The organism is Rheinheimera gaetbuli, assembly GCF_054781935.1.
This window is the reverse complement of record NZ_BAAGTL010000028.1, coordinates 397,162-512,504: the sequence shown is the minus strand read 5'-3', so window position 1 is coordinate 512,504 and position 115,343 is coordinate 397,162. Positions and strand designations below refer to the sequence as shown.

At 47.4% G+C, this 115,343-nt stretch carries 98 protein-coding genes, 9 tRNA genes and 2 pseudogenes (2 of these 109 only partly in view); 66 read left to right on the top strand and 43 right to left on the bottom strand.

What is annotated here, in order from left to right; translation table 11 throughout:
* Positions 1-48 carry the 3' end of an adenylate kinase gene (gene adk / locus ACYVIC_RS18905; protein ID WP_460862440.1) on the top strand. 597 nt of this gene lie to the left of the window's left edge, so only the last 48 of its 645 coding nucleotides appear in the window; the start codon falls outside the window, past its left edge; it ends in the stop codon at positions 46-48.
* Between the two features lie 105 nt (positions 49-153).
* Here adk and tpx read toward each other — a convergent pair whose 3' ends face one another.
* The gene (gene tpx, locus ACYVIC_RS18900; RefSeq protein ID WP_460862438.1) at positions 154-774 is read right to left on the bottom strand and encodes a thiol peroxidase; all 621 of its coding nucleotides are present in this window, start codon (positions 772-774) and stop codon (positions 154-156) included.
* A 127-nt stretch (positions 775-901) separates the two neighbouring features.
* Here tpx and ACYVIC_RS18895 point away from each other — a divergent pair, with 127 nt between their 5' ends.
* Positions 902-1,915: a response regulator gene (locus tag ACYVIC_RS18895; protein ID WP_460862437.1), complete on the top strand. Its 1,014-nt coding sequence runs from the start codon at positions 902-904 to the stop codon at positions 1,913-1,915.
* A gap of 2 nt (positions 1,916-1,917) precedes the next feature.
* Complete coding sequence (locus tag ACYVIC_RS18890) at positions 1,918-2,883, top strand: sensor domain-containing diguanylate cyclase (protein ID WP_460862435.1); 966 nt, start codon at positions 1,918-1,920, stop codon at positions 2,881-2,883.
* On the opposite strand, the gene ACYVIC_RS18885 is transcribed toward ACYVIC_RS18890, so the two are convergent.
* From ACYVIC_RS18885 to sodB, 4 genes are all read right to left on the bottom strand, one after another.
* The gene (locus ACYVIC_RS18885) at positions 2,880-4,397 is read right to left on the bottom strand and encodes a SpoVR family protein (RefSeq protein ID WP_460862433.1); all 1,518 of its coding nucleotides are present in this window, start codon (positions 4,395-4,397) and stop codon (positions 2,880-2,882) included. The two genes, ACYVIC_RS18890 and ACYVIC_RS18885, sit on opposite strands and share 4 nt — an antisense overlap.
* 31 nt (positions 4,398-4,428) lie before the next feature.
* Positions 4,429-5,697 carry a YeaH/YhbH family protein gene (locus ACYVIC_RS18880; RefSeq protein ID WP_460862432.1) on the bottom strand — a complete coding sequence of 423 codons (1,269 nt, stop codon included), beginning with the start codon at positions 5,695-5,697 and terminating at the stop codon, positions 4,429-4,431.
* 21 nt (positions 5,698-5,718) lie between these two features.
* Complete coding sequence (locus ACYVIC_RS18875) at positions 5,719-7,641, bottom strand: PrkA family serine protein kinase (RefSeq protein ID WP_460862431.1); 1,923 nt, start codon at positions 7,639-7,641, stop codon at positions 5,719-5,721.
* A gap of 225 nt (positions 7,642-7,866) precedes the next feature.
* Positions 7,867-8,451, bottom strand: a complete 585-nt coding sequence (gene sodB, locus ACYVIC_RS18870) for a superoxide dismutase [Fe] (protein ID WP_460862429.1) — start codon at positions 8,449-8,451, stop codon at positions 7,867-7,869.
* Between the two features lie 238 nt (positions 8,452-8,689).
* Here sodB and ACYVIC_RS18865 point away from each other — a divergent pair, with 238 nt between their 5' ends.
* Positions 8,690-9,031 (top strand): Grx4 family monothiol glutaredoxin, encoded by a 342-nt coding sequence (locus tag ACYVIC_RS18865; protein ID WP_460862428.1) that lies wholly within the window; start codon positions 8,690-8,692, stop codon positions 9,029-9,031.
* 75 nt (positions 9,032-9,106) lie between these two features.
* Here the strand turns inward: ACYVIC_RS18865 and rnt are convergent, their stop codons facing one another.
* Positions 9,107-9,775, bottom strand: a complete 669-nt coding sequence (gene rnt, locus ACYVIC_RS18860; protein WP_460862426.1) for a ribonuclease T — start codon at positions 9,773-9,775, stop codon at positions 9,107-9,109.
* A 149-nt stretch (positions 9,776-9,924) separates the two neighbouring features.
* Between rnt and ACYVIC_RS18855 the strand changes: the two genes are divergently transcribed.
* Entirely contained in the window at positions 9,925-10,794 is an 870-nt protein-coding gene (locus ACYVIC_RS18855) for a flagellar protein MotY (RefSeq protein ID WP_460862425.1), read from the top strand.
* Positions 10,795-10,806: 12 nt separating this feature from the next.
* Here the strand turns inward: ACYVIC_RS18855 and ACYVIC_RS18850 are convergent, their stop codons facing one another.
* Together ACYVIC_RS18850 and mnmC are read right to left on the bottom strand one after the other, a co-directional pair.
* The gene (locus ACYVIC_RS18850) at positions 10,807-11,139 is read right to left on the bottom strand and encodes a hypothetical protein (protein ID WP_460862424.1); all 333 of its coding nucleotides are present in this window, start codon (positions 11,137-11,139) and stop codon (positions 10,807-10,809) included.
* Between the two features lie 62 nt (positions 11,140-11,201).
* Positions 11,202-13,088, bottom strand: a complete 1,887-nt coding sequence (gene mnmC, locus ACYVIC_RS18845) for a bifunctional tRNA (5-methylaminomethyl-2-thiouridine)(34)-methyltransferase MnmC2/FAD-dependent 5-carboxymethylaminomethyl-2-thiouridine(34) oxidoreductase MnmC1 (protein WP_460862423.1) — start codon at positions 13,086-13,088, stop codon at positions 11,202-11,204.
* A 174-nt stretch (positions 13,089-13,262) separates the two neighbouring features.
* Here mnmC and fabB point away from each other — a divergent pair, with 174 nt between their 5' ends.
* Complete coding sequence (gene fabB / locus ACYVIC_RS18840; RefSeq protein WP_460862421.1) at positions 13,263-14,477, top strand: beta-ketoacyl-ACP synthase I; 1,215 nt, start codon at positions 13,263-13,265, stop codon at positions 14,475-14,477.
* A 55-nt stretch (positions 14,478-14,532) separates the two neighbouring features.
* On the opposite strand, the gene ACYVIC_RS18835 is transcribed toward fabB, so the two are convergent.
* The gene (locus tag ACYVIC_RS18835; RefSeq protein ID WP_460862420.1) at positions 14,533-14,727 is read right to left on the bottom strand and encodes a PA3496 family putative envelope integrity protein; all 195 of its coding nucleotides are present in this window, start codon (positions 14,725-14,727) and stop codon (positions 14,533-14,535) included.
* An 86-nt stretch (positions 14,728-14,813) separates the two neighbouring features.
* Positions 14,814-15,854: a glutathione synthetase gene (locus ACYVIC_RS18830; RefSeq protein WP_460862418.1), complete on the bottom strand. Its 1,041-nt coding sequence runs from the start codon at positions 15,852-15,854 to the stop codon at positions 14,814-14,816.
* 182 nt (positions 15,855-16,036) lie between these two features.
* On the opposite strand from ACYVIC_RS18830, the gene ACYVIC_RS18825 reads away from it, so the two are divergent.
* Positions 16,037-16,618 carry a glutathione peroxidase gene (locus ACYVIC_RS18825; RefSeq protein WP_460862416.1) on the top strand — a complete coding sequence of 194 codons (582 nt, stop codon included), beginning with the start codon at positions 16,037-16,039 and terminating at the stop codon, positions 16,616-16,618.
* 173 nt (positions 16,619-16,791) lie between these two features.
* Here the strand turns inward: ACYVIC_RS18825 and rnhA are convergent, their stop codons facing one another.
* Positions 16,792-17,268, bottom strand: coding sequence for a ribonuclease HI (gene rnhA, locus ACYVIC_RS18820; RefSeq protein ID WP_460862414.1), 477 nt, complete (start codon positions 17,266-17,268; stop codon positions 16,792-16,794).
* A gap of 65 nt (positions 17,269-17,333) precedes the next feature.
* Here rnhA and dnaQ point away from each other — a divergent pair, with 65 nt between their 5' ends.
* From dnaQ to ACYVIC_RS18770, 10 genes are all read left to right on the top strand, one after another.
* Positions 17,334-18,035 (top strand): DNA polymerase III subunit epsilon, encoded by a 702-nt coding sequence (gene dnaQ / locus ACYVIC_RS18815; RefSeq protein ID WP_460862412.1) that lies wholly within the window; start codon positions 17,334-17,336, stop codon positions 18,033-18,035.
* Positions 18,023-19,462: a TIGR03503 family protein gene (locus tag ACYVIC_RS18810; protein ID WP_460862410.1), complete on the top strand. Its 1,440-nt coding sequence runs from the start codon at positions 18,023-18,025 to the stop codon at positions 19,460-19,462. Before dnaQ ends, ACYVIC_RS18810 begins: the two co-directional genes overlap by 13 nt.
* 108 nt (positions 19,463-19,570) lie before the next feature.
* Positions 19,571-19,647 (top strand) — tRNA-Asp (locus ACYVIC_RS18805).
* 16 nt (positions 19,648-19,663) lie between these two features.
* Positions 19,664-19,740: transfer RNA gene (locus ACYVIC_RS18800), tRNA-Asp, on the top strand.
* A gap of 26 nt (positions 19,741-19,766) precedes the next feature.
* A tRNA-Asp gene (locus ACYVIC_RS18795) sits at positions 19,767-19,843 on the top strand.
* 54 nt (positions 19,844-19,897) lie between these two features.
* A tRNA-Asp gene (locus ACYVIC_RS18790) sits at positions 19,898-19,974 on the top strand.
* 216 nt (positions 19,975-20,190) lie between these two features.
* Entirely contained in the window at positions 20,191-20,529 is a 339-nt protein-coding gene (locus tag ACYVIC_RS18785) for an EAL domain-containing protein (protein ID WP_460862662.1), read from the top strand.
* An 82-nt stretch (positions 20,530-20,611) separates the two neighbouring features.
* Positions 20,612-20,977 (top strand): response regulator, encoded by a 366-nt coding sequence (locus ACYVIC_RS18780; protein WP_460862409.1) that lies wholly within the window; start codon positions 20,612-20,614, stop codon positions 20,975-20,977.
* Positions 20,974-21,549: a chemotaxis protein CheC gene (locus ACYVIC_RS18775; protein WP_460862407.1), complete on the top strand. Its 576-nt coding sequence runs from the start codon at positions 20,974-20,976 to the stop codon at positions 21,547-21,549. The genes ACYVIC_RS18780 and ACYVIC_RS18775 overlap by 4 nt, the downstream gene beginning before the upstream one ends.
* A 2-nt stretch (positions 21,550-21,551) precedes the next feature.
* Entirely contained in the window at positions 21,552-22,862 is a 1,311-nt protein-coding gene (locus ACYVIC_RS18770) for an ATP-binding protein (protein ID WP_460862405.1), read from the top strand.
* Between the two features lie 3 nt (positions 22,863-22,865).
* Here ACYVIC_RS18770 and ACYVIC_RS18765 read toward each other — a convergent pair whose 3' ends face one another.
* From ACYVIC_RS18765 to ACYVIC_RS18750, 4 genes are read right to left on the bottom strand one after another with little or no spacing between them, the layout of a single operon-like run.
* Entirely contained in the window at positions 22,866-25,979 is a 3,114-nt protein-coding gene (locus tag ACYVIC_RS18765; protein ID WP_460862403.1) for a hybrid sensor histidine kinase/response regulator, read from the bottom strand.
* Entirely contained in the window at positions 25,891-27,276 is a 1,386-nt protein-coding gene (locus ACYVIC_RS18760; protein WP_460862402.1) for a sensor histidine kinase, read from the bottom strand. The genes ACYVIC_RS18765 and ACYVIC_RS18760 overlap by 89 nt, the downstream gene beginning before the upstream one ends.
* A complete protein-coding gene (locus tag ACYVIC_RS18755; RefSeq protein WP_460862400.1) occupies positions 27,263-28,453 on the bottom strand; it encodes an FIST signal transduction protein in 1,191 nt (396 codons plus the stop codon). Before ACYVIC_RS18755 ends, ACYVIC_RS18760 begins: the two co-directional genes overlap by 14 nt.
* A gap of 5 nt (positions 28,454-28,458) precedes the next feature.
* Positions 28,459-29,790, bottom strand: a complete 1,332-nt coding sequence (locus ACYVIC_RS18750; RefSeq protein WP_460862398.1) for an HD domain-containing phosphohydrolase — start codon at positions 29,788-29,790, stop codon at positions 28,459-28,461.
* A gap of 92 nt (positions 29,791-29,882) precedes the next feature.
* Here ACYVIC_RS18750 and ACYVIC_RS18745 point away from each other — a divergent pair, with 92 nt between their 5' ends.
* The 22 genes and pseudogenes from ACYVIC_RS18745 to ACYVIC_RS18640 all read left to right on the top strand — a co-directional run bounded on the left by ACYVIC_RS18745 (position 29,883) and on the right by ACYVIC_RS18640 (position 57,960).
* On the top strand, positions 29,883-30,461 hold the full coding sequence (locus tag ACYVIC_RS18745) for a response regulator (protein ID WP_460862397.1): 579 nt from the start codon (positions 29,883-29,885) through the stop codon (positions 30,459-30,461).
* An 8-nt stretch (positions 30,462-30,469) separates the two neighbouring features.
* Complete coding sequence (locus tag ACYVIC_RS18740) at positions 30,470-32,467, top strand: EAL domain-containing response regulator (protein WP_460862395.1); 1,998 nt, start codon at positions 30,470-30,472, stop codon at positions 32,465-32,467.
* Entirely contained in the window at positions 32,460-33,572 is a 1,113-nt protein-coding gene (locus ACYVIC_RS18735; RefSeq protein WP_460862393.1) for an HDOD domain-containing protein, read from the top strand. The genes ACYVIC_RS18740 and ACYVIC_RS18735 overlap by 8 nt, the downstream gene beginning before the upstream one ends.
* 358 nt (positions 33,573-33,930) lie before the next feature.
* On the top strand, positions 33,931-34,290 hold the full coding sequence (locus tag ACYVIC_RS18730) for an Hpt domain-containing protein (RefSeq protein ID WP_460862391.1): 360 nt from the start codon (positions 33,931-33,933) through the stop codon (positions 34,288-34,290).
* A 261-nt stretch (positions 34,291-34,551) separates the two neighbouring features.
* Complete coding sequence (locus tag ACYVIC_RS18725; RefSeq protein ID WP_460862388.1) at positions 34,552-35,673, top strand: FIST signal transduction protein; 1,122 nt, start codon at positions 34,552-34,554, stop codon at positions 35,671-35,673.
* A 2-nt stretch (positions 35,674-35,675) separates the two neighbouring features.
* The gene (locus tag ACYVIC_RS18720; RefSeq protein ID WP_460862386.1) at positions 35,676-38,117 is read left to right on the top strand and encodes a hybrid sensor histidine kinase/response regulator; all 2,442 of its coding nucleotides are present in this window, start codon (positions 35,676-35,678) and stop codon (positions 38,115-38,117) included.
* A 68-nt stretch (positions 38,118-38,185) separates the two neighbouring features.
* The gene (locus ACYVIC_RS18715; RefSeq protein WP_460862383.1) at positions 38,186-39,874 is read left to right on the top strand and encodes a SpoIIE family protein phosphatase; all 1,689 of its coding nucleotides are present in this window, start codon (positions 38,186-38,188) and stop codon (positions 39,872-39,874) included.
* A gap of 132 nt (positions 39,875-40,006) precedes the next feature.
* Positions 40,007-41,032, top strand: a complete 1,026-nt coding sequence (locus ACYVIC_RS18710; protein WP_460862381.1) for a methyl-accepting chemotaxis protein — start codon at positions 40,007-40,009, stop codon at positions 41,030-41,032.
* 20 nt (positions 41,033-41,052) lie between these two features.
* Positions 41,053-41,337 carry an STAS domain-containing protein gene (locus ACYVIC_RS18705; protein ID WP_305977310.1) on the top strand — a complete coding sequence of 95 codons (285 nt, stop codon included), beginning with the start codon at positions 41,053-41,055 and terminating at the stop codon, positions 41,335-41,337.
* Positions 41,338-41,382: 45 nt separating this feature from the next.
* Positions 41,383-41,748, top strand: coding sequence for a response regulator (locus ACYVIC_RS18700; protein ID WP_305977309.1), 366 nt, complete (start codon positions 41,383-41,385; stop codon positions 41,746-41,748).
* 30 nt (positions 41,749-41,778) lie between these two features.
* The gene (locus tag ACYVIC_RS18695; RefSeq protein ID WP_460862379.1) at positions 41,779-43,704 is read left to right on the top strand and encodes a chemotaxis protein CheA; all 1,926 of its coding nucleotides are present in this window, start codon (positions 41,779-41,781) and stop codon (positions 43,702-43,704) included.
* A complete protein-coding gene (locus tag ACYVIC_RS18690; RefSeq protein WP_460862378.1) occupies positions 43,701-44,210 on the top strand; it encodes a chemotaxis protein CheW in 510 nt (169 codons plus the stop codon). The genes ACYVIC_RS18695 and ACYVIC_RS18690 overlap by 4 nt, the downstream gene beginning before the upstream one ends.
* A 22-nt stretch (positions 44,211-44,232) precedes the next feature.
* Positions 44,233-44,676 (top strand): BLUF domain-containing protein, encoded by a 444-nt coding sequence (locus tag ACYVIC_RS18685; RefSeq protein ID WP_460862376.1) that lies wholly within the window; start codon positions 44,233-44,235, stop codon positions 44,674-44,676.
* Between the two features lie 33 nt (positions 44,677-44,709).
* Complete coding sequence (locus ACYVIC_RS18680; protein WP_460862373.1) at positions 44,710-46,731, top strand: methyl-accepting chemotaxis protein; 2,022 nt, start codon at positions 44,710-44,712, stop codon at positions 46,729-46,731.
* The gene (locus ACYVIC_RS18675; protein WP_460862371.1) at positions 46,716-47,579 is read left to right on the top strand and encodes a CheR family methyltransferase; all 864 of its coding nucleotides are present in this window, start codon (positions 46,716-46,718) and stop codon (positions 47,577-47,579) included. Before ACYVIC_RS18680 ends, ACYVIC_RS18675 begins: the two co-directional genes overlap by 16 nt.
* Positions 47,566-48,195: a chemoreceptor glutamine deamidase CheD gene (cheD, locus tag ACYVIC_RS18670; protein WP_460862370.1), complete on the top strand. Its 630-nt coding sequence runs from the start codon at positions 47,566-47,568 to the stop codon at positions 48,193-48,195. Before ACYVIC_RS18675 ends, cheD begins: the two co-directional genes overlap by 14 nt.
* Positions 48,188-49,231 (top strand): protein-glutamate methylesterase/protein-glutamine glutaminase, encoded by a 1,044-nt coding sequence (locus ACYVIC_RS18665; RefSeq protein WP_460862368.1) that lies wholly within the window; start codon positions 48,188-48,190, stop codon positions 49,229-49,231. The genes cheD and ACYVIC_RS18665 overlap by 8 nt, the downstream gene beginning before the upstream one ends.
* Positions 49,232-49,322: 91 nt before the next feature.
* Positions 49,323-50,720: pseudogene (locus ACYVIC_RS18660) on the top strand (GAF domain-containing protein); the annotation flags it as partial.
* Entirely contained in the window at positions 50,715-51,395 is a 681-nt protein-coding gene (locus ACYVIC_RS18655) for a sensor histidine kinase (RefSeq protein WP_460862661.1), read from the top strand. The pseudogene ACYVIC_RS18660 and the gene ACYVIC_RS18655, both read left to right, overlap by 6 nt.
* A gap of 112 nt (positions 51,396-51,507) precedes the next feature.
* Entirely contained in the window at positions 51,508-55,602 is a 4,095-nt protein-coding gene (locus ACYVIC_RS18650; RefSeq protein WP_460862366.1) for a PAS domain S-box protein, read from the top strand.
* Positions 55,515-56,804: an EAL domain-containing protein gene (locus ACYVIC_RS18645; RefSeq protein ID WP_460862364.1), complete on the top strand. Its 1,290-nt coding sequence runs from the start codon at positions 55,515-55,517 to the stop codon at positions 56,802-56,804. The genes ACYVIC_RS18650 and ACYVIC_RS18645 overlap by 88 nt, the downstream gene beginning before the upstream one ends.
* A gap of 13 nt (positions 56,805-56,817) precedes the next feature.
* A complete protein-coding gene (locus tag ACYVIC_RS18640) occupies positions 56,818-57,960 on the top strand; it encodes a response regulator transcription factor (RefSeq protein WP_460862361.1) in 1,143 nt (380 codons plus the stop codon).
* 8 nt (positions 57,961-57,968) lie between these two features.
* Here the strand turns inward: ACYVIC_RS18640 and ACYVIC_RS18635 are convergent, their stop codons facing one another.
* The 9 genes from ACYVIC_RS18635 to ACYVIC_RS18595 form a co-directional block, all read right to left on the bottom strand.
* The gene (locus tag ACYVIC_RS18635; protein ID WP_460862359.1) at positions 57,969-58,661 is read right to left on the bottom strand and encodes a transporter substrate-binding domain-containing protein; all 693 of its coding nucleotides are present in this window, start codon (positions 58,659-58,661) and stop codon (positions 57,969-57,971) included.
* A gap of 115 nt (positions 58,662-58,776) precedes the next feature.
* Entirely contained in the window at positions 58,777-59,574 is a 798-nt protein-coding gene (locus ACYVIC_RS18630; protein ID WP_460862358.1) for a hypothetical protein, read from the bottom strand.
* Positions 59,567-62,686: an efflux RND transporter permease subunit gene (locus ACYVIC_RS18625; protein WP_460862356.1), complete on the bottom strand. Its 3,120-nt coding sequence runs from the start codon at positions 62,684-62,686 to the stop codon at positions 59,567-59,569. Before ACYVIC_RS18625 ends, ACYVIC_RS18630 begins: the two co-directional genes overlap by 8 nt.
* Entirely contained in the window at positions 62,683-63,759 is a 1,077-nt protein-coding gene (locus ACYVIC_RS18620; RefSeq protein ID WP_460862355.1) for an efflux RND transporter periplasmic adaptor subunit, read from the bottom strand. Before ACYVIC_RS18620 ends, ACYVIC_RS18625 begins: the two co-directional genes overlap by 4 nt.
* A gap of 152 nt (positions 63,760-63,911) precedes the next feature.
* Positions 63,912-65,126: a methyl-accepting chemotaxis protein gene (locus ACYVIC_RS18615; RefSeq protein ID WP_460862354.1), complete on the bottom strand. Its 1,215-nt coding sequence runs from the start codon at positions 65,124-65,126 to the stop codon at positions 63,912-63,914.
* A gap of 109 nt (positions 65,127-65,235) precedes the next feature.
* Positions 65,236-65,643, bottom strand: coding sequence for a DUF6691 family protein (locus ACYVIC_RS18610; protein ID WP_460862352.1), 408 nt, complete (start codon positions 65,641-65,643; stop codon positions 65,236-65,238).
* Positions 65,644-65,653: 10 nt separating this feature from the next.
* Complete coding sequence (locus ACYVIC_RS18605; protein WP_460862351.1) at positions 65,654-66,058, bottom strand: YeeE/YedE family protein; 405 nt, start codon at positions 66,056-66,058, stop codon at positions 65,654-65,656.
* Positions 66,059-66,070: 12 nt separating this feature from the next.
* Positions 66,071-66,472 (bottom strand): rhodanese-like domain-containing protein, encoded by a 402-nt coding sequence (locus ACYVIC_RS18600; RefSeq protein ID WP_460862350.1) that lies wholly within the window; start codon positions 66,470-66,472, stop codon positions 66,071-66,073.
* Between the two features lie 45 nt (positions 66,473-66,517).
* Positions 66,518-67,267 carry a sulfite exporter TauE/SafE family protein gene (locus ACYVIC_RS18595; protein WP_460862348.1) on the bottom strand — a complete coding sequence of 250 codons (750 nt, stop codon included), beginning with the start codon at positions 67,265-67,267 and terminating at the stop codon, positions 66,518-66,520.
* 115 nt (positions 67,268-67,382) lie between these two features.
* Here ACYVIC_RS18595 and ACYVIC_RS18590 point away from each other — a divergent pair, with 115 nt between their 5' ends.
* From ACYVIC_RS18590 to ACYVIC_RS18565, 6 genes are all read left to right on the top strand, one after another.
* The gene (locus ACYVIC_RS18590; protein WP_460862346.1) at positions 67,383-68,255 is read left to right on the top strand and encodes an MBL fold metallo-hydrolase; all 873 of its coding nucleotides are present in this window, start codon (positions 67,383-67,385) and stop codon (positions 68,253-68,255) included.
* 90 nt (positions 68,256-68,345) lie between these two features.
* Positions 68,346-69,254 (top strand): Gfo/Idh/MocA family protein, encoded by a 909-nt coding sequence (locus ACYVIC_RS18585; RefSeq protein WP_460862345.1) that lies wholly within the window; start codon positions 68,346-68,348, stop codon positions 69,252-69,254.
* 209 nt (positions 69,255-69,463) lie between these two features.
* Positions 69,464-69,856, top strand: a complete 393-nt coding sequence (locus ACYVIC_RS18580) for an HAD-IA family hydrolase (RefSeq protein ID WP_460862660.1) — start codon at positions 69,464-69,466, stop codon at positions 69,854-69,856.
* Between the two features lie 24 nt (positions 69,857-69,880).
* Complete coding sequence (locus tag ACYVIC_RS18575; RefSeq protein ID WP_460862343.1) at positions 69,881-70,555, top strand: nitroreductase family protein; 675 nt, start codon at positions 69,881-69,883, stop codon at positions 70,553-70,555.
* Positions 70,556-71,472: 917 nt separating this feature from the next.
* The gene (locus tag ACYVIC_RS18570) at positions 71,473-71,790 is read left to right on the top strand and encodes a hypothetical protein (protein ID WP_460862342.1); all 318 of its coding nucleotides are present in this window, start codon (positions 71,473-71,475) and stop codon (positions 71,788-71,790) included.
* 99 nt (positions 71,791-71,889) lie between these two features.
* A complete protein-coding gene (locus ACYVIC_RS18565; protein ID WP_460862341.1) occupies positions 71,890-73,404 on the top strand; it encodes a hypothetical protein in 1,515 nt (504 codons plus the stop codon).
* A gap of 135 nt (positions 73,405-73,539) precedes the next feature.
* Here the strand turns inward: ACYVIC_RS18565 and ACYVIC_RS18560 are convergent.
* From ACYVIC_RS18560 to ppnP, 3 genes and pseudogenes are all read right to left on the bottom strand, one after another.
* Positions 73,540-74,502: pseudogene (locus ACYVIC_RS18560) on the bottom strand (M2 family metallopeptidase); the annotation flags it as partial.
* A 142-nt stretch (positions 74,503-74,644) separates the two neighbouring features.
* Complete coding sequence (locus ACYVIC_RS18555) at positions 74,645-76,366, bottom strand: ABCB family ABC transporter ATP-binding protein/permease (protein WP_460862658.1); 1,722 nt, start codon at positions 76,364-76,366, stop codon at positions 74,645-74,647.
* Between the two features lie 102 nt (positions 76,367-76,468).
* Positions 76,469-76,750 carry a pyrimidine/purine nucleoside phosphorylase gene (ppnP, locus tag ACYVIC_RS18550; RefSeq protein WP_460862339.1) on the bottom strand — a complete coding sequence of 94 codons (282 nt, stop codon included), beginning with the start codon at positions 76,748-76,750 and terminating at the stop codon, positions 76,469-76,471.
* Between the two features lie 248 nt (positions 76,751-76,998).
* Between ppnP and ACYVIC_RS18545 the strand changes: the two genes are divergently transcribed.
* Positions 76,999-79,587 (top strand): ExeM/NucH family extracellular endonuclease, encoded by a 2,589-nt coding sequence (locus ACYVIC_RS18545; RefSeq protein ID WP_460862338.1) that lies wholly within the window; start codon positions 76,999-77,001, stop codon positions 79,585-79,587.
* Positions 79,588-79,661: 74 nt separating this feature from the next.
* Here the strand turns inward: ACYVIC_RS18545 and fadE are convergent, their stop codons facing one another.
* Positions 79,662-82,139 carry an acyl-CoA dehydrogenase FadE gene (gene fadE, locus ACYVIC_RS18540; RefSeq protein WP_460862336.1) on the bottom strand — a complete coding sequence of 826 codons (2,478 nt, stop codon included), beginning with the start codon at positions 82,137-82,139 and terminating at the stop codon, positions 79,662-79,664.
* A gap of 193 nt (positions 82,140-82,332) precedes the next feature.
* On the opposite strand from fadE, the gene ACYVIC_RS18535 reads away from it, so the two are divergent.
* A complete protein-coding gene (locus ACYVIC_RS18535; protein ID WP_460862335.1) occupies positions 82,333-83,100 on the top strand; it encodes a class II glutamine amidotransferase in 768 nt (255 codons plus the stop codon).
* On the opposite strand, the gene ACYVIC_RS18530 is transcribed toward ACYVIC_RS18535, so the two are convergent.
* The 8 genes from ACYVIC_RS18530 to ACYVIC_RS18495 all read right to left on the bottom strand — a co-directional run bounded on the left by ACYVIC_RS18530 (position 83,079) and on the right by ACYVIC_RS18495 (position 89,562).
* On the bottom strand, positions 83,079-83,831 hold the full coding sequence (locus ACYVIC_RS18530; protein WP_460862333.1) for a DUF3108 domain-containing protein: 753 nt from the start codon (positions 83,829-83,831) through the stop codon (positions 83,079-83,081). The two genes, ACYVIC_RS18535 and ACYVIC_RS18530, sit on opposite strands and share 22 nt — an antisense overlap.
* A complete protein-coding gene (gene purN, locus ACYVIC_RS18525; RefSeq protein ID WP_460862331.1) occupies positions 83,815-84,462 on the bottom strand; it encodes a phosphoribosylglycinamide formyltransferase in 648 nt (215 codons plus the stop codon). The genes ACYVIC_RS18530 and purN overlap by 17 nt, the downstream gene beginning before the upstream one ends.
* Before the next feature lie 8 nt (positions 84,463-84,470).
* Positions 84,471-85,514: a phosphoribosylformylglycinamidine cyclo-ligase gene (gene purM, locus ACYVIC_RS18520; RefSeq protein ID WP_460862329.1), complete on the bottom strand. Its 1,044-nt coding sequence runs from the start codon at positions 85,512-85,514 to the stop codon at positions 84,471-84,473.
* A 78-nt stretch (positions 85,515-85,592) separates the two neighbouring features.
* A complete protein-coding gene (locus tag ACYVIC_RS18515; protein WP_460862327.1) occupies positions 85,593-86,000 on the bottom strand; it encodes a hypothetical protein in 408 nt (135 codons plus the stop codon).
* 7 nt (positions 86,001-86,007) lie between these two features.
* Positions 86,008-86,904 (bottom strand): LysR family transcriptional regulator, encoded by an 897-nt coding sequence (locus ACYVIC_RS18510; protein ID WP_460862325.1) that lies wholly within the window; start codon positions 86,902-86,904, stop codon positions 86,008-86,010.
* Positions 86,905-86,927: 23 nt separating this feature from the next.
* On the bottom strand, positions 86,928-87,893 hold the full coding sequence (gene cmoB / locus ACYVIC_RS18505) for a tRNA 5-methoxyuridine(34)/uridine 5-oxyacetic acid(34) synthase CmoB (RefSeq protein ID WP_460862324.1): 966 nt from the start codon (positions 87,891-87,893) through the stop codon (positions 86,928-86,930).
* A gap of 24 nt (positions 87,894-87,917) precedes the next feature.
* Positions 87,918-88,643 carry a carboxy-S-adenosyl-L-methionine synthase CmoA gene (gene cmoA / locus ACYVIC_RS18500; RefSeq protein ID WP_460862322.1) on the bottom strand — a complete coding sequence of 242 codons (726 nt, stop codon included), beginning with the start codon at positions 88,641-88,643 and terminating at the stop codon, positions 87,918-87,920.
* 82 nt (positions 88,644-88,725) lie between these two features.
* Positions 88,726-89,562 (bottom strand): DUF72 domain-containing protein, encoded by an 837-nt coding sequence (locus tag ACYVIC_RS18495; protein ID WP_460862657.1) that lies wholly within the window; start codon positions 89,560-89,562, stop codon positions 88,726-88,728.
* Positions 89,563-89,628: 66 nt separating this feature from the next.
* On the opposite strand from ACYVIC_RS18495, the gene ACYVIC_RS18490 reads away from it, so the two are divergent.
* The 19 genes from ACYVIC_RS18490 to ACYVIC_RS18400 all read left to right on the top strand — a co-directional run bounded on the left by ACYVIC_RS18490 (position 89,629) and on the right by ACYVIC_RS18400 (position 104,977).
* Complete coding sequence (locus tag ACYVIC_RS18490) at positions 89,629-92,445, top strand: transporter substrate-binding domain-containing protein (protein ID WP_460862320.1); 2,817 nt, start codon at positions 89,629-89,631, stop codon at positions 92,443-92,445.
* An 87-nt stretch (positions 92,446-92,532) separates the two neighbouring features.
* Positions 92,533-94,311 (top strand): aspartate--tRNA ligase, encoded by a 1,779-nt coding sequence (gene aspS, locus ACYVIC_RS18485; RefSeq protein ID WP_460862318.1) that lies wholly within the window; start codon positions 92,533-92,535, stop codon positions 94,309-94,311.
* A 61-nt stretch (positions 94,312-94,372) separates the two neighbouring features.
* Positions 94,373-95,116 (top strand): YebC/PmpR family DNA-binding transcriptional regulator, encoded by a 744-nt coding sequence (locus ACYVIC_RS18480; protein WP_460862316.1) that lies wholly within the window; start codon positions 94,373-94,375, stop codon positions 95,114-95,116.
* A 29-nt stretch (positions 95,117-95,145) separates the two neighbouring features.
* A complete protein-coding gene (gene ruvC, locus ACYVIC_RS18475) occupies positions 95,146-95,670 on the top strand; it encodes a crossover junction endodeoxyribonuclease RuvC (protein ID WP_460862314.1) in 525 nt (174 codons plus the stop codon).
* Between the two features lie 29 nt (positions 95,671-95,699).
* The gene (ruvA, locus tag ACYVIC_RS18470) at positions 95,700-96,320 is read left to right on the top strand and encodes a Holliday junction branch migration protein RuvA (RefSeq protein ID WP_460862313.1); all 621 of its coding nucleotides are present in this window, start codon (positions 95,700-95,702) and stop codon (positions 96,318-96,320) included.
* Between the two features lie 3 nt (positions 96,321-96,323).
* A complete protein-coding gene (gene ruvB, locus ACYVIC_RS18465; RefSeq protein ID WP_460862311.1) occupies positions 96,324-97,334 on the top strand; it encodes a Holliday junction branch migration DNA helicase RuvB in 1,011 nt (336 codons plus the stop codon).
* 586 nt (positions 97,335-97,920) lie between these two features.
* Positions 97,921-98,331 carry a tol-pal system-associated acyl-CoA thioesterase gene (gene ybgC, locus ACYVIC_RS18460; RefSeq protein ID WP_460862309.1) on the top strand — a complete coding sequence of 137 codons (411 nt, stop codon included), beginning with the start codon at positions 97,921-97,923 and terminating at the stop codon, positions 98,329-98,331.
* A complete protein-coding gene (gene tolQ, locus ACYVIC_RS18455; RefSeq protein ID WP_460862307.1) occupies positions 98,321-99,010 on the top strand; it encodes a protein TolQ in 690 nt (229 codons plus the stop codon). Before ybgC ends, tolQ begins: the two co-directional genes overlap by 11 nt.
* On the top strand, positions 99,010-99,441 hold the full coding sequence (tolR, locus tag ACYVIC_RS18450) for a protein TolR (RefSeq protein WP_335736553.1): 432 nt from the start codon (positions 99,010-99,012) through the stop codon (positions 99,439-99,441). The genes tolQ and tolR overlap by 1 nt, the downstream gene beginning before the upstream one ends.
* Position 99,442: 1 nt before the next feature.
* Positions 99,443-100,360: a cell envelope integrity protein TolA gene (gene tolA / locus ACYVIC_RS18445; RefSeq protein ID WP_460862305.1), complete on the top strand. Its 918-nt coding sequence runs from the start codon at positions 99,443-99,445 to the stop codon at positions 100,358-100,360.
* Positions 100,357-101,709: a Tol-Pal system beta propeller repeat protein TolB gene (gene tolB, locus ACYVIC_RS18440; RefSeq protein ID WP_460862303.1), complete on the top strand. Its 1,353-nt coding sequence runs from the start codon at positions 100,357-100,359 to the stop codon at positions 101,707-101,709. Before tolA ends, tolB begins: the two co-directional genes overlap by 4 nt.
* Before the next feature lie 40 nt (positions 101,710-101,749).
* Complete coding sequence (gene pal, locus ACYVIC_RS18435; protein ID WP_460862301.1) at positions 101,750-102,277, top strand: peptidoglycan-associated lipoprotein Pal; 528 nt, start codon at positions 101,750-101,752, stop codon at positions 102,275-102,277.
* A 27-nt stretch (positions 102,278-102,304) separates the two neighbouring features.
* Positions 102,305-103,093, top strand: coding sequence for a tol-pal system protein YbgF (gene ybgF, locus ACYVIC_RS18430; protein ID WP_460862299.1), 789 nt, complete (start codon positions 102,305-102,307; stop codon positions 103,091-103,093).
* A 148-nt stretch (positions 103,094-103,241) separates the two neighbouring features.
* Positions 103,242-103,317: transfer RNA gene (locus ACYVIC_RS18425), tRNA-Lys, on the top strand.
* A 28-nt stretch (positions 103,318-103,345) separates the two neighbouring features.
* A tRNA-Lys gene (locus tag ACYVIC_RS18420) sits at positions 103,346-103,421 on the top strand.
* Positions 103,422-103,438: 17 nt separating this feature from the next.
* Positions 103,439-103,514 (top strand) — tRNA-Lys (locus ACYVIC_RS18415).
* Between the two features lie 21 nt (positions 103,515-103,535).
* Positions 103,536-103,611: transfer RNA gene (locus ACYVIC_RS18410), tRNA-Lys, on the top strand.
* Between the two features lie 103 nt (positions 103,612-103,714).
* Entirely contained in the window at positions 103,715-104,773 is a 1,059-nt protein-coding gene (nadA, locus tag ACYVIC_RS18405; RefSeq protein ID WP_460862297.1) for a quinolinate synthase NadA, read from the top strand.
* 114 nt (positions 104,774-104,887) lie between these two features.
* A tRNA-Ser gene (locus tag ACYVIC_RS18400) sits at positions 104,888-104,977 on the top strand.
* Positions 104,978-105,128: 151 nt separating this feature from the next.
* Here the strand turns inward: ACYVIC_RS18400 and ACYVIC_RS18395 are convergent.
* The 7 genes from ACYVIC_RS18395 to ACYVIC_RS18365 all read right to left on the bottom strand — a co-directional run.
* Complete coding sequence (locus tag ACYVIC_RS18395; protein ID WP_460862296.1) at positions 105,129-106,043, bottom strand: hypothetical protein; 915 nt, start codon at positions 106,041-106,043, stop codon at positions 105,129-105,131.
* 476 nt (positions 106,044-106,519) lie between these two features.
* Positions 106,520-108,322 (bottom strand): hypothetical protein, encoded by a 1,803-nt coding sequence (locus tag ACYVIC_RS18390; RefSeq protein WP_460862294.1) that lies wholly within the window; start codon positions 108,320-108,322, stop codon positions 106,520-106,522.
* Positions 108,319-108,603, bottom strand: coding sequence for a hypothetical protein (locus tag ACYVIC_RS18385; RefSeq protein ID WP_460862293.1), 285 nt, complete (start codon positions 108,601-108,603; stop codon positions 108,319-108,321). Before ACYVIC_RS18385 ends, ACYVIC_RS18390 begins: the two co-directional genes overlap by 4 nt.
* A 3-nt stretch (positions 108,604-108,606) precedes the next feature.
* The gene (locus ACYVIC_RS18380; RefSeq protein ID WP_460862292.1) at positions 108,607-109,614 is read right to left on the bottom strand and encodes a hypothetical protein; all 1,008 of its coding nucleotides are present in this window, start codon (positions 109,612-109,614) and stop codon (positions 108,607-108,609) included.
* Between the two features lie 17 nt (positions 109,615-109,631).
* Complete coding sequence (locus ACYVIC_RS18375) at positions 109,632-112,058, bottom strand: hypothetical protein (RefSeq protein WP_460862290.1); 2,427 nt, start codon at positions 112,056-112,058, stop codon at positions 109,632-109,634.
* An 11-nt stretch (positions 112,059-112,069) separates the two neighbouring features.
* A complete protein-coding gene (locus ACYVIC_RS18370) occupies positions 112,070-112,435 on the bottom strand; it encodes a hypothetical protein (RefSeq protein ID WP_460862289.1) in 366 nt (121 codons plus the stop codon).
* Positions 112,432-115,343, bottom strand: the 3' portion of a protein-coding gene (locus ACYVIC_RS18365; protein ID WP_460862288.1) for a tape measure protein. The gene runs 775 nt beyond the window's last position; the window shows 2,912 of its 3,687 coding nt (coding positions 776-3,687); its start codon lies off the right edge, out of view; the stop codon is at positions 112,432-112,434. The genes ACYVIC_RS18370 and ACYVIC_RS18365 overlap by 4 nt, the downstream gene beginning before the upstream one ends.

The window sequence follows — 115,343 nt, the reverse complement described above, 5'->3', positions numbered from 1 at the left end:
AAAGCTGTTGATGCCGTTACCAGCGAATTAGTCACCTTACTAAGCTAAGCTTGATGTTATCAATGAAAAGCCCTGACTAATCAGGGCTTTTTTGTATCAATATTAAGGGTTTACTTAGTTTGTCTGGCCGTCGCTAAGCTCTGATTTGTAAGCTTAGCCAGCATTGGCAATACGTTTTAGCGCGTCGAGAGCCGCGTCGTAATCTGGTTCTTGTGCTAATTCTGGTACCAGTTGTTGGTAGGCCAGTTGGCCTTTGGCATCGATAATGAGTACCGCACGGGCCAAAATTCCCATATCTTTTATCAGCAGGCCATAGTTGCTACCAAAATCACGCCAAACAGCATCTGACAGTACGGTGAGTTGATCCACCTGCTCTTGCTGGCAATAACGTTTTTGTGCAAAAGGTAAGTCGGTGCTGATAGTTAATAAAGCGACATTCTGCGGCAGAGCGGCAACTTCCTGATTAAAGCGCTTGGTTTGTAAAGAGCACACGCCCGTATCAATGCTGGGTACTACACTTATTAGTATCGCCTTGCCTTTAAAGTCGTGCAGCTTTACTGTTTTAAAATTGCTATCAACCACCTTGAAATCAGGAGCAGGTTTACCGGTTTCAGCTTTATTCCCAAGTAGCACAATCTGCTGTTCACCGGCTTTTACTTTACTCAGCCGCTCCGGCAAGTTACGTTGTAGGTCAATACCATAGGCGCTAAAGTTACCGATTAAAATCGCAGTAAAGAATATTGAGCCAGTGTAAAAACGAGATAATGCTGACATGATGCAGCTCCTGTTAGTATTTTATCGAAAGTAGTCAGCTGGCGTGCAACACAATTTTTGTTTGTTTATGCCCGAATGAGTAATTTCAGTCTAGACTGAAAAGAAGCCAAAGCGAAGTGAGAACCTGATGACCACAGCCGTATTAATATGTGACGATTCCAACTTGGCACGCAAGCAATTGGCCAGAATATTACCACAAGAATGGCAACATCAGCTGTTTTTTGCCGGTCATGGTGGTGAGGCGCTGGAAATACTGCAAAAGCAAACTGTCGAGTGGCTATTTCTGGACCTGAACATGCCTATTATGGATGGTTACCAGGTGTTAGCTGAAATACAAAGCCGTAAGCTACAGCTAAATATTGTAGTGGTTTCCGGTGACGTGCAGCCTGAAGCCATCGAGCGTGTTAAGCAGTTGGGGGCGTTAGATTTTATTCGTAAACCGGTAGACGCGCACAAACTGCAGCAACTGATGCAACATCATGCCATCGCTATTAGCAGCTCGCCACGCACAGACAGCCCGGTAAAACAGCTGCCGGTTGCCGAATTAGGCTCAGACATGCGCGACGTACTGCAGGAGCTGACAAACGTGGCAATGGGGCAGGCCGGAGACTTGCTGGCGCGATTGCTGAACGTATTTGTTAAGTTGCCTATCCCTAATGTTAATTTAATAGAAGTTAGTGAGCTACACATGGCACTGGCTTCAGTCGAGCATGAAAGTAGCACTTCGGCGGTATGCCAGGGGTTTATCGGCGGCGGTGTATCCGGCGAGGCATTGTTGATACTGACTGACTCAAGTTTTAAAGATATTGCCCGACTGATGAATTATCAGGCGGAGCTAAATGTGAAAACAGAGCTGGAGTTACTAATGGATGTCGCTAACATCCTGATTGGTGCTGTGCTAAAAGGCCTGGCAGAGCAAATAGATATGAGTTTCAGCCAAGGACACCCGGTGGTATTGGGCCAACATGCCCCTGTCAGCGAGTTGATCAAAGCTAATGCCCGGCGTTGGCGCAAAACACTGGCGATTGAATTAAGTTACGGAATTGAAAACTACGATATACGGTGTGATTTGATGCTGCTATTTACTGAAGACAGCCTGAAAACCCTGAATTACAAAGTGGCGTTTTTGCTGGAGGAATGACGATGTCGCAAGCGCAGGTGGATGTTGCTGAAGTACACTGGTTGATGGAAATGTTGCAGACAGTGGACGTAGGTTTGGTGGTACTCAATTGTGATTATCGTATTCAGGTATGGAATGGCTTTATGGAAAACCATAGTGGTTTAACACCACGCCAGGTAAGAGATCGCTATCTATTTGATCTCTTTTCGGAGATTGATGAGGACTGGCTGCGCCGAAAATGTGACCCGGTAATCTTGCTTAAAAACCGCGCTTTTACTATTTGGGAGCAAAGGCCTTATATTTTCAAGTTTAAAAACTACCGCCCGATTACCGGCAGTGCCGAGTATATGTATCAAAATAGTACCATTATTCCGCTTAGCGATGCCCGTGGTCAGGTAACCCATCTGTGTATCATTATTTATGATGTAACGGATATTGCCGTAAGTCGCACAGAGCTTGAATCGATGAACGGTCGTTTACGTCAGCTAAGTAAAACTGATTTTCTAACCCAGTTACTCAATCGCGGCCATTGGGAGGAAAGCCTGATCCAGGAGTTTCGTCGCTTAAAACGTTATAACCACAAAAGTACTTTGCTAATGTGCGACATTGACCACTTTAAACGGGTTAATGATACCTACGGCCACGCCGCCGGTGACGTGGTTATTCAGGCAATAGCTGATGCGGTACGCAAAAACTTACGTAGCACCGATATTGCTGGTCGCTACGGTGGTGAAGAGTATGCCGTTTTGTTAGTTGATACCGATATAGAACAAGCTAAGGTGTTGGCTGAGCGATTGCGCCGGTCGGTTGAAGTGTTGCAGTTAGATTATAATGGCCAGCTAATCAAGGTCACACTTAGCATCGGCCTGGCTGCTTATGAGGATTATATGACCGAGCATCGGCAGTGGATAGAAGCCGCAGATAAAGGCTTGTATCAGTCTAAAGCGGCAGGACGCAACCAGATTACCTGTTATTCTGGCGGCACTTAGCTGCCGCTGTCGGGACATTTTCCTATTAACTCAGCGCTACCGTCGTCCTGTTGTTGCTCCAAATAGACCGTAAAGCCCCACAGCCGATGTAAATGTTTGAGTACATGCTGGTAGCTTGCTGCCAGCGGCACACGATTTTGCGCCACGTAGCGTAAAGTTAGTGAACGGTCGCCATTAAGGTCTACGTTAAACACCTGAATATTAGGTTCAATTTGGCTGAGATTGTATTGCTGCGACAACATCTGTCGGATCTTCTGATAGCCTTCGGCGTTATGAATAGCTGCCACTTCCAACGTGCTGGACTCATCATCATCCACAATGGCAAATAAATGAAAATCGCGAATAACTTTGGGTGACAAGTACTGGCTGATAAAGCTTTCATCTTTAAAATTTTGCATGGCAAAATGCAGCGTGTCTAACCAGTTGCTGCCGGCAAGTTCAGGAAACCACTCTTTATCCTCAGCAGTGGGTTGCTCGCATATGCGGCGGATATCGGTAAACATGGCAAAGCCCAATGCATAAGGGTTAATACCAGAATAATATTTGCTGTTGTACTCCGGTTGCGCGACCACGTTAGTATGGCTATGCAACACCTCAAGTATAAACCGGTCACTGACTTTGCCCTCATCATACAGGTGCTGCAAAATGGTGTAGTGCCAAAACGTTGCCCAGCCTTCATTCATTACCTGTGTTTGCTTTTGCGGATAAAAATATTGTGAAATTTTACGCACGATGCGCACAATTTCACGCTGCCAGGGCTTGAGCAGTGGCGCATTTTTTTCGATAAAATAAAGGATATTCTCCTGCGGTTCGGCCGGAAAGCGCTTAATGATGCTTTCAGCTGAAGCCGATTTCATCGGAATAGTGCGCCATAAGTCATTAACCTGAGACTGCAGGTAGCTTTCCCGCTCTTGCTGGCGCCTTTGTTCTTCATCCAATGAAATTTTTTGCGGCCTTTTATAGCGATCGACGCCATAATTCATCAGCGCATGACAGGAGTCGAGCACATCTTCTACCTCTGCTATGCCATATTTCTCTTCACATTGGTTAATATAGTTTTTGGCAAATACCAGATAGTCAATAATTGAGCCGGCATCGGTCCAGGTTCGGAACAAGTAATTGTTTTTAAAAAACGAGTTATGGCCGTAACAAGCGTGTGCCATGACCAGTGCCTGCATAGTAATGGTATTTTCTTCCATCAGGTAGGCGATACACGGGTTGGAATTAATCACTATTTCATAGGCTAAACCCATATTGCCGCGTTTATAATTTTGCTCAGTCTGAATAAATTTTTTGCCGTAAGACCAATGGTGGTAGCCCAATGGCATACCAACGCTGGAGTAAGCATCCATCATTTGCTCAGCGGTGATTACCTCAATTTGGTTTGGGTAAGTATCCAACTTATAGTGTGCAGCCACACGGGAAATTTCCTGATGGTAGGCATCGAGTAAATCAAAGGTCCAATCGGGCCCATCGGATAGGCACTGAGCTGCTTTAGCTTTTGCTTTGGCCATAAAAAAACCTCACTACAGATCGGGTAGGCGGCTAAGCTGCCTGTTTTTTGAATAGCTCGCGGAACACAGGATAAATATCACTGACATCTTTAATATGCTGAATGGCAAAGTTGTCAAATGCAGGGAGCAACTTTTCATACTCCTGCCACAAGCTCTGATGCGCCCTTGGCGTTATTTCGATATAAGCGTAGTAGCGCACTAAAGGAAGTAACTTGTTTGCCATCAGCTCTGCACATGGCGAGCTGTCATCTGTCCAGTTATCACCATCTGACGCCTGAGCTGCGTAGATATTCCATTGTGCCGGGTCGTAACGCTCTAGTGCGATGTCATACATCATTTTTAACGCACTGGACACGATAGTGCCGCCGGTTTCCTGTGAGTAAAAAAACTCCTGCTCATCCACTTCTTTAGCTTGGGTATGATGGCGGATATACACCACCTCAACGTTTTTGTAGCTGCGGCTTAAAAACAAGTACAGCAGAATATAAAAGCGTTTGGCCATATCTTTGGTGGCCTGATCCATCGAGCCAGATACATCCATCAAACAAAACATCACGGCTTTGCTGGTGGGCTCGGGCCGTTTTTGAAAATTACGAAAACGCAAATCAAAGCTGTCAATAAAGGGAACGGCAGCGATACGTTGTTTTAGCTCTGCAATTTCTGCATATAGCAACCGCAGTTGCTGTTGATCTGGCACTGGTTCATGTTCCAGTGCTGCCAGCTGTTGTTCCAGCTCATGTAGTTCAGCTTTTTTCCCTGCCGTCATAGCCACGCGTCGTGCTAAAGACCCTCGCAATGAACGCACTATATCAATATTGCTGGGTACACCTTCAGAGCGATAACCGGCCCGGACATTTTTGTACTGCACCAGTTTATCCAGCTGATTTTTCTTCAGATTAGGTAGCTCTAAGTCTTCAAATAGTAAATCGAGGTATTCATCTTTCGAAATAGAGAACACAAATTCGTCACTACCTTCGCCCTGGTCGCTGGCATCACCCTGGCCTGAACCCCCGCCTGCACCGCCTTGTGGCCGTTTAATGCGATCACCCGGACTGAACTGATCATTGCCTGGGTGTACTATCTGGCGTTTGCCACCTTTTCCCTGATGAAAAAATGGTTCGGTAATATCTTTGTTGGGAATAGTAATACTCTCGCCACTGCTGATATCCGTAACGCTACGCTTATTAATGGCATCAGACACTGCCTTTTTTATCTGTTGTTTATAACGGCGAATAAAGCGCTGGCGGTTCACCGCGCTTTTGTTTTTGCCGTTTAACCGTCTGTCGATAAAATGCGCCATACTACCTCCGCCTATGCCCGCTTATTGCGATTTGCGTACGCGCAGATACCATTCTGACAATAAACGCACCTGCTTGCGGGTGTAACCTTTTTCCATCATCCGGTTGACAAAGTCGTCGTGTTTTTTCTGATCATCGGTTGAGGTTTTGGCATTAAATGAAATAACCGGTAACAGCTCTTCTGTGCTGGAGAACATTTTCTTCTCAATTACTGTGCGTAGTTTTTCGTAGCTGGTCCAGGTTGGGTTTTTACCATTATTTTTAGCTTTGGCTCTTAGCACAAAATTGACAATTTCATTGCGAAAATCTTTTGGGTTACTGATGCCGGCCGGTTTTTCAATTTTCTCCAGCTCGGCATTTAGCGCTGCGCGGTCAAATAATTGCCCGGTTTCCGGGTCGCGGTACTCCTGGTCCTGGATCCAAAAATCGGCATAGATGACGTAGCGGTCGAAAATATTCTGGCCGTATTCAGAGTAAGATTCCAAATAAGCGGTTTGTATCTCTTTACCAATAAACTCAATATATTTGGGGATCAGGTAACCTTTTAAATGCTCCAGGTAACGCTCGGACACATCAGCCGGAAATTGCTCCCGCTCGATTTGCTGCTCCAGTACATAGAATAAGTGCACCGGATTGGCGGCCACTTCGGTGCTGTCAAAATTAAAAACACGGGACAGAATTTTAAAGGCAAAGCGGGTAGATAAGCCGGTCATACCTTCGTCGACACCAGCGTAGTCACGGTACTCCTGATAGGATTTTGCCTTAGGATCGGTATCTTTTAAGCTTTCGCCGTCATACACGCGCATTTTTGAGTAGATACTGGAGTTATCTGGGTTTTTAAGCCTGGACAACACGGCAAATTGGGCCAGCGATATTAAAGTGCCTGGTGCACAGGGCGAGTGGTTTAGTTCGCTGTGCTCCAACAGTTTTTGGTAAATGCGCATTTCTTCACTAACACGCAAACAATAAGGCACTTTGACAATATATACCCTGTCAAGGAAGGCTTCGTTGTTTTTATTATTGCGAAAGGTTTGCCACTCGGATTCATTGCTATGAGCCAGTATTATGCCGTCAAACGGCAGCGCAGCTAAACCTTCTGTGCCATTATAATTGCCTTCCTGGGTCGCGGTTAACAGCGGATGTAGCACCTTGATAGGAGCTTTAAACATCTCGACAAATTCCATCAGACCCTGATTTGCGCGGCATAAAGCGCCAGAATAGCTGTAAGCATCCGGGTCGTTTTGGGCAAAATGCTCCAATTTTCGGATATCTACTTTACCGACTAATGAGGCGATATCCTGATTATTTTCGTCACCGGGTTCAGTTTTGGCAATGGCTAGTTGATCTAAAATCGAGGGGTATTTTTTTACCACCTTAAATTGGCTTATATCGCCATTGTACTCGTGCAGACGCTTACTTGCCCAGGGCGACATAATATTGCGCAGATAGCGTTTGGGAATGCCATATTCCTGCTGCAATATATTGCCGTCTTCGTTAACATCGAACAGACACAATGGATGATCAAACACCGGCGAACCTTTTAAATAATATACCGGTACTTGCTGCATCAGGTGTTTAAGCTTCTCTGCCAGCGACGATTTACCGCCACCTACCGGACCCAGCAGATACAGAATTTGTTTCCGTTCTTCCAGCCCTTGTGCAGAGTGTTTAAGGTAGGACACAATTTGTTCAATTGCGTCTTCCATGCCATAAAACTCCGAAAAGGCCGGATAACGGGCAATCACCCGGTTAGAGAACAGCCGCGACAATTTAGGATCCTGAGCAGTATCGGTCAGTTGTGGTTCGCCAATTGCCATTAGCAAACGCTCAGACGCACTGGCATAGCAACTTTTATCGTCTTTACACAGCGCCAAAAATTCCTGAATAGTATATTCTTCTTCTTTCGCCGCCTCGTAGCGTGATTTGTAGTGCTCAAAAATACTCATATGCACCTCCAGCTTTAAAACATCGGAAAAGGGTAGCAGCCAAGCTGTTGCTTTAAGGTTAGACAGTAAAGCGCGTTCCCGCCTGACTAATTGACCGAAATATCTACAATTTTTTTCAGTTTATACGTGTAGTGGCATAAAAAGTTTAACGGCTTAAAGTTATTGCAATGTAAAGTTTGGCGGACAAAAAACCCGGCAATGCCGGGCTTTTCGATAAAGCAGAAATTACTTGGCGAAGTTTTCGCTGGCAAACTGCCAGTTAACCAATGCCCAGAACGCATCCAGGTAGGTTGGACGTGCATTGCGGTAATCGATGTAATAAGCATGTTCCCACAAGTCTACCGTCATTACCGGCGTCAGGCTGGTGTCGGTTAACGGTGTTGCTGCATTGCTGGTATTAACAATGTCCAGACTGCCATCGGCTGTTTTTACTAACCAGGTCCAGCTTGAACCAAAGTTATTCACGGCTTTGTCGTTAAACGCTGTTTTAAACGCGGCGAAAGAGCCCCATTTTGCATTGATGGCATCGGCCAGAGTACCTGATGGCTCGCCACCGCCGTTAGGTGATAAACAATGCCAGTAGAAAGTATGGTTCCATACCTGAGCGGCATTGTTAAAAATACCACCTTCAGAAGTACGCACAATTTCTTCCAGTGATTGACCGGCGAAAGGTGTACCTTCAATTAAGCCATTTAACTTAACAACGTAGGTATTGTGGTGTTTACCGTAATGGTATTCCAGTGTTTCTGCTGAAATGTGCGGTGCTAAAGCATCTTTAGCATAAGGTAATGCTGGTAATTCAAAGGCCATTGTCATTCTCCGTTGGCGTTGTTTATGTTGTCTGCATGGCGTAGACTACAAAACCTGACTAAAATACTCAAGTTTTACAGTGTTGTTGTCAGCTGGTCTGCCCGGGTTGCTGCTTGCCAGAGCTGATATTGTAATACAGCCAGAGGTGGGGGCTTTTTTGTCAAATCTCAAGTGCCTGTTGTCGCAGAACAGCGTAAAATGATGCTCAGTCTGAACATGCTTACGTCGTGAGGTATTAATGGAAACGTTAGATAAAATTAAACAGCAAATTACTGATAACCCTATTTTATTATTTATGAAAGGTTCGCCAAAGTTTCCAAGCTGCGGCTTTTCAGCTCAGGCATCGCAGGCGCTTATCGCTTGTGGCGAGCAATTTGCCTATGTCGACATTTTGCAAAACCCGGATATTCGTGCCGAGTTGCCCAAATATGCTAACTGGCCTACCTTTCCGCAGTTATGGGTAGACGGTGAGCTAATTGGCGGTTGTGACATCGTGCTGGAAATGTTTCAGCGTGGCGAACTGCAGCCATTGATTAAAGATACCGCTGCAAAATATAAAACTGATACTGCTGCTGAATAACGGGCGCTATGAGTAGACTAAGGCCGCTGCTGCGGCCTTAGTGCTTTTTAGTTGGTTGTTTTTATTGTTGTTACATCAGCTGGATGCTGCAGCGTCTTCCTGTTCATCAACAAAATCCTGTGCCAGCGGCCAACCACCGAGCTGCTTCCAGCTGTTGACAATATAGCAAAATAACTCTGCGGTACGCTCAGTGTCGTACAAAGCACTGTGCGCCTCTTTACCGTCAAACTCAATACCAGCAGCCTGGCAAGCTTTAGCCAGCACCGTTTGTCCAACCGCCAGCGCTGCTAATGACGTTGTGTCAAATGAAACAAAGGCATGAAAGGGGGAGCGTTTATAGTTCAACCGGTCTACCGCAGCGTTAAAAAATCCCTGATCAAAGGCGGCGTTATGCGCCACTATTACACTGCGCTGGCAGCCAGCATCTTTTTGCGCTTTGCGCACGGCTTTGCAAATTTCACCGATGGCTTCGCGCTCTGGAACCGCGCCGCGCAGTGGGTTAAATGGGTCAATACCGTTAAATGCCAGTGAGCTGGCATCCAAATTAGCCCCTTCGAACGGCTCAACATGAAAATGCAGCGTTCTGTGTGGCACCAAATTGCCATTATCGTCCATATCCAGCAAGGTTGCGGCTATTTCCAGTAACGCATCGGTTTTGGCATTAAAGCCTGCCGTTTCCACGTCGATAACTACAGGATAGTAACCACGAAAACGTTGGGCTAGCAGGGATTTTGGTTGTGTCATAACATCGCCATCTGAAAAATCAGCCGCTATTATGCCAAAGAATTTGGTCAGCGTCTTGTTGCTAACCTGTTGGCAGCGGCACGATGCTTGCTAGAGTCAACCTGTTAAGCGTTCTTAACCGAAACCATACTGCCTTAGGAAGCGAAAAAATGCGAGTTTGTACTGTTTTGTTAAGCCTGCTGGGGTGTTGCAGTGTGCTGGCACAGCCACAACTACGTCAATATTCTGCCACTATAGAGCAGTCTGCCTGGCAGCTGTCGGTGGCATCGCCGTTGCAATGCTCGCTGGAGCATCAGATCCCACATTTTGGCCGGGCTATATTTCGCAGCGTGGCCAGTAAAGCATTGAATATGGATTTTGAGCTGAAAATGCAGCGTCTACCGGACAACTACGCGCTGGCTGAAGTACTGTCGATGCCCCCGGCCTGGCGGCCTGGCGTGCCAGCCAAAGCCGTGGCGACGATGCAACTGCTTAAACAGTTTAACGGCGAGTTACCCAAGAAAACGGCCTGGACATTATTAAGTGAGCTGGAGCATGGCTTTAGCCCGGCCTTTTATTTCAGCGACTGGTATAGCCCGTACGACAAGGTTGTGGCTCAGCTTAATCCGGTGCAGTTTGTCTCAAGCTATAATGAGTTTAATCAGTGCATTGCCGGTTTATTGCCTTATAGTTTTGAGGATATCGCTTTTACGGTATTAAGCTATGAAAGCGGCGGGGACAAACTTACCCGAGAGTCTGAACGGCGTTTAGCGCAAATTGCAGAGTATCTGAAACATGATCAGGATATCGATTTTGTAGAAATTCAAGGGTACACCGATAGCTACGGCGGCCGCTGGTTGAATGAACAATTATCGGTAAAACGGGCAGACAAAGTTAAACAGTTTTTTATTACGGCAGGTTTAGCTGAAGACAGAGTGCAGGTAGAAGGGTTTGGCGAGCGGCGGCATGTTGCGCCAAATGATACCGCTTTAGAGCGGCGCAAAAACCGTCGTGTGGTGTTACAAATGGCCAAACCCTGATAACAATGGCATTTAGTTTTGTAGCATGATATCAACCTGTCGCCAGGCATTCTGGCTGGAAATCAAGATACGTACCTGCTTGCCATTTACGCTGAAATACAAATGTTGACGGCTGTGCAGGCTATGTTCACTAAGCGGCTCACCTAAATGCTGCAGATAAAAATCGCGTAGTTGTTGCTCTGTCTGCTGGCTGAAATAGCTAAGCACCGCTGGCATTTTATTGTCCAGACGGGCAAACTCGCGTGCATCTGCCGCCAGCGGGATTTGAAAAAAGTCGTTTGCAACACTGTTAAAACTTATGCCACTGATGCTTAATACCAGGCACAGTAAAATCAGTAACCGCATGATGTTTCCTTACTTAATATGAGCTTGGTTTTACCTTACCAAATTTTTTCTGTCTGTGCTTATTATTCTGTTATTGCGCTGTGTTCTGTCACTGCAGCTGCCTTAGAGGCGAAGCGCTGTCCTGCAAGGCGCTTTAGCAAAGAATTGCTTAGCGGCACTGGTTCGGCGCTTAGCGCTGCTATTAGTAATTCACTAAGTAGTGGCGCTAAGGTAATACCCCGGGCGCCCAGGGCCCCCAACACATAAAGCCGCGGCGCTATTTCGCCAACTACCGGCAGATGGTCCGGCAAGGTGGCGCGAAATGCTGCTGCAGCGCTTGGTGTGCTGGCATCACTGAACCACTCTGGTGTATCAAGTTGCTGATTGACTAAGGCCATGTTTTCCATGTCATCAGCCGCACTGAGCCCAGCCTCTGTCGCACCGCGGTCAAAGGTGGCACCGACGCAATGCAATCCCTGCCACTGTGGCGTAATGTAGCCTTTATGGCATAGCACGGTTTTCAGCGCTGTCATACCTTTGCTGCTTACATGGCTAACCTGGCCACGAATTTTATTTACGGGCAAAAAATGACTTGGGGTAAAGTTTGCCAGCGCACTGCCACAGGCCAGCACCAACTGACTGGCATATTCAACGCCTTGTGAGGTCTGCAACTGCCAGCCAGTATTCTTTGGAATAACGGCATTAACATGGCAATTAAGTTTTAAATCAAAAGTGTCATGTTGTTGCAGATAATGTAGCGCTTGCTGGCAAAATTGCTGCGGACTAAGCCAGCCCGCCAGCGGAAAATAAATGCCGTCATGGCGCAACGATACGCCTGCAAGCTCAGATGCTGTGTCGGCATTAACAGCTTTTACCAATTGCTCTGGCCACAGCGCTCTGCTGATAAGTTTGTGCTGACGTTGTTGTAACTGAGCATTAGTAGCCAGATGCAGCATGCCACACCAATCCATAGCAAAGTCTAACCCTTGTTGTTGCCAGTATTGGTAGAAATGCCGGGCATATAAAAATGCCGGCACGTAAATTTGGCTGTCGGCGGTGACAGTAGCATGTAAATTTGGGTAAACCGCACCCTGGCGGTTTTGTGATGCCTGGGCTGCGATTTCGCTGTCTTCGCACAGCAAGCTGACTTTTACGCCGCGCTGTGTTAGCGCAAGAGCGGTGCACATAGACACGATGCCACCGCCAATCAGCGTAACATGCTCTGGTTGTTTTGCTGTACAGGCTAATTCTGCAGCAAAGCGGGCGGTCAGCATTTCGCGTTTACGGCCATAGCCTTTAACTTTTTTAACGTTAAACCCCGCGCATTGCAGGCCACGTTTAACCATCCCTGCGGCGGTAAAGGTGGCTAACGTCGTGCCGGCATAACTTAATTTTGCCAGGCCGCTGAACAGGCCGTCTTGCCACATATCCGGGTTTTTTGCCGGGGCAAAGCCATCAAGATACACCGCATCGACTGTGCTACTCAGTTCAGGCAGCAGGTTATTTACATCACCAAACCATAAATCCAGCACTACGCTGCCATCATCAAAGTTTAAGCGATGACAGCCGGCGATATTTGGTGGATATTTTGCAAGCAGCAATTGGCATAGCTGCTGCAGCTCAGTGTGCACTGACAATGCCTGGGTTAAATCGGCTAAGGTTAACGGAAACTTTTCAAAACTACTGAAGTAAAGGCGCTTACATGACGCGGCAGGATAAAGCTGGCGAAATTGTCTAAAACGTTGCCAGCTGAGTAAGAAGTTGGCGCCGGTGCCAAAGCCGGTTTCAATAATATGAAAGGCGGGCCGGCTATGTGTTTGCCAGCGGTCAGGTAAACCGTTTTGCTGTAAAAATACGTAGTCTGTTTCGGCTATGCCGCCGTCGTTAGAAAAGTACACATCATCAAAGTCAGATGCGACAGGAGTTCCCTGTTCATTAAAATGTATTTTTGCATGGCTAAGCTGTGACATAAACGGTGGGCCTACCTTAATATTCGGCTTGTAGTTTACCCTAAGCTGCAGCAGAATTAAAAACAGAGTACAAGTGTGCGCTCAAAGCTGACCACTTAATTAACTAAAGTCCGTACAATAGCGCGCATTACAGTTGAATGTTGCCAGTAACATGCTGGCACTTGGGGAGAAAATATGAAAAGAGCGGTAATTACAGGTATCGGAATTGTATCCAGCATAGGTAATAATAAAGACGAGGTGCTGGCGTCATTGCAAGCAGGGCGCTCTGGTATTACCCGTTCAGAAGAGTTTGCCGAACTTGGTCTTCGCTCTCAGGTTTGGGGCAATATTAAGCTTAATCCGGCGGAGCTGATTGATCGCAAAGCCATGCGCTTTATGGCTGATGCCGCGGCCTATGCTTACCTGGCAATGCAAGAAGCGATGCAAGATGCGGGTTTTAGCGAAGAGCAAATTTCTCACCCGCGCATCGGCCTGGTAGCGGGCTCTGGCGGCGCGTCATCTAAAGTGCAGGTTGAAGCAGCAGATACGCTGCGCGAAAAGGGCGTAAAGCGGGTTGGCCCTTATGCGGTACCAAAAACCATGTCCAGTACCTGCTCAGCTTGTCTGGCAACGCCGTTTAAAATAAAGGGTGTGAATTATTCCATCAGCTCAGCCTGTGCTACCAGCGCCCACTGTATAGGTCACGCTGTTGAACTTATTCAATTAGGTAAACAGGATGTGGTGTTTGCCGGTGGCGGTGAAGAAGTGCACTGGACGCTGGCGATGGAGTTTGATGCTATGGGTGCGCTGTCGACTAAGTATAATGACACGCCAGAGCAGGCGTCACGGACTTACGATGCTAATCGCGATGGCTTCGTTATTAGTGGTGGGGGCGGTATGGTAGTGGTTGAAGAGCTGGAGCATGCGTTAGCCCGCGGTGCCACTATTTATGCTGAAGTTGTTGGTTATGGTGCGACATCAGACGGTTTTGACATGGTAGCGCCAAGCGGCGAAGGCGCCGTACGTTGCATGCAAATGGCAATGCAAAACGTACAGGGCGAGATTGATTATGTAAACACCCACGGTACCAGTACACCGGTAGGTGATGTTAAAGAGCTGGGGGCTATTCAGCAGGTATTTGCCGGTAAAGCGCCGGCAATAAGCGCAACTAAAGCCATGACTGGCCATGCTCTCGGTGCGGCCGGTGTGCACGAAGCCATATACTCACTGCTGATGATGCAACATAACTTTATTGCGCCTTCGATAAATATCGGCGAACTGGACGAAGCCGCAAAAGGCTTGAATATCATCACCAAAACCACAGAAGCTCAGCTTAATACTGTGATGTCGAATAGTTTCGGCTTTGGTGGCACTAACGCTACGTTAGTAATGCAGAAGTACCGTGCGTAATCTGCAATAGCCGTAACAAAGAACGGGCGCAATGTGCGCCCGTTTTTTTATTATGTTATGCTTCAGTGTCGTCCAGCTCCCAGTCATCCAGTAACTGGCGCAAACGTTTTTGCTCCATTAATTCGTCAATGCGACGGCGGGCTTCCAGTTTTTGTTTGGCTTTGCTGTCTTTGGGCGACAGCGCCTTTACCAGCTCGCTGTCATCGGTTAATTCTTCCAACTCAAACTCGTTGCTTTCTAGCTGTGACATAAGCGCACCTCAGTTTTTTTTGCCTATTTACCGAGATTCGCTGGTTAAAAACAGCGAATTATTTTTATCGTGACACAAAAAATATTTTACCTGGTTGTTTCTGCTGCATGCAGCAGGTTACGAAACCCGGGTTTTCGTGCAGACAACTGTTGTTTTTTTTCTATTACATCTTCAATAAAATCAATAACCTTACTTTGCAATCTGACGCTATTTAATCTGTTAATCCGCGCTATACCGCCGGGGCTCATTACATTAACTTCAATTAGCTTGCCGTTAATGACATCAATGCCGGCAAAGTACAAACCGTCACGCACCAGTTTCGGGCCAATATGGGCGCAGAGGCGCTTTTCCTGCTCGGTCAGCAGGTGCTTAACCACGGTGCCGCCGGCGTGTACATTTGAGCGCATATCGTCTGCAGGCGGTATGCGCCGCATGGCGCCAATGGCTTTGCCATTGAGCATTAAAATACGGATATCACCCAGCTCTGCACCTTCAACGTATTCCTGCAAAATAACGTAATTACCTTGCTCTGAATCGCCGATATAAAAATCCAGCAACGAGCGAGCGCTTTGTGCTGCAGATTTTTCCAGCAAAATCACACCTTTACCGCCATAGCCATTCAATGGCTTTAAAATCATTTTGTTATTGGCCGATTCGGCGAGTACCCGTGCCAGATAGTCTTTATTTTTCGACACGTGCGTAATGGGGATAAACTCGTTGTCAGGGTCATGCAAAGACGCCGTATACATTTTGTTATTGGCAATACGTACACCGTCTAAGTCATTCATAATAAACGTGTCTTCACGCACTGAATCAAGAAAGTTAAGCGCTATTGGATCCAGCGGCGGGTTTAGCCTGATAAAAATAGCGTCAAAAGCCGCCAGTGGCAGTTTTTGCTGGTTAAACTCGGCATGACGATAAAAGCTGGCGATATTGCTGGACACTTTCTGGCCTTTAACAAACACTTTGCAAAATGCCTGAGCAATGCTGTCACGCATGGTTAAATTATTGGCATGGGTAATGGCGACACTGTGGCCGCGGCTTACCGCTTCATGGATCATTCGTATGGTGCTGTCGCCGTCGGGTTGGACTTTTTCCCAGGGATACATTAAAAAACAAATGCGCATAACAGTCTCTGTTAAAGTGGCTCTGGCTAAGCATACGAGAGTCGCCAAAAAAAGGAAGCGGATGATAGCGGATAGGCAAAAAAACACACGTGAATTTTTATCGCCTTGCGCAAACAGATCGGCTTTGCGTTATGCTGCGTAACAAACGCCAGCCTAACGCGCAAACCTTACAGGAGATAAAAATGAAAACAATACTCGGTGTGGCTTGTTTTGCCACTGCTTTAATGGCAACGCCAGCACTGGCAAACCAATGTGGCGCTATTCTTGGCCATTTTATGCAACAGTTAAATACCCGTGAGAGTGTAGATTTATGTGATAGCTACAAGGGCAAGACGCTGTTGGTGGTAAATACGGCCAGTAAATGTGGCTTCACCAAGCAGTTTGAAGGTTTAGAAGCGCTGTATCAGCAGTATCAGGATAAAGGCCTGGTGATCCTGGGCTTTCCATCAGACAGCTTTATGCAGGAATACGATGATGCCGAAAAAACGGCAGAAGTATGCTATTTAACCTACGGTGTAAAATTCCCGATGTTTGCCAGCTCTAAGGTAAAGGGCGATGATGCCAACCCGGTGTTTAAGGCCTTAATTGCCAAAACCGGCGAGTCACCAAGCTGGAACTTTAATAAGTATCTGGTAAGCAGCGACGAGCAAACGGTAAAACATTTTGGCAGCCGCACCGCGCCGGATGATAAAGCCTTTATTGCTGAGCTGGAGAAAATGCTGGCAGCAAATGCTGCAGAAGCCACTGCTAAAGCCGGCGAGTAATCACTGCGCTAAATAAACCAGTCAACTGGGGCTGGAACCTCGATTTGGTCATCACAGAGTGTCTGAGCGAACGCGCAAGCGGTAGCGAGTTGCTGTGATGAGCCAAGGCGAGTGTTGCAGCGCAAGCAGTTGACGGTAGGTTTTTTCTGCAATACATGCAGTTAACGATTTGACTAAGTTTTAGTGCTCAACTCAAACGCCGTATCCACAGTAGTAGGTTTTGCTTCTGCTGCTGTGCGCGCCAACACATCACAGCGCTCGTTCTCCGGGTGGCCGGCATGACCCTTTACCCAGTGCCATGCCACTTTATGGGTTGACGCAGCGGTATCAAGGCGCTGCCATAAATCCTGATTTTTCACCGGCTGCTTCTGGCTGGTCTTCCAGTTATTGCGCTTCCAACCGGCCAGCCACTGCATAATGCCTAAGCGCACATACTGGCTGTCGGTGGTTAAATCTACGTCACAACTGTCCTTTAAGCTTTCCAGCGCAATAATGGCCGCCAGCAACTCCATACGGTTATTGGTGGTTAAGCGATAACCGCCGCTTAGCTCTTTGCGGTGCTGCTTGTAGATCAGCACAGCGCCGTAGCCGCCCGGCCCCGGGTTACCCAGGCAGGAGCCATCGGTATAGATCGCAACTGTTTTGCGCATAAAGCCTTTCCTCAAACCAAAACGGCGTATAATCTAACTCAAATGCTGTAAAAAACGAAACCACCATGGCTAAAAGACAAATTATTCTCGACACTGAAACCACTGGCATCAGCCCCAAAGATGGCCACCGTATTATTGAAATAGGCTGTGTAGAGCTAATAAACCGGCGTTTTACCGGTAACAATTTCCATGTTTATATTAACCCGCAGCGGATTATTGACGCCGAAGCCGTAGCGGTGCACGGTATTACTAATGAGCGGTTAAAAGATGAGCCGGTATTTCGCCAGATAGCAAAAAACTTTTACGACTATATTCAAGGTGCTGAGTTGGTTATTCATAACGCCGCCTTCGACGTCGGCTTTATAAACCATGAATTTTCACTGCTACAGCCTTCTCTGCCGCCGGTAGAGCAGTACTGTACTATTTTAGATACCTTAATGCTGGCGCGTGAAATGCACCCCGGGCAGAAGAACAACCTGGATGCATTATGCCGCCGCTATGATATTAACAATAGCCATCGTACCTTGCACGGCGCTTTGCTTGATGCCGAAATTCTGGCAGATGTTTACCTGTTAATGACAGGTGGGCAGGTAAGTTTAAATCTGGCCAATGAACAGGATGGTAGTTATGGCAATACCGGGCCTGTCGCATTGCAACGCAGTGGCAAATTAACGGTATTGCATGCCACTGAAGCCGAACTTGCCGCGCATGAAAGCCGGCTGGATCTGGTACAGAAAAAAGGGGGCAGTTGCCTGTGGCGAAACTGATATGGCTGTTATTGTTAAGCCTTAGTTTGTCGTTAGCTGCGCAGCAAGCTGAAACGACAACGCAAGATCTACACGGTAGCTTAGATGAGGATCTGCACGACGGTTTTGAACTGCTGCAGGACTTACCGACTAAAAACCAAATCCCGTTGTTTGAAAACCGCTTTCGTATCGATGACAACGTCGCAGAAATTACCCTGCTAATGTTTCGTCGTCGAGGCTCAGCCTCTGTGGTGCTGGTACGTCCCGACGGCAGTAAGTTACATTTTAACACGGCCGAGCAAAATGATATCCGCTGGCATGACGCCAGTAGTTATGATCTGATCCAGATAAAGAACCCGATGCCTGGCCCTTGGCAGGCAGTAGGTAAGTTATTACCACAAAGCCGGGTTATGGTGTTAACAGACATTCAATTGCACGTTGATGCCTTGCCGTCTGACCTGATGGTTGGTGAAACGGTAAAAGTTACCGCCAGATTGACCAATGGCGACCAGCCGATCAATGTTCGCGAGTTTCGAGAGGTGCTGGCGCTGGAAGTGATTTTTGTCAGTACTAATAATGCTGAGTATGACAATTTTGGCCGCGGAGTGGTGCAGGTCGCCACATTTCGTGATGATGGCAAAGGCTATGACGAGCGCTCGCGCGATGGTGTGTTTACCGGCGAGTTTCAGCTACGTTTTGTCGCCGGTGAATGGACGCCAAAATACATAGTGCGTACGCCACTTTACACCCGTGAGGTAGAGCAGCCGCCGGTGGTGCTGCTAGCAGCACCTATAGTGGCAGACATTACGGCATCGCCGGTGTACGAGGCAGTCAATCCGGACGAAAAGGTAGAGTTGCAACCGCATAATGTGCTGTTCAGGGTTACGGATAAAAAGGTCAATGCGGCATCCGTGTTGTTACAGGGGCGTATTCGTTATCCAAATGGTGATGTTGATGAGTTCGCCCTGAATGAACCCGGTTTAACACCGCGGCAACTGGAGCTGCACAATAGAGGCCATGGTAGTTATATTCTGGAGGTGCAAGCTTTTGGTGCAATGCAAAACGGCCGCGAGTTTATGTTAAATTTGCCTGAGATTAGTTTTGTGGTGAACCGTCAGGTTTATGAAGCGCCGGTATTGGCAGAGTTACCACAGCATATAAAAGATGAAATTGCAGCTGAAAACGCACCTCCTGAACCTGAGTTTCCCTGGTTGCTGGTAATAGTGGCGAATATATTTATCCTTGGCGGCGGTGGTTTTGCTATCTGGTTTGTTATCAATGATAAAAAACTGGCTGATTTGATGTTTTGGCGTAAAAAGCCCGCAGAAGCGCAAAACAGCGCTAGCCCATCAACGGCTAAAGCTACAGCAACGGAAAAAATGCCCGCTAATGCACAAAAAAACAACGATATGGATGACATTCTTGATCTGACTTTACCGGATGATTAAGGATTAGGCAAAAGCGGAAAAAAAGGTGTTGACGGCCTATCGGCTAATCCGTATCATTCCCGCCGCACTGCAGGATACCCAAACGAAATCTTGCAGCGCAATTGGTGCGGAGCGGTAGTTCAGTCGGTTAGAATACCGGCCTGTCACGCCGGGGGTCGCGGGTTCGAGTCCCGTCCGCTCCGCCAATTTTCGATACACACCGGAGCGGTAGTTCAGTCGGTTAGAATACCGGCCTGTCACGCCGGGGGTCGCGGGTTCGAGTCCCGTCCGCTCCGCCACTGTGTCGAAATATGCTTCCTGATCCGGAGCGGTAGTTCAGTCGGTTAGAATACCGGCCTGTCACGCCGGGGGTCGCGGGTTCGAGTCCCGTCCGCTCCGCCACTTCAGCAAGTAGCCGAAAGGCAAAGCCATCAGAGCGCAAGCTCACTCCAGCGCGGAGCGGTAGTTCAGTCGGTTAGAATACCGGCCTGTCACGCCGGGGGTCGCGGGTTCGAGTCCCGTCCGCTCCGCCATTTTAAGCCAGCATATTGCTGGTTTTTTGTTTTCTACAGCATAGTGATTGCCGGTAGTTCAGTCGGTTGCTCTCTGTTACGAGCTTAGCCGGCCTGTCACACCACAAGCTCAAAGCTTGCACGTTGAAAATGTTCGCGGGTTCGAATCCCGGTAGCGAAGCCATTTTACTTCTTTAGTGTCTCCAGCCTGAGCGCTAGTTCAGCCAGTTACTCTTTATTAAAAGCTTACCCTACATTAAAGTTTCTATTGACGATTATGGCACCGGTTATTCTTCGTTATCGTATCTGACGTCTTTGCCGATAGATTATATAAAAATAGATAAAGCCTTTGTACAGGCACTGGACCAAGGCCATAACCTCAGTATGGTAAAAGCCATGCTAGCCATGGCGCAGGCAATAAACGTAGCCGTTATTGCTGAGGGCATAGAAAGCGCAGCGCAACAGACCTTACTGGCTAATTTAGGTTGTGAGTTTGGTCAGGGATATTTTTATGCTTCACCTCAAGGTTTATTTGCAATAGAGCGACAATTGACCAATGCTCAAGGTGCTAAATAATCTTAACGCTCAACACTAATATTGACGTTTTAAAATTCCCAACTAATATAAGACAAATGAGACATTTTATTTGGAGCCAACTATGCCAATTCCGGTAACGATTGCTGACGACTCACTAATGTCACGAAAAGCGGTAAGGCGGGCGCTTCCGCCTGAATGGGATGTTGAGATTACAGAAGCCTGTAATGGTAAAGAGGCACTACTAGCTGTTGAATCAGGTAAAGCAGAGGTGCTGTTTCTGGATCTAACCATGCCGGAGCTCGATGGCTTTGGCGTGTTGAAGTACTTGCACGAGCACCATGCAAAAACCGTCGTAATCGTGATCAGTGCAGATATTCAACCTGAGGCAAAGCGGCTGGTTGATTCATTGGGCGCGTTCAGATTTTTACATAAACCACTTCAGGCAGAGCAGTTGCGGGATACCTTGTTTGAAGTGGGGTTGATATGAACACCTTATTGTCGGAAGAGCAGCGTGACGCACTGCAAGAGCTGATGAATATTTCGATGGGGCGAGCTGCCAATGCGCTGGCCCGGTTAGTCGGTGCAAAAGTTACACTGTCTATACCACGCATCGTATCCGTTACCCCATTAGAATTTTCTCAAATGCTTAATGACACAGATGTGTGGTATACCCGGCAATCTTTCGTGGGGCATATCCGTGGCGAGGTACTTACAGTATTGTCAAAAGCAGGTTGCGACTCCATCGGAGAATTGATGGATTACGAAGTACCTTTAGACAAAGACACGCTTAGCGAGTTATTGCTTGAGCTGGCTAATATTCTGGCCGGGGCCTGTTTATCGGGTTTTGCAGAGCAGTTGGCTTTAAACGCAAAGTTAAGCATGCCTACGATATTTTTCCCTCAAAATCAGGAGGTTGCGCAAGTTCACTGGGCTAGCACTCTGATGATGGAAGTTGAGTTCAAAGTGGAGGCTAGTCAATTCGACTCCAGAGTAGTGATATGTCTGGAAGATATTGCCGTCGACACCCTGTTGCAGGCGTTAAACCGGTTACTGGAGTAGTTATGCAGAACACATCCTTACTGAGTAAACTGGTATCGCGTTTGCCACTGGGGATCTGTATTGTTGATCAGGATTACAACATATTATTTTGGAACGACTTTTTTACTGACCGTTTGGGTATTTTGCAGCAAGACACCTCTTTACCCAACTTACTTGAGTTATTTCCTCACGAAGCGCGCTTTCTGAAAAAAAAAATTAACAGTGTGTTTGTTTTGAATAATGCCAGTTTTTCGTATTGGGAACATCGACCCCACGTATTCCAGTTTCGCAGTAGCCGCCCGATAACAGGCGAAGAAACACTGATGTTTCAAAATATTGAGTTTTTCCCGCTGGATGTTGAAGCTCAGCAGGTAAATACCGTTTGCATGGTGGTACAGGATGTCACTGAGCTGGCCAGCTACTATCAGGCACAGAAAAAACTGTCCGGGCAACTTGAGCAAGAACATGCTGAGTTAACAAAGCTAAACACCAAACTTGAAGCGGCACAGAATCAGTTATTGCAATCAGAAAAAATGGCGGCAATAGGTCAACTGGCCGCAGGTGTCGCACATGAAATAAATAACCCGGTTGGTTTTGTCAGTTCTAATTTGCAAAGTCTGCAGGACTACAATACTAAGTTATTTAAACTGGTACAGTTTTATCAAAAATTGTTTGCCAAAATTAACCATCCTACCTATCAGGCGTTAGAGCAAGATATGCTTAAACGCCAGCAGTTTGCCTTTATCAGCACCGATTTACCTGAACTGCTGCATGAGTCAATTGAAGGGCTTGAACGAGTCGCCGCTATTGTAAAAAATCTGAAGGCTTTTTCGCACGTTGACAGCAGTGAGTGGCAGTATGCCAATATTGTCGATGGCCTGGAAAATACGCTAAAAATTGCCGCAAACCAGATCAAGTACAAGGCCGAAATACATCGGCATTACCAGCCAAATTTACCAGAGCTGTACTGTCAACCTATGCAGCTAAATCAGGTATTTTTAAATTTGTTGGTAAATGCTGCTCAGGCGATTGAAGATAAAGGTGAAATTTTTATAGACGTAGCGGCAACGGACTCCGCTATTACCATCGCCATTAAAGATACCGGCGTTGGCATTGAGAAAAAACATCTGCAAAAAATATTTGAGCCCTTTTTTACCACTAAGCCGGTAGGTACCGGCACCGGGTTGGGGTTATCTTTGTCGTACAGTATCTTACAGAAACACAAGGCTAACTTGTTGGTAGAAAGTGAGCCAGGTAAAGGCAGCTGCTTTACCATTACACTGCCTTTATTAGCGACTGAGCAGTTATTGGAAACCCCGGTATCAGACGAGTGATAACTACAACCTGATGTTGGTTTCGATAGCTAACATCAGTTTAGATAGAAGCTGATCATCTTTTTCAGATAATTTGAGTTTTAGTTCGGCCTCTGTTGCAGCTTGCGCGATAGCGTCAAAACCAAAACAGGCACTGGTACCTTTGATCTTATGTAGTTCGTGCGCTAGCTCTTCATATTTTTGCTGGTTTAATAGTGCCATCAAACTCACTTTTTTAGCGATCAAGCTTTGTTGGTACTCCATTGCTAACTCGTCAATTGCTTCAGCAGGGCTTACCGCTAGTACTGTATTCAGCAAACGCCCTATGGTTTGCAGCAACGCATTTTTATCAATGGGCTTGGTTAAAACGCTATCAAACGGGGCTAATTCAGTTTGGTCGGTAAATACGTCAGCGCTCAGCTGAATTACCGGTATTTTAATGCCTAGCTGCCTGATTTTTAAAGCTGCTGAGCGGCCATCCATTCCCGGCATTTGCTGGTCCATTAATATCAAATCAAAGCCATGCTTTTTCACCATCGCCAGCGCTTCCCGACCGTCTGTTGCGAAGCTAAGCGCTAAGCCGGTATCTTTAAGCAAAGAGGCAATTAAATCGCGTATGTCTTTTACATCGTCAACCACCAACAGACGTTTACCCTGATGTCTTAGCTCTGATAAAGCTACTGTCTGCTCTACCGCAGCGGTAAGAGGCTGTGTTTCGATAGAGACTAATTTGGCCGGAATACGCAGTGTAAAGGCAGAGCCCTGGTGCAGGATGCTGTTAACTGTCAGTGTCATGCCCATGGCATCGGCCAGTTCTTTACTGATATAAAGCCCGAGGCCGGTGCCGCCATAATCACGGCTAATGCTGGAGTCGGCCTGAGTAAAGGCCTGAAACAAGGTGGGTATTTTATCAGCTGCTATGCCAACACCTTGATCGGTAACGCTGATGACCACATCAGTTTCTGCATAGTGTGCGGATAAGCTTATCGTACCGCTGTGGGTAAATTTCACCGCATTGCTTACCAGATTAAGTAATATTTGTTTTAGCCTAAAAGGATCGGCCCAAATACAAAGTGCAGCCGGTAAGTTGATTGCAACGTCTGCAGTAAGTGGCTTACTGTCGCATAACTGCCCCAAACTGGCGGCAATTTCGTCTAATACACTCAGCGCGTTTACCGATTTTGGCGCGTAACTCATTTTACCTGCATCCATTTTTGCAACATCAAGAATATCATTTACGACATTGTGCAGATGTTCAGTATTTTGCTTTATGCGTGTTAGCTGAGGCAAGGCGTCGGTATTAGCCTGCGATATCAGCGCTTCGGTAAAGCCCTTTATAATGGTGATGGGGGTGCGTAACTCATGGCTCATATTGGCTAAAAAGCGGGTTTTTACTGCCGCCAGATGGTTTGCCTTATCGCGCTCCTGCTCCAGTTCACTTGTGCGTTGTTCGACGCGTTGTTCTAACTCGCTGTTCAGTTGTCGCACTTCCTGCATGGTGGCGACTAGTGCATGGTGTGCACCAGAGACGCGGCGCTGCATAGTGATAAAACTGTCCGTTAAAGCATCAATCTCCGATGCGGATTGATTGAACTCAGGCTTAACCTCACTGGCACTTTTGCCATCCCAGTGCTTGGTAAAGTCGACTAATTGCTCCAGCGCCATGGTATAGCGGCTGACAAAGCGTTTTGACAGGGTTACCGATGCTTCAAGAATTAAGGTGATGAGGCCAAGTGCAACAGCGAAATAAAAATAGAAAAGCAGTATTGATGATTCGGTATCAATAAAATAGCTCAGTGACCAGCCAGTAGCGCCAATTTGCTCCTGCAACATAAAATGATGTGCATCTTGACTAATAACGATTGGCACAAGAGGATTAAACACGCTATTTTGTAAAAAGCTTTTGGGCATAGGAGTGGCATATTCTGGCCGGTGCCATAGCTCACCAATGTTACCGCTTGTGGTATTACCCCAGATTTTTTTGCCGGCATTATCAAGCAGGAGCTGATGTGACATATTGTCTTTGTCTATAGAAAACACGTGCAGCAGGGCGTCAAGCTTGACAGACAATTGTAAAATGCCGCGAAAATTGCCATTTTCTGTGATAGGCGCACTGACTGCAAACAATTGGTCGCGCCCCAGCATTCGGCCGGTAAAGGTATCACTGATATAGGGCAATTTTTGGGTTTTCACGGCTTGGAAATATGTCCGGTCTGCTACGCTGGTACCTAGCAAATCGTTGTTTGTGACATCCGCTTTGTAAAACTGCGTGACGATACCCAGCGGGTCTGTCGTTAACGCTGAGATAAATTCCTGCCGCTGTGTCACCAGATGTTGTAAGGTGGCTTTATCAAGCATGCTGTCTGGTAAGGCCGCCATGGTCTGCATTGTGGCTAAATATTCATTTAGTTTCAGCTCAACATTAGATTTCAAGTTATCTAACTGAAAGTGATAAGCAGCCATTTTTTTGACCAGATTAATACTGGTTGCTCCGTTTAACCCCAGTGTAATCAATAAAGTAGCAGGAATGGCCGCATAAAGGCCAAAGCGGTACGACAGCTGGTTTTGCAACGACTGTTGCCGTAATTGTTTTGCTGATACAGACATAGCTAACAACATCGACGCCGCTTTTATACACCAGGCAAAAACGGCAGTGCAAAGCAGCACAAACAGACTAAACAACAACGGATGATGGCTTATTCCAACCGGTAACATCAGAAAGCAAATGACTGCAGCAATAGGTATGTATATCAAGCTAATTAGCCAAATACTACGTTTGGGGTGGTTAAAGTAAATGAGAAACAGCACAGCTTGCGCTGCGGTTAGCACAATCGCGGGCGATTGCGCCAATGGCAGCGTGACAATCATAAAACTTAACATGCCCCAGACCAGGCCTAGCCTGGCCAGGATTACAAAGATGGCGACGTTGCCGACAGTAAGAGGCACCGTAATCGGCAGTGCGACCGCCGAGAGGTTGGCCAGGTAACCCAGTAATACGCAATAACTAAAAAATATTATTCTATTGATTTTTAGCGGTTTGCTCTGCCAGTTAATCATCTTTTCCGGCATCCGATACAGGCAAGCTGACAACAAATACACTACCCGCTGCGCTGGTTTGCTCCAGCTCCAGGCAGCCATTATGCTGCTCGACAATAGCGCGTGAAATAGATAAACCCAGCCCGGTGCCTTGACCTACATCTTTGGTGGTAAAAAAGGGTTCAAATATGTGAGTGATCATACTTGTTTCAATACCGCAGCCATTGTCGGCAATTTTTATTGTCAGCCAGCGCCCGAGTTGTGTTATGGAAACCGCTATCAGGCCTTGTTTATGATGAATCGCGTGGTATGCATTATTAATCAAATTTAGTAGTACCTGGCTAAGTTGTGTCGCATTGCCATCTACAAAAGCGCTATCAATATCTGTAGACAGGGTTAACCTGGCATTACGTTTTATTTGTGTATTGGCGATACGAATAGTACTTGCCAGCAGCTCCAGCAAGTCTACTTTTGTTACTGAAGTATCGTCCGGATGTGAGAAGGTTCTTAAGTTGTTAATGATATCCCGCGACCTTCGGGCGCCGGTGAGGCTTTCCTCGATTAACGCAAAACTGTCTTCTAATAGAAAACTCAGGTTTGTGGTTGCTGCTACATTTTTTAGCTCTGGCGCTGTCGAGTAAGCACTGTAAACAAAATCCTGCACGGTTTGCATATAGACTTTTAGTGTATTGAGATTGCTGTAAATAAACCCCAACGGGTTGTTCAACTCATGGGCAACACCCGCAGCCAGCTGACCTATAGCCGCCAGCTTATCTTGTTGCACCATGCTCTGTTCTATACGCTTTTGTTGGGCAAACAGCTGATCGCGTTCGGCTGCCAGACGCTGGTTTTTAAATAGTGACAAGATGCTGGCAATAAAGCTGCTGTAGCTTGCCACCACTGTTTTGGCGTCAATGGTAAAGGTTTTAGGCTGATCTGAAAGTAACACCATGGCATAGTGGTGCTGCCCAATCCTGATGGGTTGGATCAGTGCTGAACTGGCTTGGGGTAGCATGTCTCTAAACTCTGCCGGCCATTTCGGGCTGAGCGCAAGGTCGAAAAAAACCGTCGATTGACTAAATATGTGCTGTTTTGCTGTTGTATCATTCTGACTATGCACTAGCGGCGCTGCTAAATTTTTCAACCGCGCATCGGTGGCGTCTAAAATGCTGAAGGATGTCTCATCATCATTAAGTGCAACAATACATTGCTCATCGGCTTGCAGCTCTTGGCGCAGCAATGCAAACAGGGAGGTAAAGGGTGACTGCTGCCTGTCTTTTGTAGCAAAAGTGTCCAGCGTGTCACGCATAAGATTGTTTAGTCTTTTGAATTTAAGCAGTTGCTGATTTTCGACTTTCAATTGTAACAATAGCTCTTGCTGTTTTTCAGATTGACTCATTGACGCTCCCAAAAATAATTGCAGAGATCATCAAGTTGCCATGCCTGTTGATGCCATCGGCAAAGCGTCCCTGTTCACCAAAGGTGTAGCCGCCGATAAACGGAATATTTTCCAGTTTTTGCCTTATACCTTGATGCACTCTTTTTATGTCATCAGGAATTGCGAGCATGCAACCGGCACAAAAAATAACAATGGCTGCCTGCGGTTTGCTATCGTACAAATTACTCAGTTGTTGTCGGGCAATGCCTGATACTGTTGCGGCGCGCTGCACCAGCAGTTCAGTATCACCTTGCATAAAGGTTATACTTTCTCCGGTATGTACCTGGGAAAAAAGATCAATTGAACCATCAGCTCTTATTAGCGCCGGGTGTGATAGCAATGCCATGTTGACATCATGCTGTGGCACAATTCGGCCAAGTGGCGAGAAGGTACTGGCGGCCAATACCGGACCTGCCGGTAAAGAGGGCTGCCCCTTGAGCTCGCGCCAGGCATTGTAAACATCGGCCGCTGGCTGGTTATCCAGGCTGATAAGCTGTCGTTCAGACACTTCGGTAACGACAGCAGACAAAGGTGTTTGCTCATAACCGCAGCTAAAGTAATAACTTATTGGTACTGAAGGAAATAATACCGCAATAGTAAAACCGGTATGAATTAACTGCTGGCCATCGAACATACACCAGTTTCCGCTAACATCGTTATCGGCACTGCTGCCACCAAACACCGGTACATCGTTGCCGATAAGCTCACGAATGCCTGTCAGTAAGCCTTCTTCCAATCCTGGTGATGGGCTGCACCAAATAAACGCCGGCAGTTCACCGGGTTTATTTGCTGCCAGTAAGGCTTCTTGTAGTGCAGCTTTGCTGTCTTCAACAATGGTTTTGCTATCACTGTGCCGACTGGCTACACCGTAAGCTCCGGTAGGATCGACAAACTGTAGGATGGCAAGATGATGGTTTCCTTCTATAGCTTGATCAGAAAAAGCATCCTGACACGAGCTTGTCGCTACCCAGCGCGCTGACAAAAGGGTGGCGTAATGGCAGCGGGACAATTCACTGATGGCTTTGACGCTGCCAAAGGCAATAGATAAACATGCTGTTTCCGGTTGTTCTAAAGCGACTAATTGATCACAGAAGCAGGCTTGATCAGTTGCATCAAGGCAATGACGGATCACTTTCATCGTTTTTACTCCTCTGATTCGCTTATATCGATAATATCTACCGCTACAAGCAGAGTTTCTTTATGTTTCATTTGGTATGCCAGCAGTTTGTCCAGTGATGACTGGGTAATGATGTGGTCTTTAGGCAGTAACAAGATGTGCTTTTTATTATATAGATTATTTTTAAGTTTCATGCCGGTTGCCAGCTGGGTGACTTCAAGGCCGCTGCGCATATTTTCGGTGGTATGCAGGTCGTTTTTCTGCAGCAATACTGACAAAGCTTTGATGACATTAGGATCGTAATTGCTACCCTGATGTAGCTTTATATTGTCAAACGCCTGGCGTAGCGTAATTTTTTTGCCATCCACAAAGCCGTCTGTCATTAACCATAAATCTCGCACCGCTGCGAGAATTCTTGCACCCAGCGGGATATCTGTACCGACCTTTTGTGCCGGTTCACCAGCGCCATTAAAACGCTCCAGCTGGTTTGCAATAATTAACGACACATCTGATAAATGTGTGGCAGGGAGCAAAATTTCCTCTGCGTGTTGCGGATGTTCAAAAAACTGACGACGTTCAGTGCCGTCCAGTTTTGTATAGACACTGGCAGCTATGTGCGGTGGTAAAGCAATTTTACCAATTTCACAAAACAACCCTGCTTTTCGCACCGCAATCATCTGCTCTTTTGGTAGTTGCAAAACCTTAGCAACATTTTCACAGGTGCTGCTGATCTTTCTGGCTAATTCGCCGCTCAAGGGGGGGTAGCTGCTGATGATGTTGTACAGTACCTCCAGGGTTGCCGCTTCTTCTTTCTCGCGTTGTGCAGCCATTTCCTTGTATTTTGACAAGGTGGTTTTTAGTTGGGCAGTGCGTTGATGCACCATCTCTTCCAGAGAGTGGTTCATCTCTTTTAGCTGCTTATTTTGTGCCGCTACTTTTGCTGTCAGGACTTTATTCTGACGCACTAACCTGTATAAAGCTAAGCCTTCATCTACGGCCGCCAATAGCTCCTTGTTTTCCCATGGTTTTTGAATATAACGATGAATTTTGCCAAGGTTGATGGCAGAAACAGTGGAAGCTAAATCAGCATAGCCGGTCATTAAAATGCGGTAGGCGTCTGGCTGTAGCTTAGATGCCTGAGCCAGAAACTCTGCGCCAGTCATGTTGGGCATACGCATATCGGTAACGATAACGTTGACCCGTTGTGTGCGCATAAGCTCCAGTGCTTTGGCGCCGCTGTCAGCCAGCAGCAAATCGACTTCAGTATTAATAAAAAGACGTTGCAACGACTTTAAGATGCTCTGTTCGTCATCCACACACAGTACTATAGGCTTCTTTTCATCTGACTGGGCCGTCATTCTTCCACCTTTCGCATTTGTCTTATTTGTCCTTGTGTATAAAACTATGCTATAAGCTAGTAAGAATCAAGTTTAGCAGTGGAAGTTATTAGGTGAAGACACTTAAACCAAGCGAAATTGCGCAGTATTGTGATGTACATCAGCGCACAGTAAGCCGTTGGATAGCCAATGGGCAACTTAAAGGGCATAAATTGCCTGGTAGGGGGAACTATCGGGTGTTGGTAGAAGACTTTATCAGTTTTCTGCACCGGCAGCATATGCCAATGCCTGATATCTTGCTGCAAGAGCGCGCCGGGCAAGCTGCTGTAGAAAAAAAACGCGTATTAATCATCGATGATGAAGTGGCTATGCGCAATGCTGTGCGTCGTGTGCTGCAATCGACACCGCATGACATTATATCTGCTCAGGATGGTTTTCAGGCGGGGGTAAAAATTATTGCTGAAAAGCCTGATTTAGTTATCTTAGATTTATCAATGCCCGGTCTGGATGGTTTTGAAGTTATTCAGTTTATTCGTCAGCGCCCTGACCTTGCTACACTTAAAATACTGGTGTTATCAGGTTTGGCACCAGCAGATTTAGCCGAATCTGTCAGGATTGGTGCAAATGATGCGATTGCTAAGCCATTTGACAATGCAGATTTACTAAGCAGGGTAAACAACTTGCTGAGTTAGGAGGCAGGATGGAAAAGTTGGTTCTGGTTGTTGATGACGAAATTGGCATTTTAAAGGCCATTAGCCGGGTATTGTCGCGTTCGGGCTATAGTGTCAGAACGGCAAGCTGTGGTGCTGATGCGTTGACAATTTTACAATCATGGCCCTGCAAAGTGGTGCTGACCGACTTTCGCATGCCAACGATGGATGGTGCTGAATTGCTGGCAACAATAAAAAAGCATTTTCCTGACATTGTCGGTTTGGTTATTAGCGGTTACGCTGACTTTGAATCAGTAAAAACCTTGTTAAATGCAGGCACTGCGTTTCGTTTTTTACAGAAGCCCTGGGAAGACGAAGAATTACTGCTGCAAGTCGGTGCCGCCTTTGAGCACTACCAACAACATCGTTTTAACCGGCAGGCCAGTAAAATGTTGCTTGCGGCGTCGGAACCGCTGCTTGAGCTGTCATCAGAGGGTATGGTATTACAAGCAAATGCAGCTGCATGTGCATTGCTCGGAGATGAAGTAAGCAAAGCGGGGTGTTCGCTCGCCAGTTTGGTGGGGCCAGAGGACAAAGATAAAATTAGCGCTGCGCTTTTTGATGCGGCCCGCAGCGTATTTGTAACGCTGGACAGTCGTGCCGAAATTGAACTGAGCTGCCGCTTAGTTGGCCCCCGCAGCTGCATTATAGAATTGTCTTATGTAACGGTTCCGGTGTTAGTTAATAACGTGTTTGACTTACCCGCCATGTTAAATTACCAACAGTTGTTGCAGCTAATCCCAAAATATATACAAAATGCGCGCCCTCTAGCCTTGGTTGCTGTAAAAATTCGCAGTTTTGAGTTGTGGAGCCGTGTTATTGGTTACACCGAAGCAGAGCGCGCACTTGAATCTATTGCTGAACAATTGTTAAGGTCTGCGTCTGCCGCAGGAGAGTTGGCATTTCTGGCCAATGAACAGTTTGTCATTGTGCTACCTGTGCCAGACAGTGAGATGCAGGTACTGCAGAATATCACTGAAATACTGTCATCGATAACCGGTCATCAACAACTGGCTAAGGGGGCAATAGACTTTGCTGTAAGTTATTGTTTGCTGCCTGAAGATGGCAATGACCCCCGCACTATATTGAACAATTTGCTGCTGGGAAATATGCTGGTTGCGCAGAGTACAATGCGTATGTTCATGCGTTACGACCGCCAGGCGGTAGAGCGTAAAAAGCACCAATTGTCTTTAAGTCAGGCTTTACATAGCGCAATAGAACAAGACCAGTTATTTTTGAATTTCCAGGCCAAGTACGATTTGCATAAACAAGCGTTATCAGGTTGTGAGGTGCTTGTGCGATGGCATCACCCTGAGTTCGGCATTGTTTCGCCATCGTTGTTTATTCCTTTGGCTGAACAGCAGGGGCAAATTATTGAAATCGGCTATTGGGTGTTAAGGCAAGCTTTTCAGGCTTTGGTTAATTGGAATAACAAGGGTATTAATATTGGTAAAATGGCGGTAAATATTTCTGGCCGTCAGCTGATGGAGCCAGATTTTATAGAGTGGATAAAACACCATTTAACGCATTACGGTGTAAATGCCTGCCAACTGGAGTTCGAACTTACCGAAACCTTTTTACTGGAAAACTTTGATGATTGCGCCAACAAACTAAAAGTGTTGTCAGAGCTCGGTATTAGTATCGCTATTGATGATTTTGGTACCGGCTATTCCTCTTTAGCCTATCTCAACAAATTACCATTAAATGTGTTAAAAATAGACCGGTCATTAATTGACGACGTAGAACGTAATTTGCAGACACAAAGCCTGGTGGCAAATATTGTGCGTCTGGCACATGACTTAAATTTGCGTGTTGTTGTTGAAGGTGTCGAAACCATGGACCAGTTACAACTTGTCCAGCAAATGGGCTGTGATGTTATTCAGGGGTACTTTATTGCCCGGCCACAATCAGAGCAAGGCTATATTGCTCTGCTATCGTCTGCAGGCTCTCAAAGTGCCGGTGCGCTGTGTGGAGGTGCTGATGTTTAACGTACTTTTTATTGATGACGACGACTTTATGCTGCGCGCGTTACTGCGCCTTGCAAGGCGGTTGCGGCCGAATTGGGAGTTTTATAGCTGCCAGGATGCCACTGTCTGGTCGAATGCTGTTGCTGCTAATGTGAAGATAGATTTGGTGGTCTGTGATTATTTAATGCCGCAAATACATGGTGACAAAGTACTTGCCGAAGTCGCACTGTTGCAGCCTGAGGCAATCAGGACCTTGCTGACAGGTGATACCACCGAAAATGTTATATGCGATTCCGGAAAAATAGCACATTTTGTTTTGAGTAAGCCTTTTAACGAAGGTGATTTCCTGCAGTTGTTCACCTGCGTTGAACTTGTTCATGCTTTACCTGTCTCGGCAAACACAAGAGCCATGCTAGGCAGCAGCGCTTTGTTACTGCCTCTGCCGGACATTGTCAGAAAGCTGAAAACCCTATTGCACGATGAACATTGCAATGCAATGGACATCGTGGAGCTTGTTCAGCATGAGCCTTTGATCGTTGCCAAATTAATACAATTGGCTAACTCTTCTTATATGGGGTTTAGTCGGGCAACATTATCGCTGGAAGAGGCCATTAAGCGATTAGGCATTAAATTAACTGATGCGGTAATTACCTCAATTGCTATGGAACATGCCAGTGAGGCTATGCTTGAACACGAATTACACAGAAAAATTAATGACGTGGCCTATAATGTTGCAAACCAAAGCCAGCAGCTATGCGCTGTGTTAAATTGCAGTCAGGATGTGAAAGATGAATTGTTTGTCGCAGCACTGCTTTCAGTAATTGGTCAGTTAATTACATCAACCCGGCAGTGGCAGCAAAAATTTGCCGCCGATTATACTTCATGGTCAGAGCTCACGCTGCGATCGGTAGTCTCTGCTTACATGCTGACGTTGTGGGGATACAATGAAAAGCTCGTGCAGGCTGTGTTACTAAGCTCTGCGCCAGATTTCTCATATACAGACGACAACTTGCCGTTATTACTTTACCTTGCCAGACAGCGTGCAGAGAATAACGGTAGATTGCCACAATCCACTGTTAGTGCGTTGCCTGATGAGCTAATTCGGCAAAAATTGAGTAGTTGCTAATCACCGTTTTTTAGCAAGCAGGTATTTTTATGTCTGCTGATAAAACATTTTGTCATCTGGTCTATCTTGTATATTACTTACGCCTAATGCCATGTGAAGAGGTGAAGCTTGTCATCATCAGAGCAGATCTTGTCAATGCTATCTGTTTTGTGAACCGATTTTCTCGACTCACTGTCAAGCCGCTGCCATAAACTAGAGCACTATGTCCTCAAACTTAATGGAAAAAACAGGGATTGTCTGGTGTAACCGTGCTTATGCGTTCTCAATTACTCGCTCAGCAGCTCGAACCTAAGATAAAAGCGATATTAGTGGCTAAATATAAAGATGCTGCAAATCAACAGTTTTAAGGTGTGCATAAATGAATGCTTCTTCATGGGATCTTGAAAAGTTTTTAGCCGGGCTTGGCCAAATGCAGTTTATGGCGCCTGAATTGTTGCAATTGTTTGTCAACGGTCTCGGGAAAAAACTCGCTGATCTGCAAGACGCGCTGCACGAACAGGATATATCAGCTATATCCCAAGTGATGCATAACATAAAAGGTACTGCGGGCCAGGTGCAGTGCTTAGCGCTGGCTAAAATGGCAGTTGATATAGAGCGATATCTTGCGCTAGGTCACTCTGAGCAACTGGAAGACTATTGCCAGCGGCTTATTGCGCAAGCATCCTCAGATATCAGACTCATCCAGGCCTATTTAAACTCATGCCCCAGGCATGCTTAGACAGTGTCCGCGTTATACGCAGTGCTTGGGTAGGCGCCAATATTGTTGGTCTGAACCAGTGAGGTGTGCGCCAGGATATAACAGGTTTTTACCGGTGGATCCGCGATACGGTAAGGACGAGCCTGACGTTACCTCACAACACATTTTTACAGCTTTCGCTACCAATGCCGAAGAACATGGTGCAAAAAAAGCACCTTACACATCTAAATTGGCAAAATTCGGCTATCTTCAAAATAGTTCATCTTAAGGTAGACACGAAACATGCTGCTAACCTGTTTAAAAACCGCAGACTACTCTGCATTTTGTCAGGCACTGCTAGATTTCCAACAGCTGCCTGTTGTTGGCTCGGTGCTGGTGTTATTACCTGAGGGAAACAACTGGCAAAAATCTGACCTGGATGGTGCCTTGCAACGTTTTGGTAAGCCCATTATCGGCGGTATTTTTCCGCAAATTATTAATCAGCATCAATGTCAAACCACCGGCGCTATTTTAGTAGGCTTGCCAGCAGCACTACAAATTCAGATCCTGCCACTGGGAGAGGATCAAGAGACAACTATCTCAGAGACACTACAGCAGTATTTTCCCGGGCAATACACCAATAATACCTTATTGGTGTTTACTGATGGTTTGGCTCAGGGCTGTGCCGTATTGATTGAACAGCTATTTAACCATTTTGGCCTGGATATTAATTTTATTGGTGGTGGTGCAGGTTCGTTATCGTTACAACAAAGCCCTTGCGTTATTACCAATCAGGGGTTGCAGCAAGGTATAGCAATAGTGGGGCTGATGGCTGATGCGGGGGGCGTGGGCGTTGCACATGGCTGGCAGCCCATAACAGAAGCTTATCGTGTAACAGAGTCAAAGGGTAATACTATTATCAGCCTTAACTGGCAATCTGCCTTTGATGTCTATCAAGAGGTTATAAAACAGCATGGACAGCTAATTATCACCGAAGAAAACTTTTTCGATGTAGCAAAAGCTTATCCGTTTGGAATTACCAAGGTCAATGCAGAGTTAGTGGTCAGAGATCCTATCATCACCCTCGACAAACAGCTGATTTGTGTTGGCGATGTGCCGCAGGGTAGCTTTGTACATATTTTAACGGGCGATCTAGCCTCTTTGCCTGCCGCTGCGGCAGAGGCAAAAAATCGGGCTTTGGCAAGCTTGCCACATCAAAGTCCAATCAAATGGCAGTTATTTATAGACTGCATTTCCCGCGTGCTGTTTCTGGAGCAACACTTTGAGCGTGAGCTAACAAGTGTAAGTATCGACAAGGTACCCATGGTCGGCGCTTTAACCTTAGGTGAAATTGCGAATAACGGTCAGGATTATTTAGAGTTTTATAATAAAACAGCAGTAGTGGCGTTGTTTCCGGAGCACTAAGAATGCCAGAGCAATTACAGGAACAATGGCGTGATATTTTGCTGGAATTGCTGTTATCTATAGGGCACGAATTAAGTTTAGATAAACAATTTAAACAATTTTTGCCGGTGTTGTTACGCAAACTGGCGTGCAAAGCTGTGGCTGTTTTTGAAATAGATCCTATTTTTTATCAGGATTATGTCTTAGTCAAAGAGCTGCCGCGTAATTCGGGTTTAGCGCAGTATACTGAAACACTAATTCAGTGCGCGCCAGTGAATGGTGAAGAAATTGCTGCACTGGATAGCGGCAAAGTTTATGCTTACCCCCTTACCGGTTATGGGGTATTACTTTTAAAACATAATGACTTACCAAGTATTTTTCAGTACGAATTACGCCAGCTTTTTGAGCACTTTAGCTATCGTTTACGTGCGTGTTTGCAACATCAGAAATTACAACAGTCGCAACAAGAGTTAGATCGTTTTTTTGAGTTATCAGATAACCTGATGTGCATCATCAATGCCGCAGGTCATTTTATCAAGGTCAACCCTGCATTTTTAGAAAAGCTCAATTTTACACTGGATGACTTTTACACCATGCCTTTTACGGCCTTTATTCACCCTGATGATCTCACCAGCACTGAGCAAGCGTTGCATCAGCTGTTTACAGGGCAAAGTTTAACGTTTAAAAACCGTTTTCGTCGCTCATGCGGGGAATATATTGATCTGGCATGGGATCTGGCTTGTGATGCTGCAACAGGAAACATATATGCGACGGCAATGGATATTTCACAGCAGGTTGCCATAGAAGAAAAATTGTTACAGGCAAAAGAAGCTGCGGAACAAACAGCAGCTGCAAAGGCTGCATTTTTGGCCAACATGAGCCATGAAATTCGCACACCACTAAATGGAGTGATAGGGATGTTGGACATAGTAGTGCAACAACCTTTGGCTGCAGAGATAAAACAACAAATCCAAACTGCGATGGATAGCGGGAAAAACCTATTGGCAATTGTTAATGATGTGCTGGATTTCTCTAAAATGAGTGCCGGCAAGCTTAACTTAGAGCTGATTGATTTTAATTTAAACCAATTAATGCAGGAAGTACTGGACGCATTTCGTTACCTGGCCAATCAAAAACAGCTTGATCTCATCTTTGAAAGCAATGCAACTGAAGCATCTTGGTTAAAAGGCGATCCATTGCGGATTAAACAGGTGATCACAAATTTGGTAGGGAATGCATTAAAATTTACCCAACAGGGTGGGGTAACGTTAAGAGTTGTGCTGCAGCCCAAAGACGATGCCAATTTGCTGTGTGTGCAGGTGCAAGATACAGGTATCGGTTTAGATACCGGGCAGCAAGCACGCTTATTTCAGGCTTTTACACAGGCAGATATATCAACCACCCGCCATTTTGGTGGCACGGGGCTGGGTTTAACGATATGCCAGGAGCTTGTCAGCCTGATGGCCGGGGAAATACGGGTTGAAAGTGAGCCCGGGCAGGGCAGTACCTTTGAAGTAAGGTTGTCACTACCGACAGGTGTGCCAAAACAAGCAACACAGACGGCTTTATTTTCTGCTCAACGGCATAATCTTACCCACATAAAAATATTATTGGTCGAAGATAACGAGGTCAATCGGCATATAACGAAAGCCTATCTGGCGCAGTGGGGCTGCCACATTGTTGTTGCTGAAAATGGTGCGGAAGCAATAGCGCAGCTCAAGTCAGCACAAAATAAAGAGGTAGACTTAATCTTGATGGATTGCCTCATGCCTATCATGGATGGTTATGAGGCTGCAAAACGCATCCGGCATGGCGAAGCAGGCGTTAACTGGCAACAGATACCCATTTTAGCCTTTACCGCCAATGCTATGGCGGAAGATCGGCAGCGTTGCTTAGCAGCAGGCATGGACGACTACCTTGCCAAGCCATTTAATCAGGCCGATCTTAGTGCGGCAATTGTCAGATTGTTAGAGCGAGCAGCCAACGCAACGGATAACAAGGCGGCTGTTGATAAATCAACCAAAACGGCTGTTGTTAAACGAGCCCGTCAAAACCCGGAAGTGCCTTTAAAGGAAGCGACATCAGAACCCGCGGAAGTGTGGGATAAGGAGGCGTGTTACAAACACTTTGCGGGTATGGCGGATTTGGCTGAAGAGTTACTGGTGCTTTTTTCAGAGCAACTGCCGTTAACATTGACGCAACTAGAGCAAGCCTGGCTGGTAAAAGATTACGCCAATTTACGTTTATTAAGCCATAGCCTGAAAAGCTCAGCATTGCAGTTAGGCCTGATACCGCTGGGTACTGCTGCAAAGCAGCTTGAACTCATGTTGCGCGAAGAGCAGTTCACAAACCTGCCACAGTGTTATTCGCTGTTGATCGAGGCGGTTGCACAAAGCCTGAGCTTTTTTAAAAAACAGCTTCATTCCTTGAATAAGCCAGAGTCATCTACTAAACCTAATCTATAAAACTATAAATAACCGCTTGTTGTTACAAGATTTTTGCTCTTATTAACTTGTATCTTGTGAGTAGCATAATGGCAAAGAATAGCAACCCCCAGTACTTAAAAATTCTGGTTGTCGAAGATGATTTTGTCTTTAATGCTTTTTACAAGAACTTCTTGCAATTGAAAGGTGCTGAAGTTATCAGCTGCCTTAATCTGGCAGAGGCCAGAAACGTTATTCATCAAGCCCGTTTTAGTTTTGATGTGGTCATTCTTGATAATCAGCTCACTGATGGCGAGGGTATTTCGCTGCTGCCTGAGCTTAAGGCGATAAATACTGTTACTGCTGTGGTTATGGTGAGTGGTAATGATGATCCTCTGTTCTTTTTAGATGCTTTTAATGCAGGGATCCATGATTACATGGTTAAACCGGTAAATCTGGAGTTGTTGTGGGTTAAAATTACCCGCTCTGTTCGTGAGCAGCAGTTGGTTGCTCTCACACAACAGCAGAAGCAGGCACTCGAGTTTTGGGTTGAGCAAGAGCAGCAGCAGCAGCGGCTGGCGAAGCACTTATTCGATCGAATGTTTCAGCAATTAAATCAACCCCACCCTGCTATTCATGCCTGGGTTAAATCACACAGTTTATTTAGTGGTGACGCCATACTCCGTTGTCAAGCCGATGATGGCAGTTGGTATTTTATGCTTGCAGATGCAATGGGACATGGCCTGGCACCGGCAATATCCCTTATGCCAATGCTAAAAACATTCCACAGCATGGCAAAGAAGGCGATTCCTTTACCTAATATCGTTTTTGAATTAAATGACAATTTGAACTTGTTACTACCGGACGATAGGTTTATTGCTGCGGTTCTGGTGCGCTTAGAACCCCGGCAACACATTTTGGAAGTTTGGAACGGCGGAATGCCATCAGTGCTATTGCTGGATCATGATGGCGCAATAGTTTCAGAGGCGCCGTCAACAAATATGGCATTAGGAGTACTAACCAAGCAGCAGATCAGTGTTCAGGCGCAACGTTTTGCGCTGGACGAAAGCCACATTAGCTATTTTATGATGTTTAGTGATGGCTTAACTGAGACGGTTTTTAACAACAATTCCCAGTTGAGAGCCGCTGATTTAATCGATCTTATCCAATGGCGAACTGAACAGCCACTTAAAGGAATAAAAGCAAAGTTTAAAGATATAGCGGAGCAAGACGATGTGAGTTTATGTTTGGTGAATTGCCAACGCCTGCACATTGAACTTTGTGCTATACCTTTAAACAGCCAAATGCAGTCAGGCGCTTTTGACGTCAGTTTTACCCTACGTGGTTTAAGTATGTTAAATACCGACTTACCTAAAAATGCTACAGATTGCTTAAAAGCTCAAAATTTTCCCATTGAGTTTATTCAACGTGTTTTTACTGTCGTTACCGAGCTTTACATTAATGCACTGGAGCATGGTGTATTAGGCCTGAATAGCAAAATGAAAACCGGAGACGATGGTTTTATCCGTTTTTACGAAGAAAAAGAAAAACGTCTGCAGCAGTTGAATGAACAGCAGTTCATCGTATTTGATATGCAATGGCTTGCAGAACGTCAGTTGTTACAAATGCACATAACCGATAGCGGAAAAGGTTTTATCCATTCCAGCGATGATATTGCAAAAAACGGCAATGCTTTTGGTCGAGGTCTGACATTTATTCAGACATTGACATCAAGTCTTCAAATTATTCCTCCTGGCAATAGTTTAAGGTTGACAATGCCGCTAAATAAAATGATGTAAGGAGATATAGTGATAGCTTCTGATTATAAAAAAATAGCAATATTATTTTCGGCCCTGGTTATTTGTATTGCTATACACATCTTTTTGGGGTGGTCAATAATCGCCCTTTGTATGTTGTTTGCGGTAAGCCTATTGTTGTATTTTTTTGATGCAAGGCGCGAGCATGACGCAAAGCAAGAGCACAAAACGGGTGCGGAAGAAGAGTTGCAGCAAGCTAAACAAGCTTACAAACAGTTACTCAGGGAAATTGATGAACTGATGTTGGAGTGCCGGGATAGCATTTTAGCGATTAATTCAACACAAAATCATGCCGTTGAAACCCTTACCGGGTCTTTTAGTAACCTGAAGAGCCTAACTGAGTTTCAAAGCCAGGAAATTCTTAAGCTGCTGGCGTCTGACAAAACAGCATCAGGCAAAACCTGGATGGAAGAGTTTGCCACTAATACTGCAAACACCCTGGAGCGTTTTGTTGATACAACGGTAAACATGTCTGCATCTTCAATGGATTTGGTGGAGCAGGTCGACAAAATCAACAGCTCTGTACCTGATGTGCTTAAAGCGCTGAAAGATATTGACCAAATAGCATCACAGACCAACTTACTTGCGCTTAATGCCGCAATTGAAGCTGCCCGTGCCGGTGAGGCCGGGCGTGGCTTTGCTGTTGTAGCTGACGAAGTGCGGTCTTTGTCTAATCGCTCAGCAGGCTTTAGTGAGCAAATTCAGAAAAGACTCAAAGACATGGCTGACCAAATCCAGCGACTGACCTCGGATATTGGTCATGTTGCCTCGCAGGACGTTAGCTATGTGATGGATGCTAAGAAAGATGTACAGCAGGCCATGAACCAGTTGGTTAGTAAAGCTTCTGATGACAAATCGCACACCGAACATTTGGCTGACAACACACAAGCGTTACAGCAGGCACTGTATGACGCTATTCGGGGGTTGCAGTTTGGTGACATTAATTCGCAGCATCTGGTGTACGCAGCCGAAAACCTCGGTTTTATTCAAAGCCACCTGGCAGGTTTAAAAAGTAGCGAAGTGGTGCACGTTAATGCCGATCTGCATAAAAAGTTACAGGAAATGCGGCAATACCGCGAGAAACGTTTAAATCCGGTATCAGCATCTTCAGTAGATGGCGGTGATATTGACTTTTTCTAATACTGATTTGAGGAAGCACAATGGCTGATAAGCAAACAATAAGGTTGCCTGAACGATTCGACTTTAGTTTTCATAAAAACTTTAATGCGGCTTATGAGCCTTTGCTAACGGATACGCAAATTAAAGAGCTTGAACTGGATTTTAGTCAGGTACTTTATCTGGATAGTTCTGCTTTGGGTATGTTGGTGTTGCTGGCGAAAAAGCTGGCCAATACTAAAGTGGTTTTATCCATTGTCGGTGCTCAGGGTACTGCAAAAGATATTATTAACATGGCTAATTTATTCAAACTTTATCAGATTAAGTAGCCGAAAATAAAAGCCGTTATTTTTAACCTATGTTTAGGATAGTTTATGACAAAGCATATTCTTATTGTTGATGATTCAGCCTCAATTCGTCAGATGGTGGAGGTAACGTTAAAGTCAGCAAAATATCAGGTTACAGCAGCTAAAGATGGCCAAGAGGCCCTTGAACTGTGCCAGAAAAATCAGTACGCCTTTGTGCTGACAGATCAAAATATGCCACGTATGGACGGCTTAACGTTAATCAAGTCTTTACGTGGTTTGTCTGGTTATCGCACCACACCGATAGTAGTGCTAACTACCGAAGCGAGTGATGACATGAAAGCAAAAGGCCGCGCAGCAGGCGCTACCGGCTGGATGGTAAAACCTTTTGATCCGGCAAAACTGTTGCAGGTGGCCAGCAAAGTACTTGTATAACGGGTACTTTTAAGAAAGGAGTGCGCGGTTATGTCGATTGATATGAGCCAGTTTCACGGCGTTTTTATTGAAGAAAGCCATGAGCATCTAGATGATATTGAGCGTTTATTGATGGCGCTTAATATTGAACAGCCCGATTTAGAAGAGTTGAACAGTATTTTCCGGGCCGCGCACTCCATTAAAGGCGGAAGTGGTATTTTCGGTTTTGAAGCACTGATTTCTGTCACTCATGTGATGGAGAATTTATTTGATAAAGCCAGACAGGCGCAGTTTACTTTTACCAGTCATGTTATTGATGAGTTACTTAAGGCTGTAGACATTCTGCGTGCATTATTAACAGCGTACAGCGATGGCGCTGAACCGGATTGGTCGGTTGTTGAGCAAACGACTACGTTGGTTGAAGCGTTGTTGCACCCGGCAGCGGTTGAGGACGAAGGCTTTGGCTTTTTTGCTGACGAAAGCCAGGCAGAAGAAAATGACGAAGGTTTTGGTTTCTTTAAAACCCCTGTGATGCAAGACCAAATTGATGGATTTGGTTTTTTTGATGAAACAGAAGTTCAGGCTGCTGCACAGGTTGATGAGGGCTTTGGTTTTTTTGAGCCACAACCACCAGATTTAGCAAAAGCCAAGCCTGCACCAGAACAATCTGCCACGCCGGCGTCAGGAAAACCAGACAAACCAGCAGAGCCAAAGGTTTCGGCAAACCCGGTAACGACATCTGTGGCTAACCCACCACCTAAAGCCCCGGCAGTGGCTAAAGTTGAAGCCGCTGAAGCAAATAGCATTCGGGTTGATATTTCCAAAGTTGATAATTTAGTAAACCTTGCCGGCGAGTTAGTGATAACCCAGTCGATGCTAAATCTATTGGGTGCAGAAGTTGATGGTCCTGTCGCTGAGCGGTTGCAAAGGGGACTGGCAGAACTGGAACGCAACACCCGTGAACTGCAAGAAAGCATTATGACAATCCGAATGTTGCCACTTTCATTTGTTTTTAACCGTTTTCCGAGAGTTGTCAGAGACTTATCACACAAGTTACATAAGCAGGTTGAACTGGTTATTGAGGGTGGCCAGACCGAAATTGATAAGGGTTTAATTGAGCGTCTGGTCGACCCTTTAACTCATCTGGTACGCAATAGCCTGGACCACGGTATTGAAGTGCCTGCCACCCGGTTAGAGCGCGGTAAGCCCGAGCTTGGCAAGCTAACGTTAAAAGCTGAGCAAAAAGGCGGAAATATTCTTATTAGTGTGATTGACGATGGTGGTGGCCTTAATCGTGAGCGCATTTTAGCCAAAGCGGCAGAAAAAGACATTGATTTGCCTGACAACCCGACAGATCAGCAGGTGTGGCAGTTGATCATGGCACCGGGTTTTTCTACCGCGGCTGAAGTAACCGATGTTTCCGGCCGTGGTGTCGGTATGGATGTCGTAAAACGTAATATTGAAGCTATGGGAGGGCGGCTTGATATTGAATCTGCCGCCGGAGCCGGTTCTACTTTTCAGATCCGTTTGCCGCTTACACTCGCTATTTTAGACGGTATGTCGGTAGCCGTTGCCGACCAACTTTTTATCATCCCTCTGGTTAATATCATTGAGTCGGTGCAGCCGGCAAAAGAGCAGCTTAAAAATATCAGTAACCAATATATGTTGGAGCTGCGGGATGCCTATTGGCCCATCGTTCGGCTGTATACGGTGATGACCATTGACGGGGCAAAGACCAAAACTGATGACGCCATACTGGTGCTTATTGAAACCAGTAAAACCCGTTTTGCGCTTCAGGTAGACGATTTAATTGGCCAGCAACAAGTTGTTATTAAAAGTTTGGAGCAACATTACCGAAGGGTTCCTGGTGTGGCCGGAGCGACCATTATGGGTGATGGCAGTGTGGCATTAATTTTAGATGTGGAATCGCTTTCCACCCAGGTGCAAAACGCCTTGGATTTAAAGGACGCGGTATGAACAATCAAGTAAACGATAAGCAAAAGACCGAAGTGACCAGACTGGAGTTTCTCACCTTTACCTTGGGTGACGAACATTACGGTCTGGATATTATGAAGGTTAAAGAAATTCGGGGGTATGAAGCGGTAACTAAAATTGCCAATGCCCCGCCTTTTATCAAAGGTGTTTTGAATTTACGTGGTGATATTGTACCTATTGTTGACTTGCGACTTAAATTTGCGGTGGGTGAAGCGACGTACAACGAATTTACTATCGTGATTATGTTGCATATTGGTGAGCGTATAGTAGGTATAGTTGTTGATGCGGTATCAGATGTTATTAATATCGGGTCGGATGAAGTAAAACCACCACCACAATTTGGTGTGGCATTTGATAGTCAGTATTTACATGGCCTGGCGCCTGTTAACGATAATATGATCATATTGCTTAATATTGAAGCATTAATCTCCAGTAGAGAGCTTTGTCTCTTTGAGTCTGAAGATACAAAAGCTTCATCAGCTTTATAAAAATTAATGTGAGGTTTTTGTTATGCTTCAATATCAAATTGTATACTACAGTACAGCGACTAGGGACTTCAATGAGCAGGATTTAATTGACATACTTACTGTTGCAAATAAATACAATAACCCGAAGGGTATCACCGGTTGTTTAGTCTATGCAAATGGCAAGTTTATTCAATTATTGGAAGGCGAACGTGCAGAGGTTTTAGATCTTTTCGAGCGAATTAAGCGGGACCCGAGGCACACAAATGTAACCGTTACTGTCGAAATGGCCGTTAATCAAAAGTTATTTCCTGATTGGGGTATGGCTTTTAAATATTCGAGTAAAGATTTAATTAAGCAACATGGTGTAAAGCAAGCTGATAAATGGATCTATTCGGAATTTAACGCTGAGGCTTCTCCTGGCAAAGAAGCGATTTTTAACTTTGCTGTTCGCAGCAAGTTAATGGAATCACAGGTGCTGCCACGATAACGCTGATATTTAATAAATTAGGATGAGTATGCCATGAATGCTTTTATAAAAAAATTATTTGGTCCTGAACAAAGCCCACAAGACGCCGAAATAGCAAGAAAAAAAGATGAAATAGCCTCTATGGCAGTGGCTTTAAAATCAGCATTAGATGTTTGTCAGGCAAATGTAATGATGGCTGATGCTGATATGAATATTATTTATGTAAATCACTCTCTGGAGCGTATGTTAAAAATTAATGAGGATGTTATACGCAAACAATTGCCCAATTTTAGGGTTGATCAATTGGTTGGTACTAATGTAGATACATTTCATCGTGCTCCTTCACACCAGCGGGGTATTATTGGTCAACTGCAATCGCCATATAATACCAAGCTGAAAATATCTGGACTTATATTTGATCTTATTGCAACACCGGTTTTTGATGAAAAAAAACAAAGGGTGGGTACAGTAGTAGAATGGAAAGACATGACAGAAGAGCTAGCTCGTCGAAGCGAAGAACGTATTATTCATAATGAAAATTTACGTATTCGTGATGCGTTAGACAACGTTGAAACCTGCACTATGATAGCTGATGCAGAGAATAATATTATATTTTTAAATAAAGCTGTTATTGAAATGCTCAGAAATGCTGAACCTGAGATCCGGCAAACGTTTCCTGATTTTTCTGCTAAAAACTTACTGCATAAAAACATGGACATTTTTCATAAAAACCCGGCGCATCAGAAGGGTATGATTGAAAAGCTGACATCAAGCTATTCTACAACCATTAAAATTGCCAGTCGTACGTTTAAGTTAACTGCCAGCCCGATAAAAAATGATGAAGGTCAGCGTATCGGTACTGTTGTTGAGTGGCTTGATAGAACTAATGAAGTTGCTGCTGAACAAGATATTGAGCGCTTGGTTAATGCCGCAGCTGCAGGTGACTTCTCCGAACGTATCGATGAGAGCAGTCAAACCGGCTTTTTAAAGATCATTGCAAAAGGATTAAATACCTTAACGTCAACCAGTGAAGTGGCATTGAAAGATATAAACCGTGTATTAGGTGCCATTGCCCAAGGTGATTTGACCGAGCGTGTACTAGAAGATTACCAGGGCAGTTTTGGTGCGTTAAAAGATGGTTGTAACGAAACCGCAGAAAACTTATCGCAAATGTTAAGTGAAATACGCGAAGCCGTTGACACCATTAATACCGCGTCAAGTGAGATTTCTCAGGGCAATACCGACCTGTCAAGCCGCACCGAGCAGCAAGCGTCAAGCCTTGAAGAAACAGCATCTAGCATGGAAGAGCTCACCAGTACGGTGCGACAAAATGCCGACAATGCGCGTCAGGCTAATACGCTGGCAGCCAAAGCGTCTGACGTTGCGGTGGAAGGCGGTTCACTGATTGAACAAGTCGTGCAAACTATGGCGTCTATTAATGAATCAGCCCAAAAGATTTCAGACATTATCGGTGTCATTGATGGTATTGCTTTCCAAACTAACATTCTGGCACTAAATGCGGCAGTTGAGGCAGCCAGGGCAGGGGAGCAAGGGCGTGGTTTTGCTGTAGTTGCGTCTGAAGTTCGCACATTAGCGCAGCGCTCGGCCAATGCGGCGAAAGACATTAAGGCGCTGATTTCCGACTCGGTCAATAAAATTAACAATGGTAACGAGTTAGTCGGTAAGTCAGGCAACACCATGAAAGAGATTGTCACCTCAATTAAACGTGTCAACGACATTATGGCCGAGATAGCGGCTGCGTCATCAGAGCAGTCTGCCGGGTTAGATGAAGTCGGCAAAGCCGTTACACAAATGGATGAAATGACGCAGCAAAACGCGGCGTTAGTTGAAGAGGCCGCGGCAGCAGCAGAAAGTTTGTTGTCTCAGTCTGAGCAGTTAGCTGCGAACGTGGCCCGCTTTACGTTGGACGATGAACCTGTTCAGCCAGTGCGCAAGGCGTTAGCTGCACCGAAAAAGCAGGTAAGGGCGGCTGCAAACCAGGCAGTAAAAGCTAAACCCGCTGCAAAGCTACTTAAACCAACCAAGTCAGATGAGGACGAATGGGAAAGCTTTTAAGTGGCAGCAAAGCCGAGTCTGAGCGTGAATTTAGTTACTCCCGCTCAGAGTTCGATGCGGTAAGACGTATGCTGTATCAGCTGACAGGGATCCGGTTAGCTGACAGCAAAGACTCCATGGTGTACAGCAGGTTAGCCCGCCGCATCAGGGCGCTAAAGCTGAACAGTTTTCAGGCATACGTGAGTTATTTGCAGCAGCATAACGCCGAAACCGAGCAATTTATTAATGCGCTAACCACTAATCTGACGTCGTTTTTCCGTGAGCCGCATCATTTTGACATACTTGGCCGCTATTTACAGACGCATAAACAGGTTAAAACTATCTGGTGTGCGGCCAGCAGCACCGGTGAGGAGCCCTACTCTATAGCCATGGTAGTAGCGGAAACGTTTGGCTGTTTTGAGGTGCCGGTGCAAATTATTGCCTCGGATATCGATAGCCAGGTACTGCAAAAAGCGAAAGCGGGTATTTATGCCGCAGAGCGCATTAGCGGATTAGATGAAACACGCTGCAAGCAGTTTTTTTATCGGGGTAAGGGGGGCAAGGACGGTTTAGTGAAGGCGGTGCCAGAATTGCGAAAAATGGTGCAGTTCAGGCAGCTGAATTTGCTGGACAAAAAATGGGATCTTCCTGCACCCATCGATATTATTTTTTGCCGTAACGTAATGATTTATTTTGATAAGCCGACTCAGCTTAGTATTTTGGAGCGGATGATTCAGTTAATGCCCGCTGATGGCTTATATGTTGCCGGCCATTCAGAAAACTTTGCTTATGCTACCCATTTGGTAAAGCCGGCGGGGCAAACAACTTATACGCCTACTTTGGTGCGGGGGGCGCATGGCCGAGTTTGACACCGATAATATTCATGTGGCCCCCAATCGCTACTTTGATCGGCACTTTGACCGCGAGGCAGTAAAAATTTTGCCCGGGGAGTATTTCGCCACTAAGTCAGATACGTTAATTGTGACGGTGTTGGGTTCTTGTGTATCTGCGTGTATTCGTGATCGCGTGACAGGTATTGCTGGCATGAACCATTTTTTATTACCGAATGACGGCAGTGGCCAGGACAATATTTTGTCTGAGTCTGCCCGCTATGGTGCTTATGCCATGGAAATTTTAATTAACCATTTAATCAAGTTAGGCGCCAGGCGCGAGCATCTTGAGGCCAAGGTGTTTGGTGGCGGCAATGTACTCAAAGGCTTTACCGCAATAAATGTGGGAGAGCGTAATGCTGAGTTCGTGTTGGACTATTTAAAGCTTGAGCGCATACCCCTGGTAGCACAGGATTTACTCGATATTTATCCGCGGAAAGTATATTTCTTTCCCGATAGCGGCCAGGTGCTAATCAGAAAAATTAAGTCGCTACACAACAACACCATTATGGATAGAGAAAGCGCTTATCGTATGCAGCTGCGCAATAAACCAGCGCACAACATTCAGCAGGATGTGGAGCTGTTTGATGATTAAAGTTTTGGTGGTTGACGACTCTGCCTTGATCCGCAGTTTACTCAGTGAAATTATTCGCAGCGAACCTGATTTTATGTTGGTCGGGGCAGCCAGCGATGCTTATGTGGCGCGTGACCTGGTGAATCTTCATCGGCCTGATGTGATCACGCTGGATGTAGAAATGCCTAAAGTAGATGGCCTGACATTTCTAGAAAAGCTAATGAAAGCGCGGCCCACTGCCGTAGTAATGATTTCCAGCCTTACCGAACAAGGCGCCGACGTTACCTTGCGCGCGTTGGAGTTAGGGGCTGTTGATTATTTAGCCAAACCAAAGCTGGATATTGCCCGTGGTATTGAAGAATACCGGCTTGATATTGTTGCAAAAATTAAAGCTGCAGCGATAGCAAAGCTTTCAGGCGGTGCTAAGTGCCAGCCGAAAAAAACTGCTGGCTTACGCTTTAAAACAACCGAAAAGATTATTGCAATTGGTGCCTCTACCGGCGGCACTGAAGCCATTAAGGCTGTGCTAACTGAAATGCCGGTTGATAGCCCGGGTATTGTCATAACCCAACATATGCCGCCAGGTTTTACCAGCAGTTTCGCCAGGCGGCTTGATGGGTTATGTCGGATAACGGTGTTGGAGGCGCAAGGGGGGGAGCGTATTGTGCCGGGGCATGCTTATTTAGCGCCGGGAGACAAACATTTAACTGTAGTGCGCAGTGGTGCTGATTACCGGATTGAATTAACGGATGGCCCCAGGGTATCTGGCCATAAACCCTCCGTTGATGTGATGTTTCAATCGGTAGCTGAGGCGGTAGGTGCTAATGCGTTGGCCGTTATTCTTACCGGTATGGGTAAGGATGGCGCTGCAGGCATTCGTAGCATTGCCGAGCAGGGCGGCTTTACTATGGCGCAAGATGAAGCCAGTTCACTTATTTTTGGTATGCCACAAGAAGCGATTAAAACAGGTTGTGTGAAACAAATTGTCTCGTTAGATGAAGTTAGTTTGCGCCTTATTGAGGTGCTAAATCGGATGGGTAAAGATTATAGGATCTAGTTCCCAATTTTGAGTGCCTCATTGAGAACTTCATTATTTGGCGGAGAATGTTATGGATATACCAGCGATACCTGAAAACGAAGCGTTTCGCCTGCGTGATCTTAATGACTTAGCCATATTAGATACGCCGCCAGAGGTGCGTTTTGACAGATTAACGGGCCTGGCACAGACGGTATTTGATGTGCCTATTGCTTTGGTGTCGTTAGTTGATTCACAGCGTCAATGGTTTAAATCGCGTCAGGGGTTGCAGGCCTGTGAAACAGGCCGCGATATTTCATTTTGTGGCCACGCTATTTTACAGCCTGAAATTTTTGAAGTATCTGATGCCAGTAAAGACCATCGTTTTGCTGATAACCCTTTGGTAACCGGTGCGCCGCACATTCGTTTTTATGCCGGTGCGCCGCTTTTTTCAACACATGGCTATGGCCTTGGTACCTTATGCATTATTGATATAAAGCCCCGGCAGCTGAGCGAGGTGCAACGAAAAATATTACGTGATTTAGCTGATGCCGTAGCCGCCGAGCTTAATGCCAGCTATTTACAAAGCTTGAATACGTCACTTATTCAGGCGAAGCAATTATCTGAAACGATTTCCCGCGCCCAGGAAACATTTATCAGTGAACCAGACCGGCGGCGTGCGTTTGATCATTTGTTGGCGGATATTCTTAAACTAACGAAAAGTGAGTACGGTTTTATAGGTGAAGTGCTTTATAAAGATGATGGCGCCCCTTATTTGAAGACGTATGCCATTACCAATATTGCCTGGAACGATGATACCCGCGCGTTTTATGCTGCAAATGCACCTAAAGGCATGGAATTTCATAACCTGAAAACCTTATTTGGCGCCGTGCTTGCAAGCGGAGAGCCGGTAATTGCGAATGCGCCTTACGAGGACCCGCGCCGCGGAGGCTTGCCAGACGGGCACCCGGCAATGCATGCCTTTTTAGGTTTACCGGTGCATCGCCACGGCAAATTGAACGCTATGTTAGGCGTGGCTAACCGGCCAGGAGGTTATGATAAGCCACTTATTGGCTTTTTAGAGCCATTGTTAGTAACCCTTGGCCAATTGGTAGAAGCTTCCCAATTACAAAACAAACATGCTGAGGCTCAGCGCTTGCTGAAGCGTTTATCAAAAGTGGCAAGCCAGACCACTAATGGTGTAGTGATTACCAATTGTGCCGGCGAAATTGAATGGATAAATGATGGCTTCACCCGGATAACAGGCTACAGCCTCAGCGAGATAACAGGCCGAAAACCGGGTGATGTGCTGCAAGGCCCTAAAACAGATCCGAATACCGTAAAACTGATGAAAGCCGCACTGTTAGCTGAAAAACCATTCGATGTCGAAATTATTAATTATCACCGCGATGCGACGCCTTATTGGATCCAGGTACAGTGCAGCCCACTTTATGATGATAGCGGTGTGTTAAAAGGCTTTATGGCGATAGAGTCGGATATTACCGAGCGTAAAAAGCTTGAGCAGATTAAAAACGATTTCATCTCAACCGTAAGCCATGAATTACGCACGCCGTTAACATCATTATGTGGCGCCTTAGATTTAGTAGCTTCAGGCACTTTGGGGCCATTAAATGACGCAATAAACAAGCTGATGCTGCTGGCGCAAAGCAATGGCCAGCGGCTAAAGTTTTTAGTTAATGACTTACTTGATCTTGAGAAGTTATCACTGGGCAAGCTGGAATTTGACCTGAAAGTACAACCGCTGCAACCCCTGTTACAACAAGCGGCGAGCAACCATAAAACCTATGCCCTTGAGCGGGACATTGATATTGCGCTTGAGTTACCCGCTGAAGCGCTGCTGGTGCGGGTTGATGGCCAACGTTTGCAACAAGTGCTGGCCAATTTATTGTCAAATGCGATTAAGTTTTCGCCGCACAACAGCAGTGTGTGGCTGCAGGTGCAACAGCAGGGCGATATGGTGCGGGTATCAGTAACCGACAGTGGTCCGGGGGTGCCAGAGGCCTTTAAATCCCGGATATTTGAACGTTTTAGCCAGGCCGATAGCTCGGATACCCGCAAAGTGGGTGGCACCGGATTGGGGCTGGCGATTTGTCGGGAACTTATTGCGCAAATGAATGGCAGCATAGGCTTTGACTCTGTTGAAGGCCAGGGCGCAACGTTTTGGTTTGAATTACCGGCTAGCTAATAGATAGCTATTCATCAACCTGTAACAGGCCTTCAGGCAGTGTCTGGCAGTTAAATAAATAACCACGCTGTTGTGTTGCCACCAACGGCAGCTGAATGTTTGGGGTATTGGTATGAATACATATGCTTTTTCTTCTGCCCGCTTTGCTAACAGCTTTCCTGCTTTTAAAAAAGGTGCTTTTACCGAAAAACATTATCAGCTGCTAACACAATTATTTCCTGAGCATGGAGTGTTTGTATTATTGCTAAACCCAGCGGGTGAGCTTTTTATTGACACCTCACCACATGCCTATCGTTTTAGTCATCCGGGAATTTTGCTGCATCTGTTAACTCATGGCCCCAGTATACTTTTTACAAACAACCTGAAACAAAAGCCCTATCACGGCGTGTTTTGCAAAGAAACCGAGGAGGCGACGCGTTTTTTTGTATGCTCGGCCCTTAAAAGCAAAAATGGCAGAATGTTAGGTGCCTTCGGTGTTATTGGTGAACAGGCAAGAGCACTGTTGCCAGATGAAAAAGCGTTTATTGCCTGGCTGGCTGATAATCTGGCGCATGATATTCAGGCTGATGTGGCACCAGATTGTGCAATAAGCGATGAATTAAGCCAGTTTCCAGAAGTGATAACGCCTTATCTCGACGATATTTATATCATGGCCGACCGCGACGGCGTTATCATCAGTATGGCCGAGCAAGTGCCAGCGGCTTTACGGGATAGGGTGGCGCAAAGTGGTGGTACGCTAAGCAGTGTGTTTGGCAAAAACAATTCCGGGTTCTTCAACGATCTGATAAGCCTCGCCGAGGCTACGCAAAAAAAGCAAACAAACATATTACATTTGAGCTGCCGCAATGCGGAATTACTGTATTCCGTTAGCTGTAACCGTTTTTCGGATGGCTGGTACTTGTTTACCTTTCACGATATTACGGAGCGTAACAGGTTGCGCGAACTCCTCGAGAGCCGTAAACAGCTGCTGGAAGGCGTGGTACAAGCAAATAATGTTGGTATTCTGTTGTTAAATAATAGCGGCGAAGTGCTTTACGCCAATGAAAAAGCCACTGACTGGTTTTCTCTTGATATCAGCAGCGGTGGGCTAAAAATGCCTGCCGCCTATTGGTGCTACGCAGACAATAGCATGGGCCAGCAATACCCATTTCAGCAAATATTCTTGCAGCAATCTGATTTAAAAGACGTGCGATACGAGTGCTTGCTTGCAACAGGCGCACGTAAAGTCTTTAGCTTAAATGCGATGTATAAGGCTGATGTGAGCAGTATAAATGCCAGTGCAACTATTTTTATTCAGGACATAACAGAGCGGGCTTTGTTAGACCAGGCCTTGCTGGAAATGGAGCAGCAAATGCAGTTTTTACTGCAGGCTAGCCCGGTTGTTATCTACCAAATGACACATACCCCACTGGGGCAAATAATTTATATAAGCCCTAATTCAGACGCTATTTTAGCTATTAAAGAGCAGGAGGCTTTAAACTCTGCCAGCTATTGGTTAAGCCGTATTCACCCGGATGATAAAACAATCGTGCTGGCATTGTTAACGCAAACGCAAGAACAAGCGCTTAGTCTGGAGTATCGCTTTGCTGCTAAGGGCGACAGTAATTATCGTTGGATAAAAGATATCAGAAGGTTAGTGGCATTTGACATTAATGCCGGCTGGATTGGCGCCCTGTTGGATATAACCGATCGTAAATTGGCTGAGCGAGCACGTGAGCAAGCGCAGCAGCAGTTTGAGTTGCTTGCACAACATGTACCCGGTTTTCTATATCAATACAGATTAAAGCCAGACGGTAGCTCGCATTTTCCTTATGCGTCACCTGGCATTGTAAATATTTACGGTGTAGTGCCCGAACAAGTGAAAGACGATGCACAGGCGGCTTTTGACGTACTACACCCCGATGATGTGGCAAGAGTAAGTGACAGCATTTTGGCGTCAGCACACACCGGAAAGCCCTGGCAGTGCCAGTATAGGGTTAATTTACCGGCAGGCAACACGATCTGGGTGGATGGTCAATCTGCACCCACTTCGATGAGTGACGGTAGTACTGTTTGGCACGGTTACATCAGGGATATAACAGCACAAAAGTTAGCAGAGCATGCAGCGAAAGCCCATTCCGAGCGGGCACAGCTGCAGCGCAATCTGATTGCCAGATTAAGCTGTGACGAGACTGTGGTAAAAGGAGACTTAATTAAGGCGTTAAAGATAGTCACAGCGGGTTTAGCTGAGAGCCTTAAACTTGATAGAGTAAGTGTATGGATGTTGTCGCAAGCTGGTAACACGTTAAAGCGAACAATACTGTGCGAACGAAATAGCGGCTTTAATATTGAAGCCTGTACGCTAAATTGTGCGGACCTGCCTGAATATTTTAATGCGTTATTGTCTGCCGGTCAGATAGATGCTGAAAATGTGCAGTGCGATCCCCGCACAAAAGAGTTGGTTAGTACTTACTTAAAACCCTTGGGCATAGTCTCATTGCTCGACACCGGCTTTTTTCAAAACGGCACCATGGTGGGGGTGTTATCTGCTGAGTGTTTTGGCAATACTCGGCATTGGCATAGTGATGAAACCGCATTCTTTAGTGCAATTGCAAATTTGGTGTCACTGATTATTGCGGAAGACCAGCGCAAAAAAGCAGAGCTTAAGCGTGTTGCTATGCAGCGGCAACTTGCCTCTACATTAGAGAGCCTGGTAGATGCGGTAATTACGATTGATAAAAAAGGTAAGATCGTCGATGTGAACCAGGCAACATGCACGATGTTTGGTTATAGCAAAGACGCCATGCTCGGACATAACGTGTCTATGCTAATGCCCTCTGCCATAAGCCAGCATCACGATAGTTACATTGATAACTATGTTAAAACCGGCGTGGCGAAAATAATTGGTGTTGGTCGCGAAGTTAATGCCTTACATGCTGATGGGCATGAATTTCCGATTACCCTGTCGATAGCTGCCGTAGGCGAAGGTAAAAACCAGCGCTTTGTTGGTTGCTGCCATGATCTTAGTTTGATAAAGAAGCAGCAAGAGCAGTTGCTGCATAGTGAAAAACTCAGTGCGGTGGGTAAGCTAACCAGCAGTTTAGCGCATGATTTTAATAATATTTTAGGTATCGTGCGTGGTTATGCCGAAATGTTGCAACAAGAAAGTGAGCAGGTAGTGCAGCTGGCAACACCAATCATTGATGCCAGTGACAGAGCATCTGCGATGATAAGCCAACTGCTAGACTTTTCATCTTCGAAACAGCGTGCGGTCAGCACGATTGAGCTAAAAGCGCATTTAAAACGTTTACAGCCGCTGCTGGAGCGAGCGTTGGCTACTAATGTAACGATGAATATTAACCTTTGTCAGCAAGACCTGTTTATCAATATTGAGTTGCCGGCTTTTGACAATGCGCTGATAAATTTAGTGGTTAACGCTAGCTATGCAATGCAGGGGCTAGTTGACGGCTGTTTGCATATTGGTACTGCGCTTTGCAATGCGTCAGCACTACCTAAGCAGCTTAATGTTATTTCAGGTGATTATGCCAGTATTACCATTACCGATAATGGTTGTGGCATGAGTGAACAAGTGCGGCAAAAAATATTCGAACCTTTTTTTACCACTAAGGGCGATGCCGGTACCGGTTTAGGCCTGGCGCAAACCTATGGCATGGTACAGCGGTGCAAAGGCTATATTGATGTTACGTCTACTTTAGGTAAAGGCACTTGCTTTACGCTTTACTTTCCTCTGTTGCCTTTAGCGCAACATGCTGTAAACAGCATGTTGCCAGAAAAGATAGCAGATACGCAACATCTGTCACTATCGGCATCGGGCGTAAAGCCGCTTAAAACTGATAGTGCCAGCAAAGCGGTTATTTTATTGGTTGATGATGAGGTTGAACTGCTTGAGATGAATACCATGCTGCTGGAGTCTGCAGGTTATAGCGTGTTAGCTGCCAAAAGTGCAAAGCAGGCGCTTAGTTTATCAGCCGGGCATCATTTTGATTTGTTGTTATCCGATATTGTGATGCCAGAAATGAATGGCTTCGAATTGGCAAAAGCGTTAAAAGCAACCTATCCTGATGTAAAGGTGCAGTTGATGAGCGGCTATGCTGATAAGTCTATGATTACTGACGATGAATGCAATTTGTGGTACGCGCAGAGGCTGGCCAAACCGGTAGCTTTGGGCGCGTTAATGAAACGCATTGCAGAGGTACTGACATCGTGATGCTGGATACCAGAAATGTCTCATTGGCATTTAAAACCATAGCGGTGGTGGACGATAACGCCGAATTTTGCTTATTGTTAAAGCGCTTTCTTGAAGCAAAAGGCTATGACGTTACTGTGTTTAGCTCTTCTGCTGCTTTTATAAACAAAAGTTGTACGGCATTTGATTTAATCTTGTTAGATTTATATATGCCAGACCCTGATGGTGTAGCCGTAATCAGACATTTAGCTTCAGTGGATTATGGTGGTGCTGTTTTGCTGATGAGTGGGGAAGACCAGGGGGTATTAAGAGCGGCACTGGAGCTGGCGAAAGCTCAAAGTATAGAAAAAATAGCGTCTGTTAATAAACCGTTCTCTCTTGAGAATCTATCTGTGTTGGTTCATTCACTGCTGCAAGCAGTGGTTTTTAAACAGCAGGGCTTTACAGCGACATGGCAACCTGTGGCAGAGGATTTATTTGCTGCTATCGAGTTACAGCAGCTACAGCTGCACTATCAACCCAAGATAGTACTTGTTGATAATACGCTAGCCGGTTTTGAAGGTCTGCTGCGCTGGGCTCATCCAGAGCATGGTTTGGTTATGCCAGATCACTTTATACCTTTGGCAGAACAATCTCAGGAGTTAATGCAGCTGCTAACCAATGAAGTTGTCCGGCTTGCTATTTTGCAGTTAACTGAGTGGCAACAGCAGGGACAACAGGTCCAACTCAGCATTAATGTGTCGATGTTGAACTTAGAGGCGTTAGATTTTCCAGAGCAGTTGGAGCAAAAGCTGCGATCCGCAAAGCTTTCACCCGGGCAATTGTTGCTGGAAATAACAGAGTCCGCATTAAAGAGTGACGTTGCCAGTGCGTTGGATATTCTATTGCGCTTGAGAATGAAAGGTTTTGGCTTATCTATCGACGATTTTGGTACGGGCTATTCGTCATTAGCGCAGTTACATCGGATCCCCTTTAGTGAATTGAAAGTAGACCGTAGCTTTGTAATGACGATGCTACAAAGCCATGAAAGCCGGACTATAGTGGAAACCTGTATACAACTTGCTAAACGCTTAGGGTTGCAGGTAGTTGCTGAGGGCGTAGAGAATCAGGCAATTTTAGCCGAGCTTTTAGCAATGGGTTGTGATGTTGGTCAGGGCTATTTTTGGAGTAAACCCGTATCGGCGAACGACGCTAAAGCGTGGTTCTACGGCAATAGCGTTTAATAAAGGATTGAAAATGCAAAATAATGGTTGGATCTTATATTTTGAAGATGATAGTGCGATAGCAGAGCTTATAAAAACATCATTAGGTAAGCAAGGGTATCAGTTTTATCATTTCACTGCGTTTCCTGACGCAGGAATGCATGCCATTAAAGAAACCTGCACTGAGCATATTGTCTTAGTTATTCTTGATATTAATATGCCTGGCAAGTCTGGTTATGAAATATGTCAGTTACTTAAACACGATTTCCTTGCTGACAATATCCCTGTGATGTTTACGTCAGGCTTAATGGAAGACGAAGATATTATGCAAGCTTTCGCTGCTGGCGCGGATGATTATTTGGTTAAGCCTATTCATCTTAATGAGCTGCAAGTTAAAGTCCCTAAACTTATCGCGCAAAAGCAAGAGCATTGTGATGCAGCCGAGCAGGCATCTACCGCTATGAAGATGGCTTTTGACGCAATGAAAAACTCGTCAGAGTTGGGGGCGATACTCAGGTTTCATGAAGCGATTCATCAGGCAGAAGATTATGCAGCATTAGCACAATTGGTATTTGAGGGCGTTCGCGATTTCGAGCTTGAATCAACATTAGTATTGGTGTCAGAACAAGAGCCAGTTTATTATCGTGATGACATGCAACGCTCTCAGCTGGAGCTGGAATCTATCCTTGCAGCCAGAAGCCGGGGTCGTTTATATTCCTGGAAAGCCTATTCTTTCTTTAGTTATGATCTTTTTACTGTGTTAATCCGCAATATGCCAATAAATGACGAAGAGCGTTATGGCATATTAAAAGATCAAATTTGTTTATTGCTAAATGGTGTAGATGCCAGAATAAAAAGCATGCTAGTAGCAAGAAGTGAAAAAGAGAAACAGCAACGCATTGCAACGATATCTAAAGTACTGGCCAACCTTGTTGTAGAAATGGAGCAACAAAATACGGAGTTTTCTACCCAGTTAGAGCGGGTAATAAACGACATGGAAAGCAATATTGCCGCCGAAATTACGCAATTTAGTTTGCTTGAATCTGAAGAAAGTGGTCTTTTATCAATTATTAACGAGTCAATGGCATTAGCCACAACATTATTTGAACAAAATGTTGATAATGAAAAACAACGAAAATTAGTTATGAACCAGCTTATAGCTAAGTTAAATAACTAACTTTAAAGCTAATGGCCAAAATAACTTAACTGTTTTTCTGCCGCATATTGCGAGAGTTGTTGCTGAATATAGGCTTTATGTGCCGACTGCCCTGACACTACATAATAAGCATCTATATGCTCGAGCAACTGGCATTGATAGTGTTTTTCAAAAGCCAGATTGTGTTGTTGCAGGTAGTAGTTGAACGGCGCCTCATAAGTGAGCAGTGCACTGCTGCGGCCTTTAATAAACATTTCAACAGCGCTGATACTGTCCGGCAGATCGATAAAGCTATAGCCTTTATCACCTAGCACCTGGCGCTGACCATGGTAATCGAACCCGCGTATTGCCGCTATCGTAGGGTGTTTTTCCCGTGCTACCGCAGCACCGTGAGTCAGCAGTACTAACGACAGCTGTGCATAGGGTGTAGCAACAAAGCTGACATTGTCCGGCAGGGCTTTGGTTTGTTTAATATTAATGGTTAGGTCAACTTCGCCGTTTTGCAGCATTTTATACAAACGGGCCGGGGTGGCGCAGACTGTTGTCAGCTTAATATCGCTGTTTTGTAAGAGGTTACGGCTAAATTCAACCGCTTCTCCACCACAGTGTTCGTTATCGACCATCACAAAATAGGGAGGAAAATTATGCACGCCCAGACGTATTTCAGTGCCGGCATGCGCCGGAAACTTCAGAGACAACATTAGCAACAGTAGTACGCGCATAATTAGCCTTAGATAACAGTGCTTTTACATACTAACGCAAAGCGTTGTGTTAACAATACGCTGGCGCTGAATTATAGTACTGGTCGGAGTTTTGCCGTGGTGCTACTTTTACGAATTACAGTTGATATCGTTGCAAAAAAACCTCTGCCGGCAACTGGTTAAATTGCTGCAATAGCTGGCTAAACAGTTTGCTGTCGCTGAGTTTGTCCAGTGACTGGATCAGCTGTGTCAGGCTGGTATCCTGCAGGCGGCAGCATTGCTGATAGCGCTGGATTTGCAGATGCAGTGGCGCTTTACCCTGTTGCAGCAATAAGCGCTCTGCGACAACAAAAAACTGCGCGCCGCCCCAGTAGCCTGCTGCAAAACGACGCTGGCTCATTAGCTGCGCTGCGGTATCGGCCATGCTTAATGGCTGCACATAATGTTTACGCTGCGGCGCAAATTTAGCGTTAATCTCTGTGGCGGCGCTGTCAATTAACCCGGCCTGTTGCATGATCTGGTATTGCATATAGCTGGCAAAGCCTTCAGCAAACCATGCATGACGCCGGCCAAGAAAGGGCAGCGCCAGGTGGGCTATTTCATGGTATGCCGTCCAATCAGCAATAAATTGCTGTTTGCTAAACTGCGGCGCAACATAAAAATGCACTTGCTGGCTATGTTCCCGCCAGGTATTGGCCCAGGGCACCGGCTCATCGCCGGCACGACGGTATAGATATAACTGCATGTCAAACGGATAGGGGCCGAGTACACTCAACGTCGCCCGGCTGCTAAAGGCCAGCCACTGACTCAGTTTTAGTTGTTCTACCGCGCTGAATTCATGCTGCCAGTGCAGCTGATATGGTGGTGTTGCTGCGATGCTAATATTGCTGGCGCTGCTAAACAGCACCAGCACGGCAGCGACAAACTTACGCACGTTTTTGCAGCAGCAGAGCAATATCATCGCTGCTACTCATTATAGGTTCATCCTGTTTGGCTTTACGTGGCCGTAATTTTTCGCCCAATACCAGCATACAGGGCGTTAAAAATAGCGTTAGCACGGTGGCAAAGGTTAAACCGCCGGCAATGGCACTGGATAACTGCGTCCACCACTGGGTAGACGGTGCGCCAAAGCCCAGGCTGGGCTCGAGCAGGTTAACGTTTACTGCCAGTACCATCGGCAGCAAACCCAGTACCGTGGTAATAGAGGTTAGCAGCACCGGCCGCAGGCGCAGACAGCCGGTTTCCAGTGCTGCTTCAAAGGCTGACAAGCCGCTGTCGCGCAGCTGATTATAGGTATCAATTAACACGATATTGTTATTCACTACGATACCGGCCAGGCCAATAATACCCATGCCTACCATCACGATGCCAAAGCTTTGGCCATTCACCAGCAAGCCCAGTAAGACGCCGGCGGTAGAGAAAATAATGGCGGATAAAATTAACAAGCTTTGATACCAGCTGTTAAATTGCACCAGTAAAATCATCAGCATCAAAAATATAGCCGTGGCAAAGGCACCGAGTAAAAACGTCATGGCTTCTTGCTGATCGGCGCTTTCACCGGCAGTTTTTACCATCACGTTGTCCGGCAGTGTAATATCACTGCCCAGCAGCGCCTGTAAGCGCTCGCTTACCTGAAAACCTGCGGCTAAATCGCTTTTTATCGTTACTGCCCGGTTGCCATCAATCCGTTTTACCACACTGGTTTTTGGCGCTGGCACCAGCTTGATAAAGTTACTGAGCGGCACCTGACCACGCGTGGTTTGAATGGTTAAGCGACCCAGTTGATCCAAGGATCGCCAGTTTTGTGGAAAGCGTACGCGGATATCGACTTCGTCACTGGCGTATTCCGGGCGGAACTTTGCCAATAATAAACCGTTACTGATCATCTGTACGGCATTACCGACGGTAAGTACATCGGCACCAAAGCGCGCGGCTGCTGCACGGTCTACTTCAATGCGCCACTCAATGCCGGGCAGGCTGCGGTCATCTTCTATGTCGACAAAGCCGCCTAGTTCATGCATTTGGGCTATAAGCTGCGTTACCGCCTGTTCGGTGGCAGCAGATTCCATACTGCTGATTTGCAACTCTATCGGTTTACCGGCTGCCGGGCCTTCCTGCTGCTGGCGAAACTCCAGAATAATACCGGGGATATCGGCAGTCAGTTTACGCATATCGTCCAGAATGGCAGCGGCGCGGCGCCTGTCGTACCAGTCGATAAACTGAAACTGTAAGGTCCCCACCACATCGGGTGCCAGCTCGCCACCGGCGCTTGCCATAGAACGGGCATACAGCGCTTTTACTTCGGCTAAGCCGAGCAGGCGCTGTTCGACTTTTTGCAGCAGGGCGTCTTTTTCATAAATCGACATATCACCACGTGCCCGTACCCACACCTGTGCCGATTCTGGCTCTACCGACGGGAAGAATTCCATACCGTGGTTATATTTACCGTAGGCGACGAAAATAAGCAGCATAGCACCGAGCAGCCCGGCAAAGGTAAGCCCGGGGCGGCGCAACAAGCGCCCCAATAGGCTGCGATAGGCCAAACCGGCACGGCTTTGTTCCACCTGATGTACCGGTGGCTGTGCTTTGCTAAGAGAGCCCATCACCGGTAAAAAGATCAGCGCCATAAACAATGATGCCAGCAAACATAAAATTACCGTGGCTGGCAGGTACTTCATAAACTGACCGACAACGCCGGGCCACACCAGCAATGGCATAAATACCACTATGGTAGTCGCGGTTGAGGCAATGATTGGCCAGGCCATGCGTCCTGCGGCATTGGCCCAGGCCTGCTTGGGCGGTTGGCCTTCAGCTAAGTTGCGATCGGCCAGCTCGCTGACCACGATGGCGCCGTCTACCAGCATGCCGGCCACCAGAATTAGCGCAAACAGCACGATAATGTTCATGGTGTAGCCAAGCGCGGCTATCATCAGAATGCCGGCAAAAAACGCCCCGGGGATAGTAATTCCCACCAGCAATGCCGAGCGAACGCCCATGGTGGCGACAATCAGAATAAGTACCAGTACCACCGCAGTTAACACGTTGTTCAGTAAGTCTGACAGCATGTTTTTTACTTCTTTGGACTGGTCCATAATGTAATTGATGTGCATACCGTCCGGAAACTGGCTACTTGCCTGGTCGATTAATGCCTTAGTCTGCTCAATAGTCGAAATAATATTGGCGCCGGCACGTTTTTTAACTTCCAACACCACAGCAGGCTGGCCATTAATGCGGGCGAAACCGAGTGGGTCCTTAAAGCTGCGGCTTATCGTTGCGACATCGCCAAAGGTGATCACGGTATCGCCATCGGTTTTTATCGGCATTGATAAGACATCGTTTAAATCTTCAATCACGCCAGGCACTTTCATTGCCATCCGGCCAGCGCCGGTATCTAAACTGCCGGCAGCCACCAGCCGGTTGTTGTTTGAAACCAGACTAAACAGTTTCTGGTAGTCCAGGCCATAGCCCTCGAGTACCTGCGGGTCAACCACTATTTCCAGTAAGTCTTCGCGGTCGCCACCGATATCCACTTCCAGCACTTCCGGTATCGCTTCGATATTCTCCTGCAGTTGACGTGCGATATACACCAGCTGGTTTTCTGATACCGGGCCGGATAACCCTACCGATAACACCGGAAACAGGCCAACGTTAATCTCGTTTACGGTTGGCTCGTCGGCTTCACTGGGTAGCTTAGAGCGGGCGGCGTCTACTTTTACCCGCACATCGGCCAGCGCTTTGTCGGCGTCAAAGCCGGCATCAAACTCCAGCATTACCGAAGCATGGCCTTCGCTGGAAGTAGAAGTCATCTTTTTTATGCCTTCTAAAGAACGCAGTTCGTGCTCCATCGGCCTTACCAGCAAACGCTCACCATCTTCCGGGCTAATACCATCAAGCGACATCGACACATACATCATCGGAATAGCGACATCGGGATTGGCTTCTTTGGGTATGGACTGATAAGCGCTGATGCCGGCAATAAATAAAAACAGCAACAGCATCATACTGGCGCGGCTGCGCTGTATGGCAGCCTGGATAAAGCTGTTCATGCTTTAGCTCCCACTACCTTTACGCTGTCACCGGCGCGGACAAAACCGGCACCCTGAGTAATAATTTGCGCCCGTGCCGGTAAACCACTGACCCAGGCACCCGTTGTATCAGCGGTGAGAATTTGCACCGGGTAAAATACAACGTGTTGCTGTGCATCGACTACGGCAACGGTCAATTGGCCGGAGTTATCCAGGCTGAGTAAAGCCGGAGAGATAAGGTGCGCCTGCACGCTGTCCAGAGCGATGTCCAGCGTGGCACTGGCACCGGCGATACGCCATAACTGCGGGTTGGCGACACTGACTTCAACATAGAAACTGCGGGTAGCGTTGTCGGCCGCATAGCTGATAAAGCTCAGTTCGCCACTTAGCGCGCGGCCATCAAGCAAGCGAATTTTTACCTGCTGGCCAATTTGTAAGGCACGAACATGTTGCTGCGGAATTTGTGCTGTGACTTTAAGCCGATCAATTTGCACCAGTTGCATCAGCTCTGTACCTGTTTGAATTAAATCACCCACTTCGATATGGCGCCGGTCTACCAACCCATCAAACGGCGCTACCGGCTGTGTTTGGTTAACAGCCAGCATAGCGCTTTGTAGCTCAGCTTCAGCTTTAGCCAGTTCACTCTCTAACCGGGTTAACTCGGTGACGGACAAAAACTGCGCCTTGCCTAGTGTGCGGGCGCTGCTAAGTTCGGTTTGGCGTAGGGTTAAATTGGCTTTTGCTTGCGCTAACATCGCGCTGCGGCCTTCATCCGATAAGCGCAGCAGTTTATCGCCTTGCGCTACGCTGTCGCCTTGTTGCTTTAACAGGGCTTCAACCCGGCCAGGTTGTTGCGATTTAATGCTGACACTGCGCCATGGCAGCACCTGGCCCTGAGCTATTTGTGTTGCCTGATACGGCTGCGCTTCTGACCAACGGGTTTCAACCTGTGGTAGCTGTTTCTGCGTTACTTGCTGCGGTGCAGGTGGGGTGTCTTTGGCGCTGAAATTATCTCCGCTTAATAGCCACAGTATCAGCGCCACCGCAAGAACAATGGCCAGTAGCATAGGTGAGAGGGAGAATTTTTTCAGCATAACGCATCCTTGGTGGCGGTGAGCAAAGCCGTGGTTTGAGCATGGTTATAAAATATACCTACAGTGATGAATGTCAGCAAGGCCGCAACTGTAAGCAAATATGGCGGGTTTAACAGAGTTTTACGCTCTGTTAAACCAAGAGACGGTAATAACTACTGATTGCGGGCAAAGCGCCCTAACTGCTGCTGCGTGCGGGCGGTGCCGCTAAGCAGATCTTTGGCTGCCTGGTCAATCGACGCCATCTGGCTGTAGGCGTCACTGGTTACCTGCTCTATGGCGCTTAAATGCTGGTGCGTTTGCTGGTAACGCTGCTCCAGTTCCAGCACGGTTTGGTTGATGTTTTGAATACCGGTTTTCGCCTGCTGCAGCTCTTGCTGTAACTGGCTAAATTCGTCGCTGGTACTGGCAATTTGCTGCTGCGCCTGCTGCGCTTGCTGGTTCAGGCTTTGTGATTCGGTGCGGGTTTCGCCTACCAGTTGCTCCATCTCATTTAAAAAACCGGAAATTTGCTTAGTGGCATCATTTACTTTAGCAGCCAGGGTACGCACTTCGTCTGCCACCACAGCAAAACCGCGACCAGCATCACCGGCACGGGCGGCTTCAATGGCGGCATTAAGTGCCAGCAGGTTAGTTTGGTCAGAAAAGGTTTCTACCATCACCAGAATTTGACGTACGTTTTCTGAGTTTTTATGTAAGCCGTTAATGGTGCTGCCAAAGCTGTCGAGCAGCTTAACAATGCCAGACAACTGGCCGCTTAACTGCTGCATCTGGCCGCTGGCTACTTTGGCTTTGTTTACCGCCACGCCGGATACCTGGTTTACCTCATCACCGTGTTGCACAATATCAGCCAGATTTTGCAATACCTGATCGCTTTCGCGGCGAATTTCTCCGCTACGTTGTTCAGTATCTTGCAAATGGCTGCGGGTGCTTTTTACCGCGGATGACACCTGCTCGTTTACCAGATGTGTTTCACGTGCCTGCTGGTGAATATCGCCCAATAACACACCGAGTTGGCTAACAAACTGGTTATATTCCTCCGACAGGGTACGAAACTCATCAAAGGTAAAAGCCGGCAAGCGGTGGTTTAAATCAGTGCCTTTGCGGTTGGTATCGTGCAGTGCCGATACTAATGCTTTTACCGGCCGCACAATCAAATAGTGCATATAGCCAATGGTAAAAATAAAAGCACCACAGCCTAGCAGCAGCAGTGCCCACCAGCTACCACTTGCGCCACCGTCGGGGTACGCAAGGTATAACGCATAAAAGAAAAACACAGCCAAAAAGCTAATGTTACCCGCTATTTTACGGCTTAAACTGCCGAAAAATGTGCGTTCGATAAACAGGTAAAGGGAAGTAAATCCGCTCATAAAGTCGCAAGTCCTGCCAGTTTAAACTGATGTTAAATCAGCATAACATAGCAATTAGCTAGCTGCGACCCGCCTGTGTTATCACAGCTTGATCTGAAACAACGGCCATTCAAATAGGCAGCCTTCGGCTGACAAACCAGCCGGCGACCATGGCGGCAATAAATGCCAGTGTGCCAATGCTGCCGGAGCTTATAGCCGCTAGTGCCGGGCCCGGACAATAACCTACTAAGCCCCAGCCGGCACCGAATAACAATGCGCCGATGACCAGCGGTTTATCTAAATCTTTTTTGCCGGGCAAACTAAAATGCTCCGCAAATAGCGGCTTGTCTTTTTTTGCAAACAGCCAGTAACCGGTGCTGTAAACCGCTAACCCTGAGGCCATAACCAGCATTAAACTGGGGTCCCAGTCGGCATTCAGCGTTAAAAAGCCCAGCACTTTAGCCGGATCTATCATTTGTGAGTAAGCAATACCGGCTGACATCAGTAAGCCGGCGATAACAGCAATAATAATCGGCATGGCTGTTTCCTTAACGTAGTAGGGTGGCAACAATAACGCCACTTAGCATAAACAGCAGCGTAGCGGTAATGGAGCGCGGCGATAAGCGGCTGATACCGCAAATACCATGGCCTGACGTACAACCACTGCCCCAGCCGGTTCCAATGCCTACCAGCAAGCCGGCAACCACAAGCTGCCAGCTCATCTCTGGTGTGCTGTAACTAAAATCGCTGATAACCGCGCCTACCAGCAACGGGCCTGCGATAATGCCAGCTAAAAATGCCAGCCGCCAGCTACGGCCATCTTTGGAGAATAATGCTGAGCTGGCAATACCGGAAATACCGGCAATACGGCCGGAAAATACAAATAATATCAGTGCGCCCAAGCCAATCATGCCGCCACCAATAAGTGCCTCTACCGGAGTGAAGTTTTCCATTTACTGCTCCTGTTATTGTTTAACAGCAAGGCCGGCGTCTAACCAGGCCTGAACACCGCCGGCGACGGAATATACCTGGCTAAAACCCATGCGTTGCAGTGATTCTGCCGCCAATGCAGAGCGCGCACCGGAGCGACAAATTAAATACAGCGGGTTTTGTGCTAATTGCGTCAGTGCCATATCGGGCGCGCAGCCACTGGCGGCTACCTTGGGGTGGTTATGAATATTCATTTCCAGCACCCCTCGCGGATAATTTACTGCGCCAGGTATATGTTGTTGCGCAAATTCGGCGGGTTCGCGCACATCTACCAACACGGTTTCAGCGTCAGCAGTCAGCGCTGCGTTTAACTCGCTGATACTGACTTCTTTAATTGCCGCTTTGGCTTCTGCTACTAACTGTTGCGATGTTTTCATCTGACACTCCTGCTGTTGAGGTTATATCTGAAGTTATATCCGCTGCTACAGCACGGATTGATATATGACCACCACGGCCATGATCACTAAGAATACAGCAAAGGCGCGTTGTAACTGCTGTTTTGGTAAGCACTTACCAACGGCTGCACCGACATAACTACCGGCAATACCAGCGACTATCATCAGGCCTATGGTGCTCCAGTCAAATATGGCGCCGTCTGCCGCCATTACCCAATAGTATTTGCCAAAACCGACAAAAGATTTCATCGCAATAATAACCAGGCTGGTCGCCACACCAACCGGCATGGTTAAACCGCCCAGCAGTACCAGCGCCGGTACAATTAAAAAGCCACCGCCGACACCAACAAAACCGGTAATGGCGCCGACCGCCAAGCCATCAATAACAATTTTTACCGGTTTAAATGCTTTACCGTTACCCAGCTCACCAGCCTTGCTGCGCCACATCATTACTGCAGCCACCAGCATCAACAGGGCAAACACCAGCAATTGCCAGCGCGTATCTACCAGTGTGCCCAGCCAGGCACCACCATAGGTGCCTGCCATACCCGGAATACCAAACCATAACACATGGCGCCAGCTGATCAGCCGTTGCAAACCATTACGTACCGAGCCGAACAAGCTGATGCCAGCGACAATTAACAACGACGACGCTATCGCCAACTGCGGCGGCATGTGCAGCAGGTACAACAATACCGGCACAGTAAGAATAGAGCCGCCCGAGCCAAACAAGCCTAAACTTAAGCCAATTACCAGGGCACCGAGCAAAGCTAACATAATGACTTTACCTTATATAACATAATGGAATATGCTTATAACATGAATTGCATTCTAGAGTGGTTTTGGTTAAGCTGCAATCTAAATTTAGCATTTACTAATTTAAGGGGTTGATATGGCCGTTGATCAAGTTGAAATAAAAATGTTTTTCGATGCCGACAGCTCGACCTTTAGCTATGTTGTGGCCGATAGCGACACCGGTTTTGCTGCCATTATAGACCCGGTGCTTAACTACGAGGCTGCTGCGGGCACTGTCAGTACTGCTGACGCTGATGACATACTGGCTTATTTAGCTGCCCATGAGCTTAAGCTACAGTGGATACTTGAAACCCATGCTCATGCCGATCATTTATCGGCTGCAGATTATCTGCACCGTAAAACCGGTGCGCCAGTAGCGATAGGTGAGGGCATTAAAAAAGTGCAGCACACCTTTAAGCTGGTATTTAACCTGGGCGATGATGAACTGCTGGCCAAAGGTGATTATTTTCACAAGTTGTTTGCTGATAATGAGTGCTTCAACATTGGCAGTATAACTGCTCAGGTGCTTAACACCCCAGGCCATACCAACGACAGTGTCAGTTATTTAATTGCCGGTAACTTATTTGTTGGTGACTCGCTGTTTATGCCTGACGCTGGTACAGCGCGTTGTGACTTCCCCGGTGGCGATGCGCATATTCTCTTTCGCTCTATTCAGCGCATATATCAGCTGCCGGATGAGACAAAAATTTATATGTGCCATGACTATCAGCCGGGTGGGCGCGAGCTGAAATACCAAACCAGCGTAGCGGAGCAAAAAGCGCAGAATATTCATGTTAAGGCCGGCACGCCAGAGCAAGACTTTGTGCAAAAACGTGAGGCGCGTGATAAAACCCTGGCGGTACCAAGGCTGATATATCCAGCGGTGCAGGTGAATATCCGTGGCGGCCAGCTGCCTAAAGCCGCGTCTAATGGCGTAAGTTATATCAAGATCCCGTTAAAACAGAGCTGATACTTTGCCGGCGACATCTGGGCCAACAACTTGTTTGTTACTAATGTTTTAGCGTAACCTGCCTGCAAGCAATTCAGACAAGGTTACCGCATGAGAATAGCGCTGTTAGGGCTTGGCGATATAGCGCAAAAAGCCTACTTACCCTTAATGGCGGCTATGCCAGGCATAACGCCGCTGCTGTGCACCCGGCAAGCGCCACTATTGCAACAGTTGATGCAGCAATACCGCATTACCGAGGGTTATACCGAGCTTACGCAGTTAATTGCCGCCCGGCCGGATGCAGTGATGATCCATAGCAGCACCGATAGCCATTTCAGCGTCGCAACGGCCTTACTTAACGCCGGTATTGCGGTCTTTATTGATAAACCACTCAGTTACCAACTGACAGAGTGTGAACAATTACTGACGCTGGCTGAGCGTAAAAACCTGTTGTTGTTTGTTGGTTTTAACCGCCGCTACGTGCCGTTATATCAGCCGGCATTGGCGGTTTCTCCGATACAGCTGCATTATCAGAAAAACCGACATAACCTGCCAGCCGATATCCGCACTTTTATCTATGATGATTTTATTCATCTGCTGGATTTTGCCCACTTTGCTACCTCGTTACATAACCGCGGTAATTTCACCCCTACGGTGCATGGCCACTTTGTCGACGGCCAATTAGGCTGTGTTCAGGTAAGCTGGCATGTGGGAAATACCATGGTGTCGGCGTCAATGAACCGTCTGGCGGGGGGCAATTTTGAGCGGCTGGCGTACTTCGCTGAAAACCAGCACTGGCAGGTAGATAACCTGGTGCAGGGCCAGCTAACGGCGGATAACCGGCAGCAGCAGCTGGCGGTAAACGACTGGCATGACACCCTATACAAGCGCGGTTTTGTCTCAATGCTGCAGGCATTTATTCAACAACTGGCAAAAGGCGGCACTAACAGCGCGCAAAATAAAACCCTGCTTAGCAGCCATCAGCTCTGTGAGTTTGTGGTCCAACAACTGCAACAATAAAAAAGACCGGTCAGAAGGTTGGGAGTTCTGACCGGCCGAATACCATCAAGGGTAACACGCAGACTGTATGCTACATAGCAGCCAGCTTGCCTGTTTTGATGTAGCGCAATAATACCGGTGTTAAGCCTGGCAACCCAGCAACAAAATGTAAGGTTTTATATCGGCGTAACACCTTGTTGCGTTGCCGGCATGGGTAGTTAAGCCACAAGCTGGGTATTATTACCAATGGCTTTAAGCAGCTGCAGCAAATACGGCTGCAGCGCACCGGTTTTGCTGATGTATTTGACACCTTAGTGATCTTAGAGCAGGTTGGCGTTGCTAAACCGCATATCGACATTTTTAACCATGCGTTTTCCTTGATGGGCCATCCACCGAAACAGCACATCTTAATGGTAGGCGATAACCCGCATGCCGATATTCAGGGTGGCATTAATGCCGGTATCGACACCTGCTGGCTCAACCGTCATGGTGCTGCGCGACCAGATGGTATTACGCGCCGCATATTGAAGTTAATTCGCTATCACAGCTGCAGCAGTGGTTGTTGGGCAGCGATTAGCTGCTGGCTGGAAAAAACGGCGGAATTTGGTTATAACCTGCACTAACTAAACTCTGCTAAGGCCGCCGCTATGACTGAGCAACATGTTCCGCTGACTGATTTTATCGAATATCCGCCCGAGCAAATGCTGGCGCGCGCCAAGCAGCATCTGGTAGATCTGCGCCGGCGTCACTCTATCCGTAAGTTTTCCGACCGGCCGGTAGCGCAGCAGCTGATAGAACAATGCATTCTGGCGGCTGGTGCAGCCCCTAGTGGTGCTAACCATCAGCCGTGGCACTTTGTTGCTATTCAAAGCCCAGAGGTTAAGCAGCAAATCCGCATTGAAGCTGAAGCGCTGGAGCAAGGTTTCTATGCAGGCCGCGCCGGCGAAGAATGGCTGGATGCCCTTAAACCACTGGGCACCAATGCCACTAAAGCCTATTTAGAAACCGCGCCCTGGCTTATCGCGGTGTTCAGCCAAAAGCGCGGCGGCGTTGATGCGGCCGATGATAAAACCAACTATTACGTGCATGAATCGGTTGGCCTGGCGACCGGCTTTTTGCTGCAAGCACTGCACCACGCCGGCCTTGGCACCTTAACCCATACGCCGAAACCGATGAGCTTTTTAAGCAAAATTTGTGGTCGCGACAACGACAACGAGCGGCCTTATATGCTGATAGTCACTGGCTATCCGGCAGAAGACGCCACAGTGCCGGAGCATGCGCTGAAAAAGAAAACACTGCAGCAGATCTGCAGCTTTTTGTAACGCAGCATGGCTATAGATATTTAGTTTTAGCAGGTGAAATAATCAGCCTATGAAAACATTGTTGGTATACACCGGCTTAACGTTGCTGAATTTTATTGTGTGCTTGTTTATTTTTAATTATTCCTTTAACCAACAAGCTACGCCGTTTTTAGTTGAAGAACAGCGAGTTGATAGCGGTCTATTGATGCTACAGACCACATTACCCGCCTATCTGGTGTGGTCAGTGATAATTAGTTTAGTGTTCTATTGGATTGCAAGAAAGCTAAAGAGCAATCGTTAACAAGTGATGAGTTTGTAAACCAAAGAGCCCGCTTTCGCGGGTTTTGCTTTTCTAGTTTGTCAGTTACTGCTTGGTGCTCTGGCCAGACAATGTGCGCAGTTTCTCTGGCGTTTCATGACTTCTCGGTTAAATACCCCGTTAACACTGCATATAAGCTGGTTGCCGGTTTTATTTACATGCTATAGATTAGGTACTTAACGCGGGGGCGCAGAAATATAACGCACAGCTCCGGAAATATAAGGCAAGCTCGTTTTTTCAGAATGTGATAATAGTATCTGAAAATTTACGGTTATTTTTCAGTGGATTACATGGGATTATTCCCTCTGTAGGAATTGAGAAAATGAGCATACACAATAATAAAATGTAGCCATAACGGAGTAATCATGACAGTTAGAGTTATTCAGTTCACAAATAGTGAACTACTAGCAATAAATTTAGGAGCAAATGTAGTGAACATAACCGACCAAGCGAAAATAAAACAAACGATTTCCACGTTGATTTAAATTTAACTTGGGTGCCAGCACCATCAAATGGCTAACAAGGCTATTGTTGCAACTGTTCTGGCTGAGAGGGCTTACGCTAAGTACGCCTGCACCAAAGCTTTGCGTTAACCAATAATTTTAGACAAGGTAGTTTTATGAAGCAAATATTGGATGCTATTGATGGTGCGATAAAAAGATTGGTGTCCCCAACCGCTATGATAGTTGCGGCTGCGCTATTGGCTCAAGGATCAAAAGGCGATGGTGCGACGCCTTTTATCATCAAAGTACTTATTTGGATTTTAAGTATTTTTGCTCTTGGCTATTTAATTTTATCTTACCTAGTCGCATTCAAGGAAATTGAAGCTTCCGGTTACTCTAAATTGAAAACAGGATTTATTTCACTCGCATTTATGCTTGTATATTTTGTATTAGTTCTTGCGGGTATAAGGTTTGGAATTGATAAAATTGGCTAACAACCCGCGTCACTCAGGGCCTTCGGCCCGGGCTCACAAGTTCGCGCGCATGCGCGGGGCGTTATGTTAATGCTATCTCATTGAGAGAAAAGAATAAAAATGGATAATACGGATTTAACAAAAGTTCTCAGATTTATAGAAGAGAACATGAGAGTCACCGAGCAAACTTCTATCGAATATCTTGATTCCCAGGGAGCAATTGATCGGTTAAAAATAAAACAAAACCATATTGTTTTTGGGCGCCGTGGTTCTGGTAAATCACTGCTACTAAAATCACTACGCGATATCGCTGAGGTGGAATGCATCAGTGTCAATTTAGAAGATTTTAAAGATATTAGCTTTCCCAATTCAATCATTCAGGTTCAAAAGGCAATAATTAAACAGCTTATCCCTAAGGTTGCCTCCAAACATCCTTGGTACACACTTGATTCAATTAAAAAATATTTTCCTCTGAAGAGGCGTCTTACTAAGCAAATAAAATCACTAGATCACCACCTTTCTCACCCTGATTTATACGACCAAGAGGTTAAAGAGAAAAGCTCAAAGAAAGGCACTGCTAAGGCAAAAAGAAAAGCATTTGGCGGAGAAGGCGAAGGCACGTTCGAGGCATCTAATGAAACTGAGCTATCAAAAAAATTAATGGTAGATAAGCTCGACATTTTAAAAAATGATTTGTCGAATATAAAAGAGCTTTTTTCAGATGTAGCAAATTATTTAGGGAAAGAAATATTTCTAATACTTGATGATTTCTATTTTATTCGAAAGGATGAACAGCCCTATTTTATAGATTTCTTTCATCGTGTATCAAAAAATATTCCTTTATACATTAAGGTCGCAACGATTCAACATAGAAGCAAGCTGTATATTCAAAACGAAAGCTATGTGGGGGTTGAACTTCCTCACGATGCGCAACCTATATACCTCGATTACGGCCTCCAAGACTTTAATCGCCTCGTTTCCTTTAAAAGAGCACTTTTGGCGCATGTCAATCAAAAGGCCGGAGTAGATGTCGACTATAACAGCCTCATCACAGATAACGCATTTAGATTTTTATGTTTAGCGTCCGGCGGTGTTCCAAGAGACTTTTTTAGTCTTCTAATTTCTTTGGAACCTTTATTTGGGGGGGAAAGGTCTATTTCAAAGCCTAATGTTATTGAAAAGGCAATTGAAAATTTAAAGAACAAGATGGATACTTTGAAAAAAGATGCTTCTGACGAGGAAGTGCTCTTAGAGCATTATTTGCGGGTAATTAGAGAAGAGATTATCGACCATAAAAGATGGAATGCTTTTCTATTGTCAAATTCAGAGGTGCAAAAGTACCCGCAAATCAACCAAGCAATCAAAGAACTTGTTGATTTAAGATTTATCCATTTGGTTAACCCTAATACGAGCGCGGCTAGTAGTGATGGAACTCGGTACTCAGCATATATGTTAGACATTGGTTTGTTTCCGAATGCAAATCCCAGAGACTTTCAGCAAGTCGAGCCAGGGCAAACGGATGATAAGCATAGACAAGATAAGATAAGATCAGCCCCAAAATTAGATTTAGAGTCATTCAGTGCTCAGATTGCTGCGCTTAAATTACCGCGTGAGCTTGAGGTAACCGAACAGTGATATCACATATCAATCAAAGTCACCGGACAGCTGATGCTGCACGGCGCTTTGTGCGTTAGCTATAGTCGAAATAAGTATTAAGGTCTGCAAAGACAAAGCCCGCAAAAGCGGGCTTTGTCTTTTAACAGTTAGCTGTTACCAGCCGCACTGCATACCTTTGTTCTGCTCGTCTAAGTAAGCTTGAAGCGGGGTGAAGTAATCCAGTATTGCGGTGGCATCCATTTCTGGCTTGCCGGTTACTACCTCAAGTGCTTGCTGCCATGGCTGGCTTGAGCCCATTTCCAGCATCTGGTTTAGTTTGGCGCCAGCCTCTTTGCTGTTGTATATCGAGCAGCGATGCACCGCACCTTCGTTACCGGCGATATCACACAGCGCCTTATGAAACTGGAACTGCAAAATATGCGCTAAGAAATAACGGGTGTAGGGTACATTGCCCGGCACATGGTACTTGGCGCCCGGGTCGAAATCAGCTTCACTACGAGCAACCGGCGCGGCGACGCCTTGGTATTTTTCACGCAGTTGCCACCAGGCTTCGTTGTATTGCTCTGGCGTAATTTGGCCGTTAAATACCTGCCAGCGCCACTGATCGACTAACAAACCAAAGGGCACAAAGGCAATTTTGTCCATCGCCATTTTAAGCAACAGGCCAATGTCTTTGCTCTCATCCGGTACCTTATCCAGTAAACCAATTTGCTTTAAGTAATCTGGTGTGACTGACAAGGCGATAGTGTCGCCAATAGCTTCATGGAAGCCGTCATTGGCGCTTTCCTGATAGTACACCGGCTGATCTTTGTAAGCGCGCTGGCAATAGTTGTGTCCCAGCTCGTGGTGAATTACCGAAAACTCTTCAACGGTGCGCTGTATGCACATTTTAATGCGCAAATCGTCTTTGGCGTCTAAATCCCAGGCCGAAGCATGGCATTCTACGTCGTGATCGGCCGGCTTGGTAAACAGTGAGCGCTGATAAAAGGTGTCCGGTAGCGGGGCAAAACCCAGTGAGCTGAAAAACGCTTCGGCACCGCGGACCATTTTAATTTCGTCGTAGTTATGTTTTGCTAAAAGTTCGGTAACGTTATAGCCCGGATCGGCATCTTTCGGTGCGACTAAAAAGCAGAGCTCACCAGCAACGTGGTGAGTGACAGGTTAAATGTGGTCATAAGGGTACCTTTAGCATATCGTTATAGTTATTGGCGCCAACAGTATAGACAGGACAACATAGCTAATGCCAGTGGCTGACGTATCAGTTATGTTGTTTTTGCTGCAACTGCCACATGCGGGCGTATTCACCATTAGCGGCTAACAGCACATCATGGGTGCCTTGCTCGGCCAGCTGGCCATGTTTCAGCACAATAATATTGTCAGCATCGGTAATAGTAGACAGCCGGTGAGCAATGACCACACTAGTATGGTTGCGCGCCACTTCACGCATCGCTTGAAGAATGGCCTGCTCTGAGCTGGAGTCCAGCGCCGAGGTGGCTTCATCAAACAGCAGAATAGGCGACTTTTTCAAAATAGCGCGGGCGATGGCAATACGCTGCTTTTCGCCACCGGAGACTTTTAAGCCACGCTCACCCACTACAGTAGCATCACCCTGTGGCAGGCTGTCGATAAAGCTGCGCAGGTGGGCAAGGTCAATGGCCTGCTCAATCTCTGCTTCGTCGGCATCGGGGCGGCCGTAGCGAATATTATCGCGAATGCTGTTATTAAACAGCACCGTATCTTGCGGCACTATAGCAATGGCGCGGCGCAGGCTGTCCAGTGTTAGCGTGCTGATATCCTGACCATCAATACAGATACTGCCGCCACTGACACTATAAAAGCGGTATAGCAGCCTGGCGATAGTGCTTTTACCGGCACCGCTGGCACCAACGATGGCCACCTTGCTGCCGGGGGGCACGCTAAAACTGAGCTGCTGTAAAATCGGCCGCTGGCTTTGATAGCCAAACTCAACCTGGTTAAACTCAATACTGCCCTGTACCAGCGCAAGCGGTTTGGCATCTGGCCTATCAACAATCTGCGGTGTACGCTTAAGTAAGCCAAGCATATTTTCCAGATCGGTTAACGCACGTCGAATTTCGCGGTACACAAAGCCTAAAAAATTCAGCGGCAAAAACAGCTGGATCATATAGGCATTTACCATCACCAAGTCACCCAGCGTCAGCTGTTTGTTGACCACTTCATCGGCTGCCAGCCACATTAGCGCGGTAATAGCAGCGGCAATAATCAACGCCTGGCCAGAGTTCAGTGCCAGCAAACTTAAGCGGTTTTTTAACCGCGCTTGCTCCCATTTTGCTAAAAAGCTGTCATAGGTTTGCGCCTCATACTGCTCGTTATTAAAGTATTTTACCGTTTCATAGTTCAGCAGGCTGTCGATAGCGCGGCTGTTGGTGGTGTTATCCGCCTGGTTGGCTTCGCGGGTGTATTTGTTACGCCACTCGGTAATAAACACAGTAAAGAAAATATAAATACCGACAGCCAGCACAGTAACCAGCGAATACAGCGGTGAAAACAGCGCTGCGAAAATAACGGCGACGGCCAGAATTTCAAACAGGGTGGGCGCGATATTAAACATTAAAAAGCGCATTAAGAAACTTAAGCCGTTGGTACCGCGCTCTATATCCCGGCTGATACCGCCGGTTTGCCGGTCCAGATGAAAAGACAATTCTAAACTGTGAAGGTGCTTAAATACTTTAAGGCCAAGCTGGCGCATGGCATGCTCGGTAACCCGGCCAAACAGCGCGTCACGTACTTCACCAAAAAACACCCCGGCAAAGCGCAGGCCACCATACAGTATTAACAGCGCCACAGGCACCAACAATAAGCTGTGTTGGCCACTGTCCAGCGCGTCAACAATGTGTTTTAGTGCCAACGGCATCAGTAGCACCGCGGCTTTAGCAGCGATTAATGCCAGCAGTGCCAGCACAACGCGGTACTTAAACTGCCACAAAAACGGCCATAGCATGGCCAGCGTTTGCTTAAGGTTGGTGGCGTGCGGCCGTTTTACCGGTTGTGGTTGTTTTGCTGCAGAGCGCATACCGCGCATGAAGGTGTCCTTGCTACGACGTCAGGCATAGGTGCAAAGGTACGCGGTATCTACTGCCACCTGCAACTGAAATTTGCTGTTTGCCGGCACTTCAAATTGCTGGCCACGGCTGTAGGTTTGCCAGCCGTTAGCACCTGGCAGCAATACCGTTAGGGCACCGCTTACTACTGTCATCACTTCATGTTGGCTGGTACCGAACTCATAGTCACCCGGTGCCATTACACCAACCGTTGCCGGCAACTGCTCCCCGGCAAAGGCAATAGACGCCACTTTGCCGTCAAAATATTGGTTTACTTTAAACATCTTATTCTCCGTTATCTAAGCTCTGTCACAGTAAACCTGATCTGGGCTACAGATGGAAGTAGCCAGCTTAAAATCAGATGGCTTTACGGCCGGTTATTTGACTTATACAGCGCTTTGTTGTTTTTGTAAGAAATATTGACGTTTATATGTAATAAAATAATTGTTACAAATTAACTAAAGTTAATGAATGTGCCACAAAAGCGTTTTATATTCGGTTGTCCTTAATAAAACAATCAGGGAGCACAAGAATGAAAATCAGGACATTATCAGCAACTATCGCCATGTTACTGGCGCCGGCAGTTTCTGCCGATCTGTTTATTTCCGAATATGTTGAAGGGTCAGGCAATAATAAAGCGCTGGAGCTGTTCAATCCAACTGCCAATGCGGTCTCGCTAGATGGCTATGCAATAAAGGTTTATTTCAACGGCAGTGCTAATGTTGGTACAACGATTAATCTGGTTGGTACAGTGCAGCCGGGCAGCACCTTCGTATATGCATCTTCAAATGCGGCGGCCGAACTGGTGGCTTTAGCTGACCAGACATCGAACCAGAGTTTGTGGAACGGCGATGACGCCATTACGTTGGAGAACGCCGGCGTTGTTATAGATTCAATCGGCCAGATCGGCTTCGACCCCGGCTCAGCCTGGGGCAGTGGCAGTATTACCACGGCTAACGATACGTTGCGCCGGGCTGCGGTAAGTTATGATGCAGAACCTTTTGATACCTTTGAGCCGGCTGATCAATGGCTGGGTTTTCCTCAGGATGATTTTAGTGATATTGGCCTGTTTAATGGTGAAGGTGGTGGGCCAACAGATCCAGATCCCGAGCCGGACCCCGATCCGATATTGGTTTGTGGCGAGCCAGCCACGGCCATTTCTGCTATTCAGGGCCCGGGTGATGTCAGCCCCTTGCTGGGCGCCGTAGTGCAGGTTGAAGCTGTGGTGACGCAAACGCTGCCGGGGTTACGTGGCTACACTATTCAGGCCTCTGATGCCGAGCAAGATGGCAACCCGATGACCTCTGAAGGCGTATTTGTTTACGTCAACCGCACTGATATTGATGTTACAGCTGGCCAGCGCATACGCTTGTTGGCCACAGTGGCTGAGTTTAATGGTCATACACAGCTAACGAATGTTAGCGCCAGCCTGGATTGCGGCCGCAGCGACTTACCTGCCCCTACACCGCTGACATTACCGGTAACCAGCATGGCTGAGTTGGAAGCAGTCGAGGGTATGCTAGTGCGGTTTAACCAGACGTTAACGGTTAATGACACCTTTACCCTGGGCCGTTTTGGCGAGCTGACCCTTTCTAATGGTCGTCGTTATACGCCGACTCAAGTAGTAAACCCTGGGTCAGATGCCATAGCGCTGGCGGCAGAGCATGCATTAAATAAAATTGTACTGGATGATGCCAGCACAGTGCAGAACCCGGCTACTGTGCCCTATCCGGTTGGTGGCTTATCTGCAGCTAACACTGTACGTAGCGGCGACACTGTTGTTAATCTGACAGGCACTATGCATTACGGTTTTAACCAGTACCGCATCATGCCTACGCAAACGCCTGACTTTATTCAGAGTAACCCGCGTACGGCTGCACCACAGTTGTCGGTAGGCGGTAATGTTAAAGTCGCCAGCTTTAACGTACTAAATTATTTCAATGGCGATGGTTTAGGCGGCGGTTTCCCAACAGCACGCGGTGCCGACAGTGCGTTAGAGTTTGAGCGGCAGCGGGCGAAAATTCTGGCTGCAATGGTGGCGCTGGATGCCAGTGTTATCGGCTTGATGGAAATAGAAAATGACGGTTATGCCTCAACCTCAGCTATTGCCGATCTGGTCATGGGCCTTCGCAGTGCATCTGGTAATGACAGCTGGCAATTTATAAATGCCGGTGGGCCGATAGGCACAGATGAAATTGCCGTAGGCTTAATTTATCGCGCCGACCTGGTTGCGCCGGCTGCACCCTTGTTGATACTGGATTCCGGTAATTCCGCATTGGATGAACAAGGCCAGGCTCTGTTTGATGATAGCCGCAACCGGCCAATGCTGGCACAGCGTTTCCGTGAGCTGGAGACTGATGCCGAATTTACCGTGATGGTAAACCATTTAAAATCGAAAGGTTCAGGCTGTGGCGCAGGCGATGCCGATAGCGGTGATGGCCAGGGCAACTGCAATATCAGTCGCACCCGGGCTGCAAAAGCTATTGGTATTTTTGCTGACGCACAGTTTGCTGATATTCCAGCACTGGTTATTGGCGATCTGAATGCTTATGCCAAAGAAGATCCTATTGTCACTCTGGCGCAGGCAGGCTATCACAATGTATTCGAAGTCTTAGGCAAAGTACCCAGCCATGGTTATGTATTCTCGGGCTTGTCAGGTTCGCTGGATCATGCCCTGCTAAACGACATGGCACTGCAACATTTAGTAGATGCTACCAAATGGAATATCAACGCCGATGAGCCTATAGCACTGGATTACAATGTGGAGTTTAAATCAGGGCAGCAGCAACTGGATTACTATGCTGCAGATGCGTACCGCTCGTCAGATCACGATCCGGTAGTGGTGTCGCTCAATTTGCCAGCCGTTGTACCGCCGCTGGATGTGACGTTAGAGCTGCTGCGAACTGTACGCTCGCGTTCGGGCCAAAGTTTGGTGCAACTACGCTGGGATGGCAGTGCCACAGATTTAACTCTGTATCGCGACAATGTAGCGGTGCGTGAGCTAAACCGCTCTGGCCGGGTAAATGACAGCTTCCGCTCTAACGCAATTAGCGTCACGTACAAAATTTGTCAGCAGGCGACAGCCAGTTGCTCGGCAGATTTGGTGGTTAACTTTGATTAACTGTTTGGTTATGGCTAAGCCGTAAATAAAAACGCCGGCGTCAGCCGGCGTTTTATTCGCAGCAGAATAACGCGTTATGCTGCTTTTACTTTCTTGTCTGTCTCTACCGCACCCGGCCCTTGCTGGGTCAGGGTTTTGTCTGCGGCCAGATAGGCTGGCTCAAAGTCATCAACGTTGATGGCGAACAAGCGGCCTTTTTCTGCGGTACGCAATATCTCAGCTTCGGCTTCGCTAATTACTTTTAGCTCTAAACCTAAGTCTGCCACTTCGTTTAAGCGGAAAAACGGCAACCGTTTACCGGCAGCGTGCGTTACCTTGTCAAACACTGGTTCTGCTGCCAGAACATCCAGTAATGCCTGTTCCATTAAACCGAGCTGGTTTTGCGGCTCGTTGGTTAAGTACATATGGCTGCCTAAACGCGAACGTGCTTCGCCCGGCGTTTGCATAATACGGGCAACTTTGTGCTCGATAATGTCAGACGCTTTACGCAGCGTACGGCCCCATGGGAACACCACGCGTTTTAATACCACGCCCACTACGCGGTTAGGGAAGTTATCAAATAACTCGTTTAACGCTAACTGGGCTTTGGCCAGGTTGTCTTCACACGCCCATTGCACCAGGGGTAAGTCATCAATTTTACGGCCTTCGTCGTTGTAGCGTTTTAGCACGGCGGAGGTAAGGTATAACATACTTAAAATATCACCCAGCCTGGCAGAGATGCGCTCGCGGCGTTTTAAATCACCCCCCAGCGTACCCATCGCTACGTCTGACATCAGTGCCATAGCGGCGCTGAAGCGGTTCATTTGCTTGTAGTACTTCGCCGTAGCATCGCCGTATGGTGCACTGCTGAAGGCTCCACCGGTTAACGATAACCAGAAGGTACGGAAGAAGTTGCTGATAGCAAAACCGATATGGCCAAACAACGCTTTATCAAAGGCGGTAACCGCCGCACCTTGATCGTCCAGCTGTGCTGCTTGTAATTCAGCCAATACATAAGGATGGCAGCGAATAGCGCCCTGACCATAAATAATCATATTACGGGTTAAGATATTGGCGCCTTCTACCGTGATAGCAACTGGTGCACCCTGGTAACCACGGGCCAGATAGTTATTCGGACCCATACAAATACCCTTACCACCGTGTACATCCATGGCATCAATAATCGCCTGACGCATCCGTTCAGTCATATGGTATTTGGTAATGGCCGAGATAACAGATGGTTTCTCGCCTAAATCAATTGAGCCTACCGACATGGTGGTAGAAGCATCGGCCATGTAGGCGTAACCACCAATGCGCGCCATTGCCTCCTCAACGCCTTCCATTTTACCAATAGGTAGCCTGAACTGACGACGAATCCGAGCATAAGCACCGGTAGCTAAGGCTACCGCTTTGATACCACCTGTGCTGTTTGATGGCAGGGTGATAGCACGACCAACAGACAAACATTCTACCAGCATACGCCAGCCCTGGCCGGCCATTTTGGCACCACCAATAATGTAATCCAGCGGCACAAAGATGTTCTCACCCTGGGTTGGGCCGTTTTGAAACGGCACATTTAGCGGGAAATGGCGACGACCAATTTTTACGCCTGGCGTGCTAACCGGGATAAGCGCACAGGTAATACCCAGCTCTTCTTCATCACCTAACAATTTTTCCGGGTCGTACAGTTTAAAGGCTAAGCCCAGCACGGTGGCAATAGGCGCCAGCGTAATATACCGCTTGTTCCAGGTAAGCCGCATGCCGATAACTTCTTTGCCTTCCCATTGGCCTTTACAAATAATACCGGTATCAGGAATTGCACCGGCATCTGAACCGGCTTCCGGGCTGGTCAGCGCGAAACACGGCACTTCAAGGCCCTTGGCCAGGCGGGGTAAATAGTGTTTTTTCTGTTCGTCGGTACCGTAGTGCTGCAACAGCTCGCCCGGGCCTAACGAATTAGGTACCCCAACAACACTGGATAACACCATGCTTTTACTGGTTAATTTTTGCAGGACGCAAGATTGAGCGTAAGCAGAAAACTCCAGACCACCATATTCTTTTTTGATGATCATGGCGAAGAAGCCTTTGTCTTTCAGGTACTGGTATACCTCTGGCGCTAAATCAGCACGTTCATGGGTAGTGTGCCAGTCATCGACCATCGCCAGTAATTCTTCTACCGGACCATCTAAAAACGCCTGCTCTTCTGCGCTTAAGCGTGGCACCGGAAAATTGTGCATCTTGTGCCAGTCCGGGTTGCCGCGGAATAAGTCGGCTTCCCACCAGGTCGTGCCGGCGTCAATCGCTTCTTTTTCCGTGGTAGACATTTCCGGCATAATTTTGCGGTATAGTTTCAACAACGGTTTGGTAAGGTATTGCTGGCGTATTGAGGCGATGTTTAATGGCAGTGCTATAGCTAAAAAGACTAGCCAGCTTAACGTGCCAACAACATCAAAGGCGCTGCCCACAGCTAATATAATAGCAAAGGCTGCGGTAAACATAGTAAGGCTGGCTCTGTTGTAAGCCAGCACACCAACGGCAGCTATCAGCACTGCCCATAGAATTAACATTTCCATCTTTTGCTCCTGATAAGAGGTCAGACCACTACTGCGAGCTAGAGTAAAGCGCTTTAACTAAAGTTGCAAGCCTTTACGTGTTATGTTGTATAAAGGCATTGTCAACTTAGGTTGCAACTCGTAGGCTTATACGCTTAAGCATAGCTTGCTGGTTTAGTTTCGTCCGCTGTTGCTGCGGTGTATAAGGGGTAATATGTGCGAATTGCTGGGAATGTCGGCTAATGTGCCTACCGATATTTGTTTTAGTTTTAAAGGCTTAAAAGAGCGGGGGGGCCGCACGGGGCCACATAAAGATGGTTGGGGCGTAGCATTTTATGAAAATAAAGGTGTTTGTACTTTTAAAGATGCGCTACCAAGTTATCAATCTGAAATTGCCCGGCTGGTGTCTGACTATCCGATAAAAAGCTGCGCCGTTATTGCCCATGTGCGTCAGGCAAATCGCGGCAGAGTGGCGCTGGAAAATACTCATCCGTTTAGCCGTGAGCTGTGGGGCCGTTACTGGACCTATGCGCACAATGGCCAACTAAGTGGTTACCAACAACTACCGGTTGCGCGCTTTACCCCGGTAGGTACTACCGACAGCGAACGCGCGTTTTGCTATCTGTTAAGTGAGTTGGATAAGCGTTATCCGTATAAAGCACCCAGTCGCAAAGCGGCGTTTAAGTTTATTCAACGCCAATGCAAGACGTTGCAAAAACTGGGCGTATTTAATATGTTGCTGACCGATGGTGAATACTTGCTAACTTACTGCACCACGAAATTACACTGGATAACCCGCCGTGCACCCTTTGGTGTAGCGCGCTTGTCAGACGTAGATGTAGATATTGATTTTACTACTCAAACCACACCCAATGACGTGGTAACCATTATTGCCACTGAGCCACTGACCAACAATGAACAGTGGCACAAAATGCAGCCAGGTGACAGTCAGTTGTTTCGTTACGGTGAGCCGTTAGCCTGAACCTGAGGTTGTAGCCATTCCAGTTTGTGCAATTGCACATCAAACTGCTCAACGTTATCTTCACCGCGCCACAGGCGTACCAACATGTAATCAAGCTCTGGCGCAAGCCAGGCGTATACTTGTTTATCGTTGCTGCTGTCGGTTCGGACAATACGAACGGTGTTAATGTTGCCATAAGGCAGTGGCAGCATTTCTTCGGTAACCACTTTATAGTGATACATTTTGCTGTTGCCGTTGCGGTTTAGTACGTTGTAATGGAATTCAGTTTTGCCAGCTTTTAAATCCAATGCCAGCTGCAATTGATAACTTATTTGGTCTTGCCAGTCATTCTGCCAGTTAACCGCTTTAACTTTCTTTATTTTACCCTCAGACAGGGTTTTGTTAACCGGGTCAAGATTTAGCTCGTAGTAACGGTTTGGTCCGCTGCCTGAGCGTTGCATAATATAACGCAGCGGCTGAATTTGGCCATCCTGTACACTAAAGTCAGAGGTTTCCTGGCGCTTATCAGAGAATATCATCCAGCTGATATCACTGCTGTATCCTAACTGGTACTGGTTGTTTTCCCGGGTAAGGTAACGCTGTGCGTCACCATGTTTTTTACCGGCACGGTAGACTATGTAGTCGGCTTTAAAGCCATTAAATACCGGAGCTTGTTGGGCTGGCACTGCTGTGCTCAACGAGGTCAACAGTAAAAAAGGCGCCCATAAGCGCCAGTTATTCATCATCATCATTGGCGTAACCGTTGGCTGCTAATACTTTGCCATCCAACATTGCCTGATCTGCCTGCTGTTGTAAACGGTTTTGGCAAAACCAACGCACCACGAGCGGGTAAATGCGATGCTCCTGATCGTGCACGCGCTCAGCCAGGCTTTGTGCATCATCATCACTAAACACCGGCACTTTAGCCTGCAAAATTACCGGGCCGCCATCTAGCTGTTCGGTAACAAAATGCACACTGCAACCGTGTTCGCTGTCATTATTATCTATGGCACGCTGATGGGTATTCAGGCCCTGATACTTCGGCAGCAATGATGGATGGATATTCAACAACCGACCGTGGTAACGCTGAACAAAAGCCGGCGTTAAAATTCGCATAAAACCGGCAAGGACGACCAGGTCCGGTTGATGTTGATCTATAGCGTCGGCCAGGGCGATATCATAGTGCTCGCGGTCTTTAAAGCTGTTATGGCTTAATATCTGAGTACTCAGCCCGGCTTCATTCGCACGCACCAGTCCGTAGGCATTACCTTTATTGGCAATGACGGCGCTAATTCGCCCCGGAATAAAACCACTGCTGCAGGCATCGATAATGGCCTGCAGGTTGGAACCACTGCCGGAGATCAGTACTACTATAGATTTCATCGCCAGCCTTATTCGTTGATCACTACCAGCTCGTCACCGTCTGCTGCAGATTGAATTTCACCCAGGTGCCACACGGTTTCGCCAGCATCCTTCAGGATACTGATAGCCTGTTGCAGTTTATCCTGTGGAACCACTACTAACATACCCACGCCGCAGTTAAAGGTGCGGTACATTTCATGACGGCTGATATTGCCTTGTTGCTGCAACCAGTTAAAAATGGCTGGCCACTGCCAACTGGTGCCGTCGATAACCGCTTTGGTATTTTCTGGCAGTACGCGCGGAATATTTTCCCAAAAGCCGCCGCCGGTAATATGACACAGAGCGTGCACCGGGGTTTGCTTGAACAGGTTAAGCAGGTTTTTTACGTAAATGCGGGTAGGTTCCAGCAAGTGATCCGCCAGTGATTTGCCCTCAAGCAATGTATCCGGACTCTGACCGCTAACTTCTAATACTTTACGGATTAACGAGAAGCCGTTGGAATGTGGGCCAGAGGATGCCATAGCGATTAATTGATCACCCGGTTTTACCTTGCTGCCGTCGATAATATCGGCTTTTTCTACTACTCCGACACAAAAGCCGGCGATGTCGTAATCTTCGCCGTGGTACATGCCTGGCATTTCGGCGGTCTCGCCACCCACAAGAGCGCAGCCTGATTGGTAGCAGCCTTCAGCAATGCCATTAACGACAGCTGATGCTGTGTCGACATCTAATTTGCCGGTGGCGTAATAATCCAGGAAAAACAGCGGCTCAGCACCTTGTACGACCAAATCATTAACGCACATGGCCACAAGGTCAATGCCTACGCCGTCGTGGCGTTTTAAATCCATGGCAAGGCGTAATTTGGTGCCAACACCGTCAGTACCTGATACGAGAACAGGCTCTTTATAGCCGGCCGGAATTTGACACAGGGCGCCAAAACCACCTAAACCACCCATAACCTCAGGGCGACGTGTGCGTTTGACTGCGCCTTTAATACGTTCTACCAACGCGTTACCTGCGTCAATATCAACTCCGGCGTCTTTGTAGCTTAACGATGTTTTCTGCTCGCTCACGGCAATCCTCGAATGACTGAAAGTGGAAAGGCTAAAAATTGGCGGCATTTTACCTGCATAACGCCTCAGACAAAAGCCTTACTGCATAGCATTTGCCATCGCTTGCTTAACATAATTTTTCAAACTGACGCTGTTGTCTTGAGTGATCTTGTAGTAACATGTTGAAGCAAAAGGAAATTCTTTGTCATGGTGTTGCACGTAGATAAAAGGCGCAGTGCTATCAACTTGATTCTGTTGCCAGTGGCCACCAGAGGTGGCAATAAATACCTCGCCGATGTAAGCACCTAGTATGTTGCACAGGGTAAAAATCATTTCAACGGAATGTTTTTGCGCCAGCTCGCGCTGGTGTAGCTCTGACAAAATAACATCAACCTGCACCAGGCTAGCCAGGCTGGTGTCCAGAGTAATCTGATGTTCTTCAGCGGCATAGCGCACAGCGTCTTGCGCGGCGGCCTGCATAAGTTCGCTTAGTTGTTGTAATTGCATAAGTGCCTCAGGTTTTATTGTGAACGGCAAGCAGCAGCTGCCGTAGTTGTTTACTGCCTGGCCCAAGCGCATCTTGTTGCGGCGCAATTAAAGAAATGCTGGCCAAACGCTCGCTACTGTTGGTTACTTTTAGTTGCACCAGCGTGCCATCTGCAATAGCTGTTGCCACCATAAAATCAGGTAGCCAGCAAAACCCCAGGCCCAGTTGCAGGATCTCTATGGCTTCATAAAAGTTGTCCACTGTCCAGCGCTGTTCTGCGCGCAGCCAGCCGGCATTTTCCTGCGGTTTTTGTGCTGTATCCCGTATTACCAGCTGTAAGTGCTGGCTTAATTCGTTCTGGTCTAGTTCTGGAATGGCAGCCAGAGCGTTGTTCCGGCCAGTAACCGGCACAAAGCGGGTCGTGTAAAGCGGTTCACCCAGGTAGCCCTTTGGTACAACGGCAGACGCCGCGATAACCAGGTCTGCGCGCTTTTGCTGAATAATTTCGGCTGTGCCGGTAATAACACTGTCTATCAATTGAATGCGGCTGCCACGGCTAACAGGATAAAATGCTGCCAGCGCCTGGTTCAGATAGTGCCTGGGGTAGGCCAGCTCAACTGCGATACGAATTTCCGGCTCCCAGCCCTGGTTAATATTGGCTGCCAGCAGTTCGAGATCTTCTACCTGCTGGGTTAGCAGCCGCGAGCGGCGCAGCATAACTTCCCCAGCCTCAGTCAGATAAGCTTTGCGGCCACGCACTTCCAGTAGTTCAACACCGAGCTGGGTTTGCAATTTGGCCACGGCATGATTTAGCGAGGATTGGCTTTTATTTAGTACGTCCGCAGCCTGCGCATAGCCACCGGCATCAACTACTGCTTGTAGTATTCGCCATTGCTCCAGAGTTGAACGGGGACGGTAAGGCATAGCGGGCGCTCACTCCTGTGGCATTAAATGTTGGCGATGATCACCGATCTTAGCGGCGCCGGATAACCTTCTATGGTTTTACTATGATCAGTTGCATCGAGAAAATCAATCAAACTTTCATTTTCCATCCAGGCGGTTTTACGCTGCTCGTCTAAGCTGGTGCAGTTTAAATCTACCAGCCGCACATTGCTAAAGCCTAAGCGCTGTAGCCAGTGCGTTAACGCCGCTACGCTGGGAATAAACCAAACGTTACGCATTTTAGCGTAGCGCTCTCCCGGTACTAATACTGTGTTTTCGTCACCTTCAACCACTAAGGTTTCCAGGATCAGCTCGCCACCAGGACGTAACTGGTTTTTCAGCTGTTGCAAAAAATCTAACGGTGAGCGACGGTGATACAACACGCCCATGGAAAACACCGTATCAAATTGCTTCAGCGCTGGCATCTCGTCTATACCAATAGGAATAAGATTTACCGCAGGGTCAGGGTTAAAGTGTTTAATGGCTTGAAATTGCGCATAAAACAGCTGCGACGGGTCAATGCCGACGACAAATTCAGCACCTTCACCACGCATACGCCACAGGTGATAGCCACTGCCGCAGCCTACATCCAGCACAGTGCGGTTTGTCAGGGGGGCAATATGCGGCAGTACCCGATCCCACTTAAAATCAGAGCGCCACTCGGTATCAATATCAATGCCATGAATGTTAAACGGCCCTTTACGCCAGGGCTTTAATTGTTGTAGCAAATAGCGGATTTGTTGCGCTTCGCCACTGCTGATATCGTCAGCAGCACCAAACTGCACGGCATGTTTTAATTCAATCACCGTCGGCGTTGTTACAGGTAAGTTGCTAATGGTTTTTTGCCATTGTTTAAAGTCGCCATGCAGCGCCTCTTTGCTCCAGGCGGCCATTTGCGCCGGTAAGGTTTCTAACCAGTTATGCAGTTTGTTGTGTGCCAGTTGGCCGTAAAATGAGCTGAAATCGAGCATAGCTAACCTTATAAAGTGGCGGCGTTATTTGATGGCGACCATTGAGCAGAAATTAAAACACTGAAACCACAGCGTTTGGCTGCTAAAACCGGCCTGTTGCAAGCGTTGCTGATGTTCACTCAGGGTGTCAGGTTTCATCACGTTTTCCAGGGCGCTGCGTTTTTGGCTGATTTCCAGCTCGCTGTAGCCGTTGGCACGTTTAAAGTCATGGTGTAATTCAACCAGCAACTCGTTAGTTTGTGTGTCGTTATTAATAAACTTTTCTGACAGGAGCAATAAACCGCCCGGTTTTAAGCCCTGATATACGCGGCTAATCAGGGCATTGCGATCTTCTTTAGGTAAAAACTGCAGGGTAAAGTTAATTACCACGATGGCGGCGTTTTCAATGGTTTGCAGTCTGATATCTGCCAGCTTCACCTCAACCGGTACCTCTGAGCGAAACGCCTGCAAGTGCCGCTCACAGCGCTCCACCATCGCACTGCTGTTATCCACGGCAATAATTCGACTGTTACTGGCAGTGATATTGCGCCGCATTGCCAGGGTTGCTGCACCTAAAGAACAGCCCAGATCGTAGTAGTGGCTGTCGGCCTGTTGAAAACGGCTGGTGAGCTTACCAATAGTCTGAATAATGGTCTGATAACCCGGCACTGAGCGTTGGATCATGTCAGGAAATACGTCTGCGACCTGGTCGTCAAAGCGAAAATCCTGAATCTGAGCCAATGGTTCGGCGAAAATAGCATCTTTTTGCATAGTATTTTATCTGCTGGTAGCGTGCGGCTTTAAGCGCGTATGTGAAACAAAGTGGTGTTATTTTACCTTAAATACCACGAAACTACAGCAAGCTGAATTGCTGCTCGCCAGGCCAGGGGGCGAGGCAGCTGTGTACGTAGGTTAGATCTTGCGCAAACTGGCGGCATAACTGCGGTGCCAGATGATTATCCGGAGTATGAAAAAAGCAAAACGGGCTTTTGCCTTCGTCCAGCCATTGCTGCACTTTTTTTAGCCAGGGTTGATAAAACTGCCGGTTTATTGCCATATCATCGGTACCGATAAAGCGCAGCACCGGAGTTTGGCTGAAACTTATAGCATGCACCGGTACGCGGGGCTTTTTGGCTTGAGCATCGGTTAATGCCTGCGTGGTTGCAGCCACCGAGAATAAGGCCCTGCTATCAATGACCACTCGTTCTGCGCCGAAGTGTTGCAGCATTTTATGCAGTTGAACTTCGTATTGACCCTTATCAAAAAACGCCGGGTGGCGCACTTCTAATGCGCAGCGATACTGTTGGCTGATCTGAGCAACCAAATCGCTGATTTGAGCAATGTCGGCCGGACCGGTGCGGGCAGGTAGTTGCAGATGTATCAGGGCCAATTTGTCGCCAAGCTGTGCCATACGGTTAAGCCAGTCTTGTAACTGCGGCAAGCTGTCCGCGTCGCCATGATGGCTGATACGCTGCGGTACTTTTAACACAAAACGGAACTGTTCGGCTGTGTCCTGCTGCCAGCGGGTTAAGGTATCATCCGACGGGTCGGCATAAAAAGTGGTATTGCCCTCGGCGGTGTTAAAAATACGGCTGTACTGCGCCAGATACTCTACGCTTTTTGTGTCGGCAGAGAACAGGGCGTTTTTCCATTTCGTATTGGCCCATACCGGGCAACCAAGATATAACATCACTGACTTGACCTTAACTGAGTGGCAGCGTAAAACTGAAACATCTTACAGAGGAAGCATAACATAGTGATATTGCGATTTTTTATCTGTTTGCTATTGATTGCCGTGGATGTCAGAGCTACTGAGGATGCCGCTACGCTGCCGGACCCGCTGGTGATAACCATCAGTAATGATACGTTTCCTTATATGTTTACTGACGAACAAGGTCAGGCTGCCGGTTTGGTTGTTGACTATTGGCAAGAAGTGGCAAAAAGAAACGGTATTACCGTGCGCTTTGTTGCCACAGACTGGCCACAAACACTTGATTTGCTTGAAGCTGGTCAGGTGCATTTACATGGTGGTATTGCGCGTACCGATGAGCGCTCTGCACGTTATGCTATGGGGGCGACGGGCATTGCAATTTACAGCAATATTTTTGTCCATCGCGATATTCCGCATTTAACCAGCCTGTCGCAACTTATGCCGTTTGCTATTGGTGCAGTAGATAAATCCAGCCACATAGGCACTATATTACAGCAGTTGCCCTCGGCTTTTATAAAACCCTATCCGACCGTAACGGCGATGTACGATGCAGCGCTGGCCGGCGAAATCAGAGTAATGACCGGGCTGGATAGATTGCCACCGCGTTATAATCGCTACAATGAACTGGTGGCGCAGTTCCCGCTGTACCGCAAAATCCCTCTGCGTAATATCGCGCTTAGCTATGCAACCGACAAAAACAGTACGTTACTGCCGTTAATTCAGCAAGTAACCCGCGAGATCGAACCGTTATTTCTGGAGCGGCTTGAACGGCGCTGGCTGGGTGTAGCTGCCGATGATGATACTCTGTTGCTTGGGGTGCCAATAGACAACCCGCCTTATATGCATGTTAGTCAACAGGGCGAGGCGCAAGGTTTATTTGTTGATTTATGGCAGCAATGGGCGCAAAAAACCGGCCGTAAAATTGCTTTTGTGCCGGATACCTCGCTAAACAATTTGCATAATCTGGCTAAAGGCCGTATCGATGTGCTGGTGGCTTTTCCCAATAACCAGAACTTACCAGTGGGTATAATACCGGCTTATCATTTGTATAATTTTCCATCAGAGTTTTTTTACCTTAAGCGTCAGCCCTATGCAGATTTAGTCAATGTACAAGGTGGCAAAGTAGGTATTTTTGCCAACGCTCCTTATATAGAGCAATTGCAGCAACGTTACCCCAGGCTGGAGTTTGTCCGCTACCGGCAATTACCTGAGATGCTCGATGCAGTGATCAATGGCGAGCTAATTGGTTTCTTCGGCGCCTCAGCTATCATTCCGCAACGCTTAAAGCAGCTGAACCTGGCTGATATATTTGCCTCTGTTGCCGGGGCAAAAATGGTTTCACCGATGTTTAGTTTGGTTCAGCAGTCGCAAACAGAGCTGGCAGAGCAAATCCGCCGCGGTTTTGCCGAGTTGCCACTTGATATACTGGTGCAGACAGAGCGGCGTTGGTTGGATGATCAGTCACAACATTACTTCTCACGCTTTGAGCAACAAATCCCGTTGACGGACAATGAGCGCAGTTGGTTAGAGCAGCACAAGGTATTGCGCGTAGGGATGTTGCGCAACTGGCCACCGATGGAACTTACAGATGAAAGGGGGAATCCGGCTGGTGTAACAGTAGATATGTTTAACCTTCTGGCTGAACGCTTAGATACACAATTTGAATTTCAGTTGTTTGATGATTTTAACAGCATGTTGGAGCAACTGCGGCTACAGCAATTGGATATGATCGCCAATGTATCCGATAAGGAAGATAGGCACAGCTATGCCCTTTTTACCGACGTGTTTTGGCCAATGCAGCTTGCTGTTGTTAGTGACAGCTCGCGCAATGCTATCACCCGCACGTCAGATCTATATGGCAGCAAAGTAGCCATTTATCAGGACTACGAGTTGGCGCGGCAATTATCGCAATTACATCCACAAATCAGTGTGGTCCCAGTAGAGGACCTGGAGCAAGGGCTAACGTTGTTGCAACGCAAAGAAGTTGACTTTGCCCTTGACTCGGTGGAATCGGTAAGTGAAACACTAAAACACACCGGCGTGCTCGGGCTTAGAGCCTATGTAGTCGATGACTTGCCGTATTACGCCTCGCTGATCGCTGTGCGCAAAGATTACGCGCCTTTGCTGGTAATGCTAAACAAAGGCCTGCGCAGCATCAGTCCGGAAGAACGACAACAGTTGTATCAAAAATGGTTTAGTTTTCAGATCACCCAGGGCATCAACCAGCAACAATTGAACAACTTAATGTGGCGTATCGGTGTCGTTGTTGCGGTGTTGCTAATTTTTGTGCTGCTGTGGAATGTATTGCTAAGGCGTGAGGTGGGTTTAAGGCGTAAAGCAGAGCAAAAAATGCGTTTTATGGCGACACACGACGAATTAACACAGCTACCTAATCGCAGTTTAATTAAAGAACGTATTGAGCAGGCGCTGCTACAGCACGCCAGGCATAATGAGATTATGGCGCTGCTATTTATTGACCTGGATGGTTTTAAAGAAGTAAATGATGCCCATGGTCACGATGCCGGAGACGAGTTGCTGTTAAAATTGGCGGGCCTGCTTGATAATGCTGTAAGAAAAAGCGATACCGTAGCCCGGTTTGGTGGTGACGAATTTGTCGTGTTATTAACCGGTTTACTTAGCCGTGACGATGCGGCAATAGTGGCAGAGAAAATATTGCATCAAATGAGCAAACCAATAGCTGTGTCTGTTGGTGAAGTAACGGTAGGCGCCAGTATAGGTATTGCAGTTTACCCCTACGACGGTACCGACAGTGCAAAACTGCTCAAAGTTGCAGACAGTCTTATGTACCGTATCAAGCAGCAGGGTAAAAATCGTTATTGTTTTTCTAAGGCGGTGTTTTAGCGCGAACGGGCAGTGACATTAGGCCTCATTTCTATATAATTAGCCGTCATTTATGTACTGCTGATTAGCAAGTAGAGGAAAGGTTTAATGCGTAGTCATTATTGCGGTTTGTTAACCGCACAATATGTTGGGCAACAGGTATCTTTGTGTGGCTGGGTTAACCGCCGCCGTGATCTGGGTGGGTTAATTTTCTTAGACTTGCGCGACCGTGAAGGCATGGTGCAAGTGGTTTGCGACCCCGATTTAAAAGACTTGTTTGACGTTGCCTACACGCTACGCAATGAATTCTGTATACAGATCAAAGGCCAGGTACGGGCGCGGCCGGACTCGCAAATCAATAAAGATATGGCGACCGGTGCAGTAGAGGTGTACGCCAGTGAACTGATTATCCTCAATAAAGCGGCACCGCTGCCGCTGGACTCAAACCAGAACAACAGCGAAGAGCAACGCTTAAAATACCGCTACCTGGATTTACGCCGGCCGATGATGACTGAACGGCTGAAGTTTCGCGCCAAAGTCACTAGTTTTGTGCGTAACTTTATGGATAGCAACGGCTTTATGGATGTAGAAACGCCTATTCTGACTAAAGCTACACCGGAAGGCGCGCGTGACTACTTAGTGCCAAGCCGTACCCACAAGGGCGAGTTCTTTGCGCTGCCACAATCGCCGCAGCTGTTTAAACAATTGCTGATGATGTCCGGTCTGGATCGCTACTACCAAATTGTTAAGTGCTTCCGCGATGAAGACTTACGCGCTGACCGTCAGCCGGAATTTACCCAAATAGATATTGAAACGTCTTTTATGAGCGCCGAGCAGGTCATGCAAGTGACCGAGCAAATGGTGGTAGAGATGTTTAATCAGTTGTTGGGTGTCGATTTAGGCACTATGCCACGAATGCAGTATTGGGAAGCGATGCGCCTGTACGGTTCAGACAAGCCGGATCTACGTAATCCGATGCAGTTTGTAGACGTCGCCGATTTATTAAAAGACGTTGAGTTTAAAGTGTTCTCCGGCCCTGCCAATGATGCCAAAGGCCGCGTTGTGGCGTTAAAAGTGCCGGGTGCTGCTGAGAAAGTATCGCGCAAAGATATCGACAACTATACCAGCTTCGTTGGCATCTACGGTGCCAAAGGCCTGGCCTGGATGAAAGTGAATGATGTTGCCGCAGGCGCGGAAGGGGTGCAATCACCGGTGGCTAAGTTTTTAACGCCGGACATTATTGCCACTATTATTGAGCGCACCGGCGCACAAAACGGCGACTTAATTTTCTTCGGCGCTGACAGCTACAAAGTGGTGTGCGAAGCCATGGGCGCACTACGCCTAAAACTGGGCGAAGATTTAGCGATTACCCAACCTGGCTGGAAACCGCTATGGGTAGTGGACTTCCCGATGTTTGAAGAAAACGACGATGGCAGTTTCTCCGCTGTGCATCACCCCTTTACGTCACCGCTGGATACCGCAGCCTTTTTAAATACCGCCAATAGCGAACTTGAACTGGGCAAACTGCTGTCTAATGCCTACGATATGGTATTAAACGGCACCGAGTTAGGTGGTGGTTCGGTGCGTATTCACAGCGCTGAAGTGCAGGCTAAGGTATTTACCTTGCTAGGTATTAGTGATGAAGAAGCCGCTGAAAAGTTTGGCTTTTTACTTGAAGCGCTAAAATATGGCACACCACCGCATGCCGGTTTAGCCTTTGGCTTGGACCGTCTGGTGATGTTGATGACCGGCGCTACGTCTATCCGTGATGTTATGGCGTTCCCAAAAACCGCTACTGCCGCTTGCCCGTTAACTGATGCCCCAGGCGCAGCTAACCCCGCACAGCTGGCCGAGCTTGGCATTGCCGTTATACCTAAAGCGCAATAAGTTTTAATTTTACCTGCAATACTGTGGCAGCAATGTAGCTGCCACAACTAAGGAGTCACTGATGGCCGGCCATAGTAAATGGGCGAACATGAAGCATCGCAAAGCCCGTCAGGATGCGAAAAAAAATAAAATTTTCACTAAAATTATCCGCGAGCTAACGGTAGCTGCCCGTTTGAATCCTGATGTTAGCGTCAATCCGCGTTTGCGCCTGGCGGTAGACAAAGCCTTGTCTGAAAACATGACTCGCGACACTATCGACCGCGCGATAAAACGCGGTGCCGGTGCCAGCGAGGGCGAAAACTACGAAGAGCTGGTGTACGAGGGCTATGGCCCAAATGGCGTAGCAGTGATTGTGGAAACCATGACCGATAACCATAAGCGCACGGTAGCAGATGTACGTCATGCGTTTACCAAAGCCGGTGGCAGCCTGGGCACCAATGGCTCAGTAGCCTACTTGTTTACCCGGCGTGGAGTGCTGATTTTTGCTCCTGGCGTTAATGAAGATACGTTAATGGAAGCAGCATTGGAGGCCGGTGCCGATGATGTTGTGGCGCATGATGATGGCAGCTTTGAGGTATTTACCGATGCCGAGCAGTTTAACGATGTGAAAGATGCGCTGCTGGCCGCCGGCTTTGTGCCCGACAGCAGTGAGGTGACCTTAGTGCCGTCAACCCGTGCTGACGTCGATGCTGACCATGTTAATGCCTTTTTTAAAATGCTCGATCAGTTGGAAGACTCCGATGATGTGCAAAACGTGTATCACAATGCTGAGATCAGTGACGAGCTGATGGCTCTGCACGGCTAAGCGTGCAGCTAACGTGAATTGTAACTAAAGTGAATATTATTTTGGGCATCGACCCAGGCAGCCGTTTAACCGGCTATGGCGTGGTACGCCAGATTGGTATGAAATTCGAATATGTCGCCAGTGGCTGCATTCGTCTTACCACCACCGATTTGTTGCCCGAGCGCTTACTGGATATTTTTAACGGTGTCAGCGAAATTATCAGCCAAACCCAGCCAACCATTTTTGCTATTGAGCAGGTGTTTATGGCCCGCAATGCCGACTCAGCGTTAAAGCTGGGCCAAGCTCGCGGTGCTGCCATAGTGGCGGCTAAACATGCCGGGCTTGAGGTATACGAGTACTCTGCACGTCAGGTCAAGCAGTCGGTAGTGGGTACGGGCGCAGCGGATAAGGCTCAGGTACAGCATATGGTGCGTACCTTATTAAAACTACCCGCCAACCCGCAGGCCGATGCCGCCGATGCGCTTGCAGTAGCGCTGTGTCATGGGCATACTCAACAAAGTTTAATCAGTCTGGCTGGCCAGGCGCGCAAAACGGTACGTGGCCGTCTTCGTTGATTACCAACCTAATTCTATAAGCAGACCCTATGATTGGACGTTTACGCGGTATTTTGCTGGAAAAGCAGGCACCGGATTTATTAATTGAAGTGGCCGGTGTCGGCTATGAAGTACAGTTGCCGTTAACCAGCTTTTATCAGTTGCCGGCTATCGGTATCGAAGTCACTATTTATACCCATTTTGTGGTACGTGAAGACGCTCAGCTGTTGTATGGTTTTGTTAACCAGGCCGAGCGCGCGCTGTTTCGCCAACTTATTAAGGCCAATGGTGTGGGGCCAAAACTGGCGTTGACTATTTTATCTGGCATGACGGCACAGCAATTTGTTCGTTGTGTGCAGTTAGACGATGTCAGCACCCTGGTTAAGTTACCGGGAGTCGGTAAAAAAACCGCTGAGCGTTTGGTAGTGGAAATGCGTGACCGCTTGAAAGACTGGGGCATAGCGCCGAATACCCCGGTAACCGATGGGTTAGTGCTGCAGGACGATGAAGCCATTTTCAGCCCGGAGCAAAGCGCCGAGCAAGATGCTGCCAGTGCCTTGGTGTCATTAGGTTACAGCCAGCTACAGGCTGATAAAGCAGTGCAAAAGGTCAAACAAAGCGGAATGAGCAGCGAGCAACTGATTAAAGCGGCACTGCGGAGCATGATGTAAACCATGATAGAAGCTGATCGTTTAATTCAAACCAGTGCCACCCGCGAAGACGAAGGAATTGACCGCGCGTTAAGGCCAAAAACCCTGGCCGATTACACCGGGCAAGAGCACGTCTGTCAGCAAATGGCGATATTTATTGAGGCAGCGCGTGGTCGCGGCGATCCACTCGATCACTTGTTAATATTTGGCCCACCAGGCTTGGGTAAGACTACGTTGGCAATGATCATTGCTAATGAAATGGGCGTTAATATCAAAACTACCTCAGGCCCGGTATTGGAAAAAGCCGGTGACTTAGCCGCGCTGTTAACCAATCTTGAACCAAACGATGTTCTGTTTATTGATGAAATTCATCGCCTAAGCCCGGTGGTGGAGGAGATCCTCTACCCGGCAATGGAAGACTATCAGCTGGACATTATGATAGGCGAGGGCCCGGCAGCGCGTTCAATCAAGCTGGACTTGCCGCCGTTCACCTTAGTTGGCGCTACCACAAGGGCTGGCGCCTTAACCTCACCGCTGCGTGACCGCTTTGGTATAGTGCAGCGCCTGGAATTTTATAAAGTCGCTGAGCTGACGCAAATTATTCTGCGCTCGGCGCACTTTTTAAATTTAGTACTCGATGAGGCTGGTGCGACTGAAATAGCGCGCCGCTCGCGTGGTACGCCGCGAATTGCCAACCGTTTACTGCGCCGTGTGCGCGATTATGCGCAGGTAAAGGCGAATGGTGAGGTAACGGTAGAGATTGCGTCTCAGGCACTTGTGATGGTTGATGTCGATGCCGAGGGCTTCGACTATATGGACCGTAAGCTTATTTTAGCCATTATTGAAAAGTTTATGGGCGGTCCGGTTGGGTTGGATAACTTAGCGGCGGCCATTGGCGAAGAAAAAGATACCATTGAAGATGTCATCGAGCCGTTTTTAATTCAGCAGGGCTTTATTCAGCGTACCCCACGTGGCCGTATAGCCTCGCCACGCGCCTATCAGCATTTCGGCTTTGACTTACCAAAAACAGACTAAGTTAGTGGATAAAAAAAAGCCCGCTCAAGGGAGCGGGCACAAGTTGAAGGAGTGCTTCAAAAAAATCCAGGGAACATGTTGAAACAGCAATAAAATTTGCGATAGCCACAAAGCTCATTACTTAAATGATCTTTACTAAGGTATAACACGACGTGCTTTACCGTTGCGCTAGTTCAGAACACCTGCGTATCATAAAGATTTGGAGTATTTACTTCAAACGAGAAAAACTGCTGTTTTGAGATTAATAAAACTAATGCGATGTGCGCAGTGGGTTGGTGGTTTATTCAACAACTTACTGTTTTCGTTACGCGGCAGGCTTTTATTCATGCGGTGTTAAGTTAAGCTTTGCATTATGGCTGTCATTACTTTTTGTTTGTCGTTCAATGGGCAGGCGTTAAACGTCAGAATTTGTCACTTCAACGCATTAGCCGATTTCGTGTTGAACTGATTGTTGAAATAGCAGTCAACAAGTACTTTGAAAAAGCAATATGTGGCTTTAAAAAAATATAGTTGTGTTTAGCTTGCTGCAGCGATTGAGTTCGGCATGCAGCTTCCTTATCATATGCGGTAATTAAAGCGATCAGCCATGTCAGAAACAGTCTTTTCATTCCCTGTGCGTGTGTACTACGAAGATACCGACGCCGGAGGAATAGTTTATTATGCTAATTACTTGAAATTTTTTGAACGGGCACGCACCGAATGGTTGCGTGAGCTTGGTGTCGAGCAGGATTTGTTGTTGTCACAAAATATCGCCTTTGTTGTTACTCAGGTATTAATGGATAACAAAAAGCCAGCCCGTTTTAATGAATTATTGACGGTAACCAGTCAAATCAGTACCTTAAAACGCGCGAGTTTGGTTTTTACGCAGCACATTTATAATATTGACGCTGATGTAGTGTGTGCGGCAACAATTACAGTTGCCTGTGTTGCAACACAGGAAATGAAAGCCCGGGCAATTCCGGCACAAGTAGCAGAGGTATTAACGCGTGGCAGGTGAGATTTCTATTTTAGGCTTGTTAATAGAAGCCAGTTTTGTAGTGCAGTTGGTGATGTTGATCTTGGTGGCAATGTCAGTAATGTCCTGGACTATGATTTTCCGCCGCCGTAAAGCGCTGGTCGATGCCATTAGCAACGCAAAGAAATTTGAAGATAAGTTTTGGTCAGGCGTTGATTTAAGTAAATTGTATGCTGAAGTTAGCGCGCGTGCGGTTAACAACGGACTTGAAGCGCTATTTAAGGCTGGCTTTAAAGAATTTGCCCGCCTGCACAAGACTAACAGCAGGCAACCGGCGGCGGTGATGGAAGGCACACAGCGAGCGATGCGGGTTGGGCTATCACGTGAAGTAGAGCGGCTGGAAGAGCATTTACCCTTTTTGGCTACGGTTGGCTCGATTAGCCCTTATATCGGCTTATTTGGCACGGTATGGGGTATTATGAACTCTTTTATCGCATTAGGTGCAGTAGAGCAGGCGACGTTGGCGATGGTTGCACCGGGCATTGCGGAGGCGCTCATTGCGACGGCTATCGGGTTGTTTGCTGCTATTCCAGCAGTAATTGCCTACAACAAGTTTTCGCATCAGGTTGAAATGCTTGAAAGCAGCTACGCTAATTTTGTTGAGGAGTTTGCCAATATTTTACATCGTCAGGCGGTGTCAAATGGTGGAGAAGCAGCCTGATGTATGTGAGAAAAAAGCGCCGGTTAAAAGCCGAGATTAACGTGGTGCCTTATATCGACGTTATGCTGGTACTACTGGTGATTTTTATGGTAACCACACCGTTGATTACGCAAGGCGTGAAGGTGGAATTACCGGTGTCATCTGCTGAGCCAATTAAGCAAATGCAGGACGGTAAAACACCGTTGGTTGCAACAGTTGATCAGGACGGCTTGTATTACTTTGAAAAAGACGGCAAGCAGCAAGGACCTTTTACAGCAGCGCAACTGACTGTAGAAGTCGCCAGTTGGCTGACAATTGAGCCTGGTACTCAGGTCATTGTTAAAGGTGATAAACGTGTTAGCTATGACGCTGTGATCAGGCTGATAAACGTGCTTAAAGGTGCTGGTGCACCGGCTGTCGGCTTGATGACTGACAACGTGGATAGCAACTGATATGGCAGTAAAAATTGAACCTGCGCTGGCAAAATCACTCGGCATGCATTTGGCTATTGTGGTAATGCTGGTGTTTGGTGCTGAATTTTCTTCGAAACCAGAAATGGTGGTGGTAAGCCTGCAGAATGAAGGTGAGGCCGCGATAGAAGCTGTAGCAATAGACCAGGCTGCGTTGAATGAGCGTGTTGCGCAAATGCAAAAAGAGCGTGATGACGCCAAAGCGGCCGAAGAAAAGCGTATTCGTGATCTGGAGCGACGAGCCTTGCAGGCAGAGAAAGCCAGAGCAGATGAAGAGGCCAGGCTAAAACGGGTTGCTGCAGAAAAACGCAAAGCGGACGCTGAAGCTAAAAAAGCGCAGGCTGCGGCTGCAGACGCACGGAAGAAGCAGCAACAAGAAACGGCTAAAGCAAAAGAAGCAGAACAAGCCCGAATAGCTAAAGAACAAGAGCGGAAAAAAGCTGAAGATGCCGCCAAAGCGGCAGAGCAAAAACGTATCGCCGAACAAAAAGCGGCAGAAGACGCTGCTGCAGAGCGTGCGCGTCAGGCAGAAAATGCCAGACGTCAGGCCGAGCAAGAACGCATGATGCAAGAGCAACTGGCAAAAGAGGCTCAAGCCAGAGCAGCCGCCAGGGCAAGACAGGCGGCAACCGAGGTTGATCGTTATAAAGCATTAATCTCAAATACGATAAATCAGAATTTGTACAAAGATGAGAGTATGAGAAACCGGTCGTGTTCAGTGAACATCAGATTAGCAACTACCGGTTTTGTTACCAGCGTCAATGTCATTGGCGGAGACAAAACAGTATGTGATGCTGCTGTAAGGGCGTTAAACCGGATCGGTACTTTGCCTATGTCATCAGACCCAGATGTATATAGCGAGTTAAAAGATATCACGTTAAGGGTGGAGCCAGAGTTTTGAAGATATTAATGTTTATCCGTGCATTCAGTGTAATGTGTTTGTTGTCGCTGGCCGGCACAGCGCAAGCGTCGTTAGAAATTGTGATTACCGGTGGCATTGACTCAGGCAGGCCTATTGCAGTTGTGCCGTTTACGTTTAAAGGGGCAAATTTACCTACTCAACGGCTGGATGAAGTCATCGCGGCTGATTTAATGCGCAGTGGTAAGTTCAGTCCTTTGCCTGCGATTAAAATGCCACAACGGCCGCAAACTGCCGCGCAAATTGATTATGCCGCATGGCAGCGCGAAGGCGTGGAAGCCTTGGTTGTTGGTCAGATAACTGAGGTGGGTGTTGATAGGTACACGGTAAGTTTTGAATTGGTCGATGTGTTAAAAGGTGGCAGCAATGCCAGTCGGCAATCATTGAATGCTGGTATTTTAACCGGCGGTACGGCGCATATTCTCGACAGCCGCGAAGCCACTATTACCGGCAGTCAGTTCCGTCAGTATGCGCACCGTATCAGTGATATAGTGTATGAAAAGCTCACCGGTGAACGCGGTGCCTTCCTGACTAAAATTGCCTATGTGTTAGTGAATCGCAGTGCTGAGTTCCCACACAAGTTGGTGGTCGCTGACTATGACGGTTACAACGAGCAAGTGTTGTTGCGTTCAAAAGAGCCGTTAATGTCGCCAAGCTGGTCTCCGGACGGCACTAAGCTAGCCTATGTTACTTTTGAAAAGCGGCAGTCGCAGATTTACATACAGGATATTTATACTGGCCGGCGCACTATGTTAAGCAGTTTCCCGGGAGTTAACGGCGCACCAGTATGGTCCCCTGATGGCAGAAAACTGGCGTTAGTGTTGTCCAAAGATGGCAATACTGAAATTTATACTATGGATGTATCCAGCAAAGCACTGACCAGAGTAACCAATCACCGTGCTATTGATACTGAACCCGCCTGGTCGCCGGATGGCAAAGAATTATTGTTCAGTTCTGAGCGAGGTGGAAATCCGCAACTTTATAGCGTAAATTTGTTAACGAATCAAACGCGACGTTTAACCTTCGAGGGCGAAATGAATCTGGCGGGATCTTATACGCCGGATGGTAGCTCGGTGGTCATGGTTAACCGCACCCGTGGTCAGTATCAAATTGCCAAAATGGACCGTCAGACCCGTTTTCTGCAGGTATTGACCCGCACCAGTCTGGATGAGTCACCCAGTGTGGCGCCAAATGGTTCGATGATTATTTATAGCACTATGCACGGTTCTACGCAGGTGTTAGCACTGGTTTCTATGGATGGGCGTTTTAAAGCACGGCTGCCAGCGGTGGAAGGACAGGTTAAATCGCCGGCCTGGTCACCTTTTTTATAATAAAAGTTAGTTAATATAGTTAAATACTAAGGACAACATCATGAAATTAAACAAAGTGGTAAAAGGTTTACTGATTGCATTACCCGTGCTGACACTGGCTGCCTGTAGCTCAACATCTTCTACTGATCAATCAGGTGCAGATACATCGGGCGTTTCTCAACAGCAAGAAACTGTGCAAGTTGAAACCGTAGCGCAAGCCGTTAGCCCTGCCGAGCAAATGCGTCAGAAACTGGAAGCACTGCGTCAGGAAAACACAATTTATTTCGATTTCGACAAAGCAACAGTGCGTCCAGAGTTTGTAGAAACATTACAAGCTCATGGTGCATTTTTAACTGCTAATCCAAGCGTACGTGTAACTGTGGAAGGCCACTCAGATGAGCGCGGCACCCCAGAATATAACATTGCACTGGGCGAGCGTCGTGCACAAGCAGTAGTTCAGTATTTACAAAACCTGGGCGTATCAGCAGGTCAAATCTCTACTGTAAGCTATGGCGAAGAAAAACCAGTAGATCTGTCACGCACAGAAGCAGGCTTTGCTAAAAACCGTCGTGCAGTGTTAGTCTACTAATCCAGACCCACAACAAAAATAAAGCGCATGATAGTTAAACATTCTCTGCTTGTTGTATTGGCACTGGTTCATACCAGTGCCTTTGCTAATCCCGCACCGGTTACCGACATTAATCGCAACCGGCCTACAACCACAAACGTGCAGTTAAGCGGTGGTGGTAGTATTGAACAGCGTCTGGCGACACTTGAGCGCATTGTTGAGGCGCGTTCAGAAGCACAGTTACGTATGGCGCAACAACTACAGCAGCTGTTAGATGAAGTCAGTGAGTTGCGTGGTACAACGGAAACACACGCATACCAACTGGACGAAATCTTACAGCGCCAACGTGATCTGTATCAGGAAATTGATCGTCGTGTCAGTGCTATTCAGGTTGCACCGCCAGCCAGCCAGGCAGTATCGGCCACTGATGCGCCTGCCGCAGCGTTGTATTCGTCTGACGTATTAGAGAATGATGCATACGACAAAGCGGTAAACATGGTGCTGAAGGATCGGCGTTATGACGCCGCGATACCAGAGTTTGAAAACTTTATTCGAAATTACCCCAATTCCAGCTATGCACCCAACGCACATTATTGGCTAGGCCAGCTGCTATTTAATGGCGGTGAATTAGCTAAGGCAAAAACGCAGTTTGAACGGGTAGTGAATAATTTTGCCCAGTCGAATAAAGTAGCCGATGCCTTGCTAAAGCTAGGTCAGATAGCTGAGCGTGAAAACGATAAAAATGCTGCCTTACGTTTTTACCGGCAATTAGTCGAAAAGTATAGCAGTGCTACCTCGGCCAGGTTGGCCCAAGAACGGCTTAATGCTTTAAAATAAAACTCAACCCGGCAAATGCCGGGTTTTTTTTCCGTTAACTTTGAGTAAATACGCTGGCATTTTGAGCAGTCAGGCCAGAAGGCGCTGCTTTTTAGCACTTTTTGGTTGCACAAAAGCCGTAAATCAGTAAGATATGCGTCCGCGGTTAGGGTCGTTAGCTCAGTTGGTAGAGCAGTTGACTTTTAATCAATTGGTCGCTGGTTCGAATCCAGCACGACCCACCAAACCGCGCAAAACATTGATATCGAAAAGGGGTCGTTAGCTCAGTTGGTAGAGCAGTTGACTTTTAATCAATTGGTCGCTGGTTCGAATCCAGCACGACCCACCACTTCGATAACCCTGTTTGGGTCATTAGCTCAGCTGGTAGAGCAGCGGACTTTTAATCCGTTGGTCGATGGTTCGAATCCATCATGACCCACCACTTTATTCGTTTCTCCTGCACGGGTCGTTAGCTCAGTTGGTAGAGCAGTTGACTTTTAATCAATTGGTCGCTGGTTCGAATCCAGCACGACCCACCATGCAGCCTTTCTTCACATTAAACTTTGCCTTGTACAGCCAGACTGTATTTTAGCACTCTGCAGCGTTATAATATCGCCCCTTTACAGCCACCGGGTAAGCCGTATGGAACAGACGTTGTATTTTACTGAGCAAGATTTTGCCTTTCCAAAAAAGCCGGTACCGCTAAGCAGCGATGATAAGCAAGCTTACAAAGCGCGTATTAAAACCTTATTACAGCAAAAAGACGCTGTGCTGGTGGCGCATTACTATACCGATCCTGAAATACAGGCGTTAGCCGAAGAAACCGGCGGCTGTGTGTCAGACTCGTTAGAAATGGCGCGTTTTGGTAACGAACATCCGGCAAAGACACTGATTGTTGCGGGTGTTAAGTTTATGGGCGAAACCGCCAAAATTCTTACCCCGAACAAAACCGTTTTAATGCCGACGCTTGAAGCTACGTGCTCGTTAGATTTAGGCTGCCCGGCAGAACCGTTCTCGGCGTTTTGTGATGCCCACCCCGACCGCGTGGTGGTGGTGTATGCCAATACCTCTGCCGCAGTAAAAGCCCGTGCAGACTGGGTTGTTACCTCATCTATTGCGTTAGACGTGGTAGATTATCTTGATAGCCAGGGTAAAAAAATCCTGTGGGGGCCAGACAAGCACCTCGGTGCCTGGGTACAAAAGCAAACCGGTGCCGACATGCTGCTGTGGAACGCCGCCTGTATTGTGCATGACGAGTTTAAAGCCAACGCACTGGTCGAGCTGAAAAAACAGTATCCGGATGCCGCTGTGCTGGTGCACCCTGAGTCGCCAGACAGCGTGGTGCAGTTAGCTGACGCCGTAGGCTCTACCAGCCAACTGATTAAAGCCAGCCAAACACTGCCCAACAGCACTTTTATCGTCGCCACCGACAAGGGCATCTTTTACAAGATGCAGCAACAAATGCCGGATAAGACCTTTATTGAAGCCCCAACCGGCGGTAACGGCGCTACCTGTCGCAGCTGTGCTCACTGCCCCTGGATGGCAATGAACGGCTTAAAAGCGATTGAGGCGGCGTTAACAGACACTAACGGCCATGAGATCTTTGTTGATGCTGCGCAACGTGAAAAAGCCTTAGTACCGCTAAACCGTATGCTGGCTTTTGCCGCGGATCTGAAAAAGCAGGTAAAAGGCAACGCTTAAGCCTGATAAAGCCCGAAACGCTTAAAAATCAGCCATAAGCAAGGGGCAATACAGATAACAGTTGCAGCACGGCACGAATTTCCCTAGTATAGCCGCGCTTGCAACGCAAGTTCCGGAGAGATGGCTGAGTGGCTGAAGGCGCACGCCTGGAAAGTGTGTTTAGGTTAACCCCTAACGAGGGTTCGAATCCCTCTCTCTCCGCCAGATAAATGACAAAGGCTCACGCCAAAAGCGTGGGCCTTTGTCATTTATGCAGTTTTATTGTAGCCGCGCGGGTAGTTTGAGAAATTGCGCAGGGTAGTTTGAGAATTGTTTAGCGGCGAGATCGCAGGGTAGTTTGAGAACAGGGCAGCGCTTAGCTGCCTTTTGTTTGCAGTGCAATATTGGTTGAGGAGGCACTTGCAGGGCAGTGCATGGCGCAGTGTGCTGCGGCATCTAACAATAAGTTAATGCCCTCAAGATGGCATTGGCCTGTTTCGTCCATGCGGTAGATTAGCTCCTGTGCCGACGTCAAGAAGTTGCTGGCCTGGTGTCGCTCTGACTCAGGCATTGCCTCTATCATATCGGTGATCACAGTTATGCGGTTGTATGCACCGTTTAAACCGCCAATGCCGCTGAAAAAATTAAACCCATTCAACAGGCTTTTAAACACCCTTTTAATGTTATTTGCTTGCCGCATTAAAGCTCCCTCTACACCAACCGGAAAAAACAGCACGCTCAGCATTAAAGCATTGTTAATGTTGCTCTGAGCAGAATACCAATACCACAGAGCCCATCTATCATTTGCCCAGTCGTTGTTTAATGGCCCCCAATCGTTTAGGGCTACAATATTCTGGTCGACGTGCATTAAAATGTTGCCTGCTGTATCTACACAAAGCAGGCCGATAACAACTTTGGCCATCCAATATAATCGAGTGCTGGTTAGTACTTTAGCCAACAGCACTGCTGCAACTATGAAACCGCATGCAGCAGACCATAGTACATACTGAAACGTAATATGTTCACTAAACGCCTTACCATCAAACACTGCTGCGGTAACGGCGTGATTCACGGCATAGCAAACAGTTAGTATGCCAGCCAGCCATATAACTGGTTTTAGGTCTGAACGCCTGGCGATGTTGTAAACCATCGCCAGGGCAAACGACACTATCCAAATTGTGTCAAAAAAGAATGCTACTAAATTATCCATCGCTGTCTGGTTTTGTTCCTGAGCCGTTACCACCGCCAGTTCCGCCGCTGCCAGGCCCCATTGGCGTGACAACCGTGTCATCACCCTTTATCAGGCATTGAAAAACCGAAACTGGATCTACCAAGTCATAACATGCTTCGCTAGCAACTGCTGATTGCGACAACAGCACCGATGCTATAGCTGATGAAACGATTAATGACTTACGCATGCTTACCTCACTTATTTAATTAACAGAAACTGAACGAACAAACTATGTTGTCAGCAGATTTTTTCCTGATAGAACTATGATAAATCACTATTTCGCGCAGAAATCATACAAAAGCACGCAAAATAGGACTTAAACATCTATTTCACTATACGGCAAAGTTGCTGCCTGCCCAATAATGCGCCCTCCCTCTATGTATGCTGGATCTCCGACTGAAACGTCCTGCCCAAGCACTGTTATTGATGCTCCGCTCATTAGTTGAACTGTGCTAGTGCCATCTGGATTGTGGCTTGATACTGTTGCCACTGTGCGGGGCTGTGTCTGCGTTAGTGTGCGCAGGCGGCGATAGCTGTTATTCATAGCAGCGCAATACTCCTACATTTTGCCGAACTGTAAGTTGCCCAGACTGGCTACGCTGTGCAGTTACCTGGATGCTATCGACCAGCGTTTTGTATGTATCGGTTTGCCATGTAATGCCCAGTACTTGGCCAGGTAACAGTGGTGGTAATGAGTCCATTATTGGTAATGTTAACTGCAACGCATCTTTGCGGCCTGAGTTAGCAAGATCGGCAGTACCACGCTGGCGCAGTGCCTGGTTGTCGACCATTAGCGGGTCAACAACATCAGAGGCCACTTTATCGCCAGCAGTGCCGGTACGTTTTACCCTGGCAGATTGCCCTTGCTGCTCGCCGCGTACAAATACGGCGTTATAAAGTGGCGAACTGGCCGGGCTACTGCTGAGTGACAGGATCACGTCGTCATGCACTGCCACATCTGCGGTGGCACCTGCAATAGCCCATGGCGTTACCGGCCACTGTGGGCGGATGTGGATGGTTTTGGTATCGCCATCCGGGTAAACCATGCCACCAATGGCTGCAGCTATTTGAGCAATGGCCTCGATCGGGGTTTTGCTTACATAGCTAAATACGCCTGCCGGCACGTTAAACTGTGTCATACCAAAATCATAACCCCAACCGGTACCGATTAGCTCCTCACTAACCAGAGCCGCAATACCTTTTGCAGTGGCATTGGAGTAAGAGCGGGCCGGGGCGTGTGGGCTGGCCAGTACGGCAACGCTGCTACGACCAATAACGGTATAGCTGTTACTGCCAAACTCGCCTGAGTAGTTAAACGACTCTGCCAGGCCGTAAAACTCAAAGCCGTTTATAACCAGTTTAAATTCCTGCTCTATACCACCCGCAAACAACAAATCCTTATCGCCTTTACTGCCGCATTGCAGCGATATAGTCGCACCCCACTGGCTGCGCGATATGCTCCAGTTGGCGCTGATAATGTTAACCTCTTGGTTGTCGCTTACGCGGTAGCAGCGTAGCTGTGGCTGCATAATATAGCTCCTGCGCCTGGGCGGCGTTATGGGTTTTGTTGTGTCTACCGTTGGTAAATCTGGCAGCGGCCAGATAAGTCCGCCGCCGTTGTCTAGTACGCAGAATATCGGGTTACCAACATTGGAAAAATTGAGCGTTACTGTGCCAGTGCCGGGCGTTGCCAACTCGGTAAAATTGAGCGTTACGATACCTTTTTGTGGCCGGTAATCATTGCTGCAAATGTAGCTGGGCGGCTTTGGTCCGTAAGGCAGCGTGTAGCCGTTTTTGGTGTCATTGCCCTGGTTATAAAACACATCGAGGCGTCGCTCTGCTATGTCGTTATGTTGCCAGTGGTTGCGGTTAAGTATCTGCTGCAGCTGGAGCGTTGGCAGCCATGTTGTTTTAAGCTGCTGACCTACAACGGGCCATTCTGACCACAACGTTTTAGTTTGCACAGCCAGTTGGCGGTAATCTCCCCAACCAATTACAAATTGTTGTTTAACCAATGGCCAGTTTCCTGTCCAACTGACAGATACTGGCTGGACTGTAAGCGGCGTAGTTTGCCAGCTGGCTTGCAGCAGCTTTATTGTCACCGGCGTTGATGACCATCTTAACCGTGTTTGCGCGGTTATATCGCCGCTGGCCCACAGCGTTTTGGCCGACTTTATTACAGGGCCATGTTTAATGCTGTATCGCGCCTGCACGGCCATTGTGATATTGGGCTCAGCAATAGGTATAGGCGGATATTCGCCGGTTAGCACAAAATCCAGTACTACAGTGCCTACCGGATTTACTGCAGCTTGCTGGAAGTTTAAAACTATAACTGTCATGGCAGCAGCGTTGTTTGTGCGTTGTCAGCTACTACCGCATTGTAGGTGCCTGTATCGTCATAAGCTGCAACACACAGATAGTCTGATGTAGTGTACTTAAGGGGTAAGATGCGCGTTATCTCGCCATCTGGATTTGTAAAACTGTGCCACAACAGCGCTTGTGATTTACGATCAATAATTGATATGCGCCGTCTGGCCGCAACGCCATCTATTTTTGTTTGCACGCTGAGCGAGGCAGTTTGTTGCGGCAATGCAGCTAATGTTACTGGGTAAAAAAACATAATCTATTCCCAGTTCTCAGTGTTTATCCAGAGCATAATGCCACCATAAACCGATGCGTTGGAATTGAGTGCAACACCTAAATAGCTAATATCGTCAATTTCCATTAGTACTGGCCATGTTGCGTTGTAGTGAGTTTTTAGACCTAGAGTAATTAAACCTGGTAAGTGCCCGCGAAGGAACGGATAATCCGGATCAACCAACCTTGCATTTGTTATTGCGGCATCGAGTTTAAGCGAAACACGTTGAACTAAGCCGCCAACTGGATAGCTAGTGTTGCTGGCATTTAACAAGGACGATTCGGCGATTTCGCCGGGCGCATACAAAATGTAATTTGCAATACCCATCGTACCACTAACACTCGCTGGAACGCCGATCCTAGCTCTAGTCGTATCACCTCCAAATGTCTGCCAAATTATATTAGCGCGCCCGGCAACAGCAGAAATAGGCCCAGTGTTTAAAGCTGTGAAATTTACGGCAGCCGTTGACGTAGTACTGTTTACATTTGCGCCAGTACAAATGAATTTTGATACATCAGTGGGGATTACTGCGTCGTAATCACCAAAAAACAAACAAACAGACATATTTGCACTAACAAAATCAACGGTCGCGTGATGCAACAGAAAATAAAATGATCTGTCATCACCAATTAATATCCAGCGAGTTAACGCTGATTCTGTAGGTACACTATTGAGGTAACCTGGTGCAAACAAATCCTCTTGATTAGGCCCCGTCGCAGCCATCGCAGACTGGGTGCGTATATAGGCATTTGTGGGTATGTTGTACGGCGAGATACGAAAATAGCCGCCGCTGCCGCTTACCGGAGAATTACGAAAAACAGCAATTGCGCCTGGCGCATCTGCGTACTCCAGCGTCCAACCAAGTGGATCAGTATCACCATAACCATCAACAAGGCATTTTTTCAAAATGTCGACGATAGATGCAGCGTTTGCCGGGCTGCGTTGTGGTGCGCCAGGATCATCCCAACGCATAACTCTTACTGGCCTTGCCATAAAAACTCCTAAACTAATTACTGCGCGTTGCCACGGAAGTGCAGGCGGATTGAATCTTGGTTGATAGCGCTATGGCCTGCAGCAACAGAACGCACTAATACAATTGGTTTTGCTGCCGCAACCGACTCAGGGAATACAGTGTTGCCAGGCAGCCAACCGCCCCCCCAACCGGCTGCACGTATGACAAAGTAGGGTTTGTTTGTCGCAGGATTAATGGGCGCAAAGTCATTCATTATGTCGCCGGTTGCAACTTGCCCTACGTTTTGGCCAACACAGCGAAACGCTGTAGTGCTTAAAAACTGTATTGCCCACCGCTCGTTAATAGCGCCGTCGTTAACCACCTCAATTGGGTAATCAATACTGTTGTACGTAGCTGCCGCAGGCGCGCCCTGGATAACACCAGTAAAAGTGCCGTTCCATGTTTCCTGATCAAATACGTTTGTGATACGGGCCTGCATATCACCGAGCTGGGCCACGCTGCTAACAATGCTGCCTGCTGGGTAGGTGCCCTGTAATGGTGAAGCTATTTTAAGCTGCGTTGGCTCTACGTTGGTTACCAGGGCCAGTTCGCTGAGCGTGTCGATTAGCTCAAACGGCGCGGTAAAGCCTGCAGCGCTAACAATGTTTACTTCGCCGGTGTCTTTGTCGTACTCATAGTGCTGCTGCATGGGGTGCCACAGGCTTTCGCCGTCAGCGTCGACAATATCAATAAACGAGTTTGGCCGGCGGCTGATTGTTTGGGCTGCTGTTAATGTTTCAAAATCCTCGTACTGGTTATGCGCCAGGCAGATAACACCGAATGGCCGGAACAATGGTACCGCGCCGTCGTTTGGTATACGCAGCGAGTTAATACCGTACAGCGAGCTGGGCGGCACCAATACTGTAACTTCATCCACGTTGTAGCTTAACGTGCTGGCTTTTACCGGCACGGCAAACGTAAGGCTAACAAAGCCATTTTCAATGCTGCCGGTAACGTTGGTGCCGGTAATGGCGCCGCTGCTGTCTGCGCTGGCCGTTACAAGGCCACCGGCGCTGGCTTCAACGCTGATGTACAAACTGCTGTTAACCACCTCTTTGTAAGGCACGGTAAAATTGGCGCTGTATACCTGCTCTACTGCTGCGGCGTCGTTTTCGATAACCGCGGTGTATTCAATATCGCTAAATCCGTTGTAGTAGGTAACATTGCCGCTGGTATCAATTATTGCCGCTTGCTGCAAATCGAATACGCTGCCCGTGCGGGTTATGCGCAATACCGTTGGGTTGTTAGAGTCAAACTGAAAGCTATAGCGGGTGCCGTTGGTGTAAAGCATAGTGCCGGACAGGCTTAAATTAAGCAGTAATGACCAGCCCGCAGGTATAGCACCGCTTGTGCTGTTGTACTGGGCAAAGCGGGCTGTGCTGGTGTATTTAACCGACACTTTGGTGCCATTGTCTGGCATCGCATTTAACAGCACGGATATGCTGCTGCCGTTATAGCTGCGGGTGGCATCGGTACGGGCTATGCCGGCGCTAATATACAACACTTCTATGTTTGCCCAGGTGGCTACGTCTTCAGTATTAAACTGGTAGCTTAAACCGTTTGCATTGAGCGTTAGTTGCTTGCGGCTAACGTTGCCTTCTTCCAGCAGCGGACGGTTGAATAACCGGTTTACAATGGTGGTTATGCGCGGGTACAGCTGGCCAGATGTTTTACCCACATTTAGCGTTGTGCCTGATGCGGCCTGTGTAAGAGCTGTCACGCCATGGCAAACAACGCCGTTAGTAAAACTAACCGCCCGAAGTACTGTGCAGCGGTTTTGGCCGTTAATGTTGATATCGCGGTTTGGCGTGGCAAAGTTAATTGCCGGCTCAAAGGTAACATTGCCGATTGCGTTGCTTGTTCCGTTGATTGAGCCTACGCCCCCGGTAACTTTGGCAAAATGCTGCTTACGTGGCCAGGTAGCGTTTTCAGAGCCGGTATATTCAACACTAATGCAGATGATCTGGCCAACTGACAGGTTAACTTGCTTTTCTTCGGTGCCAACAGAATTACCCGCTAGATCTAGCCGGTTAATGGTGTCCTGGCCTGCGAGCATGCCGGTTAAACCGGTACGCAGCAACAGGCCGGCGCTTACACTGCTTTCAATGGCTTCTACGATATCAGCGCGGGTGCTGCCATCATTAATGGCAGCTGATTCGACTATCATCACGTCGACAAGCGGATCTATTGGCGGTTCGTTTATCAGGATATGGCCATCTTGCAATAGCTCTGTATTGTTTGTTGCTACCGCCGGGTAGACTTTTACAATGTCGACTGCCGATTGTGCGTGATCAATATCGCTGATATTACCAAACACCTCATTTAGCTGGCCGTTTTGCACCTCGTTGCCGGTACGCTGGCCGCCGGCGTCTGGCTGCTGTGTCATGCGCTCGGATTTAAAAATTTTCAGGTCTGTGCGTAACATTTAAATGCCTTTTAAACGGTTATAAAACGTAGAGTTACAGCCATCAATAAACTGGCGTCGTCCGGGTCAACTTCATCCATTAATGGCGTTGCTGTAACAGGGGCTGCGCTGTAATCCCACATCACGCTAAAGCTGCGGCCATCGCCCAGAGTGATATCAAAGCTGCCTGGCGTTGCCTCGCTGTGCGCTACCAACTGGTCTACAACGGCGCGGGTTAGCATGTCGTCGGCCAGCACAATGGGGCGGCCCGCCTGCTTTTGGGCAACCTCAACCAGCAGCGCACCGCTGCCGGCATATTGGGTATTGGCTACGCGGCTGCTGTAGCTGTATTCATTTACCCAGGGCATATCCGGCACGGTAATAGTGTCGATGATCATAATGATGTACTCGCTGCGCGTTCTATTTCTGCCAGCATGCTGCCGGCATCGGTTCTGGCCATGCTGGCGTTGTAGGTTTTGCCGGGTAGTACCAGTTCCAGCCGCACAGTGCTGCTGGCACTTGTAGCACTTGTGCTGGTTGTAGCCGGTGTAGTCGGCTGCGCTGTTTGACGTGCGGCTGCTGTGGTCGGCGCTGTCGTGGATGCGTTGCCTGCATTGGCAGCAGCCTGGTTAGCCTGTTCTTCTTTCAGCTGGGCCTGTTTAACTGCGTATATTTCTTTGGCCAGTTTTAGTGCTTGCTCGGCACTGGCTACGGCTTGCTTATCGCCGGATTCCTGCGCCTGCTTTAGCTGTGCCTGTATTTCAGTTAGCTGTTGCTGGTAGCGGCGTTGCTCGATGGCGTCCTGGTTGTCGTTGAGGCGGTCCAGCTCGTCACGCAAGCTGCTTACTGTGCCGGCTAAGCCATCGCGCAGGGACAGTAAACGGCGTTCTGCGTCACTTATGGCGTTACGTAACGGTGCCAGTTCCTGCTCGCTAAGCTGGCGGAAGTTGTATTGCAAACTTTTATTAATGGCGTTTAAGCGTTGAATAGTTGGTATGCCGTTGCTCAGCTCTGAGATGTAGCTGCGCATGGCCAGGGTTTCTTGGATGATTTGTTTTTCGCGGATGAAACCTTCGTTGCTGGCTTGTGCCAGGTCACGCCACCAAACGTTGGTTACACGATTATTCTGCACAATAAAGGTGCTAAGCTCGCCAACGCGCTTACCGAGATCGCCAGCTGTTTTATTGGTGAAGTCGAATTCTTTTTGCAGGTACTGCTGTGCAACGGCCATCAGGTTTACATATTCGATGGCTTTGCCGGTTGACTGCTGCACTCGATCTAACGTCTCTTGCTGTTCACGCAACGACTGGGTGGTGTTGTCTACTTGCTCGCCGGCAGTCTGTTCGCCTTGCTCGAGGCCGCCCATCATGCCGCGTAGTACGCGCAGTATTTCGACCTGCTTCTCTTTGCGTTGGTTGTACTCTTCGGTAGTAATGGCACCACGGACGTACAGTTGATCCAGCCCTTCAAGCTGTTTTGTGTACTCGTCGACTTTGGCCTGCAGCTGGTTATAGGTGGCAATTTCAAACTGGCGGGCGATGTTAAGCAGCTCGGTTTTTTCCAGCAATGATTTTTCGGCATCGGCCAGGCGGGCGCTGGCCAGGGCTTTGGCTTCACTAGATGCGGTGCTGCTGTTTAGTGTTTCACGGTATTGCTCGACAGCAGACTTAACGCGGTTGACGTCTTTTTCTAATGCTGAGAATTGCTTGCCGGTAGCGCTGGTGGCGGCATCGCTTTGCTGCATTTTGGCTGTGAGGTCGGTTAATGCCTGGCTTAAACCTAACTTAGCAGCGGTAGCGTTTAGCACTTCCGGTACCACAGCACCTGTGGCTTTGGCGGCATCCAGTTGAGCCTGCGCCCACTTTAAAAACGCCTGGCGCTGTATCTCCAATGGCTCTGATGATTCGGTGATAATTTCAAATGCGGCTTGGGCTTTGGCGGCGGTTTCTTCCAGCGTTTTTACCGATGTGATACCCAGCGCTTTATAGGCTTGCTCGGTGTCTTTTAGCAGCTTTTGCTTTTGTTCATATACAGCACCAACCTGGCGGTTTTGCTCTGCCAGTGCTTCCAGCTGGCCAATTTGGGTGGCATATTCGCCGTTTGATTCGCGCAGTACTTCAAGCACGGCGTTGATTTGCCGGTTTAAGCCTTCAGCGGTATCGCCAGCGCCTTTATAAGCATCGGCCATCGACAATATGCGTTCAGCTGCTGCGGCTGCCTCTGCAGTAGTTAGCTGCAGCTGACCAACCTGATCCGCTTCGGTTTCAGCCAACGCTTGGGCGGCATTTTTAACGGCGCGGTAGGCTTTTAGCTTTTCGTCATAGACAACAAGGCCAGCGCGCTCAGCCTCAAGCAGTTGGTCTATACTGGTTATTTGCATGCCGATTGATTTGCTGACTGACTCGTACTCGTCAGCCAACAGGCGCTGCGTGGTTGCCAAATTAGCCTGGGATTTCTCCAGCGCATTTTGTGCAGCCTGCAGGTCAAAGATCGCGTCTTTTAATTCTGCTAGTTTGCTAACTGCCCAAACCACGCCCTCTACCAAAAGGCCAATGCCTATGGCTTTAAATACATTTTTGGTAGTAAGGGCCAGCTTGGACATTTCGCCGCTGGTGGCAGTGGTTGTGGTGGTGAGTATGCGCAGCTGGATAGCAGCAGCCTTTGCGCCGTCTACCACGTTGCCCAAAAACGAACCGACTTTTAACGCCAGCCAGGCTTTAGCAACAAAGCCAATCTCTTCGCGGAATTCATACAATGCGCCGGCGGTATCGCGCACAAAGGTACCGGCGCTGACAATGGCGTCGCTAACGTTTTGCGCCCATTCTTGCAGACGGCCATCGGCGGCCATTTGGGCAAACTCGGTGTTGAGTTCTGCCAGTTGGTCTTTTAACCAGTCCATTGCGCCAGAGCTGCTAACCAGATTGTAAAACTGTGCCAGGTTGTCTTTGGCGTTTGAGATAAGGCCGGACAATAACGTCATGTTGGCAGCAGCAGATCCTTTTGCCTGGCGGCCAATTTCTTCCATTAAGTCGCGTATTACGTCACGGCCTAACTTGCCTTGCTCGCTGAGCTTTTGCAGCTCCTGGGTATTTTTTCCGGTAACCTTGGCCAGCAAATCCCATACCGGCACACCACGTTCTACCAGCTGTAAAATTTCCTCGCCCTGCAATTTTTGTTTGGCCCATGCCTGGCCAAGTGCCAGGCTTATACCCTCGACTTCCTGAAAACCTCCACCCAGTTTAAACGCCTGGTCGGTAATGGCTTGCAGGGTGCCATCCATTGGATCAAGGCCAAAAGCTTTTAGGC

What these genes read in the sequence shown, in the direction of transcription:
- tpx (WP_460862438.1), bottom strand. Translation starts at nt 774, where the DNA reads ATGTCAGCATTATCTCGTTTTTACACTGGCTCAATATTCTTTACTGCG.
- ACYVIC_RS18895 (WP_460862437.1), top strand. Translation starts at nt 902, where the DNA reads ATGACCACAGCCGTATTAATATGTGACGATTCCAACTTGGCACGCAAG.
- ACYVIC_RS18890 (WP_460862435.1), top strand. Translation starts at nt 1,918, where the DNA reads ATGTCGCAAGCGCAGGTGGATGTTGCTGAAGTACACTGGTTGATGGAA.
- ACYVIC_RS18885 (WP_460862433.1), bottom strand. Translation starts at nt 4,397, where the DNA reads ATGGCCAAAGCAAAAGCTAAAGCAGCTCAGTGCCTATCCGATGGGCCC.
- ACYVIC_RS18880 (WP_460862432.1), bottom strand. Translation starts at nt 5,697, where the DNA reads ATGGCGCATTTTATCGACAGACGGTTAAACGGCAAAAACAAAAGCGCG.
- ACYVIC_RS18875 (WP_460862431.1), bottom strand. Translation starts at nt 7,641, where the DNA reads ATGAGTATTTTTGAGCACTACAAATCACGCTACGAGGCGGCGAAAGAA.
- sodB (WP_460862429.1), bottom strand. Translation starts at nt 8,451, where the DNA reads ATGGCCTTTGAATTACCAGCATTACCTTATGCTAAAGATGCTTTAGCA.
- ACYVIC_RS18865 (WP_460862428.1), top strand. Translation starts at nt 8,690, where the DNA reads ATGGAAACGTTAGATAAAATTAAACAGCAAATTACTGATAACCCTATT.
- rnt (WP_460862426.1), bottom strand. Translation starts at nt 9,775, where the DNA reads ATGACACAACCAAAATCCCTGCTAGCCCAACGTTTTCGTGGTTACTAT.
- ACYVIC_RS18855 (WP_460862425.1), top strand. Translation starts at nt 9,925, where the DNA reads ATGCGAGTTTGTACTGTTTTGTTAAGCCTGCTGGGGTGTTGCAGTGTG.
- ACYVIC_RS18850 (WP_460862424.1), bottom strand. Translation starts at nt 11,139, where the DNA reads ATGCGGTTACTGATTTTACTGTGCCTGGTATTAAGCATCAGTGGCATA.
- mnmC (WP_460862423.1), bottom strand. Translation starts at nt 13,088, where the DNA reads ATGTCACAGCTTAGCCATGCAAAAATACATTTTAATGAACAGGGAACT.
- fabB (WP_460862421.1), top strand. Translation starts at nt 13,263, where the DNA reads ATGAAAAGAGCGGTAATTACAGGTATCGGAATTGTATCCAGCATAGGT.
- ACYVIC_RS18835 (WP_460862420.1), bottom strand. Translation starts at nt 14,727, where the DNA reads ATGTCACAGCTAGAAAGCAACGAGTTTGAGTTGGAAGAATTAACCGAT.
- ACYVIC_RS18830 (WP_460862418.1), bottom strand. Translation starts at nt 15,854, where the DNA reads ATGCGCATTTGTTTTTTAATGTATCCCTGGGAAAAAGTCCAACCCGAC.
- ACYVIC_RS18825 (WP_460862416.1), top strand. Translation starts at nt 16,037, where the DNA reads ATGAAAACAATACTCGGTGTGGCTTGTTTTGCCACTGCTTTAATGGCA.
- rnhA (WP_460862414.1), bottom strand. Translation starts at nt 17,268, where the DNA reads ATGCGCAAAACAGTTGCGATCTATACCGATGGCTCCTGCCTGGGTAAC.
- dnaQ (WP_460862412.1), top strand. Translation starts at nt 17,334, where the DNA reads ATGGCTAAAAGACAAATTATTCTCGACACTGAAACCACTGGCATCAGC.
- ACYVIC_RS18780 (WP_460862409.1), top strand. Translation starts at nt 20,612, where the DNA reads ATGCCAATTCCGGTAACGATTGCTGACGACTCACTAATGTCACGAAAA.
- ACYVIC_RS18775 (WP_460862407.1), top strand. Translation starts at nt 20,974, where the DNA reads ATGAACACCTTATTGTCGGAAGAGCAGCGTGACGCACTGCAAGAGCTG.
- ACYVIC_RS18770 (WP_460862405.1), top strand. Translation starts at nt 21,552, where the DNA reads ATGCAGAACACATCCTTACTGAGTAAACTGGTATCGCGTTTGCCACTG.
- ACYVIC_RS18765 (WP_460862403.1), bottom strand. Translation starts at nt 25,979, where the DNA reads ATGGCTGCCTGGAGCTGGAGCAAACCAGCGCAGCGGGTAGTGTATTTG.
- ACYVIC_RS18760 (WP_460862402.1), bottom strand. Translation starts at nt 27,276, where the DNA reads ATGAGTCAATCTGAAAAACAGCAAGAGCTATTGTTACAATTGAAAGTC.
- ACYVIC_RS18755 (WP_460862400.1), bottom strand. Translation starts at nt 28,453, where the DNA reads ATGAAAGTGATCCGTCATTGCCTTGATGCAACTGATCAAGCCTGCTTC.
- ACYVIC_RS18750 (WP_460862398.1), bottom strand. Translation starts at nt 29,790, where the DNA reads ATGACGGCCCAGTCAGATGAAAAGAAGCCTATAGTACTGTGTGTGGAT.
- ACYVIC_RS18740 (WP_460862395.1), top strand. Translation starts at nt 30,470, where the DNA reads ATGGAAAAGTTGGTTCTGGTTGTTGATGACGAAATTGGCATTTTAAAG.
- ACYVIC_RS18735 (WP_460862393.1), top strand. Translation starts at nt 32,460, where the DNA reads ATGTTTAACGTACTTTTTATTGATGACGACGACTTTATGCTGCGCGCG.
- ACYVIC_RS18730 (WP_460862391.1), top strand. Translation starts at nt 33,931, where the DNA reads ATGAATGCTTCTTCATGGGATCTTGAAAAGTTTTTAGCCGGGCTTGGC.
- ACYVIC_RS18725 (WP_460862388.1), top strand. Translation starts at nt 34,552, where the DNA reads ATGCTGCTAACCTGTTTAAAAACCGCAGACTACTCTGCATTTTGTCAG.
- ACYVIC_RS18720 (WP_460862386.1), top strand. Translation starts at nt 35,676, where the DNA reads ATGCCAGAGCAATTACAGGAACAATGGCGTGATATTTTGCTGGAATTG.
- ACYVIC_RS18715 (WP_460862383.1), top strand. Translation starts at nt 38,186, where the DNA reads ATGGCAAAGAATAGCAACCCCCAGTACTTAAAAATTCTGGTTGTCGAA.
- ACYVIC_RS18705 (WP_305977310.1), top strand. Translation starts at nt 41,053, where the DNA reads ATGGCTGATAAGCAAACAATAAGGTTGCCTGAACGATTCGACTTTAGT.
- ACYVIC_RS18700 (WP_305977309.1), top strand. Translation starts at nt 41,383, where the DNA reads ATGACAAAGCATATTCTTATTGTTGATGATTCAGCCTCAATTCGTCAG.
- ACYVIC_RS18695 (WP_460862379.1), top strand. Translation starts at nt 41,779, where the DNA reads ATGTCGATTGATATGAGCCAGTTTCACGGCGTTTTTATTGAAGAAAGC.
- ACYVIC_RS18690 (WP_460862378.1), top strand. Translation starts at nt 43,701, where the DNA reads ATGAACAATCAAGTAAACGATAAGCAAAAGACCGAAGTGACCAGACTG.
- ACYVIC_RS18685 (WP_460862376.1), top strand. Translation starts at nt 44,233, where the DNA reads ATGCTTCAATATCAAATTGTATACTACAGTACAGCGACTAGGGACTTC.
- ACYVIC_RS18680 (WP_460862373.1), top strand. Translation starts at nt 44,710, where the DNA reads ATGAATGCTTTTATAAAAAAATTATTTGGTCCTGAACAAAGCCCACAA.
- ACYVIC_RS18675 (WP_460862371.1), top strand. Translation starts at nt 46,716, where the DNA reads ATGGGAAAGCTTTTAAGTGGCAGCAAAGCCGAGTCTGAGCGTGAATTT.
- cheD (WP_460862370.1), top strand. Translation starts at nt 47,566, where the DNA reads ATGGCCGAGTTTGACACCGATAATATTCATGTGGCCCCCAATCGCTAC.
- ACYVIC_RS18665 (WP_460862368.1), top strand. Translation starts at nt 48,188, where the DNA reads ATGATTAAAGTTTTGGTGGTTGACGACTCTGCCTTGATCCGCAGTTTA.
- ACYVIC_RS18650 (WP_460862366.1), top strand. Translation starts at nt 51,508, where the DNA reads ATGAATACATATGCTTTTTCTTCTGCCCGCTTTGCTAACAGCTTTCCT.
- ACYVIC_RS18645 (WP_460862364.1), top strand. Translation starts at nt 55,515, where the DNA reads ATGCAATTTGTGGTACGCGCAGAGGCTGGCCAAACCGGTAGCTTTGGG.
- ACYVIC_RS18640 (WP_460862361.1), top strand. Translation starts at nt 56,818, where the DNA reads ATGCAAAATAATGGTTGGATCTTATATTTTGAAGATGATAGTGCGATA.
- ACYVIC_RS18635 (WP_460862359.1), bottom strand. Translation starts at nt 58,661, where the DNA reads ATGCGCGTACTACTGTTGCTAATGTTGTCTCTGAAGTTTCCGGCGCAT.
- ACYVIC_RS18625 (WP_460862356.1), bottom strand. Translation starts at nt 62,686, where the DNA reads ATGAACAGCTTTATCCAGGCTGCCATACAGCGCAGCCGCGCCAGTATG.
- ACYVIC_RS18620 (WP_460862355.1), bottom strand. Translation starts at nt 63,759, where the DNA reads ATGCTGAAAAAATTCTCCCTCTCACCTATGCTACTGGCCATTGTTCTT.
- ACYVIC_RS18615 (WP_460862354.1), bottom strand. Translation starts at nt 65,126, where the DNA reads ATGAGCGGATTTACTTCCCTTTACCTGTTTATCGAACGCACATTTTTC.
- ACYVIC_RS18610 (WP_460862352.1), bottom strand. Translation starts at nt 65,643, where the DNA reads ATGCCGATTATTATTGCTGTTATCGCCGGCTTACTGATGTCAGCCGGT.
- ACYVIC_RS18605 (WP_460862351.1), bottom strand. Translation starts at nt 66,058, where the DNA reads ATGGAAAACTTCACTCCGGTAGAGGCACTTATTGGTGGCGGCATGATT.
- ACYVIC_RS18600 (WP_460862350.1), bottom strand. Translation starts at nt 66,472, where the DNA reads ATGAAAACATCGCAACAGTTAGTAGCAGAAGCCAAAGCGGCAATTAAA.
- ACYVIC_RS18595 (WP_460862348.1), bottom strand. Translation starts at nt 67,267, where the DNA reads ATGTTAGCTTTGCTCGGTGCCCTGGTAATTGGCTTAAGTTTAGGCTTG.
- ACYVIC_RS18590 (WP_460862346.1), top strand. Translation starts at nt 67,383, where the DNA reads ATGGCCGTTGATCAAGTTGAAATAAAAATGTTTTTCGATGCCGACAGC.
- ACYVIC_RS18585 (WP_460862345.1), top strand. Translation starts at nt 68,346, where the DNA reads ATGAGAATAGCGCTGTTAGGGCTTGGCGATATAGCGCAAAAAGCCTAC.
- ACYVIC_RS18575 (WP_460862343.1), top strand. Translation starts at nt 69,881, where the DNA reads ATGACTGAGCAACATGTTCCGCTGACTGATTTTATCGAATATCCGCCC.
- ACYVIC_RS18570 (WP_460862342.1), top strand. Translation starts at nt 71,473, where the DNA reads ATGAAGCAAATATTGGATGCTATTGATGGTGCGATAAAAAGATTGGTG.
- ACYVIC_RS18565 (WP_460862341.1), top strand. Translation starts at nt 71,890, where the DNA reads ATGGATAATACGGATTTAACAAAAGTTCTCAGATTTATAGAAGAGAAC.
- ACYVIC_RS18555 (WP_460862658.1), bottom strand. Translation starts at nt 76,366, where the DNA reads ATGCTATGGCCGTTTTTGTGGCAGTTTAAGTACCGCGTTGTGCTGGCA.
- ppnP (WP_460862339.1), bottom strand. Translation starts at nt 76,750, where the DNA reads ATGTTTAAAGTAAACCAATATTTTGACGGCAAAGTGGCGTCTATTGCC.
- ACYVIC_RS18545 (WP_460862338.1), top strand. Translation starts at nt 76,999, where the DNA reads ATGAAAATCAGGACATTATCAGCAACTATCGCCATGTTACTGGCGCCG.
- fadE (WP_460862336.1), bottom strand. Translation starts at nt 82,139, where the DNA reads ATGGAAATGTTAATTCTATGGGCAGTGCTGATAGCTGCCGTTGGTGTG.
- ACYVIC_RS18535 (WP_460862335.1), top strand. Translation starts at nt 82,333, where the DNA reads ATGTGCGAATTGCTGGGAATGTCGGCTAATGTGCCTACCGATATTTGT.
- ACYVIC_RS18530 (WP_460862333.1), bottom strand. Translation starts at nt 83,831, where the DNA reads ATGATGATGATGAATAACTGGCGCTTATGGGCGCCTTTTTTACTGTTG.
- purN (WP_460862331.1), bottom strand. Translation starts at nt 84,462, where the DNA reads ATGAAATCTATAGTAGTACTGATCTCCGGCAGTGGTTCCAACCTGCAG.
- ACYVIC_RS18515 (WP_460862327.1), bottom strand. Translation starts at nt 86,000, where the DNA reads ATGCAATTACAACAACTAAGCGAACTTATGCAGGCCGCCGCGCAAGAC.
- ACYVIC_RS18510 (WP_460862325.1), bottom strand. Translation starts at nt 86,904, where the DNA reads ATGCCTTACCGTCCCCGTTCAACTCTGGAGCAATGGCGAATACTACAA.
- cmoB (WP_460862324.1), bottom strand. Translation starts at nt 87,893, where the DNA reads ATGCTCGATTTCAGCTCATTTTACGGCCAACTGGCACACAACAAACTG.
- cmoA (WP_460862322.1), bottom strand. Translation starts at nt 88,643, where the DNA reads ATGCAAAAAGATGCTATTTTCGCCGAACCATTGGCTCAGATTCAGGAT.
- ACYVIC_RS18495 (WP_460862657.1), bottom strand. Translation starts at nt 89,562, where the DNA reads ATGTTATATCTTGGTTGCCCGGTATGGGCCAATACGAAATGGAAAAAC.
- aspS (WP_460862318.1), top strand. Translation starts at nt 92,533, where the DNA reads ATGCGTAGTCATTATTGCGGTTTGTTAACCGCACAATATGTTGGGCAA.
- ACYVIC_RS18480 (WP_460862316.1), top strand. Translation starts at nt 94,373, where the DNA reads ATGGCCGGCCATAGTAAATGGGCGAACATGAAGCATCGCAAAGCCCGT.
- ruvA (WP_460862313.1), top strand. Translation starts at nt 95,700, where the DNA reads ATGATTGGACGTTTACGCGGTATTTTGCTGGAAAAGCAGGCACCGGAT.
- ruvB (WP_460862311.1), top strand. Translation starts at nt 96,324, where the DNA reads ATGATAGAAGCTGATCGTTTAATTCAAACCAGTGCCACCCGCGAAGAC.
- ybgC (WP_460862309.1), top strand. Translation starts at nt 97,921, where the DNA reads ATGTCAGAAACAGTCTTTTCATTCCCTGTGCGTGTGTACTACGAAGAT.
- tolR (WP_335736553.1), top strand. Translation starts at nt 99,010, where the DNA reads ATGTATGTGAGAAAAAAGCGCCGGTTAAAAGCCGAGATTAACGTGGTG.
- tolA (WP_460862305.1), top strand. Translation starts at nt 99,443, where the DNA reads ATGGCAGTAAAAATTGAACCTGCGCTGGCAAAATCACTCGGCATGCAT.
- pal (WP_460862301.1), top strand. Translation starts at nt 101,750, where the DNA reads ATGAAATTAAACAAAGTGGTAAAAGGTTTACTGATTGCATTACCCGTG.
- ybgF (WP_460862299.1), top strand. Translation starts at nt 102,305, where the DNA reads ATGATAGTTAAACATTCTCTGCTTGTTGTATTGGCACTGGTTCATACC.
- nadA (WP_460862297.1), top strand. Translation starts at nt 103,715, where the DNA reads ATGGAACAGACGTTGTATTTTACTGAGCAAGATTTTGCCTTTCCAAAA.
- ACYVIC_RS18395 (WP_460862296.1), bottom strand. Translation starts at nt 106,043, where the DNA reads ATGACACGGTTGTCACGCCAATGGGGCCTGGCAGCGGCGGAACTGGCG.
- ACYVIC_RS18390 (WP_460862294.1), bottom strand. Translation starts at nt 108,322, where the DNA reads ATGACAGTTATAGTTTTAAACTTCCAGCAAGCTGCAGTAAATCCGGTA.
- ACYVIC_RS18385 (WP_460862293.1), bottom strand. Translation starts at nt 108,603, where the DNA reads ATGTTTTTTTACCCAGTAACATTAGCTGCATTGCCGCAACAAACTGCC.
- ACYVIC_RS18380 (WP_460862292.1), bottom strand. Translation starts at nt 109,614, where the DNA reads ATGGCAAGGCCAGTAAGAGTTATGCGTTGGGATGATCCTGGCGCACCA.
- ACYVIC_RS18375 (WP_460862290.1), bottom strand. Translation starts at nt 112,058, where the DNA reads ATGTTACGCACAGACCTGAAAATTTTTAAATCCGAGCGCATGACACAG.
- ACYVIC_RS18370 (WP_460862289.1), bottom strand. Translation starts at nt 112,435, where the DNA reads ATGATCATCGACACTATTACCGTGCCGGATATGCCCTGGGTAAATGAA.